The 112,899-nt window shown below is 67.2% G+C and carries 108 protein-coding genes and 4 tRNA genes (2 of these 112 running past the window's edge); 44 read left to right on the top strand and 68 right to left on the bottom strand.

Annotated features, from left to right (window positions below):
* The 6 genes from lptG to PKE72_RS14665 all read left to right on the top strand — a co-directional run.
* Positions 1–1,110, top strand: the 3' portion of a protein-coding gene (gene lptG, locus PKE72_RS14690) for an LPS export ABC transporter permease LptG (protein WP_271166118.1). It extends 27 nt beyond the left edge of the window; 1,110 of the gene's 1,137 nt are visible here — the last part of the coding sequence; its start codon lies off the left edge, out of view; it ends in the stop codon at positions 1,108–1,110.
* Positions 1,111–1,143: 33 nt separating this feature from the next.
* Positions 1,144–3,582, top strand: a complete 2,439-nt coding sequence (locus PKE72_RS14685; protein ID WP_271166117.1) for an LPS-assembly protein LptD — start codon at positions 1,144–1,146, stop codon at positions 3,580–3,582.
* Between the two features lie 72 nt (positions 3,583–3,654).
* Positions 3,655–5,010, top strand: a complete 1,356-nt coding sequence (locus PKE72_RS14680) for a peptidylprolyl isomerase (RefSeq protein ID WP_271166116.1) — start codon at positions 3,655–3,657, stop codon at positions 5,008–5,010.
* Positions 5,007–6,002 carry a 4-hydroxythreonine-4-phosphate dehydrogenase PdxA gene (gene pdxA, locus PKE72_RS14675; RefSeq protein WP_271166115.1) on the top strand — a complete coding sequence of 332 codons (996 nt, stop codon included), beginning with the start codon at positions 5,007–5,009 and terminating at the stop codon, positions 6,000–6,002. The genes PKE72_RS14680 and pdxA overlap by 4 nt, the downstream gene beginning before the upstream one ends.
* Positions 6,003–6,010: 8 nt before the next feature.
* Positions 6,011–6,820 (top strand): 16S rRNA (adenine(1518)-N(6)/adenine(1519)-N(6))-dimethyltransferase RsmA, encoded by an 810-nt coding sequence (gene rsmA, locus PKE72_RS14670; RefSeq protein WP_271166114.1) that lies wholly within the window; start codon positions 6,011–6,013, stop codon positions 6,818–6,820.
* Complete coding sequence (locus PKE72_RS14665; protein WP_271166113.1) at positions 6,817–7,947, top strand: pyridoxal phosphate-dependent aminotransferase; 1,131 nt, start codon at positions 6,817–6,819, stop codon at positions 7,945–7,947. The genes rsmA and PKE72_RS14665 overlap by 4 nt, the downstream gene beginning before the upstream one ends.
* A gap of 254 nt (positions 7,948–8,201) precedes the next feature.
* Here PKE72_RS14665 and gmk read toward each other — a convergent pair whose 3' ends face one another.
* The 8 genes from gmk to PKE72_RS14625 form a co-directional block, all read right to left on the bottom strand.
* Positions 8,202–8,843 (bottom strand): guanylate kinase, encoded by a 642-nt coding sequence (gmk, locus tag PKE72_RS14660; protein WP_271166112.1) that lies wholly within the window; start codon positions 8,841–8,843, stop codon positions 8,202–8,204.
* Positions 8,833–9,717: a YicC/YloC family endoribonuclease gene (locus PKE72_RS14655; RefSeq protein ID WP_271166111.1), complete on the bottom strand. Its 885-nt coding sequence runs from the start codon at positions 9,715–9,717 to the stop codon at positions 8,833–8,835. Before PKE72_RS14655 ends, gmk begins: the two co-directional genes overlap by 11 nt.
* Entirely contained in the window at positions 9,714–10,844 is a 1,131-nt protein-coding gene (mltG, locus tag PKE72_RS14650; protein ID WP_271166110.1) for an endolytic transglycosylase MltG, read from the bottom strand. Before mltG ends, PKE72_RS14655 begins: the two co-directional genes overlap by 4 nt.
* Position 10,845: 1 nt before the next feature.
* The gene (gene fabF, locus PKE72_RS14645) at positions 10,846–12,117 is read right to left on the bottom strand and encodes a beta-ketoacyl-ACP synthase II (protein ID WP_271166109.1); all 1,272 of its coding nucleotides are present in this window, start codon (positions 12,115–12,117) and stop codon (positions 10,846–10,848) included.
* 155 nt (positions 12,118–12,272) lie between these two features.
* Positions 12,273–12,512, bottom strand: coding sequence for an acyl carrier protein (locus tag PKE72_RS14640; RefSeq protein ID WP_008264317.1), 240 nt, complete (start codon positions 12,510–12,512; stop codon positions 12,273–12,275).
* A 172-nt stretch (positions 12,513–12,684) separates the two neighbouring features.
* Entirely contained in the window at positions 12,685–13,425 is a 741-nt protein-coding gene (fabG, locus tag PKE72_RS14635) for a 3-oxoacyl-[acyl-carrier-protein] reductase (protein WP_271166108.1), read from the bottom strand.
* 142 nt (positions 13,426–13,567) lie between these two features.
* Positions 13,568–14,512, bottom strand: a complete 945-nt coding sequence (fabD, locus tag PKE72_RS14630; protein ID WP_271166107.1) for an ACP S-malonyltransferase — start codon at positions 14,510–14,512, stop codon at positions 13,568–13,570.
* Between the two features lie 83 nt (positions 14,513–14,595).
* Positions 14,596–15,957 (bottom strand): cytochrome b/b6 domain-containing protein, encoded by a 1,362-nt coding sequence (locus tag PKE72_RS14625; protein WP_271166106.1) that lies wholly within the window; start codon positions 15,955–15,957, stop codon positions 14,596–14,598.
* Positions 15,958–16,146: 189 nt separating this feature from the next.
* Between PKE72_RS14625 and PKE72_RS14620 the strand changes: the two genes are divergently transcribed.
* The gene (locus PKE72_RS14620) at positions 16,147–17,211 is read left to right on the top strand and encodes a PA0069 family radical SAM protein (protein WP_271166105.1); all 1,065 of its coding nucleotides are present in this window, start codon (positions 16,147–16,149) and stop codon (positions 17,209–17,211) included.
* A gap of 242 nt (positions 17,212–17,453) precedes the next feature.
* Here PKE72_RS14620 and PKE72_RS14615 read toward each other — a convergent pair whose 3' ends face one another.
* Positions 17,454–17,864 carry a hypothetical protein gene (locus PKE72_RS14615; RefSeq protein ID WP_271166104.1) on the bottom strand — a complete coding sequence of 137 codons (411 nt, stop codon included), beginning with the start codon at positions 17,862–17,864 and terminating at the stop codon, positions 17,454–17,456.
* Between the two features lie 5 nt (positions 17,865–17,869).
* Positions 17,870–19,114, bottom strand: a complete 1,245-nt coding sequence (locus tag PKE72_RS14610; RefSeq protein WP_271166103.1) for a class I SAM-dependent RNA methyltransferase — start codon at positions 19,112–19,114, stop codon at positions 17,870–17,872.
* A gap of 228 nt (positions 19,115–19,342) precedes the next feature.
* Between PKE72_RS14610 and PKE72_RS14605 the strand changes: the two genes are divergently transcribed.
* A complete protein-coding gene (locus PKE72_RS14605) occupies positions 19,343–20,011 on the top strand; it encodes a YMGG-like glycine zipper-containing protein (protein ID WP_271166102.1) in 669 nt (222 codons plus the stop codon).
* A gap of 109 nt (positions 20,012–20,120) precedes the next feature.
* On the opposite strand, the gene PKE72_RS14600 is transcribed toward PKE72_RS14605, so the two are convergent.
* The 5 genes from PKE72_RS14600 to PKE72_RS14580 form a co-directional block, all read right to left on the bottom strand.
* Complete coding sequence (locus PKE72_RS14600; protein WP_271166101.1) at positions 20,121–20,846, bottom strand: TlyA family RNA methyltransferase; 726 nt, start codon at positions 20,844–20,846, stop codon at positions 20,121–20,123.
* Positions 20,843–23,572 (bottom strand): valine--tRNA ligase, encoded by a 2,730-nt coding sequence (locus tag PKE72_RS14595; protein WP_271166100.1) that lies wholly within the window; start codon positions 23,570–23,572, stop codon positions 20,843–20,845. The genes PKE72_RS14600 and PKE72_RS14595 overlap by 4 nt, the downstream gene beginning before the upstream one ends.
* A gap of 102 nt (positions 23,573–23,674) precedes the next feature.
* The gene (locus tag PKE72_RS14590; RefSeq protein ID WP_271166099.1) at positions 23,675–24,292 is read right to left on the bottom strand and encodes a DUF2497 domain-containing protein; all 618 of its coding nucleotides are present in this window, start codon (positions 24,290–24,292) and stop codon (positions 23,675–23,677) included.
* A gap of 167 nt (positions 24,293–24,459) precedes the next feature.
* Positions 24,460–25,995, bottom strand: a complete 1,536-nt coding sequence (locus PKE72_RS14585) for a TolC family outer membrane protein (RefSeq protein ID WP_271166098.1) — start codon at positions 25,993–25,995, stop codon at positions 24,460–24,462.
* A gap of 120 nt (positions 25,996–26,115) precedes the next feature.
* The gene (locus tag PKE72_RS14580) at positions 26,116–26,745 is read right to left on the bottom strand and encodes a protein-L-isoaspartate O-methyltransferase family protein (RefSeq protein ID WP_271166097.1); all 630 of its coding nucleotides are present in this window, start codon (positions 26,743–26,745) and stop codon (positions 26,116–26,118) included.
* A gap of 135 nt (positions 26,746–26,880) precedes the next feature.
* Between PKE72_RS14580 and PKE72_RS14575 the strand changes: the two genes are divergently transcribed.
* Positions 26,881–26,954 (top strand) — tRNA-Cys (locus tag PKE72_RS14575).
* Positions 26,955–27,238: 284 nt separating this feature from the next.
* On the opposite strand, the gene PKE72_RS14570 is transcribed toward PKE72_RS14575, so the two are convergent.
* Positions 27,239–28,051 (bottom strand): TrmH family RNA methyltransferase, encoded by an 813-nt coding sequence (locus PKE72_RS14570; RefSeq protein ID WP_271166096.1) that lies wholly within the window; start codon positions 28,049–28,051, stop codon positions 27,239–27,241.
* Positions 28,052–28,113: 62 nt separating this feature from the next.
* Between PKE72_RS14570 and PKE72_RS14565 the strand changes: the two genes are divergently transcribed.
* A tRNA-Asn gene (locus PKE72_RS14565) sits at positions 28,114–28,188 on the top strand.
* A gap of 73 nt (positions 28,189–28,261) precedes the next feature.
* On the opposite strand, the gene PKE72_RS14560 is transcribed toward PKE72_RS14565, so the two are convergent.
* Positions 28,262–29,095 (bottom strand): NAD(P)H-hydrate dehydratase, encoded by an 834-nt coding sequence (locus PKE72_RS14560; protein ID WP_271166095.1) that lies wholly within the window; start codon positions 29,093–29,095, stop codon positions 28,262–28,264.
* Between the two features lie 114 nt (positions 29,096–29,209).
* On the opposite strand from PKE72_RS14560, the gene PKE72_RS14555 reads away from it, so the two are divergent.
* The 3 genes from PKE72_RS14555 to PKE72_RS14545 all read left to right on the top strand — a co-directional run bounded on the left by PKE72_RS14555 (position 29,210) and on the right by PKE72_RS14545 (position 32,051).
* Positions 29,210–29,548 carry a P-II family nitrogen regulator gene (locus tag PKE72_RS14555; protein ID WP_008261682.1) on the top strand — a complete coding sequence of 113 codons (339 nt, stop codon included), beginning with the start codon at positions 29,210–29,212 and terminating at the stop codon, positions 29,546–29,548.
* An 88-nt stretch (positions 29,549–29,636) separates the two neighbouring features.
* Positions 29,637–31,043 carry a type I glutamate--ammonia ligase gene (gene glnA / locus PKE72_RS14550; protein ID WP_271166094.1) on the top strand — a complete coding sequence of 469 codons (1,407 nt, stop codon included), beginning with the start codon at positions 29,637–29,639 and terminating at the stop codon, positions 31,041–31,043.
* Between the two features lie 156 nt (positions 31,044–31,199).
* Positions 31,200–32,051, top strand: a complete 852-nt coding sequence (locus PKE72_RS14545; protein WP_271166093.1) for a DUF6065 family protein — start codon at positions 31,200–31,202, stop codon at positions 32,049–32,051.
* An 8-nt stretch (positions 32,052–32,059) separates the two neighbouring features.
* On the opposite strand, the gene tatC is transcribed toward PKE72_RS14545, so the two are convergent.
* Genes tatC through PKE72_RS14530 form a run of 3 tightly spaced genes read right to left on the bottom strand, consistent with a single transcriptional unit; the run spans position 32,060 to position 33,749 of the window.
* Positions 32,060–32,947 (bottom strand): twin-arginine translocase subunit TatC, encoded by an 888-nt coding sequence (gene tatC / locus PKE72_RS14540; protein ID WP_271166092.1) that lies wholly within the window; start codon positions 32,945–32,947, stop codon positions 32,060–32,062.
* Positions 32,944–33,507 carry a Sec-independent protein translocase protein TatB gene (tatB, locus tag PKE72_RS14535; RefSeq protein WP_271166091.1) on the bottom strand — a complete coding sequence of 188 codons (564 nt, stop codon included), beginning with the start codon at positions 33,505–33,507 and terminating at the stop codon, positions 32,944–32,946. The genes tatC and tatB overlap by 4 nt, the downstream gene beginning before the upstream one ends.
* Before the next feature lie 23 nt (positions 33,508–33,530).
* Entirely contained in the window at positions 33,531–33,749 is a 219-nt protein-coding gene (locus tag PKE72_RS14530) for a twin-arginine translocase TatA/TatE family subunit (protein WP_271166090.1), read from the bottom strand.
* Positions 33,750–33,858: 109 nt separating this feature from the next.
* Between PKE72_RS14530 and rnhA the strand changes: the two genes are divergently transcribed.
* The gene (gene rnhA / locus PKE72_RS14525; protein WP_271166089.1) at positions 33,859–34,311 is read left to right on the top strand and encodes a ribonuclease HI; all 453 of its coding nucleotides are present in this window, start codon (positions 33,859–33,861) and stop codon (positions 34,309–34,311) included.
* On the opposite strand, the gene PKE72_RS14520 is transcribed toward rnhA, so the two are convergent.
* From PKE72_RS14520 to kdsA, 7 genes are all read right to left on the bottom strand, one after another.
* Positions 34,308–35,717 (bottom strand): MFS transporter, encoded by a 1,410-nt coding sequence (locus PKE72_RS14520; protein ID WP_271166088.1) that lies wholly within the window; start codon positions 35,715–35,717, stop codon positions 34,308–34,310. The genes rnhA and PKE72_RS14520 overlap by 4 nt on opposite strands.
* Before the next feature lie 46 nt (positions 35,718–35,763).
* Positions 35,764–36,222: an NfeD family protein gene (locus tag PKE72_RS14515; protein WP_271166087.1), complete on the bottom strand. Its 459-nt coding sequence runs from the start codon at positions 36,220–36,222 to the stop codon at positions 35,764–35,766.
* Between the two features lie 15 nt (positions 36,223–36,237).
* Positions 36,238–37,218 (bottom strand): SPFH domain-containing protein, encoded by a 981-nt coding sequence (locus tag PKE72_RS14510; RefSeq protein ID WP_271166086.1) that lies wholly within the window; start codon positions 37,216–37,218, stop codon positions 36,238–36,240.
* Positions 37,219–37,295: 77 nt separating this feature from the next.
* A complete protein-coding gene (locus PKE72_RS14505) occupies positions 37,296–38,393 on the bottom strand; it encodes a DUF3089 domain-containing protein (RefSeq protein WP_271166085.1) in 1,098 nt (365 codons plus the stop codon).
* A complete protein-coding gene (gene rfaD / locus PKE72_RS14500) occupies positions 38,390–39,379 on the bottom strand; it encodes an ADP-glyceromanno-heptose 6-epimerase (RefSeq protein WP_271166084.1) in 990 nt (329 codons plus the stop codon). The genes PKE72_RS14505 and rfaD overlap by 4 nt, the downstream gene beginning before the upstream one ends.
* Before the next feature lie 8 nt (positions 39,380–39,387).
* A complete protein-coding gene (rfaE2, locus tag PKE72_RS14495; RefSeq protein WP_271166083.1) occupies positions 39,388–40,842 on the bottom strand; it encodes a D-glycero-beta-D-manno-heptose 1-phosphate adenylyltransferase in 1,455 nt (484 codons plus the stop codon).
* Between the two features lie 18 nt (positions 40,843–40,860).
* Positions 40,861–41,739, bottom strand: coding sequence for a 3-deoxy-8-phosphooctulonate synthase (kdsA, locus tag PKE72_RS14490; protein ID WP_373878104.1), 879 nt, complete (start codon positions 41,737–41,739; stop codon positions 40,861–40,863).
* Between the two features lie 97 nt (positions 41,740–41,836).
* Here kdsA and PKE72_RS14485 point away from each other — a divergent pair, with 97 nt between their 5' ends.
* Genes PKE72_RS14485 through sseA form a run of 3 tightly spaced genes read left to right on the top strand, consistent with a single transcriptional unit; the run spans position 41,837 to position 45,398 of the window.
* Positions 41,837–43,303, top strand: coding sequence for a cryptochrome/photolyase family protein (locus PKE72_RS14485; protein WP_271166082.1), 1,467 nt, complete (start codon positions 41,837–41,839; stop codon positions 43,301–43,303).
* Positions 43,304–43,325: 22 nt separating this feature from the next.
* Entirely contained in the window at positions 43,326–44,546 is a 1,221-nt protein-coding gene (locus tag PKE72_RS14480; protein WP_271166081.1) for an SAM-dependent methyltransferase, read from the top strand.
* A 15-nt stretch (positions 44,547–44,561) separates the two neighbouring features.
* Entirely contained in the window at positions 44,562–45,398 is an 837-nt protein-coding gene (sseA, locus tag PKE72_RS14475; RefSeq protein WP_271166080.1) for a 3-mercaptopyruvate sulfurtransferase, read from the top strand.
* Between the two features lies 1 nt (position 45,399).
* On the opposite strand, the gene PKE72_RS14470 is transcribed toward sseA, so the two are convergent.
* Both PKE72_RS14470 and PKE72_RS14465 read right to left on the bottom strand, forming a co-directional pair.
* Positions 45,400–46,761 (bottom strand): dicarboxylate/amino acid:cation symporter, encoded by a 1,362-nt coding sequence (locus PKE72_RS14470; protein WP_271166079.1) that lies wholly within the window; start codon positions 46,759–46,761, stop codon positions 45,400–45,402.
* Between the two features lie 33 nt (positions 46,762–46,794).
* Positions 46,795–47,889, bottom strand: coding sequence for an amino acid ABC transporter substrate-binding protein (locus PKE72_RS14465; protein ID WP_271166078.1), 1,095 nt, complete (start codon positions 47,887–47,889; stop codon positions 46,795–46,797).
* 80 nt (positions 47,890–47,969) lie between these two features.
* On the opposite strand from PKE72_RS14465, the gene metC reads away from it, so the two are divergent.
* The 8 genes from metC to PKE72_RS14425 all read left to right on the top strand — a co-directional run bounded on the left by metC (position 47,970) and on the right by PKE72_RS14425 (position 58,285).
* The gene (metC, locus tag PKE72_RS14460; RefSeq protein ID WP_271166077.1) at positions 47,970–49,148 is read left to right on the top strand and encodes a cystathionine beta-lyase; all 1,179 of its coding nucleotides are present in this window, start codon (positions 47,970–47,972) and stop codon (positions 49,146–49,148) included.
* 23 nt (positions 49,149–49,171) lie between these two features.
* A complete protein-coding gene (locus PKE72_RS14455) occupies positions 49,172–50,521 on the top strand; it encodes an O-antigen ligase family protein (protein WP_271166076.1) in 1,350 nt (449 codons plus the stop codon).
* The gene (gene parE, locus PKE72_RS14450; protein WP_271166075.1) at positions 50,496–52,595 is read left to right on the top strand and encodes a DNA topoisomerase IV subunit B; all 2,100 of its coding nucleotides are present in this window, start codon (positions 50,496–50,498) and stop codon (positions 52,593–52,595) included. Before PKE72_RS14455 ends, parE begins: the two co-directional genes overlap by 26 nt.
* A gap of 306 nt (positions 52,596–52,901) precedes the next feature.
* Positions 52,902–53,096, top strand: coding sequence for a hypothetical protein (locus PKE72_RS14445; protein ID WP_271166074.1), 195 nt, complete (start codon positions 52,902–52,904; stop codon positions 53,094–53,096).
* Positions 53,097–53,250: 154 nt separating this feature from the next.
* Positions 53,251–54,663, top strand: coding sequence for an FAD-binding oxidoreductase (locus PKE72_RS14440; RefSeq protein ID WP_271166073.1), 1,413 nt, complete (start codon positions 53,251–53,253; stop codon positions 54,661–54,663).
* A gap of 854 nt (positions 54,664–55,517) precedes the next feature.
* Entirely contained in the window at positions 55,518–56,288 is a 771-nt protein-coding gene (yaaA, locus tag PKE72_RS14435) for a peroxide stress protein YaaA (RefSeq protein ID WP_271166072.1), read from the top strand.
* Positions 56,289–56,341: 53 nt separating this feature from the next.
* Positions 56,342–57,196, top strand: coding sequence for a 3-hydroxybutyrate dehydrogenase (locus PKE72_RS14430; RefSeq protein ID WP_271166071.1), 855 nt, complete (start codon positions 56,342–56,344; stop codon positions 57,194–57,196).
* Between the two features lie 24 nt (positions 57,197–57,220).
* Positions 57,221–58,285 (top strand): patatin-like phospholipase family protein, encoded by a 1,065-nt coding sequence (locus tag PKE72_RS14425; protein WP_271166070.1) that lies wholly within the window; start codon positions 57,221–57,223, stop codon positions 58,283–58,285.
* Between the two features lie 13 nt (positions 58,286–58,298).
* On the opposite strand, the gene PKE72_RS14420 is transcribed toward PKE72_RS14425, so the two are convergent.
* On the bottom strand, positions 58,299–59,228 hold the full coding sequence (locus PKE72_RS14420; protein WP_271166069.1) for an L-threonylcarbamoyladenylate synthase: 930 nt from the start codon (positions 59,226–59,228) through the stop codon (positions 58,299–58,301).
* Complete coding sequence (locus PKE72_RS14415) at positions 59,225–59,776, bottom strand: cytochrome b (RefSeq protein ID WP_271166068.1); 552 nt, start codon at positions 59,774–59,776, stop codon at positions 59,225–59,227. Before PKE72_RS14415 ends, PKE72_RS14420 begins: the two co-directional genes overlap by 4 nt.
* 119 nt (positions 59,777–59,895) lie before the next feature.
* Between PKE72_RS14415 and PKE72_RS14410 the strand changes: the two genes are divergently transcribed.
* Positions 59,896–61,680, top strand: coding sequence for an acyl-CoA dehydrogenase (locus PKE72_RS14410; RefSeq protein ID WP_271166067.1), 1,785 nt, complete (start codon positions 59,896–59,898; stop codon positions 61,678–61,680).
* Here the strand turns inward: PKE72_RS14410 and PKE72_RS14405 are convergent.
* Positions 61,578–62,504, bottom strand: coding sequence for a trypsin-like serine peptidase (locus PKE72_RS14405; protein WP_271166066.1), 927 nt, complete (start codon positions 62,502–62,504; stop codon positions 61,578–61,580). The genes PKE72_RS14410 and PKE72_RS14405 overlap by 103 nt on opposite strands.
* A 92-nt stretch (positions 62,505–62,596) precedes the next feature.
* Here PKE72_RS14405 and PKE72_RS14400 point away from each other — a divergent pair, with 92 nt between their 5' ends.
* Positions 62,597–64,831 carry a S9 family peptidase gene (locus tag PKE72_RS14400; RefSeq protein ID WP_271166065.1) on the top strand — a complete coding sequence of 745 codons (2,235 nt, stop codon included), beginning with the start codon at positions 62,597–62,599 and terminating at the stop codon, positions 64,829–64,831.
* On the top strand, positions 64,816–65,325 hold the full coding sequence (locus PKE72_RS14395) for a GNAT family N-acetyltransferase (RefSeq protein ID WP_271166064.1): 510 nt from the start codon (positions 64,816–64,818) through the stop codon (positions 65,323–65,325). Before PKE72_RS14400 ends, PKE72_RS14395 begins: the two co-directional genes overlap by 16 nt.
* A gap of 4 nt (positions 65,326–65,329) precedes the next feature.
* On the opposite strand, the gene PKE72_RS14390 is transcribed toward PKE72_RS14395, so the two are convergent.
* A complete protein-coding gene (locus tag PKE72_RS14390) occupies positions 65,330–66,190 on the bottom strand; it encodes an NAD(P)-dependent oxidoreductase (RefSeq protein ID WP_271166063.1) in 861 nt (286 codons plus the stop codon).
* A 125-nt stretch (positions 66,191–66,315) separates the two neighbouring features.
* Between PKE72_RS14390 and PKE72_RS14385 the strand changes: the two genes are divergently transcribed.
* The 3 genes from PKE72_RS14385 to PKE72_RS14375 all read left to right on the top strand — a co-directional run bounded on the left by PKE72_RS14385 (position 66,316) and on the right by PKE72_RS14375 (position 68,419).
* Entirely contained in the window at positions 66,316–67,215 is a 900-nt protein-coding gene (locus PKE72_RS14385) for a flagellar motor protein MotB (RefSeq protein WP_271166062.1), read from the top strand.
* Positions 67,216–67,329: 114 nt separating this feature from the next.
* Entirely contained in the window at positions 67,330–68,067 is a 738-nt protein-coding gene (locus tag PKE72_RS14380; protein ID WP_271166061.1) for an arginyltransferase, read from the top strand.
* A 73-nt stretch (positions 68,068–68,140) separates the two neighbouring features.
* The gene (locus PKE72_RS14375) at positions 68,141–68,419 is read left to right on the top strand and encodes a hypothetical protein (protein ID WP_271166060.1); all 279 of its coding nucleotides are present in this window, start codon (positions 68,141–68,143) and stop codon (positions 68,417–68,419) included.
* A 39-nt stretch (positions 68,420–68,458) separates the two neighbouring features.
* On the opposite strand, the gene parC is transcribed toward PKE72_RS14375, so the two are convergent.
* Positions 68,459–70,672, bottom strand: a complete 2,214-nt coding sequence (gene parC / locus PKE72_RS14370; RefSeq protein WP_271166059.1) for a DNA topoisomerase IV subunit A — start codon at positions 70,670–70,672, stop codon at positions 68,459–68,461.
* Positions 70,673–70,820: 148 nt separating this feature from the next.
* Here parC and PKE72_RS14365 point away from each other — a divergent pair, with 148 nt between their 5' ends.
* Positions 70,821–72,548 (top strand): cytochrome c biogenesis protein DipZ, encoded by a 1,728-nt coding sequence (locus PKE72_RS14365; protein ID WP_271166058.1) that lies wholly within the window; start codon positions 70,821–70,823, stop codon positions 72,546–72,548.
* Here the strand turns inward: PKE72_RS14365 and PKE72_RS14360 are convergent.
* A complete protein-coding gene (locus tag PKE72_RS14360) occupies positions 72,545–73,099 on the bottom strand; it encodes an RNA polymerase sigma factor (protein WP_271166057.1) in 555 nt (184 codons plus the stop codon). The two genes, PKE72_RS14365 and PKE72_RS14360, sit on opposite strands and share 4 nt — an antisense overlap.
* Before the next feature lie 566 nt (positions 73,100–73,665).
* Between PKE72_RS14360 and PKE72_RS14355 the strand changes: the two genes are divergently transcribed.
* Both PKE72_RS14355 and PKE72_RS14350 read left to right on the top strand, forming a co-directional pair.
* Positions 73,666–73,742, top strand: a tRNA-Asp gene (locus PKE72_RS14355).
* An 82-nt stretch (positions 73,743–73,824) separates the two neighbouring features.
* Positions 73,825–73,901: transfer RNA gene (locus PKE72_RS14350), tRNA-Asp, on the top strand.
* A gap of 84 nt (positions 73,902–73,985) precedes the next feature.
* On the opposite strand, the gene PKE72_RS14345 is transcribed toward PKE72_RS14350, so the two are convergent.
* The gene (locus PKE72_RS14345; RefSeq protein WP_271166056.1) at positions 73,986–75,236 is read right to left on the bottom strand and encodes a glycosyltransferase; all 1,251 of its coding nucleotides are present in this window, start codon (positions 75,234–75,236) and stop codon (positions 73,986–73,988) included.
* Between the two features lie 324 nt (positions 75,237–75,560).
* Between PKE72_RS14345 and PKE72_RS14340 the strand changes: the two genes are divergently transcribed.
* Positions 75,561–78,854, top strand: a complete 3,294-nt coding sequence (locus tag PKE72_RS14340; protein WP_271166055.1) for an autotransporter outer membrane beta-barrel domain-containing protein — start codon at positions 75,561–75,563, stop codon at positions 78,852–78,854.
* A 93-nt stretch (positions 78,855–78,947) separates the two neighbouring features.
* Here the strand turns inward: PKE72_RS14340 and PKE72_RS14335 are convergent, their stop codons facing one another.
* The 11 genes from PKE72_RS14335 to PKE72_RS14285 all read right to left on the bottom strand — a co-directional run bounded on the left by PKE72_RS14335 (position 78,948) and on the right by PKE72_RS14285 (position 82,672).
* A complete protein-coding gene (locus PKE72_RS14335) occupies positions 78,948–79,259 on the bottom strand; it encodes a hypothetical protein (protein WP_271166054.1) in 312 nt (103 codons plus the stop codon).
* Positions 79,256–79,561, bottom strand: coding sequence for a hypothetical protein (locus PKE72_RS14330; RefSeq protein ID WP_271166053.1), 306 nt, complete (start codon positions 79,559–79,561; stop codon positions 79,256–79,258). Before PKE72_RS14330 ends, PKE72_RS14335 begins: the two co-directional genes overlap by 4 nt.
* Positions 79,558–79,908: a hypothetical protein gene (locus PKE72_RS14325; RefSeq protein WP_271166052.1), complete on the bottom strand. Its 351-nt coding sequence runs from the start codon at positions 79,906–79,908 to the stop codon at positions 79,558–79,560. The genes PKE72_RS14330 and PKE72_RS14325 overlap by 4 nt, the downstream gene beginning before the upstream one ends.
* 22 nt (positions 79,909–79,930) lie before the next feature.
* Positions 79,931–80,311 carry a hypothetical protein gene (locus PKE72_RS14320; RefSeq protein ID WP_271166051.1) on the bottom strand — a complete coding sequence of 127 codons (381 nt, stop codon included), beginning with the start codon at positions 80,309–80,311 and terminating at the stop codon, positions 79,931–79,933.
* Between the two features lie 31 nt (positions 80,312–80,342).
* Positions 80,343–80,576, bottom strand: coding sequence for a RebB family R body protein (locus PKE72_RS14315; RefSeq protein ID WP_008262209.1), 234 nt, complete (start codon positions 80,574–80,576; stop codon positions 80,343–80,345).
* 18 nt (positions 80,577–80,594) lie between these two features.
* Entirely contained in the window at positions 80,595–80,930 is a 336-nt protein-coding gene (locus tag PKE72_RS14310) for a RebB family R body protein (RefSeq protein ID WP_271166050.1), read from the bottom strand.
* Between the two features lie 3 nt (positions 80,931–80,933).
* Positions 80,934–81,158 carry a RebB family R body protein gene (locus PKE72_RS14305; protein WP_267513027.1) on the bottom strand — a complete coding sequence of 75 codons (225 nt, stop codon included), beginning with the start codon at positions 81,156–81,158 and terminating at the stop codon, positions 80,934–80,936.
* 24 nt (positions 81,159–81,182) lie between these two features.
* A complete protein-coding gene (locus PKE72_RS14300) occupies positions 81,183–81,527 on the bottom strand; it encodes a hypothetical protein (protein WP_271166049.1) in 345 nt (114 codons plus the stop codon).
* Entirely contained in the window at positions 81,524–81,901 is a 378-nt protein-coding gene (locus PKE72_RS14295) for a RebB family R body protein (RefSeq protein WP_271166048.1), read from the bottom strand. Before PKE72_RS14295 ends, PKE72_RS14300 begins: the two co-directional genes overlap by 4 nt.
* Before the next feature lie 73 nt (positions 81,902–81,974).
* Complete coding sequence (locus tag PKE72_RS14290) at positions 81,975–82,298, bottom strand: RebB family R body protein (RefSeq protein WP_271166047.1); 324 nt, start codon at positions 82,296–82,298, stop codon at positions 81,975–81,977.
* A 35-nt stretch (positions 82,299–82,333) separates the two neighbouring features.
* Positions 82,334–82,672, bottom strand: coding sequence for a RebB family R body protein (locus tag PKE72_RS14285; RefSeq protein WP_267513023.1), 339 nt, complete (start codon positions 82,670–82,672; stop codon positions 82,334–82,336).
* 235 nt (positions 82,673–82,907) lie between these two features.
* Between PKE72_RS14285 and PKE72_RS14280 the strand changes: the two genes are divergently transcribed.
* Positions 82,908–83,534 (top strand): hypothetical protein, encoded by a 627-nt coding sequence (locus PKE72_RS14280; RefSeq protein ID WP_271166046.1) that lies wholly within the window; start codon positions 82,908–82,910, stop codon positions 83,532–83,534.
* Between the two features lie 24 nt (positions 83,535–83,558).
* On the opposite strand, the gene recO is transcribed toward PKE72_RS14280, so the two are convergent.
* The 3 genes from recO to PKE72_RS14265 are packed head-to-tail and all read right to left on the bottom strand — an operon-like array spanning position 83,559 to position 85,430.
* A complete protein-coding gene (gene recO, locus PKE72_RS14275; protein WP_271166045.1) occupies positions 83,559–84,290 on the bottom strand; it encodes a DNA repair protein RecO in 732 nt (243 codons plus the stop codon).
* Entirely contained in the window at positions 84,290–84,802 is a 513-nt protein-coding gene (locus PKE72_RS14270; RefSeq protein WP_271166044.1) for a nuclear transport factor 2 family protein, read from the bottom strand. Before PKE72_RS14270 ends, recO begins: the two co-directional genes overlap by 1 nt.
* Before the next feature lie 10 nt (positions 84,803–84,812).
* A complete protein-coding gene (locus PKE72_RS14265; RefSeq protein WP_271166043.1) occupies positions 84,813–85,430 on the bottom strand; it encodes a flavodoxin family protein in 618 nt (205 codons plus the stop codon).
* A gap of 187 nt (positions 85,431–85,617) precedes the next feature.
* Between PKE72_RS14265 and scpC the strand changes: the two genes are divergently transcribed.
* Positions 85,618–87,129, top strand: a complete 1,512-nt coding sequence (gene scpC, locus PKE72_RS14260; RefSeq protein ID WP_271166042.1) for a succinyl-CoA:acetate CoA-transferase ScpC — start codon at positions 85,618–85,620, stop codon at positions 87,127–87,129.
* A gap of 197 nt (positions 87,130–87,326) precedes the next feature.
* Here scpC and PKE72_RS14255 read toward each other — a convergent pair whose 3' ends face one another.
* The 10 genes from PKE72_RS14255 to folK form a co-directional block, all read right to left on the bottom strand.
* On the bottom strand, positions 87,327–88,562 hold the full coding sequence (locus PKE72_RS14255; RefSeq protein WP_271166041.1) for a serine hydrolase domain-containing protein: 1,236 nt from the start codon (positions 88,560–88,562) through the stop codon (positions 87,327–87,329).
* Positions 88,563–88,577: 15 nt separating this feature from the next.
* Positions 88,578–89,525, bottom strand: a complete 948-nt coding sequence (era, locus tag PKE72_RS14250) for a GTPase Era (RefSeq protein ID WP_271166040.1) — start codon at positions 89,523–89,525, stop codon at positions 88,578–88,580.
* Complete coding sequence (gene rnc, locus PKE72_RS14245; RefSeq protein ID WP_271166039.1) at positions 89,522–90,232, bottom strand: ribonuclease III; 711 nt, start codon at positions 90,230–90,232, stop codon at positions 89,522–89,524. The genes era and rnc overlap by 4 nt, the downstream gene beginning before the upstream one ends.
* Positions 90,232–91,197, bottom strand: a complete 966-nt coding sequence (lepB, locus tag PKE72_RS14240) for a signal peptidase I (protein WP_271166038.1) — start codon at positions 91,195–91,197, stop codon at positions 90,232–90,234. Before lepB ends, rnc begins: the two co-directional genes overlap by 1 nt.
* Positions 91,198–91,255: 58 nt before the next feature.
* On the bottom strand, positions 91,256–91,657 hold the full coding sequence (gene acpS, locus PKE72_RS14235; RefSeq protein ID WP_271166037.1) for a holo-ACP synthase: 402 nt from the start codon (positions 91,655–91,657) through the stop codon (positions 91,256–91,258).
* Complete coding sequence (locus PKE72_RS14230; RefSeq protein ID WP_271166036.1) at positions 91,654–92,394, bottom strand: pyridoxine 5'-phosphate synthase; 741 nt, start codon at positions 92,392–92,394, stop codon at positions 91,654–91,656. The genes acpS and PKE72_RS14230 overlap by 4 nt, the downstream gene beginning before the upstream one ends.
* Before the next feature lie 24 nt (positions 92,395–92,418).
* Complete coding sequence (pyrE, locus tag PKE72_RS14225) at positions 92,419–93,003, bottom strand: orotate phosphoribosyltransferase (protein ID WP_271166035.1); 585 nt, start codon at positions 93,001–93,003, stop codon at positions 92,419–92,421.
* 39 nt (positions 93,004–93,042) lie between these two features.
* The gene (locus PKE72_RS14220; RefSeq protein WP_271166034.1) at positions 93,043–95,244 is read right to left on the bottom strand and encodes a RelA/SpoT family protein; all 2,202 of its coding nucleotides are present in this window, start codon (positions 95,242–95,244) and stop codon (positions 93,043–93,045) included.
* Between the two features lie 89 nt (positions 95,245–95,333).
* Complete coding sequence (gene rpoZ / locus PKE72_RS14215; protein WP_271166033.1) at positions 95,334–95,693, bottom strand: DNA-directed RNA polymerase subunit omega; 360 nt, start codon at positions 95,691–95,693, stop codon at positions 95,334–95,336.
* Between the two features lie 85 nt (positions 95,694–95,778).
* Positions 95,779–96,354, bottom strand: coding sequence for a 2-amino-4-hydroxy-6-hydroxymethyldihydropteridine diphosphokinase (folK, locus tag PKE72_RS14210; RefSeq protein WP_271166032.1), 576 nt, complete (start codon positions 96,352–96,354; stop codon positions 95,779–95,781).
* On the opposite strand from folK, the gene PKE72_RS14205 reads away from it, so the two are divergent.
* Both PKE72_RS14205 and PKE72_RS14200 read left to right on the top strand, forming a co-directional pair.
* Positions 96,353–96,895 carry a LabA-like NYN domain-containing protein gene (locus PKE72_RS14205; RefSeq protein WP_271166031.1) on the top strand — a complete coding sequence of 181 codons (543 nt, stop codon included), beginning with the start codon at positions 96,353–96,355 and terminating at the stop codon, positions 96,893–96,895. The genes folK and PKE72_RS14205 overlap by 2 nt on opposite strands.
* The gene (locus PKE72_RS14200) at positions 96,892–97,530 is read left to right on the top strand and encodes a uracil-DNA glycosylase (RefSeq protein WP_271166030.1); all 639 of its coding nucleotides are present in this window, start codon (positions 96,892–96,894) and stop codon (positions 97,528–97,530) included. The genes PKE72_RS14205 and PKE72_RS14200 overlap by 4 nt, the downstream gene beginning before the upstream one ends.
* A gap of 317 nt (positions 97,531–97,847) precedes the next feature.
* On the opposite strand, the gene smpB is transcribed toward PKE72_RS14200, so the two are convergent.
* Both smpB and dapA read right to left on the bottom strand, forming a co-directional pair.
* Positions 97,848–98,321, bottom strand: coding sequence for an SsrA-binding protein SmpB (gene smpB, locus PKE72_RS14195; protein WP_271166029.1), 474 nt, complete (start codon positions 98,319–98,321; stop codon positions 97,848–97,850).
* Positions 98,321–99,205, bottom strand: a complete 885-nt coding sequence (gene dapA, locus PKE72_RS14190; protein WP_271166028.1) for a 4-hydroxy-tetrahydrodipicolinate synthase — start codon at positions 99,203–99,205, stop codon at positions 98,321–98,323. The genes smpB and dapA overlap by 1 nt, the downstream gene beginning before the upstream one ends.
* 125 nt (positions 99,206–99,330) lie before the next feature.
* Here dapA and PKE72_RS14185 point away from each other — a divergent pair, with 125 nt between their 5' ends.
* Positions 99,331–101,391 (top strand): lytic transglycosylase domain-containing protein, encoded by a 2,061-nt coding sequence (locus tag PKE72_RS14185; RefSeq protein WP_271166027.1) that lies wholly within the window; start codon positions 99,331–99,333, stop codon positions 101,389–101,391.
* Here the strand turns inward: PKE72_RS14185 and PKE72_RS14180 are convergent.
* The 4 genes from PKE72_RS14180 to PKE72_RS14165 are packed head-to-tail and all read right to left on the bottom strand — an operon-like array spanning position 101,385 to position 104,555.
* Complete coding sequence (locus PKE72_RS14180) at positions 101,385–102,140, bottom strand: ABC transporter ATP-binding protein (protein WP_271166617.1); 756 nt, start codon at positions 102,138–102,140, stop codon at positions 101,385–101,387. The two genes, PKE72_RS14185 and PKE72_RS14180, sit on opposite strands and share 7 nt — an antisense overlap.
* Complete coding sequence (locus PKE72_RS14175) at positions 102,140–103,129, bottom strand: FecCD family ABC transporter permease (RefSeq protein WP_271166026.1); 990 nt, start codon at positions 103,127–103,129, stop codon at positions 102,140–102,142. The genes PKE72_RS14180 and PKE72_RS14175 overlap by 1 nt, the downstream gene beginning before the upstream one ends.
* Positions 103,126–103,929 (bottom strand): ABC transporter substrate-binding protein, encoded by an 804-nt coding sequence (locus PKE72_RS14170; protein WP_309298344.1) that lies wholly within the window; start codon positions 103,927–103,929, stop codon positions 103,126–103,128. The genes PKE72_RS14175 and PKE72_RS14170 overlap by 4 nt, the downstream gene beginning before the upstream one ends.
* Entirely contained in the window at positions 103,926–104,555 is a 630-nt protein-coding gene (locus PKE72_RS14165) for a TetR/AcrR family transcriptional regulator (RefSeq protein WP_271166025.1), read from the bottom strand. Before PKE72_RS14165 ends, PKE72_RS14170 begins: the two co-directional genes overlap by 4 nt.
* Before the next feature lie 128 nt (positions 104,556–104,683).
* Here PKE72_RS14165 and PKE72_RS14160 point away from each other — a divergent pair, with 128 nt between their 5' ends.
* From PKE72_RS14160 to PKE72_RS14150, 3 genes are read left to right on the top strand one after another with little or no spacing between them, the layout of a single operon-like run.
* Complete coding sequence (locus PKE72_RS14160) at positions 104,684–106,069, top strand: glycosyltransferase (protein ID WP_271166024.1); 1,386 nt, start codon at positions 104,684–104,686, stop codon at positions 106,067–106,069.
* A gap of 18 nt (positions 106,070–106,087) precedes the next feature.
* Positions 106,088–106,999 carry an RsmD family RNA methyltransferase gene (locus tag PKE72_RS14155; RefSeq protein WP_271166023.1) on the top strand — a complete coding sequence of 304 codons (912 nt, stop codon included), beginning with the start codon at positions 106,088–106,090 and terminating at the stop codon, positions 106,997–106,999.
* On the top strand, positions 106,996–107,805 hold the full coding sequence (locus PKE72_RS14150) for a TrmH family RNA methyltransferase (RefSeq protein ID WP_271166022.1): 810 nt from the start codon (positions 106,996–106,998) through the stop codon (positions 107,803–107,805). The genes PKE72_RS14155 and PKE72_RS14150 overlap by 4 nt, the downstream gene beginning before the upstream one ends.
* On the opposite strand, the gene PKE72_RS14145 is transcribed toward PKE72_RS14150, so the two are convergent.
* Complete coding sequence (locus PKE72_RS14145) at positions 107,802–109,088, bottom strand: MFS transporter (RefSeq protein ID WP_271166021.1); 1,287 nt, start codon at positions 109,086–109,088, stop codon at positions 107,802–107,804. The two genes, PKE72_RS14150 and PKE72_RS14145, sit on opposite strands and share 4 nt — an antisense overlap.
* A 62-nt stretch (positions 109,089–109,150) precedes the next feature.
* Positions 109,151–111,586 (bottom strand): ATP-dependent helicase HrpB, encoded by a 2,436-nt coding sequence (gene hrpB, locus PKE72_RS14140; protein ID WP_271166020.1) that lies wholly within the window; start codon positions 111,584–111,586, stop codon positions 109,151–109,153.
* A 144-nt stretch (positions 111,587–111,730) separates the two neighbouring features.
* On the opposite strand from hrpB, the gene PKE72_RS14135 reads away from it, so the two are divergent.
* On the top strand, positions 111,731–112,899 hold the 5' portion of the coding sequence (locus tag PKE72_RS14135) for an amino acid permease (protein WP_271166019.1). It continues 406 nt past the right edge of the window; 1,169 of the gene's 1,575 nt are visible here — the first part of the coding sequence; the start codon lies at positions 111,731–111,733; the stop codon falls past the right edge of the window.

Raw genomic sequence — 112,899 nt, 5'->3', positions numbered from 1 at the left:
TCTCTCAATCCGCCCCGCCTGGGCCGGATCGAACGCTATGTCCTGGTTCAGCAGCTTCGGTCTTTGGGGGTCGCCCTCGCGGTGATCGGGGCCCTGGTCATGCTAATCGATTTCGTCGAGGTGTCTCGCGGTGTCGGTTCGGACCAGGATTTGTCGGCTCTACGCATCCTGGGCTTGGTGGCGCTGAAGTCACCCTCGGTGATCGTACAGCTTCTTCCTTTCGTGTTCCTGTTCGGCACCCTGGCCGCCTATATCGGCCTGAACCGGCGCAGTGAACTGATCGCGATGCGGGCGGCGGGCGTGTCGGCCTGGCGTTTCGTGCTTCCGGCGGCCGGAATGGCCTTGGTGCTGGGCGTCCTGACCGTAACTGTGCTCGGTCCTCTGGCGTCGGCGGGCGACGGCCTGTGGCAGCGGGAGCGCGCGCGCATTTCCGGCGCAGCGCCGGACGCAAGCTCCAACGCCGCCATCTGGCTGCGGGAAGGCGACGACCAGCGCCAGATGATCATACGCGCCGGACGTCAGGATCGCGCCAACGCCCGTCTGCTGGACGTCACCTTCTTCATCTACACGACCGACTCGACGGGCAATCGCGACTTCTCGGAACGGATCGACGCCCAGTCCGCCGCCCTCAGCGCCGGCCGCTGGCGGCTGACCAATGCGGTCGGCGCCAGCATCGGCCAGCGCGCCGTGACCTATTCCAGCCTCGACCTGATCTCCAGTCTCGCCGACGAAGAGGCGTTCGAGCGGTTCGCCCGCCCACAGTCCACGCCCTTCTGGTCGCTGCCGAACCAGATCGAGCGAATCGAGAACGCCGGCTTCGCCTCGACCGCCTACCAACTGCGGTTCCAGCAGTTGCTGGCGACGCCCCTGGTCTTCGCAGCCATGTCGATCCTGGCGGCCGCCTTCTCTCTACGCCTTATGCGGCTGGGCGATCTGGCAAAGATGAGCATCGCCGCCGTGGTGCTGGGCTTCGCCTTCTTCTTCATGAACCAGTTTTCTTCCGCCATGGGTTCGGCCGAGGTCGTTCCACCGCTCGTGGCGGCCTGGCTTCCGCCCATATTGACGGGCCTCGCCGCCTTCACCTTGCTGTTCTATACCGAAGACGGCTAAGCGAGCGCCTCGCTCAAGACAGACGGATGCTTCATGCAGGGTGATCGCGATCAGCGTTCGAAGGCCTTCCGGGCGCGGCTTCTCGCCGGCGCGGCGCTGTTCATCTGCGTCCCCTCCGGCGCGGCTCTGGCCCAAACAGCCTCCGTCACGGCCCAAGATGGCCTGAACAAGGGCGCTGTCTATGTCGACGCCGCCTCGGCGGGCCGGTCGGGCGACGTCATCACGGCCCAAAGCGACGGTGGAGACCGTGTCTATCTGCGCACAGACGGCAATGTCCTGCGCGGTGATGACCTGGCCTACGACCTGGCCAGCGGGGCGGCCTCCGTCAGCGGCCGCGTCGAGGCCATCTCGGCCGACGGCACGGTCGTCTACGCCAGCCATCTGGAAACCGACCGGGATCTAAAGGCGGCGATCGCCGTCGATTTCGCGACACGGCTCGAGAACGGCGCCAGCCTAATGGCGGCGACGGCGGTCAGACGCAGCGAGAACGTGAACGAGCTGAACTACGCCATCTTCACCCCCTGCCCGATCTGCGACGCCGACGGCCCAAAGACGCCCAGCGTCTCGATCCAGGCGGAAAAAGTGGTTCAGGACGAGGCCCTGCGCGCCGTCATCTATCGCAACGCCATCTTCCGCGTCGGCGGTGTGCCGGTCTTCTATACGCCCTTCTTCGCCCATCCCGATCCGACGGTGGTGCGGGCCTCGGGCCTGCTGGTGCCCATCATCAACTATGACGAAGGCCGCGGCGGCGTCTCGGTCGAACAACCCTATCTGCACGTGGTCTCTCCGTCGGAAGACTGGCTTATCAGCCCCCAGATCAATGCCGGAGTCGCGCCCCTGCTGAACCTGCAATGGCGCCGCCGGTTCGCTGAAGGCTCCATCGTCGCGCGTGGCGGCTATACTTACGAGCGGAACTTCGGCGACTTCGACCTAGACGGCGATGGCGACTACGAAAGCAACGTCCGGTTTGGCGACAAGGAGCACCGCTCCTACCTGCTGTCGCACGGCGAATTCGACCCTCCGGGGCCCTTGCGGTTCGGATTCACGGCGGAACGTACGTCTGACAAGACTTTGTTCGACCGCTACGACATTCGCGATCCCTATCAGGACAACGGCCTCTATTACGGCGATCGTCGCCGGCTGATCAGCCAGATCTACGCCGAGCGCCAGACCGACCGGTCTTATCTCTCTGTCGCGGCCTTCTCGATCCAGAGCCTGCGACTGGACCCCGCCTTCGAAGACAATGACTTCCGCGACGCCGACGGCTTCAAGGTGTTCGAAAACGACGACACCCTGCCGCTGGTCGCGCCCCTGATCGACGCCCGCTGGGAACCCGCCGACCCCATCTTCGGTGGACGTCTCCGGGTCAAGGGCTCAGCTGTCTCGCTGTACCGCGACAGATTCGTCGGCGCGCCCGTGCTTAACCCGGACATCGTGCCGTCCGACATAACCGGTCTTTCCGGCGTCGACAGCCGCCGCGTGACGGCCCAGGCGGAATGGCGGCGCGTCTTCATCACCGGCCTTGGACTGCGGATCGAGCCCTTCGTCGATACCCGGGTCGATCTCTATTCCCTGTCCGACCTCCCGCCCATGATGGGCGTCGAGAGCGACGAAAGCCTCAGCCGGACTCGCACCAGCGCCGGCGTGGACCTCAGCTATCCGCTGATCCGCCGTACTCAACGCGCCGACATCATCCTGGAACCGGTCGCCCAGGTTTCGATCTCCAACAAGGCCGACATAGATCCCCGCATTCCAAACGAGGATTCGCAGGTCATCGAGCTCGACGAATCGTCACTGTTCCGCATGGATCGGTTCTCCGGCTACGACTTGGTCGAAGGCGGGGCGCGGATAACGGCGGGCGGCCGAGCGACGATTCGCTGGTCCGAGGGCCGCAGCGCCAGCCTGTTCGTCGGCCGCAGCTACCGCGCCGACGATGAAGACGCCTTCCGCACCACGATCCCCGACAGTACGAACGGCCAGTTGTACGACCCCACCGGATTGGCCTCGTCGGCGTCCGACTGGGTCGTCCAAGGCAGTTTCTCGCCGTCCGACCGAATCCGCAGCTGGGGCCACGCCACCTTCGACGGCTCGGGCGACATTCACCGGGCAGAGGCGGCGGTGGACGGCCGCTGGGGCCGCCGCAATCTGGCGTCGGTCAGCTATATCGTTGATCGCTCCAATCCCCTGTCGGGCGATCAGAATCGCAACTACGAGTTCGTGCAACTGGCAGGCCAGCAGTTCGTCTATGGCAACTGGGGCGTCGCCGTCACCGGCATCGCCGATCTGGAGCGCAACGTCATCACGCGTCAGGAAATCGGCGTCCTGTTCGACGACGACTGTTTCCGTGTCGAGTTCGGCTATCGCCGCAACAATACTCGCGTTCGGGCCAGCGGCCCCTCGGACGGTATCTATGTGCGCCTAAACCTCGCCACTTTCGGAGGTTCAGGTTATGGACAGGGCGAGATGCGTTGAGCATGACGCTTTACGGGGCGCGACCGCCTGCCGGCCTGGCAGATGGACCGCTGTGAGGAATCAGGACGACCAATGGGTTTGATGCGTTATTCGACGGGGGCTGCGCTCGCGGCGGTCCTCCTCGCCGGTTCGGCCCAGGGTCAGACGGCGTCCGCTCCGGCCGCTCAGCAGGCGCCTGCCGCTGGTGCGCCCAATCCTGCGGCCGGCGACGGCCCCGCTACCGCGCGCCCAGCGCCCCAGTTCGAAATGGCCGACGGCATCGTCGCCACTGTGAATGACAAGATCATCACCGGCTTCGACTTGCGCCAGCAGATGCTGATGCTGATCGCCTCGTCTCAGGTTCAACCGACCGAGCAGAACCTGCCGGCGATCCAGCAGGCGGCGCTGAACCGTCTGATCGAACAGCGCCTGAAGGCGCAGGAAATCACGAAATTCGAGACCCTCAGGATCACGGACCAGGAAGTCGACGGGGAAATCGCCGAAATGGCCCGTCAGGCCGGGGTCGCGCCCGCCGCCTATATGGAGTTCCTGCAGCAAGGCGGCATCCAGCCGAACGCCTTCCGCGAAAGCCTGCGCACTGAGATCGGCTGGGGCCAGCTGGTGCCCGGCCGGTTCAACAGCCGCGCCCGTCCCAGCACGCTGCAGGTCGATCAGGAGGTCCGTCGCCTCAACGATGCGGCCGCCCAGCCCCAATATCTGATCGGCGAGATCTACATCGAAGCCGCCCGCGTCGGCGGCCAGGAAGCCGCCGTGAACGGCGCCCGCCAACTGGTGCAGCAGATCATCCAGGGCGCGCCTTTCCAGGCCGTGGCCCAGCAGTTCTCGGCGGCGCCATCGGCTTCGGCCCGCGTCCCCGGAGACGCCGGCTGGGTGGTCAAGGGCACGGTCCAGCCCGCGCTCCAAACCATCTTCGACCAGCTTCAGCCCGGCCAGCTGTCGAACCCCGTTCCCGTCGATGGCGGTGTCTACATCATCTATATGCGCGACAAGCGCGACGGCGCGGCGACCAGCCTGGTGTCGCTGAAGCAGCTGATGGTCGAACTGCCCGAAGCCGCCTCGGAAGCCGACCTTGCCGCAGCAACCCGTACGCTGGACGCCATGCGTCAGGGTCTGAACTGCGACAACATCCTGTCCCAGTCGCGCGCGACGGCCGGCGTCATTGGATCCGACCTCGGCGAATCGGATGTCGCCGACCTGGCGCCCCAGTTCCAGCAGTTCGCCCGCACCGGCGAGATCGGCTCGGTCTCGACCCCGATCCGCACCCCCCTGGGCCTGCACCTGGTCGCGGTCTGCGGCCGTCGCGTCGGCGGCCCCGAGGCCCCGAATCGTCAACAGGTCGAGGGCCGCCTGCGGTCCCAGAACCTGGCCGTGCTCGAGCGCCGCTACCTGCGCGACCTGCGCAACGACGCGCTCATCGAGTTCAAATGATCCGGCCTCTGGTCCTGACGCTGGGCGAACCCGCCGGCGTCGGGCCGGAGATCGTGGCCGCCGCCTGGCGGGCGCTCAACGCCGAACCCCTGGCCTTCGCGGTTATCGGCGACGCGGCTCTGCTGCGGGACCAGGGCGTTCCGGTCATCGAGATCAACAGCCCCGCGGACGCGCTTGACCGATTCGCGCGGGCGCTGCCGGTCATCCACCGCCCCCTGCCCGCCCCGGTCTTGGTCGGAACCCCTGACCCCGCCAACGCCTCCGCCGTCGCCGACGGGATCGAAGAGGCTGTTAGCTTCGTCCTCTCCGGCGAAGCCTCAGGTTTGGTCACAGCGCCCATCGCCAAGGCGCCCATGTACGCCTCAGGCTTCCGCTTTCCGGGTCACACCGAATTCATCGCCGAACTGACGGCTGACGCGCCTTACGCGGGAACGCGCGGCCCCGTGATGATGCTGACCGCCCGCGATCTGCGCGCCTGCCTCGTCACCATCCACGTCGCCCTGGATCAGGTGCCGGAACTTGTTACGGCCGAGCGGGTCGCCCGCACCGCCCGCGTCGTTCATGAAAGCCTGAAACGCGACTTCGCCATTGCCCGCCCGCGCCTGGCCATGGCGGCCTTGAACCCGCATGCAGGCGAAGGCGGCGCCCTGGGGCTTCAGGAGATCGACATCCTGATCCCGGTCGCCCGGCAGCTTCGCGCCGAGGGGATCGACATCACCGACCCCAGACCGGCCGACACGATGTTCCATGACGCGGCTCGTGCGACCTATGACGCCGCCATCTGCATGTACCACGACCAGGCCCTGATCCCGGTCAAGACCCTGGACTTCTGGGGCGGCGTGAACGTCTCGCTAGGCCTGCCCGTCATCCGCACCTCGCCCGACCACGGCACCGGTTTCGACATTGCCGGCAAGGGCATAGCGCGTCCCGACAGCCTAATCGCCGCCATTCGTCTGGCATCGGAGATGGCGGCGGCCCGCGCCGCGCGCTAACAGGGCGTGTGACCGACCTTCCCTCCCTCCGCGAAACCCTCGACGCCCACGGCCTGTCGGCGAAGAAAAGCTTTGGCCAGCATTTCCTGCTGGACCTCAATGTGACGCGCAAGATCGTCCGCCTCGCCGGCCCGTTCGAGGGCCGCGCCGTGATCGAGGTCGGGCCCGGCCCCGGCGGCCTGACCCGCGCCCTGCTGGAATCCGACGCCGGCCCCGTGGTCCTGGTCGAAAAGGATCCGCGCTTCGTCCCCCTGCTGACCGAGCTGGACGACGGCTCCGGCCGCCTGACCATCGTCGAGGCCGACGCCCTGAAGGTGAAGGAGGCGGACCTGGTCTCCGGCCCGACCCATCTGGTCTCCAACCTGCCCTACAACGTCGGCACGCCCCTGCTGATCAAATGGCTGACCGGCCCCTGGCTGCCCCACAGCCTGACCCTGATGTTCCAGAAGGAAGTGGCCGAGCGCGTCGCCGCAGGGCCAGGCGAGGACGCCTACGGCCGGCTGGCGGTCATTTCCCAGGCCGTCTGCACCGCCCGCATCGTCATGCACCTGCCCGCCGCCGCCTTCACCCCCCCGCCCAAGGTGGCCTCGGCCGTGGTCCATCTGGTTCCGCTGGACGAGCGCCCGTCGCCCGAACGCCTGAAGAAGCTGGAACGCGTCACCGCCGCCGCCTTCGGCCAGCGCCGCAAGATGCTGCGCTCCAGCCTGAAACAACTCGGCGGCGCCGCCCTGTGCGAGGCCGCCGGCATCGAACCGGACGTCCGGGCCGAAACCGTGGATGTCGCGGGCTTCCTAAGATTGGCGGACGCCCTGCAATGACCGTCGAACCCTTCCGCGCCATCACCGTCAGCCGCCTGGCGCACCAGCTGAAGTCCGAAGGCCGATCGATCATCCATATGGAGTTCGGCCAGCCCTCGACCGGCGCCCCCGCCGCCGCCATCGCCCGCGCGCACCAGGTGCTGGACGCCGACGGCATGGGCTATTGGGAAAGCCCCGACCTGCGCGCCCGTATCGCCCGGCTGTACCAGGATCGGTATGGCGTCACGGTCGATCCCGCCAACATCCTGCTGACCTGCGGCGCCTCGCCCGCCCTCGTCCTGGCCCTCAGCGCCCGATTCAAGCCGGGCGACCGGATCGCCCTGGCCCGTCCCGGCTATGTCGCCTATCGCAACAGCCTGCGCGCCCTGCATCTGGAGCCGGTCGAGATCGCCTGCGGTCCCGAGACACGATACCAGCTGACCGCCGCCCAGCTCGAGGCGCTCGACCCCGCCCCCGCCGGCGTCATCATCGCCAGCCCCGCCAATCCGACCGGGACCATCATCCCCGAGGCCGAACTCGCCGCCATCGCCGAAGTCTGCTGTGCGCGAAACATCGCCATCCTGTCGGACGAGATCTATCACGGCCTGTCCTACGTCGGCCCGACCCCGTCGATGCTACAGTTCGCCCCCGACGCCATGGTGATCAACAGCTTCTCCAAATACTGGAGCATGGCCGGCTGGCGGCTGGGCTGGCTGCTGGTCCCCGACACACTGGTCGACGCCGCCCGCGCCTATATCGGCAACATGTTCCTGACCCCGCCCAGCCTCAGCCAGCACGCCGGCCTGGTCGCCATGGACTCGATCGACGAGCTGGAGGGTCATATCCAGACCTACGCCCGCAACCGCCGGCTCATGCTCGACGCCCTGCCTGCGCTGGGTCTGAAAAAGATCGCTCCGCCCGACGGCGCCTTCTACATCTGGGCCGATATCGGCCATCTGACGAACGACAGCGTAGCCTTCTGCGAACAACTGCTGCGCGATACGGGCGTAGCCACCGCGCCCGGCGTCGATTTCGACCCCGTCGACGGCCATCGCTTTATCCGCATCAGCTTCGCCGTGTCCACGGCCGAGGTGGAGGCCGCTCTGGCGCGACTGACGCCCTGGTTTGCGGCGCGACAGCGGCTCTGACCGCGTCAATAAATTGGCCGATTCGGCAATCGTGGTGCGTACCTAAGCAATCGCCCCTAGATAGAAATTTACCCTCTGGAACCCCTGTTGTGGGATAAGGGGTGCAGTTGAGTAGCGCTGAAGACGACATCGCGTAGGACGCCCCCGCCTGGCGCGATGTCGTTACCGCCCTCAGCCGAAGACGACACCGCGGCGGCCTTGTCCCCCCTCCGCCGGCCGCGGTGTCGTTGTTCTTCCCAAATATCGGATTGGTTTCAGACCGGCTCGCGCAGCAGAGCGGCCTTGTAGTCCCCCACCCACAGATTGCGGAACCGGCGCGACCGCTCGGCGTGATAGATGTGCGCCAGCTCGGCGTAGGACCGGTCGAAATCCTCGTTCACGATGACATAGTCAAAGGCGTCGCAGTGTTCGATCTCGCCCTTGGCGTTGGCGACACGGCGCTCGATCACATCGTCCGAGTCCTGCGACCGGGTGATCAGGCGGCGACGCAGTTCTTCCAGGCTGGGCGGCAGGATGAACACCCGCACCGCATCCTCCGGGCATTTCTCGGCCACGTCGCGCGCGCCCTGCCAATCAATGTCGAACAGCACGTCGCGGCCCTCGGCCAAGGCGCGATCCACGGGACCGCGCGGGCTGCCGTACAGATTGCCGTGCACATCGGCCCATTCCAGGAAGGCGTCGGCGTCGATCAGCTTCTGAAACCGCTCGCGATCGACGAAATTATAGTCGCGTCCATCGACCTCGCCGGGACGAATACCCCGCGTAGTCATCGAGACGGACAGCTCCAGCCCCCCGTGATCCGCCATCAGCCGGCGGCACAGCGATGTCTTGCCCGCGCCCGACGGGCTGGCGACGATCAGGAGGACGCCCCGGCGGGGCGAGCGTTCATTCGACATTCTGGACCTGTTCACGCAACTGTTCGATGACGGCCTTCAGCTCAAGGCCGATTCCGGTGAGCGCGGTCGTAGCCGATTTCGAACAGAGGGTGTTGGCCTCGCGCATGAATTCCTGACTCAAAAAGTCCAGCTTTCGTCCCGCCGGCGGCGACGCCATCAACTGACGCGCTGCGCCCACATGGGCCGTCAACCGGTCCAGCTCCTCGCGCACATCGGCCTTGGCCGCCAGAGCCGCCGCTTCAAGGAAGATCCGGTCCTCCAGGCCCGGCGCATCGGGCGCCAGTTCGGACATGCGGCGGCTGAACCGGTCGCGGATCGCCTCGACCTGGGCCTGGGCCTCCCCCTCTGCCGAGGCGACCAGGGCTTCGATTCGGCTGATGAAATCCAGCAGCAGGGGCGCCAGCTGTGCGCCCTCGGCATGGCGAGATCCCTTCAGGGCGTCCAGCGCCGCTTCCACGGTCCGCGCCATCACGGCCTCCAGGGCGGCGCGGGTCTCTGGATCCTCTATCTCTTCCGGCGTTTCGATGACGCCCCGCAGCGCCAGCAAGCCGTCGGCGGACGGCGGCGTGGCCCCGTCCTCGGCCAGTTCGTTGGCCAGGGTCAGGTAGCGAGCCAGCACCGCCGCATTGATCGTGACCGTCGCCTCGCCGCCCTCCACGCGCTTGGCATGGATCCCTACCGTGATCTGGCCACGCGCGAACCGCGTCTGTCCGGCCGTCTTGGCGGCCCGATCCAGGGCGTCGAATCCGTTCGGCCCTCGAAACCGGACCTCCAGATTGCGGCCGTTGACCGAGCGCGCCTCGACAGACCAGGTCCAGCCGTGACCGGCGCCCTCGGCCCGGCCGAAGCCGGTCATTCCCGAAATCAGACTCATCTCAGGCCCTGGGTCGCGCCTGCGGGCAGGGTGATGGTGGCCTGATCGCTGGGCGCCGTCATCGGGGCGGCGCTGGCGTCTGGCGCGGCCGGCGCCGGCGCTTCTGGCGGCAGGCCCGCCTTCTGACGTTCGATCTGACGCCAGCGCGCGACATTGCGCAGGTGCTCTTCATAGGTGGCGGCGAAAGCGTGGCCGCCTGATCCGTCAGCGACGAAGAACAGGGCCTGCTCCGCCGGCGGGTTCAGCACGGCCTGCAAGGCGTCCTTGCCCGGATTGGCGATCGGCGTCGGCGGCAGGCCGTCGATCTGATAGGTATTCCAGGCCGTCTCGCGCTGCAGTTCGGACCGGCGAATGCCGCGCCCCAGGGGCCGACCCTGGGTCAGGCCGTAGACGATGGTCGGATCGCTCTCCAGCCGCATCCCCTGGCGCAGGCGGTTGGAAAACACAGCGGCCACGCGCGGACGCTCGGCCGCCAGACCGGTCTCTTTTTCGACGATGGAGGCCAGGATCACCGCCTCCTCGGGATTACGCACCACAGTCCCCGGCCCGCGCTGGGCCCACAGCAGCCGCAGATTCTCGTTGGCGGCGCGCTGCATCCGGTCGATCACCGACTGCCGCGTGTCGCCGCGCGCGATCTCATAGGTATCGGGCCACAGGCTGCCTTCCTCGGGCGTCGTCTCAACCGTGCCCGTCAGCACCGGCTCCTTGGCCAGGATGTCCAGCGCCTGGGCCGAGGACCAGCCTTCCGGCAGGGTCACGAAATGGCGCACCACCCGCCCCTCGACCAGCAGCTTCAGCACCCCGCCCAGCGAGGTCCCCGACGGCACCTCATATTCTCCGGCGCGCAGCTTGCGGTCCGCACCGGTGAAGGTCGCCGCCGCCTTGAACAGGTCGGTCGAGCGGATCACCCCCGCCGCCTTCAGCTGGGCGGCGATGGCCGAGACGCCGGACCCGCTGGCCAGGGTCACGACCGTCCGGTCCCCCTGACGTGCGCCCGGCCCTGGGCCGTAATAGACGCCCCAGACGATGGCGAGGGCGGCGATCAGGAACAGGCTGAACGTCGCCGAGGCGGTCAGCAAGGTCACCGTCAGCCCCGACCGCTTTTCCACCCGCCCCCGTCCGAACATGTCAGTCGACCTTCTTGAAGATCACCGAGGCGTTGGTGCCTCCGAAGCCGAAACTGTTGGACATGGCGACATCGATCTTCATCGGCTTGGCCTTGTGGGGCACAAGGTCGATCGGCGTCTCCATCTCCGGATCGTCCAGATTGATCGTCGGCGGCGCCACCTGATCCCGGATCGCCAGGACGCAGAAGGCCGCTTCGATCGCCCCGGCGGCGCCCAGCAGGTGGCCGGTCATCGACTTGGTCGAGCTGACGGCCAGGTTCTGGGCGTGATCCCCGACCAGACCCTCAATCCCCTTCAGCTCGATCCAGTCGGCCATGGTCGAGGTGCCGTGGGCGTTGACGTAGTCGAGATCCGACGGCTCCATCCCGGCCCGCTTCAGCGCCATCTTCATGGCGCGCACCCCGCCCTCGCCGTCCTCGGACGGGGCCGTGATGTGGTGGGCGTCGCCGCTCATGCCGTAACCCACGACCTCGGCGTAGATCTTGGCCCCGCGCGCCTTGGCGTGTTCGTATTCTTCCAGCACCAGGATCCCGGCGCCCTCGCCCATGATGAAGCCCGCATGACCCTTATCATAGGGGCGCGACGCCTTCTCCGGTGTGTCGTTATAGGCGGTGCACAGGGCCTTGCAGGCCAGGAAGCCGGCGATGCCCAGCGGCACGACCGAGCTTTCCGCCCCGCCGGCCACCATCACGTCGGCGTCGTCCAGGGCGATCATCCGGGCCGCGTCGCCAATGGCGTGGGCGCCGGTGGCGCAGGCGGTGACGACCGCATGGTTCGGCCCCTTCAGGCCGTGGCGGATCGAAATCTGCCCCCCGGCCAGATTGATCAGGGCGCTGGGGATGAAGAAGGGGCTGACGCGACGCACCCCCTGTTCCTTCAGCACGATGGCCGTCTCGGCTATGGCGCCCAGGCCGCCGATGCCGGAGCCGACCATGACGCCGGTCCGTTCCTTGTCTTCGTCGGTCTCGGGCTTCCAGTTCGCGTCGTGCAGGGCCTCGTCCGCCGCCGCGATGGCGTACAGGATGAAGTCGTCGACGCGCTTGCGGTCCTTCACCGACATGATCTTCTCGGGGTCGAAGTCGCCTTCGCCGCCGCCGCCGCGCCCATCCACGCTCGGCACTTCGCCGGCGATGGTGCAGCCATAGCCCGTGGTGTCGAAGGCGGTGATCGGGCGGATGCCCGACCGTCCCTCGACGATGCCCTTCCAGCTCTTCTCGACGCCCCAACCCAGGGGGGTCAGCAGACCGATGCCCGTAACGACGACGCGGCGCATGGTGCGTGCTCCTAAACTTCTCCAGTCCGAACCCGGAGAATCACTGAAGATTCGCATGGGTCAGAAACAGTAAAGGCCGCCGGGCGACTCCGCTAGGAGCGCCGGGCGGCCCTGTGAACCGTCGGCCCTATCGGGCCGCCAGTCGGGGGCTGAACTCAGCCGGCCGACTTTTCGTCGATGAACTTGACCGCATCGCCGACCGTCTGGATGTGCTCGGCGGCGTCATCCGGGATCTCGATGTCGAATTCTTCTTCGAAGGCCATCACCAGCTCGACGTTGTCGAGCGAGTCGGCGCCCAGGTCGTCGATGAAGCTGGCCTTTTCCGTGACCTTGTCCGGATCGGCGTCCAGGTGGTCGATGACGATCTTGCGAACGCGCTCGAGGGTGTCGGACATGAGTGTCTCTCTGCCTGTTTAAAATCGCCGTAGAGGCGGGGGTAGCTTCAGAAATCGCCGTCTCACGGCAGCGAAGGCGACGCAAGCCCGAAAGCCCGAACCGCCGATGCGTTCCTGCCCTTTAGCACAGGCTTTCGGGCAGGAAATAGTCTGTTGCGTGTCGTGACGATGATCAGATCATCGCCATGCCGCCGTTCACGTGCAGCGTCTGGCCTGTCACATAGGCCGCTTCGTTCGACGACAGATAGACGGCGGCGGCCGCGATCTCGTCGCCCGTGCCCAGCCGACCCGCCGGAATCCGGCCCAGAATGGTCTCGCGCTGCTGGTCGTTCAGCACATCCGTCATCGGCGAGGCGATGAAGCCCGGCGCGATACAGTTGACGGTGATGCCGCGCGACCCGACTTCCTGCGCCAGCGATTTGGAAAAGCCGATCATCCCGGCCTTGGACGCCGAATAATTGGTCTGGCCGGGATTGCCGGTCACGCCGACGACCGAGGTCACGCCGATGATTCGGCCCGACCGGCGCTTCATCATCCCCTTCACCGCCGCGCGGGTCAGGCGAAAATAGCTCTCCAGATTGATCTGGATGACCGACTGGAAGTCCTCGTCCTTCATCCGCATCAGCAGGCCGTCCTTGGTGATGCCCGCATTGGCCACCAGGATGTCCAGCGGCGCGCCCCCCGCCGCCTCGGCCGCGTTCACCAGATTGTCGACCGACTCGGGATCCGACAGGTTCGCCGTGGCGAAATGCGCCCGCTCACCCAATTCCTTGGCCAGATCGGCCAGCACCGCCTCGCGCGTGCCCGACAGCACCACGGTCGCGCCCTGGGCGTGCAGCGCCCGCGCCACCGCCCCGCCGATCCCGCCCGTCGCGCCGGTCACCAGCGCGGTCTTGCCTGCAAGATTGAACATTCGAATTCTCCGCTCATCCCGGCGAAAGCCGGGACCCAGTGCTTTCACGCGCAGGATGGCCGGGATCACCGTTCCTGCGCAAACCCAAACGCCCGTCGCCCAAAGATCTGGGTCCCGGCTTTCGCCGGCATGAGCGGCTAAATTACAGAGCCTTCGCGAAGGCTTCCAGTTCTTCCGGCGTGTTCAGCGGCAGGCTCTCGGCCTCCGGCGCGATCCGCTTGGCCATGCCGGTCAGCACCTTGCCCGAGCCGATCTCGACAAAGCGGGTCACGCCCCCCTCCGTCGCCATCCACTCCATGCTCTCGCGCCAGCGCACCCGGCCGGTCACCTGCTCCACCAGAAGACGACGGATCACCTCAGGATCGCGCTCCGGCCGCGCCAGCACATTGGCCACCACGGGAGCCGCCGGCGCCAGAATGGTCGCCGAGGCCAGGGCCGCCGCCATCTCGTCCGCCGCCGGCTGCATCAGCGGGCAGTGGAAGGGCGCCGAGACGTTCAGCGGGATCGCCCGGGCGCCCAGTTCCTTGGCCTTCTCGATAGCCCGGTCCACCGCCGCCTTCTCGCCCGAGATGACGATATTGCCGTTGTTATTGTCATTGGCGACCACACAGACGCCAATTTCCGAACCGGCCGCCGCCGCGGCTTCCGCTAGAGCCAGATCGGTCTTGGGCCCGATCAGCGAGGCCATCGCCCCCTGCCCCACCGGGACCGCCCGCTGCATGGCCTGGCCGCGCAGCTTCAGCAGCCGCGCCGTATCCGACAGCGACAGGGCTCCCGCCGCCGCCAGGGCCGAATATTCACCCAGCGAGTGACCGGCCACATAGGCCGCCGTTGCGACGTCGAAACCGAACTCGACCTTCAACGCCCGGATCGCCGCCATCGACACCGCCATCAGGGCGGGCTGGGCGTTCTCGGTCAGGGTCAGCTGGTCCTCGGGGCCTTCGCGCATCAAGACCGACAGCTTCTGGCCCAGGGCCTCGTCCACCTCGGCGAAGACCTCGCGGGCGGAGGCGAAGGCGTCGGCCAGTTGCGCGCCCATGCCGACGGCCTGGCTGCCCTGTCCTGGAAACAGAAGTGCGAGGGTCATCGACCGCTCCCTGAATCATTGATCAAGAGCGCGGACCCCTAAGGCCTGACTTCCCTCAGGGCAAGCGCGGCGCATCCGTCGCCCTACCCCGCCCGTCGGGCCGAGACCTTGATCTGGACGTCGATCATCTTCGACACCCAATCGCCGGTCGCATCTGACTCCATGCCCAGATCCAACGCCGTCCGGTCCAGCTGCAGACGACCGGCGACCGTGGCGACGCCGTCGGCCTCGCGGAAGGTGAAGGGCAGGACGACGCCCAGCCGCGCGCCCTTGATCCTCAGCGTGCCCCTCGCCTCATAACGGTCCCCGCCCAGGGCGCGGAACCCCGTCGTCTCGAACCGGGCGGTGGGATACTGGCCAGGATCGAACCATTCCGCGCCCTGCAACGAGCCGTCCTGGGTGGCGTCGCCGGTGCGGGCCGAACTGGTCTGGACCGTGATCACCGCCTTGGATCCGGCCAGGTCTTGCGGATCGAACCGAATTCGCCCCTCCCACTCTTCGAACCGGCCCTTGAAGGCGGCGCCCGACTGGGTTCCGCCGAAAGCGATGCTGGAGGCCGCGCGGTTGATCGTCCAGACGCCGGCCTTAACGGCCGTCTCGGCCGGCGCCGCTTCAGCGACCGGCTCAGCCGCGATTTCGGGCGCCGTTTCGGCGCCCGTCGAGACCGACGCCGGGGCGGTAGCGGCCGGCGCCGTGCTGCTCATCTCCAGACTGGGCTTGGGCTCGGGCCGCGCCGCGACCGCGCCGGCCATGGCCACAACCGCGATCAGGGCCAAGCCCGCGCCCCGCTCGACCCAGGGCGAAGCTGGCGCAGTCTTTGCGGCCGTCTCCGACGCATGACCCTCCGACGGCTTGAGGAAGGGAACCATGTGGGCCAGCACCCCGTCGTGGTCGAAAAACTGGTGCTTCAACGCCGCCCCGATGTGCAGCACGATCAGGACGACCGCCCCCCAGGCCATCGCCGCATGCGCCCCCATGGCCTGGAAGGCCAGGGTCCGCCTGACGCTTTCCGACAGTTCAGCCACGCCCGGCAGATGCGGGATCGGGAACAGACCGAACCAACTGGTCGCCAGCTCCAGCGCCCGGTCCAGCGCCACCGCCCATCCTGCGGACACATACAGCCACCCCGTCAGCGGCAGGGCCAGCATCAGAGCGTAAAAGGCCACATGGGTCGCATTGGCCGCGAAGCCTTCCCATCGCTTCATTCCACCCGGCAGGGCCGGCGGTCGATGCGTCAGACGCCAGACGATCCGCATCACGGTCAGGGCCAGGATCAGAAAGCCGATCGACTTGTGAATCTGGAACACCCGATAGGCCAGGGCCTGACTGTCGGGCTGTTCGATGGCCGCCGTCATCCACAATCCCATCGGGATCATCGACAGGATACAGAGCGCGATCACCCAGTGCAGGGCGATAGCAACGGCGGAATAGCGGGTGGGGGCCATCGAGACTCTCCGGATCAGCGACGCAATCCGCCCGCGTTCTCGACACGGGAAGACGTTACGCCCCTCTACACCCGACAAATCCTTATCAGCAATAGAAACTGTGTCAGTTTGTTCGTGCCAGCCCAGCCTGTCGGCCGCGCCACGCGAATGTTCTTGCTATGTTCTCTTTCCTGATCCATCCTCCCCCTTATGCAATCCGCCAAGGGAAGAGGCGCGCGTTCGAATGCGACAGGCCGTTACGAGCCCGAGCAGCACGAGTCGTTCGACGACGGCTGGACGACCGACGACGCCCAGGCCGCGCCGCTGCGCACCACCCTCACGCCCGAACACGCCCGCACCATCATCGCCCGGAACGACAGTCCCGACATCGGCTTCGACCGCTCCATCAACCCATACAAAGGTTGCGAACATGGCTGTATCTACTGCTACGCCCGTCCGTCCCATGCCTGGATGGGCCTATCCCCGGGCCTGGATTTCGAGAGCCGGATCTTCTTCAAGCCCGAGGGCGCACGTCTGCTGGAACAGGCCTTCCTCGCCCCCCGATACCGGTGCAGGCGCATCCACATAGGCGGCAATACCGACCCCTATCAGCCGGTCGAACGCGAGCTGAAATCAACCCGTTCGATCCTCGAGGTCATGCGGCGGTTCAACCACCCCTTCAGCATCATCACCAAGTCAGTGCTGATCGCGCGCGACGCCGATATTCTGGGGCCCATGGGTCAGGCCGGCCTGGCCTCGGCCTTCGTCTCCATCACCACCTTGGACCGGGGCTTGGCCCGCGCCATGGAGCCCCGCGCCTCGACCCCGGCCAAACGGTTGGAGGCCATCAGCCGCCTCGCCGACGCGGGCTGTCCCGTCGGCGTCGGCTTCGCCCCGGTCATTCCCGGCCTGAACGACCACGAACTGGAATCGGTGCTCGAGGCGGCGGCCAAGGCGGGGGCGACGCGGGCCATGTATGTCACCCTGCGCCTGCCGCTCGAGATCAAGGATCTGTTTCGCGAATGGCTGGCCGACGCCCGGCCGGACCGCGCCTCCCGCGTCATGTCGCTGATCCGCCAGACGCGCGGCGGCAAGGACTATGACGCCGACTGGTCCCAGCGCATGAAGGGAACCGGCCCGGTCGCCGAACTGATCGGCGCCCGCTTCAAGGCCGCCGTCAAACGCTACGGCCTCGACACGCCGCTCCGACTGCTGGACGAAACCCAGTTCCGCGTCCCTGCTGACGCGCGGCCGCAGTTGGAGTTGTTCGGCTGAACGGCCGGCGCCCAGCCAGCGCGCCTAATATCAGCGACAAAGTCACGTTTTTTCAGGACATTGATCCCCACGAACAGCGCTCAACTCATCGCCGTTTCGTCCCGTGTTAGAATCGGCGACGGGTCTTTGACATCGCAATCACCACGCTCGGTCCACCTGAGACCGCCGTTCCCTCAGCCCCGCCTCACGGCCGAGAATAGACTCAAATAGACTCAAATTTTTTCGAGTGGATTGAGTCTATTTCAGTCGGCGTCCGCCGCCGACGGATCGACGGCCCGCGTCACCAGATCCCGCCAGGTCGGGTCGGTATCGTCGACCAGATCGACGTCCTCCATCAGGGCCACCGCCCCCTCCCCGTCCGGCAGGATCAGGCCCAGGATTTCCATCTCCTCGCCGTCCGGCCCCAGATGGCTCTCGGCCTGGACCGCCACCGCCGCCTGTTCGCCGTCCTCCTCCCACCAGATCACCGGCTGGGGCAGGTCCATGGCGATGGGGCGCGGATCATCGGTCTCGCCCAGGGCGAAGACAGCCCGGCGCGCCTGGACGTCGTCCAGCGTCGCCACCGCCCCGACGAAGGGCTTCAGCCGCCCCCAGTCGTCGGCGTCGAACCCGCCGCCGTCGTCTTCCAGGCCCTCTTGCAGTTCATCGTCCATGAGGCCTACCGCTTGAAAATACTGACAAGTTCGACGTGGGCCGACCACAAAAACTGGTCCACCGGCGTGACCCGCTCCAGCCGGAACCCGGCGTCGATCAGAACCCGCGCGTCCCGCGCAAAGGTCTGGGGGTTGCACGACACCCCGACCACCACCCCGGCCTTGGTCCCGGCGATCTGGGCCGTCTGCTCGATGGCCCCGGCGCGCGGCGGGTCGAACACTATGGCGTCGCAGCCCTTCAGGTCATAGGGGTTCAGCGGCCGCCGGAACAGGTCGCGCGCCTCGGCCGTGATCGCCTTCATCCCCTTGGCCGAGCCCACGCCCGCCTTCAGGGCCTCGATCCCCGCCTTGGACGCATCGGCCGCGATCACCGGCGCCACCGTCGCCAGCGGGAAGGTGAAGGTCCCGGCCCCGCAGAACAGGTCGGCGATCTTCTTGGCCCCCTTCACCGCCGCCACGGCCCGCTCCACCATGGCCGCCTCGGCCTGGGGCACCGCCTGCAGGAAGCCCCCCGCCGGCAGGGGCACGATCGCGGGGCCGAAGCCGATCTTCGGCTGGCGCGCCATCACCAGGGTGTCGCCGGCCAGGCTCAGCCGCGCCAGATCGGCCCGGTGCGCCGCCGCAATGGCCCGCATCTGGGCGTCAGCCGACAGTCCGCCGCCCGAGCGCCGCTCCACGCCTGTCACATCCACGTCCAGCCCCGACAGGGTCCAGGTCACGTGCAGGGTCGGCGCCGACTTGGGATGCTCCAGAAAGGCCGCCGCCACCTCGGTCAGGGCCGAGATGGCGCGGACGATCCGCGAATCGGCCACCGGGCATTCCCGCACCTCGACCAGCCGCCACGACCGCCGCGCCTTGAAGCCCAGCACCACCCGGCCGTCCTGGGTCCGGCGCGCGTGCAGGGCCACCCGCCGCCGCGTCCCGGCCGGGCTCGCCACCGTCGCCTCGATCTCGGTCTCGATCCCCTCGCGCGCCAAGGCCCGCCGCACCTGCTCGCGCTTCCACTCCAGATACGGCTTGTCCGCCCAATGTTGCAGCGAGCACCCGCCGCAGTCGCCATACTGGGGCGACACCGGCGCGATCCGGTCCGCGCTTGGGGTCACGATCTCGACCCGCTCCAGCCGTCCATCGACGACCTCGCCCCGCACCGTCTCCCCCGGCAAGGTCAGGCCGGCGAAGACCGGCCCCTCCGGCGTCTCGGCGACGCCGTCGCCCTGTCCGCCGACGCGGCTGATCGTAAAGGTCTGCATCGCCGGGCTTCTAGCCCCGCCGCCGCCGCCCGCCAAGCGCGCCGACAGAAGAGACCGAACACCAGCCCGGCTCAAGTAGCGCGAAGCGCGGTAGCCAACCAAGATGAACGAAGATGAACGAGGCGCTCAAAAGCCGTTCAGCTTCGGGGCCCTAAACCTCGATGCAACAGACAGCCGGTCCACCCGTTCAGCCCCCGTCACTGAACGTCCGACCACAAGGGGTTGAAGATGCGTCTCTCCACCAAGTCCCTCGCCGCCGTCGCGGCCCTCACCCTCGGCGCCGTCGCCGCGCCCATGGCCGCCTCGGCCCAGAGCTACGGCTACAGCCAGAACTACGGCACCGGAGCCTACGCCCCTTCCTATGACTACAACCGCTATCCGCAACAGTCCTACGACCCCTGCGCCCGCGAACGTCAGGGCCGCACCGGCGCCGGGGCCGTCATCGGCGGCGGCGCCGGCGCCGTTATTGGCTCGCAGTTGGCCGCCCGTGGTCGCCGCACCGAAGGCAGCATCCTGGGCGGCGTGGTCGGCGCGGTGATCGGCTCGCAAGTGGGCCGCTCCAGCTCTGACGCCTGCCGCAGCTACCAGAGCAGCTACGGCTCCAGCGGCTACTACAGCCAGGGTTACGGTCAACAGGGCTACAGCCAACCCAGCTACGGCTACTATGACGACCGTTACACCGGCGATCAGGACCGTCGTTACGAAGACCGCCGCGACGACTACGCCTACAACAGCGACGACGATTACGACGACCGCGCCCGCTCGGTCTCGCCCTATCAGAATTCAGACGGATGCCGTTTGGCCGAAAGCCAGATCCGTCTGCCCGATGGTCGCACGGACACTCGCTATGTCCGCACCTGCCCCGACCAGTACGGCCGCTATCGCGTCGTCGATTAATTTTCAGCCCCCCTGTCGATCGACGACGTGACGGGAGCCGCCGGAGGACTTGTCCTCCGGCGGCTTCTCATTGTTTGAGGGCTATCGGCCTTCGGCCTACTTGAGCCCCTTAGCTTGGCTTCTTGGCCCAGAGCAGGAACTCGAGATTCCCGTCGCCGCCGGTGATAGGGCTCTCGGTCGTCGCCTGCACGGCCCAGCCCATCGCCTCCAGCCAGTCCCGAACACGTTCGACAGCAGCGGCGTGGGCGACGGGATCCTTGACCACGCCCTTCTTGCCGCCGCCTGGACCGTCGGCCTCGAACTGGGGCTTGATCAGAGTGATCAGGTCCGCGCCCGCCGCCGCCAGATCCAGCGCAGCAGGAAGCACCTTGATCAGGCTGATGAAGCTGGCGTCGCAAACGATCAGAGACGGGGTCTCCGGGATCAAATCTGGCGTCAGGTCGCGCGCATCCGTCCGCTCCAGATTGACCACGCGCGGATCGGCCGCGACCCGGTCGTGCATCTGACCGAACCCGACATCGACCGCGAACACCTTGGCCGCACCCCGATCCAGACAGACCTCAGTGAAGCCGCCGGTCGACGCCCCGACGTCCAGCACCACCCGTCCTTCGACGGCCACGGGCCATACGGTCAGGGCGTGATCCAGCTTCAGCGCCCCACGCCCGACCCAGCGGTGGGCGTCGGCATAGCCGATGACGGACTTGGGCCCGACGGTCTGGGAGCCGGACTTGGCCGGCGCCCCGTCCACGGTGACGCCGCCGGCCTCGATGGCCGCCTTCGCCCTGGCCCGGCTTTCCGCCAGGCCGCGCGTGACCAGAAGCTGGTCCAGCCTCATCCGATCTCGCTCAGCCGCGCCAGCGCCGCCTGCAGCTTGACCTTGCCCGCCTCGGCCTCGGCCAGTTTGGCCCGCTGCTCATCGACCACTTCCGGCGCGGCCCGCGACACGAAGTTGGGATTGCCCAACTTCTTGTTCACATGGCCGATATCGCTCTCGAAGACCGCGATCTCCTTCTCCAACCGCGCCCGTTCGGCCGTCAGGTCGATGATCCCGGCCAGCGACAGGGCGACCGTCGATCCGCCCGAGACGAAGGTCACGGCCCCTGTCGGCGCGGCCTCCGCCGATCCGACCTCGGACACCCGGCCCAGGGTCAGGATCAGGTCGCGATGGCGCGCGATCCGTTCGGCCGTCACGGCGTCGGGCGCGACGAAGGCCAGCGGCGGCTTGGCCGCCGGCGGCACGTTCATCTCGGCCCGCAGCCCCCGGATCTCCCCGACCAGATCGACCAGCCAGCCGATCTCGGCCTCGGCCGAGGCGTCGATGAAGCCGTCCGGCAGCACCGGCCATTCCGCGCCGATCAGCAGGCTGTCGCGGGCCGGCCCTTCCTTGCCCAGTTCAGCCCACAGCTCTTCGGTGATGAAGGGCATGACCGGGTGCAGCAGCTTCAGCGTCTGGTCCAGGGTCCAGGCCGTCATGGCCCGCGTCTCGGCCTTGGCGGCTTCATCGGCGCCGTTGAACACCGGCTTGGCCAGTTCCAGATACCAGTCGCAGAAGACGTTCCAGACGAACCGGTACAGCGCGCCCGCCGCATCGTCGAACCGCCCGCCCTCGATGGCCTCGGACACGGCCCGCTCCGCCTTGGTCAGTTCGCCCCGGATCCAGCGGTTGATCGTCTGCTCGACCGTCGCGGGATCGAAGCCCTCGACGCGCTGCGCCTCGTTCATCTGGCTGAAGCGGGCGGCGTTCCACAGCTTGGTGCCGAAGTTGCGATAGCCCTCGATCCGCTGTTTCGACAGTTTGATGTCGCGGGTGCCCGACAGGATGGCCATGGTGAAGCGCAGCGGATCGGCGCCCAGTTCGTCGATGATGCCCAGGGGGTCGATGACGTTCCCCTTGGACTTGCTCATCTTCTGGCCCTTCTCGTCGCGGACCAGGCCATTGATGATGACCCGTTTGAACGGGACCTCGCCCATGAAGTGCTGGCCCATCATCATCATCCGGGCGACCCAGAAGAAGATGATGTCCGCCGCCGTGACCAGGTCGCTGGTCGGATAGAACCGCTCCAGATCCTCGGTCTTCTCGGGCCAGCCCATGGTCGAGAACGGCCACAGGGCCGAGCTGAACCAGGTGTCCAGAACGTCCTCGTCCTGGGTCAGGGCGACCTCGGACTCATAATCCGCCATCGCCAGTTCACGGGCGTCCTCTTCCGTCTCGGCGACATAGATTTCGCCTTCCGGACCGTACCAGGCCGGGATGCGGTGGCCCCACCACAGCTGGCGGCTGATGCACCACGGCTCGATGTTGCGCAGCCATTCGAAATAGATCTTCTCGTAGGACTTGGGCTCAAACACCGTGTCGCCCTGCTCCACCGCCTTCAGCGCGGGTTGGGCCAGGACCTTGGCGTCAACGTACCACTGGTCCGTCAGCCACGGTTCTATGACCACGCCCGAACGATCGCCGTGCGGCACGACGTGTTTGGTCTTCTCGATCTCGCGCAGCCAGCCCTCTTCCTCGGCGCGGGCAACGATAGCCTTGCGCGCGGCGAAGCGGTCAATGCCGACGTATTCCGCCGGTACGTCTGGCGTATCGACGTCGGTGATGCGGCCAAAAGCGTCGAGGATGTTCAGCGACGGCAGGCCCGCCCGCTTGCCCACGCCGAAGTCGTTGAAGTCGTGCGCCGGCGTGATCTTCACCGCGCCCGAGCCCTTGGTCGGATCGGCATAGTCGTCGGCGACGATGGGGATGCGACGCCCAACGATGGGCAGGGTCACGAACTTGCCGACCAGCCCCTTGTACCGCTCATCCTCCGGATGAACCGCCACGCCGGTGTCGCCGAGCATGGTCTCGGGCCGGGTCGTGGCGACGACGATGAAGTCGCGCGTCTCGAACTCCGTCGCATTGCCGTCCTCGTCGAAGGCGATGGGGTGATCGTAGGTGATGCCGTCCGCCAGCGGATAGGCGAAATGCCAATAGGCGCCGTCCACCTCGCGCTGCTCGACCTCCAGATCCGAGATGGCGGTCTGGAAATGCGGATCCCAGTTCACCAGCCGCTTGTCGCGATAGATCAGGCCGTCCTTGTGCAGTTGCACGAAGACCTTGCGCACGGCGGCGTTCAGCCCCTCGTCCAGAGTGAACCGCTCGCGCGACCAGTCGCAAGACGCGCCCAGGCGACGCAGCTGGCAAACGATGGTCCCGCCGCTCTCCGCCTTCCATTCCCAGACCTTCTCAATGAAGGCGTCGCGACCCATGTCGCGCCGCCCGACATTGCCGGCCGCCGCCAGCTGGCGCTCGACCACCATCTGGGTCGCGATGCCCGCGTGGTCCGTGCCCGGTAGCCACAGCACCGCCTTGCCCTTCATCCGGTGATAGCGGGCCAGGATGTCCTGAAGCGTATTGTTGAGGGCATGGCCGATGTGCAGGCTGCCCGTCACGTTCGGCGGCGGAATGACGATCGAATAGGCGCCCTGCGCCCCTTCCGTGCGAGGCGCGAACAGGCCGCTCTCTTCCCACTGGGCGTACAGGCGGGGTTCGGCGGCCTGGGGTTCGAAGGTCTTCTCGAGCATGGGTCTTCTTTGATCGTTGTCGTGTGGCCGGGAGACGGCCTTGAATGACAAAGGGCGGCCCCGCAGGAGCCGCCCCTCGATAGTCTGCGATGAAGCGAAGGGCTAGGCGCTGCGCGCGATGCGTTCGACTTCCTTTTGTACCGCCGCCTGGACGATTCCGGGCAGATTGTTATCCAGCCAGTCCTTCAGCAGCGGACGCAGCATCTCGGCGACCATGGCCTCGACCGTATTGCCGCTGACGAACGGCATATCGCCCGACGCCGCCGGAGCCGCCTCCGGCTTCTTGAACGACGCGGCTAGGCCGGCGAAGGCCGAGGCGGCGCTCGCGGCGGCGCTTTCGCCGACCAGGGAATCATAGGCCGGCTCGGGCGCTGAGGCGGCGGCTTCGACGGGCTCGGGTTCGGGCTCGGGCGCTGTCTCGACGATGTCGAGATCACCGATGGTCTCGGACGACGGCGCCTCTTCCGCCGGCGCCTCGTACAGCTCCGTCAGTTCGAGCACGTCTTCTTCGACAGCTTCCGGCTCAGGCTCGGCCGGTGCTTCAAATATGGTCTCTTCTGCGACCGGCTCAGGCTCGGGCTCCGGAGCGGGCTCGGGTTCGGGCGCCGGGGCGGCGGCTGCGGCCGGCGTCTCGGCCGGCGCGTCGTCTTCGGAGATGATCCGGCGAATCGACGCCAGGATCTCCTCCATGGTGGGTTCCTGGGCGGACTGATCGGACATGACTAACCTGGGAGAGGCCTGGGATGAAACGGGGGCGTCGAGGCGACCCCCGACACTATTCACGGATTGGGGCTGGAAAGATCAAGTCTTTCCGGTCCCGGTTAGTGTCGTCGCATCAACGCCCGCCAGAATCAACGGGCGTTTTGGAACACGCCTCCCGACCGAAGTCAGGCGCCGGGCGCGGTCCGGATGACGTCGGTCTTCAGCTGTGTGTCGATAGGCGCATCAGGCGCGTCGTCCGCATCAACGACGGGCGGCGAGGCGACGCGGTCCAGGGTCTCGATCACACCGTCCCACGGCAGGCCGCCGCGATTGCGGACGCGATCATAATTGGCCTTGGCGTCATAGACGGCGAGGTTGGCGTTCAGGCTCGGTCCTTCCAGTTGCCCCATAGCCGACAGCAGCGAGGCGCGCGCCACATATTCGGCGGCTCGGGCCGTCGCCAGCGAGGTCTGCGACGCCCGCAGGGTCACTTCCTGGTTCAGCACGTCCAGCGTGGTGCGCAGGCCGACCTGGGCTTCCTGCCGCACGCCCTCAGCGGCGACCGATGCGGCGCGCACGGCCTCTTCGCCGGCGGCGACGTTCGCGCGGGTCGACAGGACCTGAGCATAGGCCGAGCTGACGTTCTGCAGCACGGTGCGACGCTCGCCCTCGATGGCGATCTGGGCCGCGTTGGCCTGCTCCAGGGCCTGGGCCACGCGCGACCGGTTCAGGCCGCCGGTGAACAGCGGCACCGACAGGGTGGCGCCGGCCGTGAAGCTGCGGCGATCCGCCAGTTCGTCCAGATTGCCCAGATCGGTGGCCGTGCCGCCGTACGACGCGGTCGCGCGCACCGACGGCAGATATTCGGCGCGCGCGGCGGCCACGGCGGCTTCAGCGGCCTGCAATGAATAGCCGGCCGACAGCACGCCGGGGTTCCGCGCCAAGGCGGTCTCCATGGCCGCGTCGAAATCGGTCGGGACGGTCGGCAGGGCCGGCGTGGTCTCCAGATCACTGGGCGACTGGCCCACGACGGCGGCATAGGCGGCGCGGCTGGTCGAAAGCTGGGCCTGGGCGTTGGCCAGGTCGGCCTCTGACTGGGCCAGCGACGCCTCGGCCTGGGCCACGTCGGTTCGGGTGATCTCGCCGACCTCGAATCGGGCGCTGGTCTCATCCAGCTGGCGTTGCAGCACGGCGAGGTTTTCCTGGCGGATGCGCAGGATTTCCATGTCGCGCGTGACGTTCACATAGGCCTGGATCACCGACAGCATGACCGACTGTTCGATCTCGCGCAGGTTCTCACGTCCCGCCATCACTCTGGCCCGGGCCTGATCGATAGCCAGCGACGTGCGGCCCCCAGTCCAGATGTTCTGCGACAGGCTGACGCCTAGGTTGGCGCCGTCGCTCTCGGACGACGAGCTGGAGACCTGGGTGTCCGGCACGCCGTCGCTGTTCGTGTCCACAAACTGGGTGACCGTCGGAAAATCGCTGCGGGTGTAATCGACCCTGGCCGAAGCGCTCAGCGTCGGACGCAGGCCCGAACGAGCCTGAACCACGGTCTCGTCCAGCGCACGCTGATTCGCCCGTTGGGCCAGCAGGCTGGGGTTGGTCTGATAGGCCAGGGCGATCGCTTCCTGCAGCGTCTCGGCCCAGGCGGGCGCCCCCAGGCCCGTCACAAGAGCCACCACAGCGGCCGAAGCCAGCACACGCGAGCGTTTCAACATTGTCCGTCCTTGCCTGACGCCCCCGGGAGCGCCCGAATGTCATCAAGCGTAACTGCGGCCTCAGTCGACCTGACGCCAGTTAAGTTTTTTTCACGCAACCGGCGAGCGCCGCCGACGACGTCAGAATGCGAATGTAGGCGCCGGCGTCAGTTCCGCGAGAAGGGCCGGCGACGAATCGAACAGTTCCCGACGCGACAGGCCTTCGCGACCCTTCACATACAGGGCGGCCTTGCCGATCGCGCTTCGGCGCTCGACCAGGACCATGCGGCCGCCGGTCCGCAAGGCCTTGCCCCAGGCCTCGGGCAGAGCCGCCACGCCGCCTTCGCACACGATCAGATCCCACCCCTCGCCCACCGGAGCGTCCAGCGGCGCGACCGACGTGGCGACGCCCTCTTCGGCCAGGGCCTCGCCCACGACCTCGAACACGGCCGGATCGGCCTCCTGCGCCGTAACCGTCAATCCCATGCGAGCCAGGACGGCGGCGGCGTAAGGGGCGGCGATGGCCAGGGCCTTTTCACCTTCGCGCGCGTCGGCGGCCTGCAACAGCTTGGATACGTCGCGCGCCGGCATCAGCTTGCGATCGCCCGCGATCTCGACGACGGCGTCGGAATAGGCGGCGAAGACCCGGTCCGCCGCGCAATAGCGCTCACGCGGAACCGCCATCATCGCCATGTGGATTTCGTGGCTGGTGACGTCGTTCACGCGAACCTGCGAGTCGACCATAGCCTTGCGCTCGGCGGTGAAATCCATCTTTGGGCAGCCTTCAATCGATAGTCGGGAGAGGAAATCTCGCGCGCTTATAGTTCCGTGCGTTGCAGCGGACAATCCGATCTGATAGCGAACGCCCCTCGCGATGACCGCCCCCGAGAAATCGGGACAAAAAGCGGCCTGATGGCGGAGTGGTGACGCAGAGGACTGCAAATCCTTGCACCCGGGTTCGATTCCCGGTCAGGCCTCCATCGCGACAACAGAACAAGAGGCGCGGATCCCAGGATCCGCGCCTCTTTTCGTTTCAGCCGGGGATGTTCAGCTAACCGGGGCGGTGATCCAGCCGATCACCCCTGCAGCGCCCAGTCCCGCAGCACAGACCGCTACGAAGATCGCCGCCCGCACGTTTCGGCTCAGAAAATACAGAATGTTCATTGCGCGCCCCCACACCAATGGGAGCCATGGCGTCACAGTTTCAGCTGCGCGACAAGGTGTACAAATCCTTAACGCGTCACATCCTGGTGAGCGGTTGGCCTTAGGGTGCGAGTGTGGCGTTGGTTACATGATGAAGGGCCAGGGCGCTGGCGACGGCGACGTTCAGCGAATCGAAGCCGCCCGCCATGGGCACGCCGACCGCGCGGCACCGTTCGATCACCGCGCGCGGCAGGCCCGGCCCCTCAGACCCGACCATCAGGGCGACCGGCCCCTGCCGACGATAATCCGCCAATCTTTCGGTCGCCGAGGGCGTCAGGGCCACCACCTCCACCCCCCTCGCCTGCATCGCCGCCACCAGGGCTTCAGCGGACATCTCGACCGACGACGGCGTCCTCAACACAGCACCGACCGAAACCCGGATGGACTTGCGATAAAAGGGATCGCAGCACGATTGGTCCAGCAGAACGGCGCGGGCGCCGAAAGCCGCTGCGTTCCGAAACAGACCGCCCATATTGTCGTGATTGCCTATGCCGCTGGCGATCACGAAGACATCGTCGTCCGCCACCGTCTCCAGCACCTTCGACAAGGACGGGGCGACCGGCTTCTCGCCCAGGGCCAAGATGCCCCGGTGCAGAGGAAAGCCCGCGATCCGGTCCAGAACCGCCTGTCCAGCGACATAGACAGGGGTCTCATTCGCGAGCGCCTCGACCACGTCCCCCAACGCCTCCACCCGCTTCTCGGCCAGCAGCAGGGCCCGCGGCCGGCACAGCGACGCCGCCGACGCCAGCACCCGCACCACCACCTCGCCTTCGGCGATGAACAGGCCTTCGCGGCCCGTCAGGTCGCGTTCGCGAATGTCTCGAAAGCCCGCAATTTGGGGGTCGTCAGGGTCGGTGATCGAGATCGTGCGCATTTGTCGTTTTTCCCATTGCACGAATCGAATGGCCGCTGCTATAGGCCCGCCTCCCGAGCAGTTCCGCGGTAGCTCAGTGGTAGAGCAGCCGACTGTTAATCGGCTGGTCGTAGGTTCGAATCCTACCCGCGGAGCCACTCGGCGAAAAAAGTCCCTGGAAAGTCAGAACCTGACTGGGGACGAGGCGACAGCTCTCCACAGCTTCCTCCTCTAAGGCTCACCGCCCAACCACAGTGCCTTCAGAGACTGGGGCATGACCTCGCTCAGATCCTCCGCGATCAGCCCCGGCCCGAACCGGTCGGCCGCATCGGCGTGAATCCAGACGGCGGCGCAGGCGGCGTCGAAACTGTCCATCCTTTGCGCGATCAATCCGCCGATCATGCCGGACAGCACGTCGCCGGTTCCCGCCGTGGCCAGCCAGGGCGAGCCCGTCCGATTGACGCGCACACGGCCGTCTGGCGCCGCGATGACGGTTTCGGCCCCCTTCAGCACAACGATAGCCTGGGCGCGTCGGGCGGCCTCCACGGCGGCGCTCTCTCGGCCTTTGCGCAGAAGACCGGGAAACAGACGTTCAAACTCCCCCTCATGCGGCGTCAGAACATCGTCACGGTCCAGGACGGCGAACAACTCGGCGCTTCGCCCCTTGAACACCGAAAGGCCGTCCGCATCGATCACCAGGGCCGCACCGCTCAGGGCCAGGGCCTGGACATTGTTCACGGTCGTCTCGTCCAGCCCCGCGGCCGGTCCCACCACGACGGCGTCCATCTCCTCGACCTCTCTGGCTAAGGCGTCCGCTGTGGCGAAGGGGGTCAGCATGATGGCCTCGATCGCCGGGGCGATCACCGCGACCGCGTCGGGCGGGCAGTAGATCCGCACCACCCCTGCCCCAATCCGCAACCCGGCCCGCGCCGCCAGCCGCGCCGCCCCGGTCTGGTGTGCTCGCCCGGAGACCACGCCAAGACGGCCCCGCGCATGCTTGTGCGTTTCCGCGCCCGGCCACGGAAGAAAATTGCGCCATAAGGCGGGGTCGTTGGTTTCTATCATCCGGGCTCCGAATATCCGTGACTTTTCTGCGAAAACCGCTTGCTTTGAACGGCCTTGATGTGTCCCATTCCCCCCCGAGCGCCGTGGCATTCCGCCCTCCGCTCAGGGGTCGCCATGAAGAAGATTGAAGCCATCATCAAGCCTTTCAAGCTGGATGACGTCAAAGAGGCGCTCCAGGATGTCGGCGTGCAAGGCATGACCGTGCTGGAGGCCAAGGGATATGGTCGCCAGAAGGGCCATTCCGAACTGTACCGCGGCGCGGAATACGTCATCGACTTTCTGCCCAAGATCAAGATCGAGGTCGTTGTCGCCGATGATCTCGCGCCCGCCGTGGTCGAGGCCATTCAGACCTCGGCCCGCACCGGCAAGATCGGGGACGGGAAAATCTTCGTCTCCGACGTCGCCGAAGTGATCCGTATCCGCACCGGCGAGACCGGAGCCCAGGCCGTCTGAGTTCGCGTACCCTCCTCCGGCGCTCGGTTCCTATGGGGGCCGCGTGTTCGGTTCCTCCCCAACGACCAAAAAAATAGGACTTCCGAGAATGAGCGCCAGCAAGATCCTCAAGGAGATCAAGGAGAAGGACGTCAAATACGTCGACGTTCGCTTCACCGACACCCGCGGCAAGCTGCAGCACGTCACCTTCGACATCGACCTGGTCGATGAGGATTTCCTGAACGAAGGCACGATGTTCGACGGCTCGTCCATCGCCGGCTGGAAGGCCATCAACGAGTCCGACATGCTGCTGAAGCCGGACCTGACCACGGCCTATATCGACCCGTTCTACCAGCAGACGACCATGTTCCTGTTCTGCGACGTGCTGAACCCGGACACCGGCGAACCCTACAACCGCGACAGCCGCTCGATGGCCAAGAAGGCTCTGTCCTATGTCCAGTCCTCGGGCATCGGCGACATCGTCTATTTCGGCCCGGAAGCCGAGTTCTTCATCTTCGACGACGTGCGCTGGTCGACCCAGCCGCACAACACCTCCTATTCGTATGACTCGACCGAGTTGCCGGCCAACACCGGCGCCGAATACACCGAGGGCAATATGGGCCACCGCCCTGGGCCCAAGGGCGGCTATTTCCCGGTCAACCCGGTCGACTCCGGCCAGGACCTGCGCGGCGAAATGCTGGGCGTCATGCGCGACCTGGGCCTCCAGCCCGAGAAGCACCACCACGAGGTGGCCCCGGCTCAGCACGAACTGGGTCTGAAGTTCTCGGACCTGCTGACCATGGCCGACCGGCTGCAGCTCTATAAGTACGTGATCCACAACGTCGCCGCCGCCTACGGCAAGTCGGCGACCTTCATGGCCAAGCCGATGTTCGCCGACAACGGCTCGGGCATGCACGTCCACATGTCGATCTGGAAGGACGGCAAGCCCCAGTTCGCCGGCGACAAATACGCCGGCCTGTCGCAAGAGTGCCTCTGGTACATCGGCGGCATCATCAAACACGCCAAGGCCATCAACGCCTTCGCCAACTCGACCACCAACTCCTACAAGCGTCTGGTGCCCGGCTATGAAGCCCCGGTGAAGCTGGCCTACTCAGCCCGCAACCGTTCGGCCTCGATCCGCATCCCGCACGTCTCGTCGCCGAAGGCCAAGCGTCTGGAAGCCCGCTTCCCCGACCCGATGGGCAACCCCTATCTGACCTTCGTCGCCCTGCTGATGGCCGGCCTGGACGGGATCGAGAACCGCATCGATCCGGGCGCGCCCGCCGACAAGAACCTCTACGACCTGCCGCCGGAAGAGCGCGGCTCGATCCCCGAGGTTTGCGGCTCGCTGAAGGAAGCCCTCGAAAACCTGGATAAGGACCGCGCCTTCCTCAAGAAGGGCGGCGTCATGGATGACGACTTCATCGACAGCTATATCGAGCTGAAGATGGAAGAGGTGATGCGCCTGCAACTGCACCCGCACCCCGTCGAATTCGACATGTACTACAGCTGCTGATCGACCCGGCAGTCTGACTTCAGGAGAGCCCCGGATGGTCCGCCATCCGGGGTTTTTCTTTTCGTGCATGACCGTCACGGGTCAGACATGCGGCTGTCCTAAAGGCTTAAAACGCCCGCTCCATCGGGCGATGGTTGGCGGCATACGAGGCTCGAAATGGTCAAACGTTTGAAGGGATCTGTTCCAGCACGCCCCAAGGGCGCCCCGGTTCGTGCGGCCGAAACCGAACTGGTCTGCTATGTGCGCGAGGGCTGGGCCCCGCGCGTCGCCCCGGCCTCGGCCAAGCGCGACTGGATGACCGCCACCCCCGAAAGCTTCGCCTATCGCTGCCTGCCCCTCGCCATCGCCAACGCCCATGGCTGGGAGATGCTCAGCCCCTGCGGCTTCAAGGCCCGCTGGCACGGCGGCGTGGACGCCAACTCGGTCGAGATCGTGCTGGATCCGGGCTCAGATCCCAAGCGGGGGCCGGTCTCCCTGTTCGGCAGTGGAACCCTGACCTTCCACGTCGACGGCATCATGCGCACCTCGGAAGGCTGGAACCTGTGGGTCGGCGGCCCGCCCAACGCCATGAAGGACGGGATCGCCCCCATGGGCGGGGTGATCGAGACCGACTGGTCGCCCTACACTTTCACCATGAACTGGCGCTTCACCCGACCCGACGTCTGGATCCAGTTCGAGGAGAACGAGCCCTTCTGCTTCTTCTTCCCCACCCCCCGCGGCGTGCTGGACCGGCTGAAGCCTGAGCTGCGGCCGATGGAGGACCAGCCGGAGATGCTGCAGACCTTCGACGCTTGGCGGGCCTCACGTCTGGCCTTCCAGGACTGGGTCAAACGGACCAAGCCCACGGCCCCGGCCGATCAGTGGCAGAAACTCTATTATCGGGGCCTGCACCCCGAGGGTCATGCCGGTCCTGACGACCATCAATCCAAGCTCAGACTGTCGCCCTTCCGCCAGACCGGCTCACGGCGGGTCTGCCCCGTCGATCACACGGACAAGAAGCGCAGCTGATCTCGGAACTAGGCCAGGCCTTCGACGTCGTCAGCCTTCTTGCGGCGCAGTTCGATCAGCCGCACGCACCAGATCGAGACCTCGTAGAGGATGACCAAGGGCACAGCGAGCATGAGCTGGCTTATGGGGTCCGGCGGCGTCACCACGGCGGCGACGACCACCACGGCCACGATCGCATAGCGCCGTCCGGCCGCCATGGCCTTGGAACTGATCAGTCCAGCCAGGCCCAGCAGGGTGGTCACGACCGGCAGCTGGAAACACAGGCCGAACGCCAGCAGCAGCGAGGTCACCAGGCTCAGATAGTCCGAGATCTTCGTGGTCTGGGCCACGGATATGCCGTCGCTGACCACCTGCTGTCCCAGCGAGAACAGCATGACGAAGGGCAACATGACATAATAGACCAGCGCCCCGCCCAAGCAGAACATGACCGGCGCCGCGATCAGGAAGGGCAGGAAAGCCCCGCGCTCATTGCGATACAGACCGGGCGCCACGAACCGGTACAGCTGCCAGGCGATGACCGGGAAAGTCAGGACCGCCGCGCCGAAGGCCGCGATCTTCATCTTGGTGAACAGCTGTTCCAGCGGCGCCGTGGCGATCAACTGAACCACGGCCGCCGTGCCGGGCGGATAGGGCTTCAGCCCCATCATGGTCGCGATCAGCTCCAGCGGATTGGCGTGCCCTCCCGAAGCCAGGGCCGCCGCATGAATGGCCGCCGCCGCCTGATAGGGTTTGATCAGGGCGATCTGGATCTGATTGGCGAAAGCGAAGCACAGGATGAAGCCCAGGGCGAAGGCGATCACGCAGATCAGCAGCCGCCCGCGCAGCTCGATCAGGTGGTCCATCAGCGGCGCGCGCGACGCCTCGATCTCGGCCTCGTCACGATCGGAGAAAGTCAAAGCTCGACGGCCTTCTTGCGCGGGGTCCGCGGCTTGGCGGGGGTCTTGGCCGCTGCGGACGCAGGCTTGGCCTTGGCCGGTGCGCGTGTCTTCGCTCCAGTCTTGCCAGCGGATTTGCCAGCCGTCTTGGTCGCGGCGCGCTTCGGCTTGGGCTCGGCCGCCGCCTGCGGCTCGACCAGGGGCGGCGTATCCGGCCATTCATCGGCCGCCGGCGTCGCGGCCGGCGTCTCAGGCGCCGGCAAGGCCGCCGACGTCGCGGGGGCCGCCAGGCCGGCGTTGATGTCCTTGAAGGCCGCGTCGGCCTCGGCGCCCAGGGGATACATGGCCCCCTGCCCGGTCCGCAGCGCCTCGACCTCCTTGCGCAGGTCGTCCAGCTCGGACTGACGCGCCATCTCGTCGAAGCTCGAGCGGAACTCGTTGGCCATGGCGCGAGCCTTCGCGACCATCTGACCGACCCGGCGCATCAGAACAGGCAGATCCTTTGGCCCCACCACAAGCAGGGCCACCAGACCGATCACCACTAATTCGAAGCCCCCGATACCGGGGCCGAGCCCGCCCATGCGTCAGCCCTTACAGACGACGACTAGCGCTTCAGCTCTTCCTTTTCCGCATCGGTGCGCGGCAGCGAGCTGACGCCGTCGTGCGGGCCGTCCTTCTTGTCATCGTCCTTGAGGCCGTCCTTGAAGGCGCGGATGCCCTTGGCGGCGTCGCCCATGATGCCGGATAGCTTGCCGCGACCGCCGAACAGGACGGCGATGACGACAATGACGATGGCCCAGTGCCAGATGCTCATGGAGCCCATGGATAATCTCCTTGAAGGGACCGATGATCGATCCCGTCCACGATTCTTCGACCCGCATATAGGCGCAGTGATGGCCCCGCGCCAAGGGAGGCTGTAGGTCTGCGCGACCATGAGTCTCTCCGATCACGTCATCATCCACACCGACGGCGCCTGCAAGGGTAATCCCGGCCCCGGCGGCTGGGGCGCCCTGCTCCAGACCGGCGGCGGTCACGAAAAGGAATTGTGGGGCGGCGAACCCAATACGACCAACAACCGCATGGAGCTGATGGCCGCCATCATGGCCCTGGAGGCCCTCAAACGCCCGTGCAAGGTCGAGCTGCACACCGACAGCAAATACGTCATGCAGGGCATCACCGAATGGATGCGCGGCTGGAAGGCGCGCGGCTGGCTGACCGCCGACAAGAAGCCGGTCAAGAACGCCGACCTGTGGCAACGCCTGGACGCCGCCCGGCTGAAGCACGAGGTCAAATGGCGCTGGGTCAAGGGCCACGCCGGCCATGAGCTGAACGAGCGCGCCGACCAGCTCGCGAATCGCGGCGTCGCGGACCTGAAGGCGCGCTAGACCGCCTCGACCTCCTTCTCGGGTTCAGCCGTCCGACGTCGGATGCGCGAGCCGCTCATCACCGCCCCGAACAGGGCGGCGACGGCGGCCAGTTCGAAGCCGTGGCGCACGCCCGAGACCGGCGCCGCCGATAGCAAAAAGGCGACCACGACCGCCCCCATCGACTGGCCCAGCACCCGCGCCGTGCCCAGGGCGCCGCCCGCCGCCCCGGCCCGCTCGCGCGGAGCCTCCGACAGCAGGGCGCGGTTGTTCGGCGACTGGAAGAAGCCGAACCCGGCGCCGCACAGGGCCATCCGCCAGATGATGTCGAACTTCGACGAATCGCCGTCGAGGAAGCTCAAGCCCATCAGGCCGCAGGCAAACAGGCTCAGACCTATGGCCCCCAGGATCCCCGCCGAATACCGATCCGACAACCATCCAGCCAAGGGCGCGGCGAACATGGTCGCCAGCGGCCAGGGCGTCATCAACAGCCCGGTCTCCACCGCGCTCAGCCCCAGCGACCCTTGCAGGAAGAACGGCAGGGAGACGAAGGCCATCATCTGGGCGGTGAAGGAGATGATCGAGGTCGCCACCGACAAGGCGAACATCGGCCGCGCCAGCAGATCCAGTGGAATCAACGGCGTCTTGCTGGGCCGCTCATGCCGCACCAACAGCACCCCGGCCGCCAACCCGAGCCCCGTCAGGCCGAAGCCCAGGATCGAGGCCTCGCCGTGGGCCAAGGCCTGCATGCCGGTGATGACGAAACCGAAGGCCGCCGCGCTCAGCGCCGCCCCGACCAGGTTCAGCCTGCGCTTCTGCAACGGATTTTGCGGCAGGGTGAAGCCCGCCATCGACACCGCCAGCACCCCCAACGGAATGTTCAACGCGAACAGCCAGCGCCATTCGCCCAGGCTCAGAACCGCGCTGGCGATGGTCGGGCCGGCGGCGGCGGCCATGGAGACGATCACCGCATTGATCCCCACCGCCCGGCCCAGCAGCCGCTGCGGATAGGTGAACCGCACCAGGGCGCCGTTGACGCTCATGATTCCCGCGGCCCCGAATCCTTGCAGCACTCGGGCCAGGCTCAGGGTCAGGATCGAATCGGACAGGGCGCAGGCCAGAGAGGCCAGGGTGAAGACCGCCAGCCCCGCCTGGGACACCCGCCGATAGCCGACGATCTCGCCCAGCGACGCCAGCGGCAGAAGCGCGACGACGATGGCGATCTGATAAGCGTTGACGATCCAGATCGAGGCCGCCTCGGACGCCTGCAGATCCTGGGCGATCGACGGCAGGGCGACATTGGCGATGGCCCCGTCCAGCACCGCCAGGGTGATCCCCAGCCCAATGGAGACAATGGCCCAGTATCGCCTCGGAACCGGCAGTCCATCCGGAGAGGGGGCGACGGTGGGGGTCGGACGGGCGGGCATCGCCCTCGAACGTCGTGTCACGGCGAAGGTTGCCGACGCCGAGCGCTCAGGTCGCGGGCTTCACCGTCAACAAGGATCCGCTGACCCCACGAACCACCACATCCTGGCCCACGTCCGGCGCCTCGCCCTCGATCACGGCCGGCCATTCGGCGCCGGAGACGAAGACCCGGCCCCGCCCGCCGACGAAGGCCTCGACCACGCGGGCGCGCTGATCGATCAGGCGACTGTCGCGGTCGTTGATGTCGACGCCGTCCGGATTGGCCTTCTGGATCAGGCGTCGCGACAACAGGGTGGCGATGACCGTCAGCACGGCGAAGACCGCCACCTCGCCCGGCAGGCCCAGTCGCACCCCCACCGCCGTCATCACGGCCACCAGACCCGCCGCGACAGCCGGCCACAACAGCCATTCGGTCGAGAACATGGCTTCGACAGCCAGCAGCAAGACCCCGACGGCCAGCCAGATCCAGAACGGCTGGGCGGCGTACAGATCGGCGACGACAGTCATGACTAGCGCTCCAGATCAGGCGGTGGGCGGAACGGAGGGACGACGCGGCGCGGGCGCTGGCTTGACCGGGGTCGCCTCCTGCTGCTGCCCCTTGGCCAGGTTCACCATCTCGCCGATGCCGGCGATGGTGCCGACCAGGGCGCCCATTTCAGCGGGGACGATGACGGTCCTCTGCTGCGGACTGCGGGCCAGTTCGGCGAAGGCCTCGACATATTTCTGAGCCACGAAATAGTTGATGGCGTTGACGTCGCCGCGGGCGATGGCTTCCGACACCATGGCGGTGGCGCGGGCCTCGGCCTCGGCTTCGCGCTCGCGCGCCTCGGCGTCGCGGAAGGCGGCCTCCTTGCGGCCTTCGGATTCCAGAATGGCCGCCTGTTTGGCGCCCTCGGCGCGGGTGATGGCGGCCTGTTTCTCGCCGTCCGCCTCGGTGACCACGGCCCGGCGTTCGCGCTCGGCCTTCATCTGGCGGGCCATGGCGTTGGTCACGTCGGTCGGCGGGGTCAGGTCCTTGATCTCGATCCGGTTGACCTTGACGCCCCAGGGCTCGGTCGCCGCGTCGATGACGTGCAGCAGGCGGGTGTTGATGCTGTCGCGCTGGCTCAGCACCTCGTCCAGCTCCATCGACCCGACAACGGTGCGCAGATTGGTCATGCACAGCTGAGAAATGGCGTAAGGCAGATCGTCGACACGGTAGGCGGCGCGGGCGGCGTCCATCACCTGGATGAAGACGATGCCGTCCACCCGGACCATGGCGTTGTCCTTGGTGATGACTTCCTGGGTCGGCACATCAAGAACCTGCTCCATCATGTTCATCCGCTTGCCGACCCGTTCCACGAACGGGGTCAGGAAGCCGATGCCGGGGCTCAGGGTTTTGGTGTATTTGCCGAAGCGTTCAACCGTGAATTCACGGCCTTGCGGCACGATCTTGATCACGCTGAACAAGAGCGCGATCGCCAGGAACAGCAACACGCCGGCGAAGATGGTCAGAACGTCCATGGATATCCTCCGTATGCGAGGAGGTTACGCGCGGGACGCGAACCGCGCCACCGAAACCGGACGCCGTTCGCCCGATTTCAGCCCGCACGAGCCGCGTAGACCGCCAATCGATCTGCAACATCTGCTTCCAGATCGCCGTAGAACAGATTGTAAGGCCTTGCTTTTCTCCTGTCCGCCCAGTTGCCGGTTTCGCGGAAGGATTCCAGATCGGGCCAGGTGTGGCGCAACAGGCCGTCGCGGCATTGAGTCTCGACCTCCCGCGCCATCAGCGCCGGCCGGGCGCCCCATTCCAGTCCGGTCGCATTGGTCGCCCCTCTTTGCAATCGCGCGGGAATACGGGCTTCGCCCGTCCCGCCGCTGACGGGATTGACGCAGACTGCGGCGCGGTCCGCCAGATCGACGAGCTGACCCCGCTCGTCCCAGACCGTCGCCCGTCGCAGTCGCCTGCGTGCGGCGCCGTCGTCCCGGTCGCCGACCTGGGACCAGGCGACGACACAATGGATTTGGCGCCGATCCGCGCAGGGGGGGATTGAGGCCGGCAGATTCTCGACGGCGATGATCGTGTCCATCAGATAGGCCGCCACCAGACGATCGCGAACCTCCGCATCCGGCGCGATCCGCGCGCGGATCAGCCGATCCAGCAGATCAGCGCCCTGCTCCACACCCGCCAGGACGATGGGGCCGGACGGGTGGCGCGCCAGCCAGGCGTCGAAGGCCACAACCACGTCGCCATAGGCAAAGGCCCGGGCCTCCCGCGCGTCGTCACGCAGGGTCAGGCGCGTATAGAGACTCGCCTGTCGATAGCGCGGCGCACTGACCGCGCCCGCCCGTGCGAACGGCCCGGCGTAGTTAGGCAGGACGACCCGGTACAGATAGGCGTCGGCCTTGGGGTCGCCGATGGCCCCGTTCCAGTCACGCCCGCCGTCGAAGGTCGTCGAATGAACGAAGAAGACGTTCGCCGCCCCCGCCCCCGGCGCTCGCGCATCCAGCAAGGCCCAGGCCTGCGGATCGGCGTAGTCCGGCGCCGGCGGAGGCTCATAGGTCTGGAACGGCACCTGGGGATCCAGACCGGCGCGCAGGATGTCCCCCCGCCACACCGCGACCGCAGCGGTCAGCAGAAACACCAGGAAGAACCCGATGTAGCCGATCCATTGCCGGGTCGTCAGGCGTCTCATCTGTATGGATCGGGCTGGGCCAGGAAGTCCTGGACGTAGCGACGCACGCCCTCTTCCAGCGGCGTGGACTGGCCCTCGAACCCGGCGGCGCGGATACGGTCCATCCGGGCCTGCGTGAAATACTGGTACCGGTCGCGGATCGCCTCGGGCATGTCGACATACTGGATCGACGGTTCTTTCCCAGCGGCGGCGAAGGTGGCCTTGGCCAGATCGTCGAACGACCGCGCCTGACCCGACCCCGCATTGAACACGCCCGAGACTTCCGGCGACTGGAGCAGGAATTCGATGATGTCGACCACGTCGTCCACATAGACGAAGTCGCGCAGCTGGCCGCCGTCCTCGTAGTTGGGATTGTGCGACCGGAACAGGCTGACGGTCTCGCCGGCGGCCACCTTGGGCCAGATTTGCGCCACGACCGACTTCATCCCGCCCTTGTGCCCCTCGTTCGGCCCATAGACGTTGAAGAACTTCAGCCCCGCCCACTGGGGCGGCGCCTGGCCGCGATCGGCCTGACGCACCGCATACTGGTCGAACAGCATTTTCGAATAGCCATAGGCGTTTAGCGGTCTCAGCTTGGACAGCGACTCCGCATCGTCGTCGTCATTGAACCCCGTTTCGCCGTCGCCGTAGGTCGCCGCCGACGAGGCGTAGATCATCCGCACATTGCGGATCGCGCACCAGTCCCACAGGTCGCGCGACAGGGTGAAGTTGGTGCGCAGGATCAGGTCGGCGTCCGGCTCGGTCGTGGACGAAATGGCGCCCATATGCACCACGGCCTCGATCCGCTCGGCATGGCGCTCCAGCTGTTCGAACATCTCTTCCGGCGCCCAGAAGTCGGCGATGGAATGTTTGGCCAGATTCTTCCACTTGGCCAGGTCGGCCGTCTCCAGCCGATCGCAGACCACGACGTCATAGGCCGTCTCGGCCGTCAGCCTCGCCACGATGTTGGAGCCGATGAAGCCGGCCCCCCCGGTCACAACAATCATTCTGGGCGTCATTGCGCGGTTCCCGTCATCTTCTCGATCGTCCGGGTCGTCGAATACCCATCCTTGAATTCCGCCAGACGGACCACCCCGCCCCAGCTCTCCACCAGGTCGCCGCCGACCACGCCCTCGCGCGTATAGTCCGACCCCTTGATCAGCACGTCCGGCCGCAGCCGCTCGATCAAGGCGATGGGCGTCGGATCGTCGAAACTCGTCACCCGATCCACGCTGCTCAGGCCGCCGATCACCACGGCGCGACTGTCCAGATCATTGACCGGCCGTCCCTCGCCCTTCAGCCGCTTGACCGAGGCGTCGGTGTTCAGCGCCACCACCAGCCGGTCGCACCAGCTGCGCGCCTGGGCCAGATAGGCGACGTGGCCCCGGTGCAGAATGTCGAAACAGCCGTTGGTGAAGCCGACCTTCAGCCCCTGACGGCGCCAGGCCTCGACCTCGGCCGCCAGCTCGTCCAGCGGCGTCACCTTGGCCTGAGCCGCGACGGCGTGCTGGCTCAGCTCCGCCTCGATCAATTCCGAGGGCGTAACCACGGCCGTCCCGGCCTTTCCGACCACCACGCCCGAGGCCAGGATGGCGAACTGCACCGCCGTCTCCAGCGAGGCCCCGGCGCCCAGGGCCAGGCCCAAGGCGGCCAGCACCGTGTCCCCGGCGCCGGACACGTCGAACACCTCGCGAGCCCGGCCGGGGAAATGCCGCACCGCCCCGTCGCGCCGCGCCAGGCTCATGCCCTTGCCGGCGCGGGTGACGATGATGGCCTTGGCTGTCGTCGCCGCCAGCAGGGCCGCCAGCGCCGCCTCGACCTCGGCGTCGGTCTCGACCGGCAGGCCCGTGGCCCCCGCCAGTTCCGACGCGTTCGGCTTGATGACGTCCACCGCCCCATAACGAGCGAAATCCCGTCCCTTGGGATCGACGATGACAGGCGCGCCCGTCTCGCGCGCGGCCTTCAGGGCCGAGGCGATCAGAGCGTCCCCGACCACCCCCTTGGCGTAATCTGACAATAGAATGGCGGAGACGCCTGAAAATGCGTCCGTTTCGGCCAGGGGCGCAGCCACCGCCTCCTCGTCCAGGCGCAGCAGCTGCTGACCCGCCGCCACGAAGCGCGTCTTGACGATGGTTGTGGCGCCGGCCGGCCTCGCGATGAAATCGACGATCCGGTCCTCGGCGGCGATCAGGTCGCGCAGCTCCACGCCGGCCGCATCCTCGCCCGTCACGGCGCCCAGATGCGCCACCCCGCCCAGGGCCGCGACATTGCGCGCGACATTGCCCACGCCGCCGGGCATGGCGGTGGTCCGGCGGGTGCGCAGCACCGGGATCGGCGCCTCAGGCGAAATCCGGCTGACCTCGCCATAGACGTAGCGGTCCAGCATCAGGTCGCCGACGCAGGCCGTCTTCAGGTCGCGCACGCGCTCCAGCAGCTGTTGCAGGGCGCCCAGGTCGAGGGTGTCAGACATGGGCCCGACCTAGAGGATTCAGGCGGCCTGCGCCACCGGCGCCTTGGCCCCGATCTGGATGGCCAGGTCGTCGAAGGCGATCAACTGCGCGGCCAGGGCCTCGAACTGATCCAGCGGCACCATATTGGGGCCGTCCGACGGGGCGTTGTCCGGATCCGGGTGGGTCTCCATAAAGACCGCGTCCACGCCGACCGAGACGGCGGCGCGGGCCAGAACCGGCACGAACTCGCGCTGACCGCCCGAGGACGTGCCCTGCCCGCCGGGCTGCTGCACGCTGTGGGTCGCGTCGAACACGACCGGGCAGCCGATCTCTCGCAGCACCGGCAGGGCGCGCATGTCGCTGACCAGGGTGTTGTAGCCGAAGCTGGCGCCCCGCTCGCAGGCCATGACGTTCGGATTGCCGGCGCCGACCACCTTGGCGATGACGTTCTTCATGTCCCAGGGCGCCAGGAACTGGCCCTTCTTGATGTTCATGGCCTTGCCGGTCGCCGCGGCGGCCAGCAGCAGGTCGGTCTGGCGGCTGAGGAAGGCCGGGATCTGCAGCACGTCGACCACCTCGCCCACCGGGCCGCACTGGGCCTCGGAGTGGACGTCGGTCAGGGTCGGCAGACCGACAGTCTCGCGAATCTCGGCGAAGATCGGCATGGCGTCCTTCAGACCGATGCCGCGCGCGGCGCTGGCGCTGGTGCGGTTCGCCTTGTCGAAACTGGTCTTGTAGATGATGCCGACGTTCAGCCGCTCGCCGATTTCCTTCAGCGCATGGGCCGTCTCCAGCGCGTGCTGACGGCTCTCCATCTGGCAGGGACCGGCGATGAAGGCGATTCGCGCGCCGCCGCCGATGACGACAGGCGTCCGAAGACCTTCGGACAACGTAATGACGGCGTTGGGTCGGCTCACGAGGCGGCTCTTTCGAAGTTCGGGCGTTATGGAAGCGGCGTTTGCCGCAGCTATGAGGCCATCAGGTGGCGCTCATTTTGGATGAGCGCAAGTTATCATGGAGTTCGCCTGCGTGGCCACCAAGCCTGTCGTCCTTTGGTTTCGCCGCGATCTGCGCCTGAACGACAATCCCGCCCTGTATCATGCCGTCGCCACCGGCCGTCCGATCCTGCCGGTCTTCATCCAGGACCGGGACCCTGACCGTCCGGCGGGCGCCGCCTCCCTGTGGTGGCTCGACAAGTCCCTGCGCGCCCTGGACGCCTCGCTTCAGGACCGCGGTTCGCGGCTGATCCTGCGTCGCGGCGATTCGCTGATTCAGCTTCAGAGCCTGATCCAGGAGACGGGCGCCGACGCCGTCTTCATGAACCGGCTGTTCGAACCCGCCGCCTTCGCCCGCGACGCCGACATCGCCCATGAACTGAAATCGGCCGGCGTCGACTGCCGCGGTTTCAATGGATCGCTGCTGGCCCGACCCGGCGCCGTGCTGAACGGATCGGACGCCCCGTACAAGGTCTTCACCCCCTTCATGAAGGCCTTGCTGGCCGCCGCCGAGCCGCCGCCGCCCACGCCCGCCCCCCGCCGCATCGACACGCCGGACGCGGTTCAGACCGAGTCGATCGACGACTGGGGCCTGCACCCGACCCGCCCCGACTGGTCCCAGGGGTTCGACTGGACGCCGGGCGAGGCCGGCGCGGACGCCGCCCTGTCCGACTTCCTCGCACGCGGCCTCAAGACCTACGCCAAGGGCCGCGACCATCCTGCCCTTCCCACGACCAGCCGCCTGTCCCCCCACCTGCACCGGGGCGAGATCAGTCCGTGGCGCGCGGCCCAGCGGGCGCGAGACGCGGCGGACGCGGGCGCGGTCCCGGCGGCCGAGGCGGCCAAGTTCGTCTCTGAGTTGGGCTGGCGCGACTTCTCGGCCCATCTGCTTCACCATTTCCCGACCATGACCGACCGGGCCTTCCGCCCGGAATACGAGGCCATGCCCTGGCGCGACGATCCCGAGGGTCTGGAGGCCTGGAAACGCGGCCGCACCGGCTATCCGCTGGTGGACGCCGGCATGCGTCAACTGTGGACGACCGGCTGGATGCACAACCGGGTGCGGATGGTCGTGGCCTCCTTCCTGGTCAAACATCTGCTGATCGACTGGCGCGAGGGCGAGGCCTGGTTCTGGGACACGCTGGTCGACGCCGACCTGGCCAGCAATGTGCAGAACTGGCAGTGGGTCGCCGGATCCGGCGCCGACGCCGCCCCCTATTTCCGCATCTTCAACCCCATCGCCCAGGGCGAAAAGTTCGACGCCGAGGGCGGCTATGTCCGGCGCTGGGTTCCGGAACTGCGCCGCCTGCCCGACCGCTGGCTCCAGTCGCCCTGGACCGCCCCGCCCGAGGTGTTGCGCGACGCCGGCGTGCGCCTTGGCAAAGACTATCCCCACCCCATCTTGGATCATGCCCAGGCCCGCGCCCGCGCCCTCGACGCCCTGAAGGCCGTCACCGGACGCGACGACCAGGCCGGTCATGACTGACGACGCACAAAGAGGTTCCCGCATGAGTGTCGCCACCGTTGATATCGAGGCCGCCGCCTCCCGCACGCCGCGCATGTTCGCCATGCTGCTGCGTCTGCTGGCCTCGAACTGGACCTTCGGCCGCCTGACCGTCCACCTGCCCAATGGCGAGACCCATGTGCTGGACGGCGAACGCCCCGGCCCCAGCGGCGTGCTCGACGTCAAGGACTACGGCTTCGCCCGCCGCGTCCTGGCCGCCGGCGACATCGGCTTCGCCGAGGCCTATATGGCCGGCGAATGGGACAGCCCGCACTTGGCCGCCCTGCTGGAGACCCTGGTCGAGAACTACGATCACATCCGCCGCCTGTTCGACGGCAACTGGCTGATGATGGCGGTCAACTGGCTGGCCCACCGGCGCAACCGCAACAGCAAGACCGGATCGAAGAAGAACATCCACGCCCACTACGATCTGGGCAACGCCTTCTACCAGACCTGGCTCGACCCCTCGATGACCTATTCGTCGGCCCGTTTCGAGCGGACGGACGCCCCGCTGGAGTCTGCGCAAAAGGCCAAATACGCCGCCCTGGCCCGCATGATGGACCTGAAGCCGGGCATGTCGGTGCTCGAGATCGGCTGCGGCTGGGGCGGTTTCGCCGAGTTCGCCGCCCGCGAGATCGGCGCCCAGGTCACGGGCGTGACCATTTCCAAGGAGCAGCACGACTTCGCTCGCCGACGCCTGTTCAACGCCGGGCTTTCGGACCGCGCGACGATCGAGCTGATGGATTATCGCGACGTCCAGGGCCGGTTCGACCGCGTCGCCTCCATCGAAATGTTCGAGGCCGTCGGCATGGAATACTGGCCGACCTATTTCGAGAAGATCCACCAAGTCCTGAACCCCGGCGGCCGCGCCGGCCTCCAGATCATCACCATCCAGGAGCCTCTGTTCGAGGAATACAACGCCCGAACGGACTTCATTCAGAAATACGTCTTCCCCGGCGGCATGCTGCCGTCGGAGGAGCGGCTGAAGCCGGTCGTCGCCGCCGCCGGCCTGAACTGGGGCCCTATCGAACGGTTCGGCCTGGACTATGCCGAGACGCTGAAACTCTGGGACGACCGGTTCCAGGCGGCCTGGGGCGACATCCGCCGCATCGCCGGCTTCGACGAGCGGTTTCGCCGGCTGTGGCGCTTCTATCTGGCCTATTGCGAAGCAGGCTTCCGCTCGCGTCGGACCGATGTGGTGCAACTGGTGCTGGACCGCGCCTGATATTAGGCTGGCGGCATGACCCAGTCTTCGCCCCTGATTTCCACCGACGCCCTCGCCGCCCTGATGGACGACCCGACGCTGCGGATCGTCGATGGGTCGTGGCATCTGGACGGCCGGGACGCCCAGGCGGACTTCGATCAGGCCCGGCTGCCCGGCGCCGTCTTCTTCGACCTCGAGGCGGTCTCGGACCACGGCTCGGACCTGCCGCACATGCTGCCGACCGCCGCCGCCTTCGCCGAGGCGGTCGGCGCCCTCGGCATCGCCGCAACCGACACCATCGTCGTCTACGACACGGTCGGCCTGCGCTCCGCCCCGCGCGTCTGGTGGACCTTCCGGCTGATGGGGGCCACCAACGTCCGGGTGTTGGACGGCGGCCTGCCCCTCTGGCGGGCCGAGGGACGGCCTGTGATCTCGGGTCCGGCGCAGACCCCGACCCCGGCGTCGTTCAACGCATCACGGCGCAGCGACGCCGTCGCAGACTTGCCGATGGTGCTGGGCGCCCTGACCGGCGAGGCGCAGATTCTGGATGCGCGGCCGGCGGCCCGGTTCGCGGGTCAGGCGGCGGAACCCCGGGCCGGCTTGCGCTCCGGCCATATGCCGGGAGCGCTGAACCTGCCCTTCCCGTCCGTGATCGCCGATGATGGACGGTTGCTGGACCCCAAGACGCTGCGCGCCCGGTTTACGGCCGCGGGGGTGACCTTCGACCGGCCGATCATCACCAGCTGCGGCTCGGGCGTCACCGCCGCCATTCTCACCCTGGCCCTGGCCACGCTCGACGCGCCCTCGAGTCTCTACGACGGCTCATGGGCCGAATGGGGGTCTCGGACCGACACCCCCGTCGTTCTCGACTGACTCAGCCCGCCGTCCCGTGCTTCAGCCCGCGGCGGGCGGCGCCGGGCAGATCTTCGGGTTCCATCGGATCGACCGGTTCGACCGGATCGTCCTTCTCGCCGCGCGACACGACGGTGGCCAGCACCAGGTCGCCGGTGACGTTCAGCGTGGTGCGGCACATGTCCAGGAAGCGGTCGACGCCCAGGATCAGGCCGATCCCTTCCGGCGGCACCTTCACCATGACCAGGATCATGGCCACCACCGGCAACGACCCCGCCGGCACCCCGGCCGTGCCGATCCCGCCCAGGATACAGACCAGCATGACGATGACCTGCTGGGTCAGGCTCAGCTCGATGTTGAAGAACTGGGCCAGGAACAGGACCGTCACCCCCTCGAACAGGGCCGTGCCGTTCTGGTTGGCGGTCGCGCCGACGGTCAGGACGAACCGGGCGATCTTCTTGGGCAATTTCAGCTGTTGCTCGGCCGCCTTCAGCGACACCGGCAGCGAGGCGTTGGACGAGGCGGTCGAGAAGGCCACCACCATGGGCTCGCGCACAGCCCGGAAGAAGGTGATCGGCGAACGGCCGCCCAGGATCCAAATGACCAGCGGATAGACCACGAACATATGGATCGCCATGGCCCCGACGGCCACGCCGACGAAGGCCGCCAGCCGCACCAGCAGATCCCACCCGAACAGGGCCGCCAGATTGAACATCAGGCAGGCGATGGCGAAGGGCGCCAGTTTGATGAACAGGTTGATCAGCTTCATCGTCACTTCGAACAGCCCCTCGATCACCTCTTGCAGGCGATCGGTCGCGGGGCTCTTGGCCATGACCAGGCCGATGCCGAAGAACAGGGCGAAGACCATCAGCGGCAGGATCTGGTTCTCCGCCGCCGCCGTCACGGCGTTGGACGGCACCAGGTCCAGGAAGAAGTCGCCCAGCTGGATGCTCTCCGGCGCCTTTTCGACGATGCCGGCGGCGCCGTCGCGGCCCTGTTCCAGCAGCTGCTGCGCCATCGCCGGATCGACCCCCCGGCCGGGCTGCAACAGATTGACCATGACCAGGCCGATCACCACCGCGATGCCGGACACCAGTATGGTCAGCAGCAGGGTCTTGATCCCCGCCCGCCCCAGGGAATTCAGGTCGCCCATCTCGGCGACGCCGATCACCAAGGCCGAAAACAGCAGCGGCACCACCATCATGAACAGCAGGCGCAGGAAGATCTGTCCCGCCGGCCCCGTGACATTATCGGTGACCCAGATCACCCAGGCCGTCTCGGCCCCCAGGGTCAGATTGACCCACAGGCCTCCGCCCAGGCCGACGGCGAAGCCGAGCAGCATAAGCCAGTGAAGGGCGATGCCCCCGCGTTTGGTCTCGGTCATCTATCCCCCAGGAAAAGACTCAAGCTGCGCCGCTTATCGGATCGGCAGACCATAGATCAAGCCGCCCGGCCGCGCGTTCCACTGTGCGTTCAAACCCCGCGCCAGGTCGAGCGGCGATTGCGAGCCCAGGTTCCGGTCGAAAATCTGGCCATAGTTGCCCACCGCCAGGACGGCGTCCTTGGCCCAGTCGTCCGACAGACCCAGCATTGCCCCATACTCGCCTTCTGCGCCCAACAAACGCTTGATGCGCGGGTCGTTCGAATTGGCCGACAGCGCCTCGGCGTTCTCGCGGGTGACGCCCAGTTCCTCGGCCAGGATGACGGCGTTCAGGGTCCATCGGACCACAGAGACCCAGCGTTCATCTCCGGCCTTGACGACCGGCCCCAACGGCTCTTTCGAGATGACGTCTGACAATATCGTGTGCGCCTGCGAATCGGCCAGAACGGTCCGGGCGGCCGCCAGGGCCGAGATGTCGGCGCTGAAGGCGTCGCAGTCCTCGCGGCCATAGGCGTCGCGCGCCGCCTCCTCCGTCGGCAGGACGACGGGGCGATAGGCGATGCCGCGCGAGCGGAAGAAATCGTCCGCGTTGGCCTGGGCCGTCGATCCCGCCTGGACGCAGATCCTGGCGCCGTTCAGCTCCGTGGCGCTGGCCAGGCTCAGCGACCGGCGCACAAGAAAGCCCTGGCCGTCATAATAGTTGATCCCCGCAAAGACGAAGCCCTCGCCGGCGTCCCGGCTCATCGTCCAGGACGAGTTGCGCCACAGGACGTCCACCCGCCCCTCGTTCAGCGCCGTAAACCGGTCCGACGCCGACAGGGGCACGAACCGCACCGCGTTTGCGTCGCCGAAAATCGCGGCCGCCATGGCGCGACAGAAGTCGGCGTCAAACCCCCGCCACTGCCCGCGATTGTCCGTATAGGCGAAGCCGACCAGCCCCTGGTGCACGCCGCAGTTCAGACGGCCGCGCCGCTTGACCGCGGCCAGGGTCGGACTGTCGGGGCGTTCCGTCGCCGCCGTCGCGGCCGGGGTCGGGGGCGCAGCCTCCGGGGCCGGATTCGCATCCCGGCGTCCGCACGCCGCCGTCAGCAGCAGCGCCGCCGCCAAGGCTCCGATCGTCAAGATCCGCATCGCGTTCGTATCCTCCGCCGCTTGCGCCCCGCTGACTTTAGAGGCCTTTAGGCCCTGATCCGCAACCCATCGGAGAGGCCATGTCGCCGCATTCGGACCGCACCCGCCTGATCTCGTCCGCCACCCGCCGGGGTCAGGGCCGCCGCCCGGTCAATCCGCCCATCGAGCGCGCCTCGACCATGCTCAGCGACCGGGCCGAGACGATGCGGAACGAGGCCGACGGCCCCACCTACGGTCTGGACGGCGGCTCCGCCGCGCGTCAGCTGCGCGCCGCTCTCGCCGATCTGGAGGGCGCCGCCGACGCCTTCATCGTCCCCTCCGGCCTCGCCGCCGTGACCGTGCCCCTGTTGGCCCTCACCCGGCCCGGCGACGAGGTGATCGCCACCGACGCCGTCTACGGCCCGTCCCGGCGCTTCCTGGCCCGCTACCAGGCCGCGCGCGGCGTCACGACCCGTTTCCTGCCCGCCGACACGGACGCCCAGGGCCTGATCGCCGCCCTCGGCGACCGCACCCGTCTGGTGCTGATGGAATCGCCCGCCTCCCTGACCTTCGAAATGATCGACGTCGCCGCCGTGGCCTCCGCCTGTCGCGAGCGCGGCGTCCTGACGATGCTCGACAACACCTGGGGGGCGGGTCTGGCCTTCAAGCCCCTGGCCCACGGCGTCGACCTCAGCGTCCAGGCCCTGACCAAATATGTCTCCGGACACTCCGACGTCCTGATGGGGGGAATCGCCGCCAACGCCCCCGCCTGTCTGCGGGCCGTGGCCGACACGATCGAGGATCTGGGCTGGCACGTCTCGCCCGACGACGCCTGGCTGGCCCTGCGGGGCTTACGCACCCTGCCGCTACGCTATGGCGAGCAGGGGCGTTCGGGCCTGATCGTCGCCGAATGGCTGCAAACCCGGCCCGAGGTGTCGCGCGTCCTCTATCCGCCCCTGCCCGGCGCGGTCGGCCACGATCTGTGGCAGCGCGACTTCACCGGCGCCGCCTCCCTGATGGGCGTGGTGCTGAAGGGCGGGACCGAGGCCGCCGCCCGCGCCTTCCTCGACGCCCTTTCCCTGTTCGGCATCGGCTATTCCTGGGGCGGCTTCGAAAGCCTGATCACCCACGAGACCCACCAGATGGCCTATCGCGTCCAGCCCCCTGCGCTGGAAGGCGAGCTGATCCGCCTCCACATCGGCCTGGAAGACCCCGCCGATCTGATCGCGGACCTGGAACAAGGCTTCGCCGCCTTCCGCGCGGCGCTCACCCTTCCTTAAGCGGCCGGGGCGACAGTCCGCCCGTGCACGCCTCGCCCGTCCAGTTCGATGAGTCGGACGCCCCGCCCCCGTGGGAACAGTGGGCGGCGGGTTTCGTCGTCTTCATGCTGACCGGAGCCCTGATCGCCCCCGTCATCGCTCCGGACCAGGGTGAGAATCCTGTGCTCCGCCTGATCTGGCTGCCGGTCTACGCCGTCACCTTGGGCCTGATCCTGTTCCGCTTCGAGAAGGTGGTCCGCGCCTGGCCCGCCTGGCTGATGGTCGGCGGTCTGGTCGGCCTGGCCTATGTCTCGCAATACTGGTCCATCGATCCCGGCGTCACCGACCGGCGTGTCCTCGCCCTGGCGATCAACAGCGCCTTCGCCGTCTATCTGGGCGCCGTCTTCCGGGGCGCCGCCCTGCCGCGCGTCCTGATGCACACCGGTCTGGTCATGGCGGTCGGCAGTCTGATCATGGTCTTCGCCTTCCCGCGCATCGGGGTCCACCAGGCCGACAACGCCGGCCTGTGGCGCGGCCTCTGGTACGAGAAGAACCAGATGGGCCTGGTCATGGTGGTCGGCGCCGTCTCCGCCGCCGCCTGCCTGGCCGCCGATCATCTGGCCCGGAATGGGCGCAAGCCCTGGGTCCCCCTGCTCGCCTTCGCCCTGACCACCCTCCTGGTCGTGGCCACCCAGTCCAAGACCTCGCTGCTGTGCTGGATGCTGGGCGTCGGCATGGTCGGGGGCTGGTGGACGCTGAAACAGGGGGGCGCGGCCGTCACCGTCGCGGCCGTCTGGCTCGGCGTCGTCAGCGCCGCCGTCGGCGCCTGGGTCTGGAACACCGATTCCGCCGCCATCCTCGAGGCCCTGGGCAAGGACCCCTCCCTGACCGGCCGGACCCTGATCTGGGACGCCCTGATGCGCAAGGTCGCCGACCGTCCCTGGACCGGCTACGGCTTCAGCGCCTTCTGGGGCAAGGACTCCATCCCGGCGCGCGAGATTCGGCTCGAAACCCAGTGGCCCGTCCCCAGCGCCCACAACGGCTGGATCGATCTGCTGGTCCAACTGGGCTGGCCCGGCGCGGTCGCGGTCGGAACCCTCATGGCCGTCTCGGCCATCCTGATCCTGGTCCGCCTCAACGGCATGGGCGCCCGCGAGGGATTCTGGAGCCTCGGCTATCTGTCGGTTTTCTTCGCCCTCAGCCTGTCCGAGAGCGTCCTTCTGACCCACGCCAACCTGCCGTGGATCCTGATGCTGGCGATTCTGGCCCGCTCTGTGACCTTCGACCCGCTTCCGGTGCGACCGCCGCTTGCTCGACCGGCGACACGGGCCTACCAGAACCGGCTCCGAATCGCCTCAGACTATGTGAATGGCCGCAGACCTCTTCGCTTTTGACGACACGCCCGACGCTCCCAAGCCCGAGGCTCCCAAACCTGTCGCGGTGACCCCGCCCCAGGCCGCGCCCGCCCCTGCGCCCGCCCCAGCGCCTGGCCCGACGCCCGTCGCCGCAGCCCCGACAGCGCCGACTGCGGGCGCCCAGAACGCCTATTCCGCCTCCTCCATCGAGGTGCTGGAAGGGCTCGAGCCCGTCCGCAAACGCCCCGGCATGTATATCGGCGGCACCGATGAACGCGCCCTGCACCACCTGTTCGCCGAAGTCCTCGACAATGCGATGGACGAGGCCGTGGCCCGCCACGCCAAACTGATCACCGTCGATCTGGACGCCGACGGCTATCTGTCGGTCCGTGACGACGGCCGGGGCATCCCGGTCGATCCCCACCCCAAACACCCCGGCAAGTCGGCGCTGGAGGTGGTCATGACCGTCCTCCACTCGGGCGGCAAATTCTCGGGCAAGGCCTATGAGACCTCGGGCGGCCTGCACGGCGTCGGCGTCTCGGTGGTCAACGCCCTGTCGGAACATCTGGACGTCACAGTCTGGCGCGACGGCTTCGAGTGGAAACAGTCCTTCTCGCGCGGCGCCGTCCTGGGCCCGATCCAGCAGGTTCAACCGTCCAAAAAGCGCGGCACCCTGATCCGCTTCAAGCCGGACGACGAGATCTTCGGCATGGGCGCGGCCTTCAAGCCGGCCCGCTTGTTCCGCATGGCCCGCTCCAAGGCCTATCTGTTCCGCGGCGTCGAAATCAAATGGACCTGCGCGCCCGAGCGGATCACCGACGCCACCCCGACCCAGGCCCTGCTCCACTTCCCCGGCGGTCTGGCCGACGCCCTGACCGACCGGATCGGCGAGCTGGAGACCGTCACCCCCACCTTCGCCGGCCGCGCCGAGCGTCAGGGCGAGGCGGGCGCCTTCGAATGGGCCGTCACCTGGTCGCCGATCGGCTTCGGCGAGGCCGACGGCTTCATCCAGTCCTATTGCAACACCGTCTCCACCCCCGACGGCGGCACCCATGAGGCCGGCTTCCGCGCCGCCCTGGTCAAGGGTCTGAAATCCTACGGCGAACTGACCAATGAGAAACGCGCCGCCATCATCACGGCCGAGGACGTCACGGCCAACGCCGGCGCCCTGATCAGCGTCTTCATCCGCAATCCCGAGTTCCAGGGCCAGACCAAGGACCGCCTGTCCTCGCCCGAGGGCGCCAGGCTGGTGGAGCAGCTGCTCCGCGACCCGCTGGACCACTGGCTGACCGAGAGCCCCAAACAGGCCAACGCCCTGCTCGGCTTCGTCGTCGATCGCGCCGAGGACCGCCTGCGCCGCCGCAAGGACAAGGAAGTCCAGCGCGCCGCCGCCACCCGCAAGCTGCGCCTGCCGGGCAAGCTGTCGGACTGCAGCCGCCAGTCGGCCCAGGGCACCGAACTCTTCATCGTCGAAGGCGATTCGGCCGGCGGCTCGGCCAAACAGGCCCGCGACCGCACGACCCAGGCCATCCTGCCCCTGCGCGGCAAGATCCTGAACGTCGCATCGGCCACCGCCGACAAGCTGCGCCAGAACATCGAACTGTCCGACCTGGCCCTGGCCCTGGGCGTCCAGCCCGGCAACCGGTTCAATATAGACGACCTGCGCTACGAGCGGATCGTCATCATGACCGACGCCGACGTGGACGGCGCCCACATCGCGGCCCTGCTGATCACCTTCTTCTACCGCGTCATGCCCGAGACCATCCGCCAGGGCCGGGTCTTCATGGCCCTGCCGCCGCTCTATCGGATCTCGGCCGGCCCCCTGAGCGAATACGCCCGCGACGACGCCCACCGCGACGAACTGCTGGCCACCGTCTTCAAGGGCAAGAAGACCGAGATCGGCCGGTTCAAGGGCCTGGGCGAAATGATGGCCTCCCAGCTGAAGGAGACCACCATGGACCCGAAGAAGCGCACCCTGGCCCGGATCACTGTCCCCGACGCCGAAACCAGCGTCGAGGATTTGGTCGAACGCCTGATGGGCAAGCGCGCCGACGCCCGCTTCCAGTTCATCCAGGAAAACGCCCAGTTCGTGAAGGAAGACCTGGACGTCTGAGGTCCACTCCTCCCTCTAAGCCCGCGTCATTCCTCTACAATCCGTCATCACCCTCATGATCCGTCATCCTCGGGCTTGTCCCGAGGATCCATACCCCCGGTCTTCGACAGTGAGCGCTGCCCCATAAAACCGGGCGTATGGATTCTCGCCACAAGGGCGGGCGTTCACCGGGACCGACAATGGCTGGCAGTCTCGATCTGAAGGTCGGCTTTCCGGCGGCGGGTCAATTTCGGTTCTCGACCCATTGCGGACTTCGAGTGTCACAGCGATGCTAGGGCGGTAGATCGCTGTCGAAGGGGCTTAATCGTGTCGGCTGACTATCGGGTTGCCGTTGAACTGACAGCGGATGATTTGTTGGCGATCAACAACGCTCTCAATGAAGTCTGTCATGGTCCAGCCGCTTTGGCTGAATGGGAGTTCCAGACGCGGATCGGCGTCGATAGATCGACGGCCAAGGCCACCCTCGACCGTATCGGTTCCGAGTTAGAGAAGGTCGGCTAACCACCCCTCGCAGACGATCAGTAGGTCCGCTGTCGGGCGCCCCGACCGCGTTTGCCAGTGTCGGTGTATTCCCGTCGTTCCAGGGCGAGGATGACGGCCTCGGATGGGCGAAAACGCCTTCCCACGCCCCGTCCCGCCTGACAAAAGGGGGCCCATGAGCACGCCCGCCCCCTCTCCCGCCGTTCTGGACGAACTGAAGGCCGCCCTCGGTCCCGGCGGCTGGACCCAGGACCCCGAGGTCATCGCCCCGTCCCTAACCGAATGGCGCAACCGCTGGACCGGCAATACGCCGATCCTCCTGACCCCGCGCTCGACCGAGGAAACGGCCAGGGCCGTGACGATCTGCGCCCGCGAAGGCGTGGCCATCACGCCCCAGGGCGGCGGCACCGGCCTGGTCGGCGGCCAGATCCCCTTCGGCGAGGTCCTGCTGTCCACCCGCAAGATGCGCGCCGTCCGCGACGTCACCCCCCTGGACGACGCCATGACCGTCGAGGCCGGCCTGACCCTGCTGGAGGCGCAGCAGGCGGCCACGGCCGCCGGACGCTATTTCCCGCTCAGCCTGGCGGCCGAGGGGTCGGCCACCATCGGCGGCGTCATATCGACCAACGCCGGCGGCACCCAGGTGCTCCGCTACGGCATGATGCGCGACCTCGTGCTGGGCCTTGAGGCGGTCATGCCCAACGGCGAGATCTTCCGGGGCCTGAAGCGCCTGCGCAAGGACAACACCGGCTACGACCTGAAACAGCTGCTGATCGGCGCCGAGGGCACGCTGGGGGTCGTCACCGCCGCGACCCTGAAACTCTTCCCCATCATGCGTTCGCGCGCCGTCGCCGTCGTCGGCCTGGAGACGGCCGCCGCCTCGGTCGAACTTCTGGCCCGCGCCAAGGCCGAGACCGGCGGCGGGGTCGAGGCCTTCGAGCTGATGAAGCGGCTGGGCATGGAGCTGGTGCTCAAGAACATCCCCGACACCCGCGAGCCGCTGGACTCGACCCCCGACTGGTACGTCCTGATCGAGATCGCGTCCGGCACGCCCGGCGGCGCCGAGTCCCAGATGGAGGCCCTGCTGGAAGTCGCCTTCGAGCAAGGCCTGATCACCGACGCCGCCATCGCCCAGAACGACGCCCAGCGCGCCGCCTTCTGGCGTCTGCGCGAAGAACATTCCGCGGCCCTCAAGCCCGAGGGCGGCGGCTGGAAACACGACGTCTCCGTCCCCATCAGCCGCATCGCCGAATTTATCGACGAAGCCTCGGCCGCCGTGGAACGCTTCCACCCCGGCGCCCGCATCTCGGTCTTCGGTCATGTCGGCGACGGCAATCTGCACTACGACATCCTGCCCGGCGTAGGTCAGGACATCCCCGCCTTCATCGGTCGCTGGAAGGAAGGCTCGCAAGTGGTTCACGACGTGGTCGGAACCTATGACGGCTCCATCTCAGCCGAACACGGGTTGGGCCGGCTGAAGACCGAAGAGGTCAAACGCTACAAATCCCCCCTTGAGATCGAAACCATGGCCGCCCTCCGCCGCGCCATCGACCCCAAGCGGATCATGAACCCGGCGGTGCTGTTCTAAACCAGCCGCATTCACCTCCCCGTTCGCGAAGGCGAACGGGGAGGAGAATGCGGCAGCGCGCGCCAGGAGGGGGTGACTCGGTGTCAGACGATGAGCCGGTCATCACAACGTGCTTTTAGGCTCGGGACGAGAGAGGGAGTTCGCGGCTAAGAGCCCCTCCACCACCGCGCAAGAGGCGCGGCGGTCCCCCTCCCCGCAAAGCGGGGAGGAGACGCACAGACATCTGTCTCCTCCCCACGCAGTGGGGAGGTGGATCGACGCGCAGCGGCGAGACGGAGGGGCTCTTTGACGCCGCACCGCGCACAATGACGCTGCCTCGCCCCCAACAATTCCAACACTTTCCCAAAATCTCGCCCCCCTCTTCTAACCACCCCTCAAACCCCCCGCATACTCCTCCCCGGTCTCGTCGCTAGGAGGGCTCGTAAGGCCTGCGACCTTGCGGCGGCGGGAGTGTAGGGATCAGGGGCGGGGGTGGGATCCCCCCGCGCCGCATGACGGTGCATCGGTGGGCTCATCCCGCGCAGAAACGTCGGCGGAGGACTCGGGGTTAGGAACCCGGTCGCACTCGGGACGGTCCTTCGCAGGGATCGCCGACCTGACGCAGGCCTTGGGGAAGAGGCATCACAACTGCCGCTTCAATATCCCCGGCCGGCAGAAACACCCTGCGCGCGGAGCGTCTGTCTTCGTCGAAACGGTAAACACTAATCCATCCCGGGCGAGGCCCGGCGCTCCGTCCTGCCCTCCACACTTCGCAGCGAAAGCGCGAAGACGATCCCGCACGCCTGCATCGCCGCACCCGGTTCAAATCCTCGCCGAAGCGGCCTATGTGAGCGGCGCTGACAAGGAGCCGCCTCTTGCTGATCGTTCTTTCTCCCGCCAAGCGGCTCGACTTCACCGAAGCCGACCCGGCCATCCCCGGCACGGAACGCCGCTTCCGGGAGGACACCGCCAGCCTGTCCACGACCGCCCGTCGCCAGACCAAGGCCGATCTGCGTCGCCTGATGGGGATTTCCGACGATCTCGCCACCCTGAATGTCGAACGGTTCAAGGCCTTCGACCCCGAATCGACCGACGGCGTCCAGGCCGCCTTCGCCTTCGCCGGCGACGTCTATGAGGGCCTGAAGGCGCGTGAACTGGACGCCAAGGCCCTCGCCTTCGCCCAGGACCGGCTGCGCATCCTGTCCGGCTTCTACGGCCTCTTGCGCCCGCTGGACCGGATCCAGCCCTATCGGCTGGAGATGGGCACGCGGCTCAAGACCCGCCGTGGCTCCAGCCTGTACGACTTCTGGGGCGACCGGATCTCGAAACAGCTGAACGCCGACGCCGACGGTCACGCCGACCCGACCCTCGTCAATCTGGCCAGCCAGGAATATTTCGGCGCCGTCGACGCCAAGGCCCTGAAACTGCCGGTCGTCACCCCCCAGTTCCGCGAACAGAAGAACGGCGAGAGCCGCATCATCTCCTTCTTCGCCAAGAAGGCTCGCGGCGCCATGACCCGGTTCGCCATCGACGAACGGGTGGAACGGGTCGAGGATCTCAAGGCTTTCGACCGCGACGGCTACAAGTTCGACAAGGCCGCCTCGACCGAAAACGAGTGGATATTCATCAGGTCGGGAAATTCTTGATCCCCGACCGTTCCTGCCGCTAGTCTGACGCCAAAGCACCAAAGGGCGGATCCATGTTCAACTGGTCGAAATCATCGAAGAACGCCGCCGCCCACGGCGATGCGCCGGCGTTCAGGGACATCGGCGACCTCAAGGGTCAGGTCGCCGTCATCTCGGGCTCGACCTCAGGCATAGGCCTGGCTCTGGCGCGGGCGGTGGCGGCGCGCGGCGGCGATGTGGTGCTGAACGGCCTGGGCGATCCGGCCGAGATCGAACGCACCCGCGCCGGGCTTGAGGCCTCGTCCAGCGGCCGGGTCCGCTATCACGCCGCGAACATGACGCGCGGCGAAGAGATCGCCGACATGGTGGCCTTCGCCAAGCACGAGTTCGGCCGGCTCGACATTCTGGTCAACAACGCCGGCATCCAGCACGTCGAATCCGTCGAGAAATTCCCCACCGACAAGTGGGAGCAGATCATCGCCATCAACCTGTCCTCGGCCTTCTACGCCACGCGGGCGGCCATCCCGATCATGAAGGCCCAGGGGCGCGGGCGGATCATCAACATGGCCTCGGCCCACGGCCTGGTCGCCAGCCCGTTCAAGTCGGCCTATGTCGCGGCCAAACACGGCGTCGTCGGTTTCACCAAGACCGTCGCCCTGGAACTGGCCCAGGACAATATCACCTGCAACGCCATCTGCCCCGGCTTCGTCGAGACCCCCATCGTCGAGAAACAGATCGCCGACCAGGCCCGCACCCGCGGCCTGACCAAGGAACAGGTGCTGAAGGACGTGATCCTGGCGGCCCAGCCGACCAAACAGTTCGTGACCACCGACCAGCTGGCGGGCCTCTTCCTCTATCTGGTCAGCGACCTGGGCGCCTCGGCAAACGGCGCCAGCTTCTCCATCGACGGCGGCTGGACCGCGCAATAGACCAATGACCTAGGGAGCGGCGGCATGGCGATCTTCAAACGCAAGGCCGCCGAACCGGCGGACATCGTCGCCGTCCCCTCGGGGCGACGCCCCCTGTCCCTGGCCCTGCAAGGCGGCGGCTCCCACGGCGCCTTCCAGTGGGGCGTCCTCGACCGGCTGCTCGAAGACGACCGGGCCGACGTCCGCGCCGTCTCGGGCGTCTCGGCCGGCGCCATGAACGGGACCGCCCTGGTCTCGGGTCTCGCCGCCGGCGACGCCCGCGCCGCCCTCGACAAGCTCTGGCGCGAGGTCAACCAGTCGGGCGGCCGCAACGTCTTCGGCGACAGCGCCCTGTGGAATCCGGCCCAGGCTCCCGACTGGATCAAGGACACGCCCCTGTGGCGCGCCGGGGAAAGCCTGGCCCTGTCCATGAGCCCCTACGAATTCAACCCCCTGAACCACAATCCTCTGAAACGGGTGCTGAAGGCGGCGGTCGACTTCGGCGCGGTTCAAGCGTCCGACATCAAGCTGTTCGTCGCCGCCACCGCCGTCCGCCAGGCGCGGGCCCGCGTCTTCGAGACCGGCGAAATCACCGCCGACGTCCTGATGGCCTCGGCCTGCCTGCCCCACCTGTTCCAGGCGGTCGAGATCGACGGCGAACCCTATTGGGACGGCGGCTATCTGACCAACCCGCCCCTGTGGCCCCTGACCGGCGACGACACCCCCGACGACGTCCTGCTGGTCACCCTGAACCCCATGGTCCGCGAGGAAACGCCCCGCGCCGCCGGCGACATCGTCGATCGGTTGAACGAGATCGTCTTCAACGCCCCCCTGATCGCCGAACTGCGCGCCATCGCCATGGCCGCCGAGATGATCGCCGAGGGCCAGCTGAAACACGGCGCCGGCGCCTATCGTCAGGTCCGCCTCCACGCCATCGAAGCGGACGGCTGGCTGTCGGACCTGTCGTTGCGATCCAAGTTCAACACCGAATGGAGCTTCCTCAACGATCTCAAGAGCCGCGGCCGCGCCGCCGCAGACGACTGGCTGACCACCTGCCTGCCCAGCGTCGGGCGTCAGTCCAGCGTCGATCTCCAGGCCCGGTTCGGCTGAGGTGGATTTCGCCCTAGCCCACAAAACCGGCGGCGCGCCGCAGCCGGTCATTGATCGCCTCGCCCAGCCCTTGCGTCGGGATCGGCGACACGGCGATGCCCGCAGGATGCGTCCGATCGGCTTCCCTGAACAATCGGAACAGGTTGGCGGCCGCTTCTCGCAGATCGCCGGACGGACTCAGGCTCCAGCGCGGATCCCCTACGCCGGCCCCGAAACCCAGCAGGACCTCGCCCTTGCGTGGCTCGATCACGTCGATCCGCACCGGGGCGTCCGGCGCATAGTGGACGGCCAGCCGCCCCGGCGACCGATGCCCCTCCCCGCCGTCCGTCAGCGACCCGACCACGGCCTCGATCTCGGTGCGGGTCACGGCGCCCGGCCGCAGCAGCGACACCCGCCGCTCCAGTACCGACACGACCGTGCTCTCCAGCCCCACCGCGCACGGCCCGCCGTCCACGGCCGCCGCAGCGGCGAACCCCGTCTCCTCGACGGCGTCGGCGAAGGTCGTCGGGCTGGGCCGCCCCGACCGATTGGCCGAGGGCGCCACGACGGGGCCGCCGAAGGCCGACAGCACGGCTCTCGCCCCGGCATGACCCGGAACCCGGATGGCCACACTGTCCAATCCGGCCCGCGCCAGATCGCAGACCCGATCCCGATCCCGCACCGGCGTCACCAGGGTCAGCGGACCCGGCCAGAAGGCCTCGGCCAGAGCCCGCGCCTGGCTGTCGAACACGCCGATCGCTTCCGCCGCCATGGCGTCCGCGACATGGGAAATCAACGGATTGAAGCGCGGCCTTCCCTTGGCTTCAAAGATGGCCGCCACAGCCTCCGCCTGACCGGCGTCCGCGCCCAGCCCATAGACGGTCTCGGTCGGCAGCAGGATCAGTTCGCCCCGCCGCAACGCGTCTGCGGCCTGTTCAGGCGTGTCGCCGCCCCGCAGGCTCATGGCCGGCGCGGAATCAGCGGGATCATCCGATGAAGCACATTGTCGCGATTGATGAATTGATGCTTCAGCGCACCCAGCACATGAAGCGCGATCAGGACGTACAGCCCCTTCATCACCAGCTCATGCATGTCCATGAAACGCCCCGCCGTCTCGCGTCCGCCGCTGACCGGCAGCAGCGGCCAGTCGAACAGGCCGAACCAGGCGATCTCGCGCCCGGCGGCCGAGGACGCCAGCCAGCCGGTCATCGGCATGGCGATCAGGACGACATAGAACAGCACATGGACGGCCCGCGCCGTCCACCTTTCCCAGCGCGGCGCCTCGACCGGCAGGGGGATGGCCGGATGCGCCAGCCGCCAGCCGATTCGCGCCAGGGTCAGGACCAGGATGGTGATCCCCACCGACTTGTGCAGCATGACGAATTGGCCCGACAGCGGCCCTTCAGTGTTCTCATGGGCGGTGATCAGCAGCACCTGGGCCAGAACGCCCAGGGCGATAATCCAGTGCAGCGCCAGCGACACCGTCGAATAGCGATTACGAGGCTCGGCCATGACTTCCCTTCCGTGGCGGCAGGGCGCCAGTGTGCCCTGACGAAAGCCCCTGCGCCAAGTCGCTTGCGAGATTGGGCGACGAAGATGCACTTAGGCCTGAAGACAGATCGAGGAAACCCATGAGCTACCGCGCCCCCGTCCGTGACCTGGCTTTCACCCTTGAGGCGATCGCCGGCATGGCCGACGTCTCCGCAACCGGCGCCTTCCCCGACTATGATTCCGACGTCGCGGGCGCCGTGCTGGAGGCGGCCGGCCAGTTCTCCGAAGAAGTGCTCGCCCCTCTGAACCGTATCGGCGATCAGCAAGGCTCTCATTATGCGAACGGCGCCGTCACCGCCGCGCCTGGATTCGCCGACGCCTATCGCCAGTTCGCCGCCGGCGGCTGGACCGGCCTGTCCGCGCCCGCCGAGGTCGGGGGCCAGGCCCTGCCCAAGGCGCTGGAGCTCGCGGCCTTCGAGACGGTCCACTCGGCCAATATGGCCTTCGGCCTCTGCCCCATGCTCTCGCTCGCCGCTATCGAGGCGCTCGACCAGGTCGGAACCGAGGACCAAAAAGCCCGGTACCTGACCAAGCTGGTCAGCGGCGAATGGACCGGGGCCATGGTGCTGACCGAGCCGGGCGCCGGGTCGGACCTGGGCTCTCTGATCAGCACGGCGACGCCGAACGGCGACGGCACCTATGCCCTGAACGGCCAGAAGATCTACATCACCTGGGGCGATCACGACGCCACCGACAACATCATCCATCTGGTGCTCGCTCGCCTGCCCGACGCGCCTGCCGGCCCCAAGGGCATCAGCCTGTTCCTGACGCCCAAATTCGCCGTCAAGGACGACGGAAGCCTGGGCGAGCGCAACGCCTTCCGACCGGTCGGAATCGAACACAAGCTGGGCATCCACGCCTCCCCCACCTGCGTCATGAGCTACGAAGGCGCCCGCGCCGAACTGGTCGGTCGTCCGAACGAGGGCCTGGCCCATATGTTCGTGATGATGAACGCCGCCCGCCTCGCCGTCGGGGTCGAGGGCGTGGGCATCGCCGAGCGCGCCTATCAGCATGCCCTGGCCTATGCGCTGGACCGTCGCCAGGGCCGTTCGGTCTGGACCGGCGAGGCCAATGCTCCGATCTTCGACCATCCCGATGTGCGGCGCATGCTGGGCGTGATGAAGGCCAAGACCTCGGCCGCCCGCGCCATCTGCCTGTCGACCGGAGTCGCCGCCGACATGGCCCGCCATGCCGGAACCGACGAGGATCGTCGTCGCTGGAAGGCCCGCGAGGACCTGTTCACCCCCATCGCCAAGGCCTGGTCCACCGACGTCGGCTGCGAGGTGGCCTCGCTGGGCATTCAGATACACGGCGGCATGGGCTTCATCGAGGAGACTGGCGCCGCCCAATACTATCGCGACGCCCGCATCGCCCCGATCTATGAGGGCACCAACGGCATCCAGGCGATGGACCTGGTCGGGCGCAAGCTGTCGATGGACGGCGGCGAGGCGGCCAAGGCCGTGATCGCCGACATGAAGGCGACCCTGGCTGACCTGGGCGCCCTGTATTCAGGCAAGCCGCTCGAACGGTTCGCCACGGGGATCGAGGCGGTGCAGGACGCCACCCTGTGGCTGCTGGACCGCAAGGCCGACGCCGACGGCGCCGCCGATGTTCTGGCGGCCGCCGACGCCTATCTCAAACTGATGGGCGACGTGGTCGGCGGCTGGATGCTGGCCAAGGGTGCCCTGGCGGCCAAGGCGCGGCTGGACGCCGGCGACGGCGATCCGGTCTGGCTGCAAGGCAAGCTGGACCTCTATGAGGTCTATGCCGCCAATGTTCTGGGCCATGTCTCCAGCCGCCTGGCGGCCGTGGGCCAGGGCGGCGATCTGTTGCAACGCCTGACGGCCGAAGCCCTGACCGGCTGAGGCGGCGAGCGANCCGGCGCCGCCTTCTGATCCAGCAGGGCCACCGCCTCACGGATATAGTCGGCGTGGACCACAACGCCGATGCCCAGACGCTCTTCCTGCACGATGACCTCCTGGGTCAGCACACCGGCGACATAGGGATGGATCGGTGTCTCCACATCCGCCTGTCGCTGCACTGTAGGGGTCCAGAAAACCGGCCCGCCCGAGTTGCCCGGGAAGACGGCGAAATCGAGCAGGAAGGTCGGAAAGGCGCTGATCGGCGTCAGCGGCCAGGAGGCGATCCGCCCCACCCGCAGGATCGGGAACCCGGCCCGATTCGCCGACAGGCCGCGCGGAAAGCCCAACGACAGCATGTCGTCGCCCGGCCCGACCTCAGCTGCATCGAAAGTGTCCTTGTCGGCCAGCCAGGCCATCGGGATGGCGGCGCGGGCGAAGGCCTCAGGCGCGGCGATCTCCATCACCGCCACATCACGGTCTTCCGGCTTGGTCCACAGTGGATCGGACGCCGCATCGCGGATCGTCAGAGGCTGGGGATCGAACCGCCATCCGCCGTCAGGCAGTTCGGTGCGCCAGCCGATCCGCGCCTCGGCGTCAGGCATTCGGCTCAGAACATGGTCCGCCGTCACCAGCACGATGCGCGGCGTGCCGTCCGGCCGGGGCGCGTTCAGCAGAAAACCGGTCCCGACCGTCCGCGTTCCGTCTCCGGTCGGCTGGTCGATCTGCACCGTCGCGTTGATCAAGGACACCGTCAGGTCCCACGCAGGACGCCGTTCGGTCTGCGCCGCCTCGATAAATGGCGTCGGCTGAGTCTGAAGGTCGAACATCAATGGAAAGCACTTCCCCCGCTTTTCTTCATTTGACGTCGGCCATAGGCCACGCACAAGGTCCGGTCATCCGAATAAAAGGGGCCGAGCTTATGAACCGTCGCCAGTTGATCCTTTCCACGGCCGCGACCGCGGTCGCGACGGCCTCCCCCGCCCTTACCCCCGCTTTCGCAACGCCCGCCAAATCCGCCGGAACCTCGATGCCTCACCCCCCTGTCGCCAAGAAAATCCCCGTCGTCATCGAGCAACTGGGTCGCACGCGCACCGACGACTATCACTGGATGAAGGACGACAACTGGCAGGCCGTGCTGAAGGATCCGAGCCTGATCAAGGCCGAGGTCAAGGAGCATCTGACCGCCGAAAACGCCTATCGCGAAGCCATGATGGCTTCCACCGTCCCGCTGCAGGAAGCGATGTTCGCGGAGATGCGCGGCCGCATCAAGGAGGACGACAGCTCCGTTCCCGCCGCCGACGGCGATTGGAATTATTTCGTCGAGTACCGCACGGGCGACCAGCATCCCCGTTACATGCGGGTCGAACGTCAGGGCACATGGATGGTGAACGGTCAGCCGGTGACGAAAAACTTCGTCATGGCCCCCACGCCCCAACTGCTTCTGGACGCCAACGAACTGGCCGAGGGCAAGGCCTATTCCGAGGTCTCGGCCGCTTCTCACAGCCCCGACCACAGCCTGTTCGCCTATGCTGAAGACGCCCAAGGCTCTGAGGTGCACAAGATCTATCTGAAGGATCTCGCCACCGGCGCCGTCCTGCCCGACCCCATCGAGAATTCGAACGGCGACTTCACCTTCTCGCCCGACAGCCAGTGGATCTTCTGGACCAACCGCGACGACAACGGCCGGCCGGACAAGATTTTCCGCCGCCCCGCACGCGGCGGCGAGACCACCCTGGTCTATGAGGAAGAAGACGACGGCATGTTCATCGGCGTCGGCCGCACCGCCGACGACCAGTTCATCGTCATCAGCATCCAGAACCAGGAGACGTCCGAGGCCCGCTACATCCCCGCCTCTACCCCGACCGCGACGCCGGCGGTGCTGGAGCCTCGGGTAGTGGCCATCCGCTACGACGTCGATCACTGGGGCGACCGCTGGGTGATCCGCACCAACGCCGACGACGCCATCGACTTCAAGATCGTCCAGGCGCCCAGCGCGACCCCGTCCAAGGCCCACTGGACCGATCTCGTGCCGCACACGCCCGGCCGATATATCGAAGGTCTGGACCTGACCCAGGACCACCTGGCCCGCCAGGAGCGCGCCGACGCCAATACCCGGATCATCATCCGCGACCGCGCCGGCGCCGAGCACGAGATCGCCGTCGATGAACCCGCCTTCGCCCTGTCGCTGTCCGGCGCCTCCGAGTTCGAAACCACGACCACCCGCTACAGCTACAACTCGCCGTCCACCCCGACCCAGACCTTCGACTACGACATGGCGACCCGCGAGCGGACCCTGCGCAAGACCCAGCAGATTCCGTCCGGCCACAATATCGCGGACTATGTCGTCGAACGGCTGAACGCCCCGGCTTCGGACGGGCAGTTGGTGCCGGTTACGGTGCTGCGTCGCAAATCCACGCCTGTCGATGGTTCAGCGCCCCTGCTGCTGTATGGCTACGGCTCCTACGGCATTCCCATGCCCGCCAGCTTCTCGACCAACCGGTTGTCGCTGGTGGATCGCGGCTGGATCTACGCCATCGCCCACATCCGGGGCGGCTCGGACAAGGGCTGGGGCTGGTTCCTGGACGCCCGTCGGATGACGAAGAAGAACACCTTCACTGACTTCATCGCCGCCGCCGAACACCTGATCGCAGGCAAATACGTCGCCGCCGGAAACATCGTCGCCCAGGGCGGCTCGGCCGGCGGTCTGTTGATGGGCGCCGTCAACAATATGCGGCCCGACCTGTGGGCCGGCGTCATCGGCCAGGTGCCCTTCGTCGATGTAATCAACACCATGAGCGACACCTCCCTGCCGCTGACGCCGCCGGAATGGCCCGAGTGGGGCAATCCGATCGAGGATCCGGAGGCCTACGACTATATGATGAGCTACAGCCCCTATGATCAGGTCGGCCCCAAGGCCTATCCCGCCGTCCTGGCGACCGGCGGCCTGTCCGACCCCCGCGTCACCTATTGGGAGCCCGAGAAGTGGGTCGCCAAGCTGCGGCCCGCGACCACTTCGGGCAAGCCGGTGCTGCTGAAAATCAATATGGAAGCCGGTCACGGCGGCGCCGCAGGCCGGTTCGACTATCTGAAGGAGGTCGCCCACGACTACGCCTTCGCCGTCTGGGCCGCCGAGAAGGGATGGGAGGCCGCCTGATTTCCATCCCCGAAATCCGCCTGGCGACCGACGGTGATTGGCCGGACCTCTGGCCGATCATCGAAGGCGTGACCCGCGCCGGCGACAGCTACGCCTATCCGCTCGACATGAGCGAGACAGTCGCCCGGGCTCTCTGGACGCCGCCCCCGCCCGGCGGCGTCCTCGTCGCCGTCGAGGACGGCCGGGTTATCGGCGCCGCCAAGATCGTCCCGAACCGTCCCGGCAACGGCGCCCACGTCGCCAACGGCAGCTTCATGGTCGCCCCCCAGGCGCGCGGCCGTGGCGTCGCCCGGCGCCTGGGCGAAGCGGCGCTAGAATTCGCCCGCGACGCCGGCTTCCGGTCCATGCAGTTCAACGCCGTGGTTGAGACCAACGCCATCGCGGTGGCGCTATGGAAATCGCTGGGCTTCGAAATCCTCTGCACCATCCCCGAAGCCTTCGACCACCCCGCACACAGTCTGGTCGGCCTGCACGTCATGTATCGACGGCTTTAGCCCGTCAGTCCCGCGACTGCAGCCGCGCCGCCAGGCTGGAGGTGTCCCAGCGATTGCCGCCCATGGCCTGCACCTCGGCATAGAACTGATCGACCAGGGCCGTCAGGGCCAGACGCGCCCCATTCGACCGCGCCTCGTCCAGCACCAGCCCGAGATCCTTGCGCATCCAGTCGACCGCAAAGCCGAATTCGAACTCGCCCTTGGCCGCGGTCTTCCAGCGATTGTCCATCTGCCAGCTCTGGGCCGCCCCCTTGGACACGGCGTCAAAGGCGGCGTCCGTATCCAGGCCCGCGACCTGGGCGAAATGCACAGCCTCGGCCAGACCCTGGACCACGCCGGCGATGGCGATCTGATTGACCATCTTGGTCAACTGCCCCGATCCCGCCGGCCCCATATGCTTGATCGCCTTGGAATAGGCCTTCAGCGCCGGCTCCGCCCTGGCCAGGGCCTCGGGGTCGCCCCCGGCCATGACGCTGAGCTGGCCGTTCTCGGCCCCGGCCTGACCGCCGGACACCGGGGCGTCGACGAATGCCCGTCCCTGCTCCGCCGCCAGTTCGGCCATCTCGCGCGCCAGCTTGGCTGACGTCGTGGTGTGATCGACGATCACCGCCCCCTCGGCCAAATACGGTAGAGCCTCGGTCACAACCGACCGCACATCCTCGTCATTGCCCACGCAAAGGATGAACAGTTCAACGTCTTGGACCGCCTGGGCGACAGTCTCGCCGAACCGCCCGCCCGTCGCATCCGCCCAGACCTGCGCCTTTGCGGTCGTGCGGTTGAAGCCGACGACATCATGGCCGGCCTGCATCAGGTGGCGCGCCATCGGGGCGCCCATGACGCCCAGGCCGGCGAATGCGATCTTCATGACAGGCTCCTTGGTTCAGCCCGGACTAGGCCGCGTCGGGCGGGCGTTCAAGCCGCTCGCCTCGGATCAACGCGCGGTTAACCTTGGCGCCCCACATTGGGACAGGAAATTCCCGGGGTGCGTCCATGTCTGTGAGCGATCGTCCGATCCTCATCAAGAAGGTCAAGAAGGTGTCCGGCGGCGGCCACCACGGCGGCGCCTGGAAGGTGGCCTATGCCGACTTCGTGACCGCCATGATGGCCTTCTTCCTCCTGATGTGGCTGATCAACACGACGGACCCGGAGCAAAAGCGAGGAATCGCCGACTATTTCGCCCCGGCAAGCGTGTCTGAGACCACATCTGGATCCGGCGGCATTCTGGGCGGCACCGCCCTGGGCGACGACGGTCCCAAGAGCTCCGGCTCGCAGTCCGTGATCGAACAACTCGCGCCAGAGGCCCCTGCCGACGCCAGCAATCCGGGCGCCAGCACCGATCTTTCTAGCGCGAGCGAGGCTGCGCTCCAGGCTGAAATCCAGAAGCGTGAGGCGGCGGAATTCGCCAGCGCCGCCGAATCCCTGCGCCAGGCCATGCAGTCGATGCCGGAACTGGCGGAGCTGTCGAAGCAGCTGATCGTCGACCAGACGCCCGAAGGATTGCGCATCCAGTTGGTCGATCAGGAAGGCCGTTCCATGTTCGACAACAACTCGGCCCGACCGAACGCGCGGGCCCAGGTCCTGTTGCGCGCCGTGGCCAAGGTGATCAACCAACTGCCGAACCGCATCTCCATCACCGGCCACACCAGCGCCACGCCCGGCTCCAACCGCGCCAGCGCCCCCGCCGACTGGACCCTGTCCTCGGAACGCGCCAACGGCTCGCGACTGGTGCTCCAGAACGCCGGCGTGGACCCCGACCGCGTCTATTCCGTCGCCGGCAAGGCGGGTTCGGACCCCCTCTACCCCGACGACCCCACCCTGCAAGGCAATCGCCGCATCGCCATCGTCCTGTTGCGCGAGGCGCCGGTCCTGCCGATGGACACCTCGCTGTGATCGTGGACGGCTGTGGCGCCCAGGCGCTTGCGGCCGAGCCGTCAATGACGGCAAATCCAGGCATGAGCCTTCGACCGTCGCATTTTTGGCCCGTTCAGGTGCGGACATAGAGCCGTGACCCAGCACGTTCCGACACGACAACTCCGGTTCTTCATGACCTCGGTCGCGCCGTGTCCCTATCTGCCGGGCAAAACAGAACGCAAGGTCTTCGCCAACCTGCCCTTCTCCGACGGCGCCCACGTCAATGACGAACTGACCCTGGCCGGCTTCCGCCGCAGCCAGAACATCGCCTATCGCCCGGCCTGCGAGGCCTGCGACGCCTGCGTCTCGGTCCGCCTGCCCGTGCCCGAGTTCGCCTTCAGCCGGTCGCAGCGCAAGGTCCTGGCCCGTAACGCCGACCTGTCGCGCGATCTGGTCGAGGCCGAGGCCACGACCGAACAGTTCCAGCTGTTGCGCCGCTACCTGACCACCCGCCACCCGACCGGCGGCATGAGCGACATGGGCTGGCTCGACTATGTCGCCATGGTCGAGGACACCGCCGTTCGCACCCACCTGATCGAATATCGTCTGGCCTCCGACGACGGCGGCCCCGGCGACCTGGTCGCCGTCACCCTGACCGACCTGCTTAAGGACGGTCTTTCGATGGTCTACAGCTTCTACGACCCCCGCCTGGACCGCCGCAGCCTGGGCCGGTTCGCCATCTTGGATCACATCCGCCAGGCGGCCCAGGTCGGCCTGCCCTACGTCTATCTCGGCTACTGGGTCCGGGGCTCGGAGAAGATGGACTACAAGGCCGACTTCCGCCCGATGGAGGTGCTGGGCAAGCTGGGCTGGTCTCGGCTGGAGGACTGACGCTGAAACCGCAACCGTGACAGCTCGCCGCAACTACCGAAGATTGACTCGCTTCCACAGAAGGCTCTCTGTTGTGAAGCGCAATCAGGCGCACGATGTGGAGAAGGCGATGAAAATCTCAAGATTGGCGACTTTCACGGCATTGATCCTCGCTGCGGGCAGCAGCGTCGCATCATCCCAGAACTGGCCAGGCCACGGACCGGTGGAACAGGGGCATGTCGCCTACCACTACAATCAGGAATTCGAGCCGCGCCAGCTCGTCGCAATCTCTGGTCAGAACTGCGACGGCAGCACATATCACGAGCCCCTGCAGCTCGGAGCCTATATCGAATACGTCTACTTCGACTGTTGATGTCGACCGTCGGCGGACCAGATCGGTCCGCCGCCTTCGTCAACGAAACTTCCGCAAGCCTCGCGGCCCCTGACGCCCGGCCCCGGCGCGCTTGCCCAGCCAGTCCTTCCAGTCGGGCCAGTTGCGACGACGCCCGCCGCCGTCGGCCCATTCCGGCCCCTGTTCGGCGTTGAACACGGTCACGTCGGCCAGGCCGCCCTGTTTGAAGCCTTGCAGACGCACCCCCTTGCCGCGCCCCATCTCGGGCAGTTCGTCCAGCGGGAAGATCAGGGTCTTGATATTCTCGCCTATGGTCGCGACGTGATCGGCCGTCGGCGTCTGCGGGATGCGAAGCATGGCCAGCATGTCGCCATTCAGCACCTGTTTGCCGCCCCGCTTCTGGGCCAGGGTGTCGTCTTCCGGCGCGATAAAGCCATAGCCGGCCTTGGACGCGATCAGCAGTTTCCCGCCCGGCTGGTGGGCCAGGACATTGATGATCTCGGCCTTCTCATCCAGATCGATCATCAGGCGCAGCGGCTCGCCATGCCCGCGACCGGACGCCAGCTTGTCGGCCCCGATGGTGAAGATCCGCCCGTCCGACGCCCCCACCAGCAGCTTGTCGGTCGTATAGGCCGGCACCAGATAGGCCAGCTGGTCGCCTTCCTTGAACTTCAGCTCCGACGGATCCTCGACCTTGCCCTTGGCGGCGCGGATCCAGCCGCGCTCCGACAGGATGACGGTGATCGCCTCGCGCGGAATGAAGGCTTCGGGCGCGACGAAGGCCGAGGTGTCGACGGCGTCGGCGATGGTCGTCCGACGCGGCGAGATCAGCGCCTTGCGCACGGCCTCCAGCTCCTTGGAGATCGCCTTCCACTGCTTGCCTTCCGAAGACGTCAGGGCTTGCAGGTTGGCCAGCTCCTCCGACAGTTCCTTGAACTCCTTCTCGATCGTCATCTCTTCCAGACGCGCCAACTGACGCAGCCGGGTGTCGAGGATGAAGTCAGCCTGGACCTCGGTCAGGCCGAAACGCGCGATCAGGACGGCCTTGGGCTGTTCCTCCTCACGGACGATACGGATCACCTCGTCCAGGTTAAGGAAGACGATGCGCAGGCCTTCCAGCAGGTGCAGCCGCTTCTCGACCCGCGCGATCCGCCACTGCGACCGGCGGTTCAGCACCTCGCGCCGGTGATCCAGGAAGGCTCTCAGGCAGGCCTTCAGCCCCATGACGCGCGGCGTGCCGTCGGCGTCCAGCACGTTCATGTTGATCGGGAAGCGAACTTCCAGATCCGACAGCTTGAACAGGCTCTCCATCAGCATCTCAGGCTCGATGGTGCGGTTCTTGGGCTCCAGGATCAGGCGGATGTCTTCGGCCGACTCGTCGCGCACATCGCCCAGCAGGGGCGCCTTCTTGTGCTCGATCAGGTCCGCCAGCGCCTCGATCAGGCGCGACTTCTGCACCTGATACGGCATCTCGGTGACTATGATCCGCCACACGCCGCGTCCCAGATCCTCGGTCTCCCAGCGCGCCCGCAGCCGCACCCCGCCCCGGCCCGTCTCATAGGCGTCCAGGATCGAAGCATGGCCCTCCACCGCGACCCCGCCGGTCGGGAAGTCCGGTCCGGGGACCAGTTGCACCAGCTCGGCCGTCGTCGTCTCGGGCCGGTCCAGCAACATCTGGCAGGCGTCAATCAGTTCGCCGACATTGTGCGGCGGGATCGAGGTGGCCATGCCTACGGCGATGCCGGACGAGCCATTGGCCAGCAGGTTGGGGAAACCGGCCGGCAGAACCACCGGCTCCTCGTCCTGATCGTCGTAGGTGGCGCGGAAATCGACCGAGTCCTGATCGATCCCGTCCAGCAGCAGCACGGCGGCGGGCGTCAGCTTGCACTCGGTATAGCGCATGGCTGCGGCGCTATCGCCGTCGATATTGCCGAAGTTCCCTTGACCGTCGACCAGCGGATAGCGCTGGGCGAAGTCCTGGGCCAGGCGCACCAGGGCCTCATAGATCGAGGCGTCGCCATGCGGGTGGTATCCGCCCATCACCTCGCCGACGACCTTGGCGCATTTGCGCGCCGCCGCCTGCGGGTTCAGCCGCATCTGGTGCATGGCGTACAGGATGCGCCGGTGCACGGGCTTGAACCCGTCCCGAACATCGGGAAGGGCGCGGTTGGTGATGGTCGACAGGGCGTAGGCCAGATAGCGACGGCTGAGGGCCGTCTCCATAGGCTCGTCAATGATACGGCCGCCTTCCGGCGGCGGAGCGTGGATCGTCATGGGCCAGCGAATCGGGGATCGGAAGCGCGAAGTCTAGCCCGTTCGACACAAGACAGGGCGTCTATCTGTGGGAGATAATGCGCCGAAAGGTAACCGAACGCGGTCCGGCTTCGTATCTAAGTGACACCATCCCGTCAGGCCCGTCTCCATGATCCTGTTCCTGCTCTCCTATTTGGCCGGCGCCCTGACCATCGTCAGCCCCTGTATCCTGCCCGTCCTGCCCTTCGTCTTCGCCCGCGCCGGCCGGCCGTTCGTGCGCAACGGCCTGCCCCTGCTGGTCGGCATGGCGGTCACCTTCGCCGGGGTGGCGACCCTGGCGGCCCTGGGCGGCGGCTGGGCTGTGCGGGCCAATGAGGTTGGCCGCTGGATCGCGCTCGCGGTCATGGCCGTCCTGGGCCTCAGCCTGCTCGTACCCTCCATCGGGGATCGATTGATGCGTCCCTTCGCGGCGGCCGGCTCCTGGCTGACCGATCGCGTCGAGCGACGCTCCGCCGACCAAGGCGACGTCCGCGCCTCCTTACTGCTGGGTGTGGCCACCGGCCTGCTGTGGGCGCCCTGCGCAGGCCCCATCCTGGGCGTCATCCTGACCGGCGCGGCCTTGCAAGGCGCTGGGGTCGGCTCGACCGTTCTGCTGCTGGCCTATGCGGCGGGCGCCGCCACCTCCCTGGCCTTGGCCCTTCTTGTCGGCGGGCGGGTGTTCAAGGCCATGAAGGGCGCGCTGGGCGTCGGCGAATGGGTGCGGCGCGGCCTGGGCGCCTTGGTGCTGATCGGCGTGGCCGCCATCGGCCTGGGCCTGGACACGGGCCTGCTGACCCGGATTTCAGCCGGAAGCACCGGCCGTCTGGAACAGGCGCTGCTCGGCAGTATCGGTCGCGGCGTGCCGACGAACGCTGCGCCGGCGGACCTGGCCAACCTGCCGGTCGAGGGCCAGTTGCCCGCATTTACCGGCGCCACGACGTGGATCAACTCTCCGCCCCTGACGCCGCAGCAGCTGCGCGGCAAGGTCGTGGTCGTCGACTTCTGGACCTACTCCTGCATCAACTGCCTGCGCGCCCTGCCCTACGTCCGCGCCTGGGCCGAGAAGTACAAGGATCAGGGCCTGGTCGTCATCGGCGTCCACACGCCCGAATTCGCCTTCGAGAAGTCCGAAACCAACGTCCGCGACGCCGTCCGCCGCCTCGGCGTCGACTATCCGGTCGCCATGGACAACGACTTCGCCATCTGGCGCGCCTTCAAGAACCAGTACTGGCCCGCCCACTATTTCATCGACGCCCAGGGCCGCATCCGCCACCACCATTTCGGCGAAGGCGACTACGACGGCTCTGAACGCGTCATCCAGCAACTGCTCAAGGAGGCGGGCGCCGCCGACGTCGCTGCGGACGTGGTCCAGGTTCAGGCCCAGGGCGCCGAGGCCGCCGCCGACATGAACCAGCTCGGCTCGCCCGAAACCTACGTCGGCTACGCCCGCGCCGAGAATTTCCGTTCGCCCGGCGGCTTCGCCCGGGATGCGGTCAAGACCTATGCCGCCGGCCCCCTGGGCCTCAACGACTGGAGCCTGACCGGCGCCTGGCGCGTGACCCGCGAACACGCCGAACTGACGGCCGCCGGCGGCCGGGTCGCGTTCCGCTTCAAGGCCCGCGATCTTCATCTTGTGATGGCGCCCGCCGCCGAGGCGGCGCCGAGATTCCGCGTCCTGATCGACGGCCAGGCGCCGGGCGCCGCCGCCGGGTCCGACATCGACGCCCAGGGGATGGGGCGCATCGACGGACAGCGCCTGTATCAGCTGGTGCGCCAATCCGGGCCGGTGCGGGAACGCACCTTCGAGATCGAATTCCTCGATCCGGGCGCCCAGGTCTTCGCCTTCACCTTCGGCTAGATATCCAGCAGAAGCCGCAGCTGTTTGCGGGCCAGCTGCCGTCGCTTTCTGACCAGTTCGCGGCTGATGTTCAGATGGGCGGCGATCTGTTCGTCGCTCCAGTCGTCCAGGTGAAGCTTCAGCGGCTCGACCAGGCTCGCCGGCAGGGCCTTCATCGCCCGCCCCCAGGCGGCGTCGCTTTCCTGTTGAGACAGCACCTCCTCCGGCGAGGGCTCAGCCGCAGCCCAGGCCGCTGCAGACGGCGACGGCAGATCGTCGTCCTCGATCTTGATCGGAACACGGCTGGCGTTCTGGCGATGCTGGTCCATGCAGGTGTTGTGCAGGATTCGCACCAGCCAGGCGCCTGGGTTCTGGATCGGCTGTCGGTCGAAAGCCTGGGCGGCACGGACCATGGCCGCGCTCAGCGCGTCCTCGGCGTCGGCGCGATTGCCGCCGCTGAGGCGCAGGCTCCGTTGCCGCAGAACGGTCTGATGCGCCATCCAAACGGCCCAGAAACGGTCCAGCGAAGGTCGGCGGTCCAGGGACCGCGCGATGACCTCGGCAGGCGTCACGGATCGCCCACGCCCTCCTCCCGCGGCCCTGGCCAGAACATCCACCGGCGAGGGTGGACGTCGCGATGGTCCATAGGCTCTGGACGGACGCGCGGCCCCGGCCACAGGCTCAGCAGGATTCGCCTGTTCGCCGCTCTCCGCATTCCAATCCGGAAACAGCGGGACGATGGTCATGGCGTCATTCCCCTTCCCGTAAAGAAGACCGCCAAGCCTGAACGGCTCGCTCCCCGGCCTCCGTCTCCCCCTGGGCGGTTGTCCGACGACCCTTGCAAACACGGCCAGAGCCCGCCCCTTGCAACCTAGACGGGCGTTTTCGCTTTTTGTGAAGGCTAAACGGGTAATCGAGCCAAATATCTCGCTCTCTTGGCCCTGGAGAGCCCGCAACAATGGCCGCTCGCCCCCTGTCGGCACGGCGCATACGGCGGGCGGACGCGACCGGCGGATCTTCTCCACAGCCTATCGTGCCGCATGGTCGGTCTTTCTCGGAAAAGGCCGCTTGACGCGATGGGTCAGCCCGCCTAAACGACGCCCCTCGCCGGGGCGCACAGCCGCTTCGGCCGGGAAACGCGGGTGTAGCTCAGTTGGTTAGAGTGCCGGCCTGTCACGCCGGAGGTCGCGGGTTCGAGCCCCGTCACTCGCGCCACTCTTTCTAGAAATAGACAGAGTGGCGCTACCGCCTTCCCTCTCTAAGTTTTCGAAACAACTCAAAAGTTTCGACCTGATACGCGGGTGTAGCTCAGTTGGTTAGAGTGCCGGCCTGTCACGCCGGAGGTCGCGGGTTCGAGCCCCGTCACTCGCGCCACTTCTTACAGACAAAGAAGTGGCGCGCCCCCGCTCTCTGACGGGCGGAAGACATCGCCTCATTTCCTGGATTTTCGCGCCGGCCTCAGTGGACGGCGAAGGCCTCGTCGGGCTGCACGAAGGCGGCTTCGCCCGTCAGCTCGCCATAGACCATGCACAGGTCCTCGAAGACCCGATTCCAGGCGAATTGGTTGACGGCCTTGTCCCGCGCGGCGCGGCCGATGGCCTCGATGTCCCTCGCAAACAGGGCCTCCACCGCCTCGGCATAGGCGCCGGCCTCGGCGCTGGCCGCCAGTTGGCCGACCGACTCATCGACCGTCTCGGCCACGCCGCCGGCGTTGACCCCGACCACGGGACGACCACAGGCCATGGCCTCCAGCACGATCAGGCCGAACGGCTCCTTGTCATTGGCGTGAACGAAGGCGTCGCAGCTGGCGATGATCCGGGCCACGGCTTTCGGATCCTTCTCATAGGGCATCGAAATCACCCGATCTTCGTCAGGCATGCCCGACCCGGCGCCGACCAGCACCAGATGATAGGGCGCGCCCAGCTTCTGGACGGCCTCAATCAGGATATCGACATTCTTTTCCTTGGCCGGGCGTCCGGCGAAGCACAGCAGCCGGGCGTCTTCGCCCAGGCCCAACTCCTTCAACAGCCACGGACGATCCCGACGATCGGGCCGGAAGGTGTCGATCTCGACGCCCAGCGGGCGGATGACGATATTGCTCACCCCGGCCTCTTCCAGCCGCCGCGCGATGAATCGGCTGGGCGAAATGACCCGGTCGAACTGCGAGAACAGGCGGGCCCAGCGCTTTTCCACCGGCTTCTTGGCCCATTCGCCGAAGTGCAGAGCCGCTAGGCTCGCCGGATCCGAATGACAGAAGCCGACCACCGGGCAACCCACCCTTTGCCCCGCCTCCAGGGCGCCCTGCCCCGGCGTATAGGGATCGCCCGCCTCGATGATCGAGGGCTTCATCGCCGCCACCCAGGCGCTCCAGCGCTTGACCGAACTGGGCCAGCGGTAGCCGTCCCCGAACGGCAGCTTCGTCGCCCGCAGTTGCACGATCCCGTCGGTTCGCGCCTTGTGTCGCGCGCCCGGCACGATCAGCGAATGACTGACCCCCGGACGGTTGGCCTCGATCCAGGCCTTCTTAGACAAAAGATAGCGCTTCACCCCGCCGGAACGCGGCGCATACAACATGGTGCTGTCCACCAGCCGAGGCCGATCGTCCATCGCCGCCAGCTTCAGCGCCCTCAGGGTGTCCGCGACTTCGACGTCCAGTCCGGGAATCAGCCGGAGCTCGCTTTCGTGAACGTCGAGGTCGGTCAGTGTCATGAAGAGGTTCTCGTCTGGTCTGGGCTCGCCAACGCCGGAGGGCGTGGATTGGATGCGTCGTCGTGAAACGCGTTTGACCATGCTTCCGCCCCTAGACCCCGGCGCGGCAAAGCTCAATAGCCGCGTCGGAAATCCTTCCGCACCCCCCACAACACCCCGCAAATTCGGACGTTTCATCAGGCTGCAGGCCTGACGCGGAACAGCAACATGCTGAACGCGGCCTTGCATTCGCCTCAAATTCGATAAACTTGAGCAAGGTTGGCGTCGATCCTGTAATGGACCGCCTTGTTCGTGATCGCGTGGCCACCAGGGGTTTTCTTCCGAATGCGTATTCTGCTCGCGACCGCCGTAGCGATCGCTCCCTTGTTGGCTGTGACGGGCGCTCAAGCCGAGGTCGTCGTCTCGACCGCGCGCACGACGCCGATCCAGACGTCCAACGCCACCGGCACGGCGGCCGACAACGTCCGTATCGCCAGCGGCGGTTCGATCGCCGTCACCTCCGGCGCGGCCATGACGCTGGATTCGAACAACACGCTCGACGTCGATAGCGGCGGCTCCATCTCCATGGCCAAGTCGGCGGACGGCGCAACCGGCATTCTGGTGAACGGCGGCAACACCGGCTCGCTCGCCATGGGCGGCTCCATCTCCGTCACCGATTCGCTGGAAGATGCCGACTACAAGGACACCGACAGCGACGGCGATATCGACGGTCCCTTCGCGACCGGAACAGGCCGCTATGGCGTGCGCGTCGCCGGCCCCTCCGCCTTCACCGGCAACATCACCCTCGAACCGACCAGCGCGATCACCGTCGAGGGGAACAACAGCTACGGCCTGGCGGTCGAGACAGACCTGAACGGCCGCCTGCAAAGCCTCAGTACGGTCCGCGTGCTCGGCGACGGCACGGTCGGAGTTCGCACCACCGGCGCCGTGTCCGGCAATATCGATCTGGCCGGTTCGATCACGGCGACAGGCGCAGGCGCGACCGGGGTGTCGATCGAAGGCGATGTGGGCGGCGCCCTGAAGATCCATTCCGCCGTCACGACGACCGGCTATCGCTACACCACGCCCCCGCCGGTACGGCCGACGTCGGGAACGGTTTCAGACACTGCACTCTATCTCGACGAATTGGACGCCGACGACAAGTTGCAGGGTGGCCCGGCCGTGCGTGTGGCCGCAGACATCAACGGCGGCGTCGTGCTTGACACCGGTCCGACCTACGGCGCCGGCGGCATCGAGGGCGATGACGACGGCGACAACATTAAGAACGGCGATGAAGACAGCGACGGCGACGGCGTCATCAATCGCACCGACACGGATCGCGACGGGGACGGCATCCTGGACAGCAGCGAAACCGCGGCGTCCCTCACGTCGCTGGGCGGCGCACCGGCCCTATTGATCGGCTCCACGACCAACACCGTGGCCCTGGGCGCTGTCGGCGCAGGCGATTCCGCCTACGGCTTGATAAACCGCGGAGCCATAACCGGCTCGGGCGTTTATTCGGGCATTGAATCACGCGCCCTTCAACTGGGCGTGGCCGGCGGCCAGGCCGTGACAGTCGCAGGCGGCGTCAGAAACGAGGGCACGATTTCCGCCTCGGCGACGACGGCTGACGCCACGGCGATCTGGATCGGCGCCAATGTCACCGCCCCAGCTCTCTCCAACACGGGCACCATCCAGGCCGGCGCCTCGGGCAGCACGGCCACGACCTCTACGGCGGTTCTGATCGGCGCGGGCGCCAACGTATCCTCCATGACCAACACCGGGGTGATTACGTCGCGCTTCACCGGAAACCACGGCGACGCAGTCGCCGTTCGGGATTCTTCCGGCGCCCTGACCCAGTTCACCAACGCCGGCACCATCGCGGTCGGGATTAGCCCGGACACCACCGACACCACGGCTCAGGATGGTGAAGCCATAGCCGTCGATCTGTCGGCCAACACCACCGGGGTCGTCTTCCGTCAGTACGGCGTCGCCGCCGCCGCCGGCAGCACTGCAACCGACACCGACAAGGACGGCGTGCCCGACAGCGCTGAACCTACGATGGTCGGCGCCATCCGGCTTGGCTCGGGCGGCGACACTCTGAACATCGAGAACGGCACCATCATCGGCGACATCTCGTTCGGCGGCGGCGCCGACACGATGAACGTCACCGGCGGCGCTGCGATTTCCGGCTCGATCACGAACGCGGCCGGGCTGGCGCTCAATGTGACGAACGGCTCCCTGTTCGCCAATCAGACCACGACCACCAACATCTCAAGCCTGAACGTCGGCGCGGACGGCACGCTCGTGCTCACCGTCGATCCGGCGGCGAACAACGCCGGCGGCTTCAACGTCAGCGGTGCGGCCAATATCGCGACCGGCGCCGCGCTCGGCGTCCGCTTCGCCACCCTGCTGCAAGACCCGGCTCGCTTCGACGTCATCAGCGCGGGTTCGCTGACCGTCGGGACGATCGACCAGACCCTGCTGGGCGAGAATTCGCCCTACCTCTATGTCGTCTCCGCCGGGGCCGACACCACTGCAGGAAAGGTCTATGTCGACGCCCGCCGTCGCACGGCCGAAGAGGCCGGTCTGATCCCGGTCGAGGCTTCGGCCTTCGACGCGGTTTACGCCGCCCTCGGCGACAATACGACGCTTCAGAACCTGTTCCTCAGCCAGACGACCCGCGAGGGTTTCGCCAACGTCTATGAGCAGATGCTTCCCGATCACTCGGGCGGTCCGCTGATGTCCCTGTCGGCCGGCGTGGACGCCGTGACGCGCGCCCTGACGGGCCGCAACGCCTCCGCCGCGCCCGGCGAGACCAGCGCCTGGGTCCAGGAAATCAACTTCTACGCCGACAAGGACAAGACCGACTCCTATGGCTTCCGTTCGGAAGGCTTCGGCGTCGCCGGTGGCGTTGAAAAGGGCACCAGCGTCGGCGCCTTCGGCGTCACGGCCGCCTTCACCTCTTCCGATATCGAGGATCCCGAAGCCGAGGCCGAGGAAATCCTGTCCGCCAATCTTCTGGAACTGGGCCTCTATTGGCGCGCCCAGGGTCAGTACTGGACGACCTGGGCCCGCGCAGCCGGCGGCTACGCCAGCTTCAGCGCCGACCGTTCTTTGGTCGCCGACGGCGTCTATCTGAACAACACTTCCGACTGGCACGGCTGGACGGCTGCGGCGGCTGGCGGCGCCTCCTATGAGCGCAACTACGGTCGCCTGAACGTGCGCCCCGAAGTCTATGCCGAGTACTTCCGCCTGTCGGAAGGCTCTCGTACCGAAAGCGGCGGCGGCGACGGCTTCGACCTCGACATCGATTCGCGCGACAGCCACATCTTCTCCGCTGTCGCGGCGATGAACGTGGGCTACGGCTTCGGCCGCGACGGCTGGATCCGCCCCGAACTGCGCATCGGCTATCGTCAGAACCTGTCGGTCGACGCCGGCGAGACCATCGCCCGCTTCGCCAGCGGCGGCCCGGACTTCGTCCTGTCGCCCGACGCGGTCGAGGGCGGCGGCCTGATCCTCGGTTTCCGCCTGAACCTGGGCAACGACCTGGGCATGCTGTCCCTGACCGGCGATGCCGAACTGCTCGAGGACTACGTCCGCTATTCGCTTCTGCTGCGGGCCAGCTTCCGCTTCTGATCGGACGCCGCCTGGACGACAAAAAGGCCGCCGGATCGCTTCGGCGGCCTTTTCATTGGGTGGTCTTCTGAAAGCCTGGTCCGCTTCGCGGCCTCAGGTTTCGGCGGTTGCGGTTGCGGGCTCGGCCTTGCTCCGTTCGATCATGGCGCAGATGGCCAGATCCAGTTGCCGGGTCACCTCGCGGGCGATGATCTTCTGCAAGGCCTCGACGATCTCGATACTGATCTGGGCCGACGGTCCCATCTCGGCGCGTCGCATGTCTTCCGGCATGGCGGCCAGCCGCTGCTCGGCCACCGCCCGCTTCAGCACGGTGCGTTGATCGGCGAAACTGTCGACCACCGAATGCTTCTGCTCCGATATGGAATCATACAGGTGGCGCCCCGCCGCGCCATGAGCGTCGCTCACGTCTTGTCTCCCTTTGCCTCGGGCTCCACGCCCAGCGCCCGTGTCACCTGGGCCTGCAATTGAGAGAGCATGTCCTCGGTGAATTTCTGGACCTCGGCGCTGGCCGCCGCCTGGTTGGGCGCCTGACCCAGGACCTGCGCCTTCATCAGGTCAGGCATCTGTTTGGCGGCCATGCTGAACATCTCCACGACCATGCGCTGCGCGGCCAGGACGACAGGATCCTTACCGGATCCCGGCGCCGCCGGTTCAGCCGAGTCCCCCCGCTGGTCTTCGGCCATGGCGAGCCCCCTCTTCCGGGTCATTCCTTGTCCGACGACGCCGGAACCAGCGTGACCTTCTCGACCAGTTCGCCCGCCTCTATATCCGCCAGCAGCGCCTTGGCCTTGTTCATTGAGGCGGCCGCAAGGGGCGCATAGGGATCGGCCAGCAGCGGCTCTTGGATACGATAAAGCAGGGCGACCAAGATCTGGGCTGCGGCGCGCAGCTCCTGGTACCGCGCCTGGCTGTCTTCCAGCCGCTCGGCATTCGACAGGTCGTCGGCGGCGTTCAGCCACCGTTCGGTGTCGGACCGCGTCTCCCGTTCCAGCGCCTGGGCCTCTTCAACAACGGCCTCGGCTTCGCTGGTCTTCAACACCGTCAAACTGGACATGGCATGCTCCTTGGTTCTGGGTTCAGTTTCTAGGGAAGGTCTGGACCGCCTTGGTGACGGACTCCGCCGCCAGCCCCGCCGCGATCGGCGCCGCGAACGAGCTGACCAGGGCCATGGCGTAGGCGATCAGGGCCGGCTCGCTCATTCCGCCCGAGGCCAGCATCATCGCCATGGCCTTGCCCTGCACGGTGGTGCTGATCGACAGGACGTTGCGCTGATAGTCGGCGGCGTCCTGGACCGACAGGGCGGCGGCCTGGGTGGCCTTGTCATAGGCGATGACGCCTCCGGCCGAGACCCGCGTGGAACTGGCCGGCGTGCCATCGTCCAGGGTCGCGAATCCCAGCGCCCAGTTGGTCGAGGTCTGGACGGCGTCCTTGATCTGGCTGTTGACGGCATCGGTCACGGCGGGGCGGCTTTCTCTTCAGGTCTGGCGCTTATTTCTGCGCCGCGTTCATGATCATGGTGACGGCGCTCGAGGTCACGGCGTTGCCGATCTGCTGCAGCCCGCCTTGGGCCTGTTGCGCATTCTGCATGGCCAGCGAAATCGAATGGGCCATGCTCTGATAGACCAGCGCCATGGACTGGGCCGGCGCTTCGCCCAGCACCTTGACGTTGGTCTGTGTGACCGCGTCGGTGACCTGCGAGTTGACGGGCGTGTCGGCGGCCATGGTTCAGATCCTGACGTTCTAGAGTTTCAGCAATTTGAGGGCGACAAGCAGGACGAGCGCATTTTCCAGACTGTTGGATGCGGGCGCCTTGTGGGCGATCCGCGTGGTGGCCATGGCCGAGACCATGCTGCCCATCTCATAGACCTGCATGACCCCCTGGTTGGTCGCCGCTTGGGCGCAGATTGACGCCTGGCGCTGCGTCTGGACCGCGTTCGCGAAGGCGATCGACATCGAATGGGCGGCGCTCTGATAGATCGAGCCCATGGCGATGGTCGAGGCGGCGCCCAGGACCATCAGGTTCTGCTGCGTCACCGCATCGGTGATCTGGCTGTTGACGGGGGTCGGATAGGCCATGGCTCAGGCCGGTATTTCGAGGATTTTGGCGATCAGAGCGCCGACCGCGGCATTATTGATCTGTTGCATCCCGCCCTGGGCCTGACTGGCGTTCTCGACCGACAGGCTGGTGGCGTGGGCCACGGCCTGGACCGAAATGGCCACGGCCTCGGCCGGTCCCTCGCCCAGCACCTTGACGTTGGTCTGGGTGACGGCGTCGGTGATCTGCGAATTGACGGTGTCTGTCATGACGAAGCCCCCCTTCTTCTTGCCTCAGGTGACGACCGGCGCGCCGTAAAAGGCCGACGGCGGGTCCTGGCGGACCTGGGACACGGCGTGCGCCGCGAGCGCTGCGGGTGCGACGACAGGCGCCGCCGCGCGCAGCGTCTGCATCTCCGCCAGGCTGGCGGCGAGATACCGCGTCTGCAGCGTCGCCAACTCCGCCGCTTGAAGGGTCGACGCCGCCAACCGGGCGGCGAAAGCGTCCGCCGAAGCCATGATGGTGATCAGGCTGGCCTGGCATAGGCCCGCCCCGGCGCACAGCAGCAGAGACTCGTCGCGACAGACATCGTGCTCCCGCCGGTCTTCGCGCGTTTCGCGTCTGGTCTGCGGGCTCATTCGAACGCCTCCTCACGACGCGGCGTCAGATCCGGCCACGGGATGACCGATGGCTTGTCCATCAGGGCCTGGACGCAGTTCATGGTGGCGACCATGCCCAGGATATTGGTGGTCTGCTGATTGGCGACGGCGTTGTGGTACATCATGCCGCTGGCCTGATTGGCGGCGACTAGGCTCTGCATCGCGGCGAAGCTCGGTCCCGACCCGATGACGGTCAGCAGGGTGTTGGCCACCGCTTCCGCCGTCGGGGCGGTCGCCGGATTCTTGCTGAGTTCAAGCATCAGCTTCATGACGTCCTCGAAGTCGCCCAGGCGCGCCGTCGAGCCTTCCGCCGCCTTGTCCGCCGGTTTGTCGGTCGTCTTCGCCTCGGCCATGGCCGTCCTCCAGGGGTGGGCGCGGCGGGCGCAAGTCTCCCGCCGCGGCTGTCAGGGATATCCGTCGTCGGCGTCAGGCCGCCGTCGCCCGCAGGGCGGTCAGCAAGGCCATCATGTTGTCGGGCGTGTCCGATTGGCTGATCTTGCTGGCGGCGACAGCGCCGGCCATCGTGTCCACGCTGTAGATCTGGATCACGCCCTGGTTGGTCGCGGCCTGACCGGCGATGGCCAGCTGCTGCTGCGACGAGGTGGCGTTTTCGTAGAGAATACCGGTCGAGTGGGCGAGCGACTGATAGATCGCGCCCATGGCCATGGCCGGAGCGTCGCCCAGCACCTTGACGTTGGCCTGGGTGACGGCGTCGGTGATCATGCCGTTGACGGGTGTCGGAAGCGCCATGTCTTAAATCCTTTGAATGAGGGTTGCAGCGAAAATCAGGAAACGGCGGCGTGCGGCCCGACGGCGCGCAACGCGGTCAGCAGGGACAGCATGTTGTCGGGCGTATCGGACTGGGCGATCTTCGAGGTCGCCACGGCGCCGGCCATGGTGTCCACGCTGTAGATCTGGATGACGCCCTGGTTGGTGGCGGCCTGGGCCGCGATCGCCAGTTGCTGCTGCGACGAGGTGGCGTTCTCGTAGAGGATGCCCGTGGAATGGGCGAGCGACTGATAGATGGCCCCCATGGCCATGGCCGGGGCGTCGCCTAGAACCTTCACATTCGCCTGGGTGACGGCGTCGGTGATCTGCCCGTTCACCGGTGTCGGAATAGCCATGAGTTGTCTCCTTACCCGTTGGATCGAGGCCCGCTGGAAGAAGATCGCCCGGCCCCGCTTAGGACGACCTCCACAGGCATGACGTCCGAACTCGACGGATGTGAACCACTCTTGGTTGATTTTCTTTTTCCATGCTCGTTCACGGAGCGCGCCGCCCGCCGTCATCCTCCTCGGGCGATCCAGGCGCAGGGTCATGGCTTCCCGCCCTGCCGAACAGACCAGGGAGGTGTCATCCATGGGGACCGCTTTCGACCTGCTGCTCCTCAGCCTCGCCGCCAAGGCGACGCGGCGAGAGCCCTTCGCGCCTGGCGCCGCCCGCTCGCCCACTCAACCGCCGGCGGTGAAGCCGGCCCCTCATCGGAGAACTGGTCCAATGCCGCTTTCACCCCGCGATTTTCTCGCCCTGGTTCAGGGCTGGGCTGACGCCAACGTCGACCGCATCCGCAAAGTCTGGCCGTTACAGGGCGGTTGGGAAGCCTGGGCCCAGGCGGAGATCGCCGGCGCCGTCAATGCTGCGGCTCCGGACGCCTGGATCTTGCGCGAAGCGCGAGTCTACCCTGACAATTCCCGCGCCGACTTCCTGATCAACGATCCCTTCCAGAATCCGCCGACGGACGAGATCGTCGTCGAGATGAAGTGCGAGTCCTTGCGCAACTGGGGCGCCTTCGTCGATGGCCTTCGCTACGACGTCTGGAAGCTGAACGGCGCCTTGGGCATGGATCTGGCCCCTGCGCACAAGATCGCCCTGGGTATCTTCTTCTCGCCGGAATCCCAGGCCGAGTTGGCCCAATTGCAGGGCTTCACCATCACCTATACCCCGAACCGAGAGGTCGGGATCGCCAGCATGGTGTGGCAGGCCTGACGCTGAAAACGACGGGGCGGCGCTCTACAGCCGTCCCGTCTCGGCCAGCTTGTCCAGCATCCAGACCCGGGCGGGCGGCAGAGGCTTGTTCTGCGGGTGGAAGACGAACTGCTCCAGGAAATGGCCGGTCAGGTCGAATCCCGCCTTGACGTCGCCTTCGACCAAGCCGGCCTGCGCCCCCAGCATGAAGGGCGGCAGGGTCAGCATCTTGTCGGCATAGGGGGCGCCCGCCGCGCGGCTGACCGCCCGCCCGGTGCGCGGACTGACATAGATCAGATCGTCCGCCGTCCCCGTCGCCGCGCATTTCGACAGATCGAGCCCGAACCCCAAATCCTCCAGCAGCCCCGCCTCGAACCGTACGAAGATGGCCGGCCAGACCTCCGGCAAGGCGAAGGCCGCCATCAGGGCTTCAAAGGCCAGAAACACGCCCGGATGCGGCTCGCGCTCCGGCAAGGCGCCTTGGGCCACCCCCGCCGCCGCCGCCAGGCCGGTCAGGGCCAGGGCGTCGTCGAACAGGGCGCTGGGCCCTTCGCCCACCGGCTCCAGCCGCGCCCCGCCCAGATGATCCGACGTCCGCGCCCGATAGTCGGCGACGACCCGCGCCCCAGCCTGCAGAAAGGGTCGCATTTTTCGCGACGCGCCCCCCGCCACATAGGCCGCGCGCCGCCCGTGGGTCTCGGTCAGCAGGTCCACCACAGCGCCGGTGTCGCCATGGCTGCGCGCCGACAAAACAAAAGCCTCTTCATGGAAATCCATCAGTCGGCGGGCGCGGACTTGATCGCGTCGACAACCGCGTCGGCCCGGTCGTTCGGCACCGTGAAACTGAGCACATATTGCTCGATCTTCCAGACATTGCCCGGCCCGGTCCGCCTCAGCAGCCCGGACCCCCGCAGCGCGCCATAGGAGTCGTTGTCCAGCTTTTCGTCGAACCAGGCGAAGTCGCCCGAGATGATCAGGGTCCGGTCATAGGGGCGATAGGTCCAGCCCTGTCCCCGCGCAAATATCGGTTCCGCATAGGCCTTGAACGCGGAAATATCCCAATGCTCCGAGGCGTCGGTCCCGATGAAACGGGCGCCGCTGCTGAACTGGGCGAAATAGGTTTCGCCGTCCGCCTCCGCCGCCGCCTGGTGCATCCGATCCAGGGTCGCGGCCGCCTCGTCCGCCCCCTGCTGGGCGGCGATGCCGATACTGTCGTCCCGCGGGGGAACCATGGCCGCCAGCGGCGGCGCGGATTGAAGAACCAGGGCGGTGAGCAGAACGGCGATCATGTCGCCTGTTCTAGTCCTGTTCTCCGCTTTCGGGAACGGGGTAGGTGTCGGGTTTCAGCACCTTGGCCAGCGCCGCCATATTCCGCGCCGCGTTGCGCCCGACCCGATCCGAATAGTCGTGCCCCTCGTCGGTCTCGACATAGTCCGGCCCCGGCCCCGGACCCAGGTGCCAATAGGTCCAGCTCTGCGCCGCCATGGTGAACCCCATGTCGATCAAGGCCTGAGACACGGTCGCAACAATGTGGTGCGCCCCGTCCTCGTTGCCGGTGATGACGATGCCGCCCACCTTGCCGAAGGCCACAGGTCGGCCGCTGTCGTCCGTCTCCTCGAACAGGGCGTCCATCCGCTCCAGGGCGCGCATGCAGACGCTGGACATCTGCCCGACCCAGGTCGGGGTGGCGAAGACGACGATATTGGCGGCCATGATCTTTTCATGCACGGCGGGCCAATCGTCGTCCGCCCCCTGGTCCGTCTTCACCCCCGGCTTGATGTTCAGGTCGACCAGCCGAACCATCTCGACCTCGGCCCCGCCCTTCTCCAGCTCGTCGATCACCACCTGGGCAAGGGCTTCGGTGCTCGAGGTCTCCGGCGACGGCTTGAGCGTGCAGTTCAGAACAAGGGCTTTCATGGCGATCCTTCCTGTCGGTCTCTGGCTAACCGACGGTTCCGTCTGGCGTTCCATAGGATCGGACGGATCATTTGACGGAGATCATGGACGCACCGCCCATCCTCGACCAAGGTCGAATGGATCGCCTTAGCGGCGCCGCCTAACCGAGACGCCCAGGCCCTCCCCGGCCGCAACCTTGAAGAGCTCCATGTCGCGTATCCGCAGCCAATCCCTCCGCTCCCGGCTGATGTCCGCCCATGACGCCGCCGCCCTGATCCCCGCCGGCTCGACCGTGGGCATGAGCGGCTTCACCGGCTCGGGCTATCCCAAGGCCGTCCCCGCCGCCCTGGCCACGCGGATCGAAGCGGCCCACGCCGCCGGCGACGCCTTCCGGCTGAACCTCTGGACCGGCGCCTCCACCGGCCCGGAACTGGACGGCGCCCTGGCCAAGGCCGACGGGATCGAACGCCGCCTGCCCTACAACTCAGACCCCATCGCGCGCGAGAAGATCAACTCCGGCCAGATGGACTATCTGGACATGCACCTCAGCCAGCTGGCCCCCATGGTCTGGCAGGGCGTGCTGGGCCCGCTGGACACCGCCGTGGTCGAGGTCTCGGCCATCAACGCCGACGGCAGCCTGGTGCCCTCCTCCTCCATCGGCAACAACAAGACCTGGCTGGACCGGGCCGAGCGGGTGATCCTGGAGGTCAACGCCTGGCAGAATCCGGCGCTGGAGGGGATGCACGACATCTACTACGGCACGGCCCTGCCGCCCGACCGGGTCCCCATCCCCCTGACCCGGCCCGACCAGCTGATCGGCCAGCCGACCTTCCGCTGCGATCCGGACAAGATCGTCGCCATCGTCGAGACCGAGGCCCCCGACCGCAACCTGCCCTTCGCCGCGCCGGACGCCAACGCCCGCGCCATCGCCGGCCACCTGATCGAGTTCCTGAAGCACGAGGTCCGGGTCGGCCGCCTGCCCGCCGCCCTGCTGCCGCTTCAGTCGGGCGTCGGCAATGTCGCGAACGCCGTCCTGGCGGGCCTGATGGACAGCCCGTTCGAACGGATGGCCGCCTATACCGAGGTGATCCAGGACGGAATGCTGGACCTGCTGGACGCCGGCAAGCTGACCGTCGCCTCCGCCACCGCCTTCTCCCTCAGCCCGGAAGCCGCAGCGGATATGAACAGCCGGATGGAGCAGTTCCGCGGCAAGATCATCCTTCGCCCACAGGAGATCTCGAACCATCCCGAGCTGATCCGCCGCCTGGGCTGTATCGCCATGAACGGTCTCATCGAGGCCGACATCTACGGCAACGTCAACTCGACCCAGGTCATGGGGTCGCGCATCCAGAACGGCATCGGCGGCTCCGGCGACTTCTCGCGCAACGCCTTCATCTCCTGTTTCGTGACGCCTTCAACGGCCAAGGGCGGCGCCATCTCGGCCATCGTCCCCATGGCCAGCCACGTCGACCACATCACCCAGGACGTCCAGGTCATCGTCACCGAACAGGGTCTGGCCGATCTGCGCGGCCTGTCGCCGAAACAGCGCGCCAAGCTGATCATCGCCCACTGCGCCCACCCCAAATACCGCGACGGCCTGACCGACTATTACGAGCGCGCTCTGAAGGGCTCCTACGGGCTTCAGTCGCCCCACCTGCTGAACGAAGCCCTGTCCTGGCACCAGCGCTACATCGACACAGGGTCCATGCTCCCCGCCTGACGGCCCAAATTTATTTCCCATCCATCCTGAACACGGCGGCGCAAGGCTTTGCGCCCCGTTTTCACCCTTCATCTCACCGCGCCCTCAAACGCCCTTAGACTGGGCGCCGGGAGTGGATGGGGAGACTGATGGATGGCGCGTTTGGCGCGTTTGGCACGTTTGGCGCCCTGTTTTTGCGCCACGCCGCTGGCTTGGGCCTATCGGTCCAGGGTCGTCGGGAACTCGCGCCCCAGGGCCTCGGCCATGGCCTGCTGGCTGATCAGGAAGACCTGGTCGCGCAAGTGATAATTGTTGGACAACACGATCACCGTCACATCGGCCTCCGGCTGGTACAGCATCAGATTGCGGAACCCGCCCCAGCTGCCGGTATGGTAGATTTGGCGATCCTGGAAACTGGGCTGGACCTGATCGCCCAGCCGGTTCGAGAAGATCCCGTAGCCCCAGTCACGGCGTGGACGGCCGCGCTCCTTGGGCGCGTCCGCCGGCGCATGGTCGGCCAGCATCTGCTGATAGCTGAAGGGCTTCAGCAGTTCCCCGCGATGCAACGCCCTCTGCCAGACGAGCAAATCGTCCAGCGTCGAATAGACCGCGCCTGCGCCGGCGACGATGGAGGTGTTGGCGTTCGGCTGGGCCGCCAGTCCTGCGGGGAAGTTGGCGTAACCCATGATCGCCCCATGGTCGCCGCCGTCCAGGTCCAGCCCGCTGTCCTTCATGCCCAGAGGACCAAAGAAGGTCTCGCGCATATAGGCTTGATAGGGCCGGCCGCTGGCCTTCTCGACGATGGCCGCCGCCAGGTTGAAGCCCGCATTGTCGTACCGAACCTTGGTCCCCGGCGCGAACTGCAGGCCGAACCGCTTCGAATCCTCGGTCAGCTCGTTCAGGGTCGCCGGCGTCGTGCGCCGCATGCCCCAGCCCGGCCGCGCCATCAGGTCCGGAATACCCGAGGTGTGCGACAACAGATGGCTGATCCGCACCGGCTCCCACGCCTTCGGACAAGGCTGGATCCATTTGCAGACCGGATCGGAGACGCTCAGCCGCCCCTCATCCTGAAGATGCAGAATGGCCGCCGCCGTGAACTGTTTGGAGATCGAGGCCAGCCGGAAGCGCGAGTCGAGCTTCAGCGGCCGGTCCTGCTCATAGTTCGCCTTGCCATAGACCTGTCGGAACAGGACTTGGTCGCCTTTGGCCACCAGAACCCCGCCCATGAACCGCCCGGCCGCGCCCTCGCGCTCCAGCCGCGCCGCCAGCTGCGGCAGATCCTCGACCACGACCAAGGGCGGCCGCGGCGGCGTCTCGAGGCTAGTCGCCGCCCGCATCGCATCGCTGACGGGTTTGACCGACGTCGAAAACCCGGCCCAGACCACGCCGCCGAGGATCAGCGCCCCCAGGACGCCCAGAACAAGCCGGGGATGGCCCCCAGGGGTACGCGGCACTTCAAACACGGGAACTCAGACGTCGAAATCGAGACCGAACTGGGCGTAGAGCGCCCGCGAATCCTGCCACTTCGGATCGACCTTCACGGTCAGGAACAGGTGGACCTGACGACCGAGGATCTCGTTCAGCTCCTCGCGCGCCTTCTGGCCGATCCATTTCAGCGTCTGGCCGCCCTTGCCCAGGACGATGGGCCGCTGGCTCTCGCGCTCGACATAGATGGTCTGTTCGATCCGGGCCGAGCCGTCGGCGCGGTCCTCGAAGCTGGTGGTCTCAACCGCCGCCGAATAGGGCAGTTCCTCGTGGACGCGCAGATAGACCTTCTCGCGCGTGATCTCGGCCGCCAGAACCCGCACCGGCACGTCCGCCGCCTGATCCTCGGGATACAGCCACGGCCCCTTGGGCATCGACCGCGCCAGCCGTTGTTTCAGGTCCTCGACCCCGTCGCCGTTGGCCGCAGAGATCATATAGACCTCCTCATAGACGCCGCTCTCGAACAGTGTCTGCGACAGGGCCAGCAGGGTGTCGCGGCGCATGCCGTCGATCTTGTTCAGCGCCAAAATGACCTTCGTCCCGGTGGATTGAAGATTGGCGATGATGGTCTCGGTGTCCTCGGCCGAGCGGCGGTCCGCCGCCGTGCCTTCGCGGCCTTCCGAGTTGATGTGCGACTGGGCGTCGATCAGGTGGACGACCACGTCCGCGTCCTGCGCCCCGCCCCAGGCCGAGGCGACCATGGCCCGGTCCAGGCGACGGCGCGGGGTGAAGATGCCGGGGGTGTCCACCAGCACGATTTGGGCCTCGCCTTCCATGGCGATGCCGCGCACCGGGAACCGCGTCGTCTGCACCTTCTGGGTGACGATGGAGACCTTGGACCCGGTCAGCCGGTTGACCAGCGTGGACTTGCCGGCGTTCGGCGCGCCGATGATGGCGGCGAAGCCCGCGCGCTGGTTTTCAATATCGGTCAAATGACGCCTTCACGTTTGAGGAGAGCCGTTGCGGCCGCCTTCTCCGCCTCCTGACGCGAACGCCCCTGTGCGGTCAAGGGCTCCACGCCTTCGACCGACACCTCGACGGTGAATGTCGGCGCATGATCCGAACCCGTCCGATCCGCAACCCGATAGGTCGGCAGCGGCCGCCCCTGCCCCTGGGCCCACTCTTGGAGGGCCGACTTGGGGTTGGTCACGGACCGCGACGGCGGGGCCGCGAACTCGGCCGCCCAGGCCTTGTCGAAGAAGGCCCGCGCCGCCTCCAGCCCGCCGTCCAGATAGACAGCCGCCAGAATGGCCTCGACCGCATCGGCGATGACCCCGGCCTTGCGCCGCCCGCCCGTCTTGGTCTCGCCCGGCGACAGACGCAGGGCTGGACCGACGCCCAGGGCTTCCCCCACCCGCGCGCAGGCCGTCTTGTCGACCAACGCATGCAGGCTGGACGACAGTTCGCCTTCGTGGGCCGTGGGATAGTCCCGCGACAGTTTCTCGGCCACCAGCAGGCCCAGCACCCGGTCGCCCAGGAACTCCAGCCGCTCGTTGTCGCGTGGCCCGTGGACGCCGACCGGCGCGCCCTCGCCGACACTGGCGTGGGTCAGGGCCCGCTCCAGCAGCCCCTTGTCCTTGAAGCTATGGCCGACCCGCGTCTCCAGCGCCGCGACCGCTTCGGCCCTCGTATTCGCCATCAGTGCAGAACGTTGAAGAACCGTCCGAGCCGGACATTGGCCCAGGTCCAGGGCTTGAACAGGGACGAGCCGGGCTCCCACGAGAACAGGATGATCTGCGCCTTGCCGACCAGGTTTTCGGCCGGGACCATGCCCACGCCGCTGGACTGTTCGACCCGGCTGTCGATCGAGTTGTCCCGATTATCGCCCATCATGAAGTAATGACCGACCGGCACCTCATAGACCGGCGTATCGTCCAGGTCGTTCCCGGGCCCGAAGTCCTGGGTCATGAAGCGCTTGCCTTCCGGCAGGGTCTCGCGCACCTGCGCGACCGGATGTGCGCCGAAGATGTCGTTGATCTCGCGCTCGCTGACCACGACGTCCTCAACCGGCTTGTCGTTGATGTAGAGCTTGTTCGAGATCATCTGGATCCGGTCGCCCGGCAGGCCGATAACGCGCTTGATAAAGTCCGTCTTGTCGTCCCGCGGCAGCTTGAACACGACGATATCGCCACGTTTCGGCGCCGAGCCCATCACCCGACCGTCGAACAGCGGCGGGCTGAAGGGGATCGAGTGCTTCGAATAGCCGTACGACCACTTCGACACGACGATATAGTCGCCTTCGTACAGGTTGGGCTCCATCGAGGCCGAGGGAATGGTGAAGGGCTGGAACAGGAAGATCCGCAGCACCATGGCGATCAGCAGGGCGAAGAAGATCGTCTTGACGATCTCCATCGTCTCATCCCCGGCGCTCGGCTCCGCCTTGGCCGCCTTGGCCGGCTTGCGCGCATAGACCGGGGTCTTCTCCGCGTCGTCAAAAGGCGCGTCGCCGGCATCGCTCCAGACCGGGCGCTTTTCAGCAGTGTCGCTCTTTACGGCCTCGACCGGCGCATCGGCCTCGGACGCGGCGAAGACCTCCTCCGGCGTGGGGTCGGTCGCATTGGTCTTGGCCGCATCGGCGTCTTGCGGCTTCTGGTCTTCGCTCATGCGATCAGGAATCCCCTTGCCGCGTCTGCGCGGTCGTCCACTGAGGGGTATATCGCGATTACGACAGCGGCAAGGCTTCGATCACCACGAAGGCGAGCGCATAGGGGTGTTCGTCGCTCAGGGTCAGGTGAATCTTCGCCTCATGCCCCGCCGGCGTCAGCCGCGCCAGATGCTCGGCGGCATGACCGGTCAGGGCCAGGGTCGGCTGTCCGGAGCGCAGATTCACCACCCCCATGTCGCGCCAATAGACGTCCGCGCGCATCCCCGTGCCCAGCGCCTTGGCGCAGGCTTCCTTGGCCGCGAACCGCTTGGCGTAGCTCCAGGCCGGATCCGGCTTACGATCCGACCGCGTCCGCTCGATCTCGGTGAAACAGCGCTGCTTGAACCGCTCGCCGAACCGATCCAGCGAGGCCTGGATCCGCCGGATGTCCGACAGGTCCGCGCCGACGCCGATGATCACTTGGCCGCATCCATCGCCGCCCGCATCCGCCGGATCGCAGCGTCCAGGCCGACGAAGATGGATTCGCCGATCAGGAAATGACCGATGTTCAACTCACGGATTTCAGGAATGGCCAGCATGCGCGGGGAGGTGTCGTAATCCAGACCGTGCCCGGCATGGACCTCCAGGCCCAGAATGTCGGCCTGGGCCGCAGCGGCCGCGATCCGTTCAAACTCCACCTCTCGCTCGCCGGGATCGGTCAGATGGCAATAGCGGCCGGTGTGGAACTCCACCACCTGGGCGCCCACAGCCGCAGCGGCCTCGACCTGCGCCTCGGACGGCTCGATGAACAGCGACACCCGCACACCGGCCTGGGCCAAGGCCTTGGCCACCGGCGCGATCCGCGCCTCGAACCCGGCGACCGCCAGCCCGCCCTCGGTCGTCACTTCCTCGCGCCGTTCCGGAACCAGGCAGGCGGCATGGGGACGATGGCGCAGGGCGATGGCCAGCATCTCGTCCGTCACCGCCATCTCGAAGTTCAGCGGCTTGCCCGCCCGCGCGCACAGGGCGCTGAGCACATCGATGTCGGAGTCGGTGATATGACGGCGGTCCTCACGCAGGTGGGCGGTGATCCCGTCCGCGCCGGCGGCCAGCGCGGCCTCGGCGGCCCGAACCGGGTCCGGATGCGTCCCGCCGCGGGCGTTCCGCACCGTGGCGACGTGATCGATATTGACGCCCAACCTGACCCGTTCGCGCATCTCAGCTCCTCGCCAATCCGAACATCACTTCGAAAGTCTGCGGCTGCCCGGATCTTCGATCGGCAGGGCCGCCAGTTCCGCCGGCAGGGCGTCGGCCGGATAGGCCGGCACCTCCAGCGAAGCCAGGGCGATCAGCGGCACGCCGACGTCCGCCTTGCCGCCGGAACGATCGACGATACAGGCTGCGGCGACAACCTCGCCCCCGGCGGCCTGGATGGCCGCGATACATTCGCGCGACGACAGGCCCGTGGTGACGATGTCCTCGACCATCACGACCTTCTGCCCCGGCTCGACCGAAAAGCCGCGTCGCAGCTTGAACTGACCGCCCTCGCGCTCGACATACATCGACGGCACGCCGAGATGACGCGCGGTCTCATAGCCCGGAATAATCCCGCCTACGGCCGGCGAAATGGCGACGTCCACCGACCCCACGGTCGCGACGATCTTGTCCGCCAGCGCCTTGCACAACCGCTCGCAGCGATCCGTCTGCATAAAGACCAGGTTCTTCTGCAAAAAGACCGGGCTGTGCAGGCCGGAAGACAGGACGAAATGGCCTTCGCGCAGAGCGCCGGCGTCGCGGAATTCGTTGAGGACATCTTGGGTGTTCATGGCGGCGGTCTTAGCGCCTCGCTCCGCCGAGCGAAAGGCTCAGCCGCGACCGCGATCCACGTTGTCGACCGACGGATTGGCGCGCAGCGCCGCCATGATCATCGTCGCGTGTTTCGCGTCCTCGACCTCGACATCCAGGGTCACGTCAAAGAAGTCCTGCTGCCGATAGGCCATCGACAAGTTGATGATATTGCCGCCGGCCTCCCCGATCAGGGTGGTCACCTGGCCCAGCACGCCCGGGGCATTGCGGATGGTGGCGTTCAGGCGGACCGCCGCCACAGCGTCGGTTTCGGCCTGAGGCGTCCATTGCAGATCGTGCCAGACCGAATCGTCGTCGGCGAAGGCCGCCAGCGACTGGCAGTCGATCGTATGGACGGTCAGCCCAATCTCGGGCTCCAGAATGCCGACGATCCGATCGCCCGGCACCGGCGTGCAACATTGGCCGAAATGGACGCTGACGCCCGGCGTCAGCCCGCCGCCCCGAACGAACAATCGTGCTGTGCCGCCCTCGATCCGCTGCTTCTCCGGCCCCGCCTTCAGCCGTCCCTTCAGCGCGGGGAACAAGGTCTCGGCCACCGTAGTAGGCGACAGGCGGCCGCGGCCCAGGCTTTCAAACACATCGTCGTCGCCGGCGACGGCCAGGGTCTCCAGGATCGGTTTCAACGACACTTCAGCCAGGGTCTTGTCGATCCGCGCCAGGGTCTGCTGCAAGGCGATGCGCCCCAGTTTGACGAACTCCTCGCGCTCGGAGGTGCGGATGTGGCGCCGGATGGCGGACCGCGCGCGCCCGGTGACGGTCAGACTGCGCCAGTCGGCCGGCACCTCCCGCTTGGCCCCCCGAATGATCTCGACCACATCGCCGTTCTGCAAGGGCGTGCGCATCGGCTTGAGCTCGCCGTTGACCTTGACGCCGACCGCCGTGTCCCCGACCTCGGTATGGACGGCATAGGCGAAGTCCAGCGGCATGCCGCCGCGCGGCAGGGTCACCAGCCGCCCCTTGGGCGTAAAGACGAAGACCTGATCCAGATACATTTCGAGCTTGGCGTGCTCGACCCAGTCCTCGCCGCCCTCGCCGTGCTCGATGACCTGAACCAAGTGGCGCAGGTTCTGCAGCGGGTCGCGACCGCCCCCCTGCTCCATCGCCTCGCGGTCAAACCCATAGGACTTGTTCTTGTAACGCCAGTGGGCCGCGACCCCGTCCTCGGCGACCCTGTCCATCGCCTCGGTGCGGATCTGCATCTCGATGCGCAGGCCCCGCGGCCCGACGACGGTCGTGTGCAGCGAGCGATAGTTGTTCGACTTGGGCGTCGAGATAAAATCCTTGAACCGCTCCGGCACCATCGGCCACTCGCGGTGGATCACGCCCAAGGCGCGGTAACAGTCGTCCTCCGCCTCCACGATCACGCGGAAACCGTAGATGTCGGACAGGGACGAGAAGCCGACCGACTTGCGCTGCAGTTTGCGCCAGATCGAATAGGGCGTCTTCTGGCGGCCGAAGACGTGGGCGCCGACCCCAGCCTCCGACAGCACCCGCTCGACCTCGCCCGCCACGCCTTCGATGGCGCGGCCGTGTTCCAGCTTCAGCGCCTCCAGCCGCCGCTCGATAGCGGTCTTGGCCGTCGGGTTCAGGTGGGTGAAGGCCAGTTCTTCCAGTTCGGACGCGATCGAGTGAATGCCGATCGACCGTCCCAGCGGTGCATAGACTTCCAGGGTCTCGCGACTGATCCGCTCGCGCTTCTCCGGCTTCACGTACTGGAGGGTCCGCATATTGTGCAGACGGTCGGCCAGCTTGACCAACAGCACCCGTACGTCCCGGCTGATGGCGAGAATGAATTTCCGCAGGTTCTCGGCTTGGCGCGTATGCTCGGCCTGAAGCTCCAGCCGGCTCAGCTTGGTGACGCCCTCGACAAGGACCGCCACCTCCTCGCCGAACATCTGGGCGATGTCGTCGCGCGTCGCCGAGGTGTCCTCGACCACGTCGTGCAGCAGGGCTGTGACGATGGTGGCGGTGTCGAGCTTGTAGTCGGTCAGTATGCCCGCGACCTGGATCGGGTGGGCGAAATAGGGATCGCCCGAGGCCCGCATCTGTGAGCCGTGCATCTTCATCGCATAGACATAGGCGCGGTTCAGCAGCGCTTCGTCGGCGGTGGGGTCATAGGCCTTGACGGCCTCGATCAGCTCGAACTGGCGCAGGATGGGCGCGCGCTTCGGCGTCGGCGCCGCATCGTCAGCGGTCGGCATGGGATCGTTTTTGTTCGCAGCTTGGGGCGCCGGCGGAACCGTTTCGGTCCGCGCCGGCAGGATAGTGACGCCAGGGGCTCCCTCGGGCGTCAGTACCGCTCCTCCTGGCCGCCGTCACGGTCGCTTTGCAGGGCGCGGATCAACTCGGCTTCGGCCATGTTCATGTGCTGCGGTTCGGCCAGCAGGGCGACGGTTTCCGCTTCGTCCTCGGCTTCGGTCCGCTCATCGACGCGTTGCAGCGTGGTGATGATGGTCTCGCGCAGTTCGTCCGGCACGACCGTGTCGTCGGCGATCTCGCGCAGGGCCACGACGGGGTTCTTGTCGTTGTCGCGGTCGATGGTCAGGGCGGCGCCATTGGCGATGCTGCGGGCGCGGTGACCGGCCAGCAGAACCAGGCCGAAGCGGTTCGGGACCTTCTCGATGCAGTCTTCGACGGTGACGCGGGCCATGAAAATTCCTCGAACGCGGGGGAGAACCGCGTCAAATACAGATAGGGACTGTGTTTTGCAACGCCAGCGGGGCGAAAGTGCGGCGTCAGATCGGATGGGCGTCCTGCGCCACGGTCGCTGCGGCGGCCAAGTCCCGCGCCAAGCCGCCGTAGGGGTGCACCCAGGCCGCTGCGATCTCCGCGATCGGCCCCATGACGAATCGCCTTTCCGCAGATCGGGGATGCGGCAGGATCAATCCATCCAGGTCACCGCTCAACCGTCCATAGGCGACCAAATCCAGATCCAGTGTGCGCGGCGCATTGCGCACCGACCGCTGACGACCGAACACGTCTTCGATCCGGCCCAGCGCCGCCATCAGGGCGTGTGGATCATGGCGGGTCTCTACAATTACCACCCCATTCAGAAACGGCGGGTCCTGCGGATCGGGCCAGGCCATCGACGACCACCAGGACGATCGGGCCACAACATCGATTCCTTCCATGCGGAAACGCGCCAGCGCCGCCTCCAGCGCCTCGCGACAAGAGGACCAGACCCCCTTGTCATTACAGCCCAGCGCCACGATGACTGCAGCGTCCAGATCGAGCGCCCCGTCGATTCCCACATCGACCGGAGCCCCCGCCGGGACGTCATATTTTTCATCCCTTTCGACGGCTTCGACCATGTTTCATTCCACCGACCGCCTGGCGATCTTCATCGACGGGTCAAACCTCTACTCCGCCGCCCGCGCGCTACAGCACGACCTCGACTTCAAGCGGATGCTGGACTGGTTCCGCGAAAAATCCGTCCTGACACGCGCCTATTATTACACGGCTGTGGTCGAGGGCGAAGAGTTCTCGCCGGTAAAGCCTCTGGTGGACTGGCTCGACTACAACGGCTTCTCGGTCGTGACCAAGCCGGTGAAGCGGTTCACCGACGGCTCGGGGCATAGTCGGATCAAGGGCAATATGGATATCGAGATTGCGGTCGATATGCTGGAGTTGGCTCCACACCTCGATCACGCCGTGCTGTTCTCGGGCGACGGCGACTTCCGCCGCGTGGTGCAGGCGGTGCAGGCGAAGGGCGTCCGCGTCACCGTCATTTCGACCCAGAAGACTCAGCCGCCGCATATCGCCGACGAACTGCGCCGCCAGGCCGACGCCTTCCTGGATCTGAGCGATCTGATGGCAGAGTTCGGCCGACCCAAGACCGGCGCCGCCCAATGAGCCTGACGCCCGAGCCGCCGCGCGACTGCCCCCTCTGCCCCCGTCTGGTGGAGTATCGCCACGACAATGCGCGTCAGAACCCCGATTGGTGGAACGGCCCTGCCCCGTCCTTCGGCGATCCGAACGCGCGCCTGTTGGTCGCCGGCCTGGCGCCGGGCCGCACCGGCGCCAACCGCACGGGCCGCCCCTTCACCGGCGACCACGCCGGCTGGCTCTTGTACGACACCCTGAAGAAGACCGGCTTCGCTCAGGGGGCTTATGATCCGGACGGCGACGACGATCTGAAACTGGTCGACTGTATGATCACCAACGCCGTCCGCTGCGCCCCGCCGGGCAACAAGCCCCTGCCGATCGAAGAAACGACCTGCCGCCCCTTCCTGATCGACCGACTGGCCCTGCTGCCCAATCTCAAAGTGATCGTCACCCTTGGCGATGTCTCTCGCCGCAATATCCTGAAGGCTTTCGGCCGGCCGGCCTCGGCCATGCCGGCCGGTCACGGGGCCGAGGGAGAAGCGGGCGGCTATATGATCCTGAATTCCTATCACTGCTCACGGCTGAACACGAACACGGGCCGACTGACTCCCGCCATGTTCGAGGCCGTCTTCGAGCGGGCGCGAGACCTGATCGCCCGCTAACCATCAACTGTTATTCGCCTGTCGCACGAATCCGCCAATCTCCAAATATGGCGGAACAGAGGCGAGCCTTCGGCGTTCGTCTCCCAGCGGGAGGCTGGACTATGCGACGCACGAACGGGGTATTTTCACGCAGCGAGCGCAGACTCGCCATCTTGGCCGCGGTCATAGTGGTTGCGGTCACTGCACTCGCCTTGGCGACGGGTGGTCTCATCACGCCGCCGGCGGGGACAGGCGGTCGGGCCAGCTATGGGTTCGCGGACCTGCCAGGGGTTATGGACGCTCGCCCCCTGGCTTGATCTGAAAGTCGTTTGTTCGGTTCAGCCCTTGTCCCGCATCAGCCGGGCCTTGTCGCGTTGCCAGTCGCGCTCGGCCGAAGCTTCGCGCTTGTCGTGCAGCTTCTTGCCCTTGGCGAGCGCGATCTCCAGCTTCGCCTTGCCCGCGTCGTTCAGATACAGTTTCAGCGGAATGATCGTCTGACCGTCCCGCTGCACCGCCCCGATCAACCGGTCGATCTGCTTTCTGTGCAACAGCAGTTTGCGCGGCCGGCGCGGCTCGTGATTGAAACGGTTGGCCTGCTTGTAAGGTGGGATATCGGCGTTGATCAGGACGATCTCGCGCCCCTCCACCGCCGCATAGCTTTCGGCGATATTGGCCCGGCCGTCCCGCAACGCCTTGATCTCGGTCCCCAGCAGCTGGATCCCGGCCTCGATATTGTCCTCAAGGAAATAGTCGAACCGCGCGCGGCGGTTCTCGGCGATGATCTTGGACTTCGACTGGGATTGCGGCGCCATCAGACGACGCCCGCATCCGCCATGGCGCGATCAATCAATGGCTTGACCTCGTCCGAGGTCGGCGACAGCGGCAGGCGCGCCTCCTCGCGGCACAGGCCCAACCGGGCCAAGGCGTATTTGGTCGGCGCAGGCGAATTATCGAGGAACAGGGCCTTGCACAGGCCGATCAGACGATCCTGCCAGTCGCGGGCGGCGGCGTAATCCCCGGCCGCCAGAGCATTGTGAAGGGCCACCATGGCCTCGGGCGCGACATTAGACGCCACCGAGATGAGTCCGACCCCGCCATGGGCATGATAACCCAGATAGCTCGAATCATCCCCCGAGATCAGGTCGAACTGGCCGTCGATATTGGCGCGCATCCAGCTCGCCCGGCTCATGTCGCCGGTGGCGTCCTTGATGCCGACGATGTTCGGATGCGCGGCCAGCCGCGCCACCGTCTCATTGGCCAGATCGGCCCCGGTTCGCCCCGGCACATTGTAAAGCAGGATCGGCAGTTCGACGGCGTCGGCCACGGCCTCGAAATGCGCCGCCATGCCAGCCTGCGAAGGCCGGATATAATAGGGGGTGACGATAAGGGCCCCATCCGCCCCCACCGCCTTGGCGTGACGGGTCAGCTCGATGGCTTCCTTGGTGTAAGGCGACCCGGTGCCCGCGATGACCTTCGCCCGCCCTGCCACCAGCCCCACGCACAGGCCGATCACATGCTTGTGCTCGTCCAGATCCATGCTGGCGCCCTCGCCCGTCGTACCGACGGGAACGATGCCGTCCACGCCTGCGGCGATCTGACGCTCGACGAGGGCGGCGAATGCGGCTTCGTCCACGTTTCCGTCATGAAGTGGTGTGATCAGGGCGGTGATCACGCCCTTGAACAAGGGGGCGGTCATGGGACTAGCTAGCCTGCGTGGGGAGGGGCGATGGACGGATGTCCAGAACCTCTGTCTTAAGAGCGCGGGAAGTTAGGTCGCCAGCGGCTCCGCCGCAACCGGGATGAATGAGAACAGGAAAGATCATGATCGCGACCAGCCTGGCGGCGGCCCTCGCCGTCCTCGCTCCGACCCCGCAGGATGCCCTGCCCGGTCAACCTGTTCCCTATTCCGCCGTCTCACAAACGGTCCCCGGTTACAGCCCCACCTATCAGGGCCGCGTCCTCGATGATCAGGACACGGCGCTGTTCCGCCAGGGCCTGGCGGCGGCGCGGGCGCGCGACATCCCGAGCGCCCAGTCGGCGATCTCGCAACTGCGCGACCCGACGGCGCGCAAATTGATCGAATGGGCCCTGATCGACACCTCGGGCGAACAACTGTCCTACGCCGAGCTCGCCCAGGCCCAGACGGCTTTGAAGGGTTGGCCCCGCGCCGAATCACGTCGCGTCGCCGCCGAAATGGTGCTGGACCGAGTCGGCGCCACGCCGGACGCCGTCATGGCCCTCTTCTCCGACCACCCGCCCGAGACGGTTCAAGGCGCCATCGCCAACGCCTCGGCCCTCGAACAGCGCGGACGCCAACGCGAGGCCCGCGCCCTGATTCGCGACTGGTGGCGGACACGATCCTTCGACGCCGAGCCGCAATCGCGTATCCTCGCGCGCTGGGGCGGCGAACTGACGACGGCCGATCATGAGGCGCGACTAAACATGCTGCTGCTGGGCCCCCACGGTCCGGCCACGCGCGCCATGCTCAACCTGGTCTCGCCGGAACGAGCGGCCGTCGCCAATACGGTCATGAGCCTGCGCACCGCCTACAGCCCGGACGCCGTCGTCGCCGGCCTGACGCCCGCCCAGGCGGCCGACCCGGCGGTGACGCTGGAACGAGTCCGCATCCTGCGCTCGCAGAACCGCCAATCGGAGGCCTTCCCCCTTCTGGCCAACCTGCCGCCCGCGCCCGCCCATTCGGCCGGCGACAACACCCTGTGGACCGAGCGTCGCAACTATTACCTCGACGCCCTGCAGCAGGGGAACTGGCGCGCCGCCTATGACGCCATGAACGGCCACGGCTTCACCTCCGGCGACCGGATGGTGGACGCCGAATTCTTCGCCGGCTGGGTCGCCCTGACCAAGCTGAACCAGCCCGAGGTCGCCGCCCGCCATTTCGAGGCTCTGCGCACCGCCTCCTCCACCCCCATCACCCAGGGTCGCGCCTATTACTGGCTGGGCCGGGCCGCGGAGGCGCGCGGCGAGCGCGACGCAGCCCAGACTTACTACCGCAACGGCGCCCAGCACTGGCAGACCTTCTACGGCCAGCTGGCCGCCGAAAAAGCCGGGATCGCCACCCTGACCCTGCCCGGCGAACCGGCCCCCACCCAGACCGACATCGCCCGGTTCGAATCCAACGAACTGGTCCGCGCCACGCGAATCCTGGGCGAGACCGGCGAGACCAGCCTGCTGCGCGTCTTCGCCTATCAGCTCGACAATGACCTGCCGACCATCGAGGATCTGGCCCTGCTGATAGACCTGACGCGCGGTTATGGCGAAGGCTTCACCGCCATGATGGTCGGCCGCGCCGCCAGTCAGCGGGGCTTCGTCCTGCCTGAGCGCATGTATCCGGTTCGCATCCCGCCCCAGGTCGCCGGCGCCGCCCCGCTGGAATTCACCCAGGCCATCACCCGCCAGGAGTCCAGCTTCGATCCCCGCGCCCGTTCCGGCGCCGACGCGCGCGGCATGATGCAGTTCCTGCCCGCCACGGGCGCGGGGGTCGCCCGTCGCCTGGGCATGAGCTTCTCGGCCGAACAGCTGTGGGATCCGGACTACAACATGACCCTGGGCAGCTATCACCTGGGCGAGTTGATGGCGGCCAACAACGGCTCCATGCTGCTGGCGACGGTCGGCTACAACGCCGGGCCGGCCCGGCCGAACCAGTGGATCGCCCGCTGCGGCGATCCGCGCGGCGATTCCAATGCCGCCATCGACTTCATCGAATGCGCGCCCTTCACCGAGACGCGCAACTATATGATGCGGGTGATGGAGAATATGGCGGTCTACAAGGCCCGTCTGAACGGCGGCTCAGCGCCTCTCACGACCTCGACCGACATCGCGCGCGGCGCAGCCGCCGGTCCCCGCCCCTACGCCGCCTACTGAACCCGGCGGGCCGCCAGCAGCGGCCCGTCCGGTCCCTCGATCCAGCGCCCGTCGAGACCGAAGACGCGTCGGAGCACGTCAGGCTCAAGAGCCTCCATGGGCGGGGCGTGCGCCACGACTTGTCCTTGGTCCAGCACCACGATCCGGTCGGCGACGGCGGCCGCCAAGGTCAGATCGTGCAGGCTGACCAGCACCCCGGCCCCGCTGTCGGCGCGGGCGCGCAGCCGCTCCAGCACCAGCCGTTGCGCATCCGGGTCAAGACCCGCGATGGGTTCATCCGCCAGCAACAGGGGTGCGTCTGTCGCCAGGGCGCGCGCCAGCAGCACCCGCGCCCGCTCCCCGCCCGACATCTCCGCCACGCCGCGATCCGCCAGATGGTCTATGCCGACCTCGGCGAGGGCCGCATGGGCCCGCGCCAGAGCCTCGGCTCCCGACAGGAAGGGCGCTCCCAGGGCCGCAACCTCGACCGCCGGCAAGTTCCAGGCGATGTGGCGTTCCTGCGGAAGATAGGCGACGCGCCGGGCCCGCTCTCGCGGCGACAGCGTCCTGACATCGTCGCCGTTCAGGCGAGCGACTCCGCCGTCCAGCTCAAGCAAACCAACGAATGCTTTGATAAGGCAGGATTTTCCAGCGCCATTAGGACCGACCAGCGCGACCAGCTGGCCATATTCGACCTGCACGTCCGCACCATCCAGCACCTTGCGGCCGCCCAGGCTCGCATCGGCGTCCCACATCGTCAGAGGCGCGATCACAGCCGCCACTCCCGCGCCGCCCGCCAGGCGATCAGGGCGAACAGGGGCGCGCCGATCAGGGCCGTAAACACCCCCAGCTTCAGCTCCTGATCCGTCGGCGTCAGCCGCGCCGCCAGATCGGCGACGACCAGCATCAACCCTCCGGCCAGGGCCGAGGGCGCCAATATCCGTCCCGCATCGCCCCGCGCCGCCGCCCGCACCAGATGGGGCGCCGCCAGACCGACGAAGCCGATCACGCCCGCCACCGCCACGGCCGCACCGGTCGCCACCGCCGCCGCGATCAGGGCGAAGACTCTCAACCGCCCCATGGACAGGCCCGACGCCGCCGCCGTCTCATCGCCCAAGGTCAACATCCGCAAGCCTCCCGCCGACAGGCCGGCGAAGACCGCCGCGACCACCAAGGCAGGAGCGACCCAGGCCACATCGACCCAGCTCCGGTTCTGCACCGATCCCAGCAACCAGGACATCACCTCGGCCTGGGCGATGGGCGACGGCGACAGGTTGAAGATCAGCGCCGTCGCCGCCCCCGCGAAACTGGACAGGGCGACGCCGAACAGGATCAGCGCCTCCGGCGCCCGCATCAGACCGGCGGCGACGATCAACAGGCCGCCGGCCACGACGGCCCCGGCCAGGGCCGACATCTCGACCAGCCCCGCCACGCCCGCGCCGCCCAGGACGATGGCCAGGGCCGCGCCCAGAGCCGCCGTCGCCGACACGCCCAGCACCCCGGGATCCGCCAGCGGATTGCGGAGCAAGCCCTGCATCACCGCCCCCGCCAGCCCCAGGCAGGCCCCGACGATCAGGGCGCAGACTGCACGCGGCGCCCGCACCTGCCAAAACACCTCCCACGGCCCCGACGTCGGGTCGCCGAACGCCTGGGCGTACTGAGCGCCGTCAAAGCTCGTCTCGCCCAGCAGGACCGCCGCCGCCACGGCCGCCACGCAGACCAGCCCCAGGATCAGGCACAACCGCACCGTCCGGCTCATGGCCGTCCCTTCGCCATCATCTCAACCCCGTCGGCGGCAAACCAGGCGGGGCAGGTCAGCACCGCTGCAGGCAGCTTCGCCGCCGTCCGTCCCCGCGCAGCCCGTCTCACCACCGGATGTCGGCCCGGCCCACGCCAGTCGGCCCGCAATTGGTCAAAGAAGCCCAGCACGAACCGGATCGGCGGCTGCAACGCGATCCGCTCGACGCTGACCGCGCCAAAGCCTGGCGCCGTGGTCAGATTGCGGAACCCCGCCGCCCGCATCATCGCATCCATCAGCGTGCCCGGCCCCGACGTATAGCCGCCCGAGGTCAGATAGACCGCCCCCGGCCTCGGACCTCCGGCAGGCGGCGCGGCGCGATCCAGCTTGGTTTGCATGGTCCGCTCCAGCCGCGCCCCCCGGCCGACCTGTCCCAAACCCAGCGCCGCCGCGCGGATATTGGCGCGCACCCCGTCCAGATCGGTCGCGTCCGCAATCGTGACGACCTTGGTCCCCCGCCGCTCCAGCGCCGCCAGCAGCCGGGGCTCGCCACCCCAATAGCGCACGACCACATCCGGCTTGAAGCCGACCGCCGCCTCCAGGGTCGGACGGAGGCGCCTGCGCCCGGCCGCCTCGCGCACCATCCAGGCGTCGGGGTCGTCGGCGCGCGGCGACAAGGCCAGTTCGGCGTCGGGCGCCAGGGCCAGGATATATTGGTCGGCGCACTGATCCAGCGCCATGACCCGCAGCGGTCGCGCCTCGACGCCCCCAGCCACGGCCAGAACCACAGCCCCAGCCGCCAGCCCCCAGACAGGCCTCACGATTTCAGGAGGCCGGCAAACACGGCGTCCAAAGTGGTTTTCACCAGGGTGTCGCGATCGACCCATGGGAAATAGGGTTTGGTTATCACCAGGGAAACGACGCCGTGGGTCGCCGCCCAGATCGACTGGGCGATAGTGCGAGGATCGCCTTTCATCCGTCCCGCCGCTACGGCCTCCACCACCAGTTGCTCGAAGGCCGAGAATACGCCCGCCCCCAACTCCTGCGACAGGCTCTGGGCCCCCTCGCGCGCCTCGTTGGGCCGCGTCAGATAGATCAGCCGGTAAGCGTTCGGATGATCGAAGCCGAACTGGGCATAGGCCTCGATCATCCGTCTAAGACGAACCTCGGGCGGCGCATCCAGCGCGGACAGGGCGGCGCCCGTCGCGATCAGTCGGCCGAACGCTTCGCGGCAAATCTCCTGAAGGATCGCCCCCTTGTCGGGAAAATGCATATAGAGCGCCGTCGATGACAGACCGACCTCGTCGGCGATCTTGCGGATCGTCGCGCCCTCGTAGCCGTGCTCAACGAAGATGCGCTCGGCGGCGGCGAGGATTTCTCCACGCCGCGAATGGCCTTCGCCCTTGGGTTTGCGATTGGAACGCGAGGATGGCGAAACGACGGGCAACGGCGACTCCGGATCAGGCTGCCGTTGAATAGCGACAATCTGTCACCGACGCCAACACGCCTTGCATAACACAGTTGCGTCAAGAGTGTATTCTGGGTTGTATGGTGGTGCAGCGCAGGATGAATGGCATGGCAAGAAGCAAACGACGGCTGTCCGGCGCGGCTCGGCGAACGCCGACTCTATTGCAGAGCATTGTCGCGGGCAGCCTTGGGGCAGGCCTTATGGGGGCGTTTTTCGTCTGGCCACGTCCCACCCTGATGGCGCTGGTGGTGGCGCTTCAGGTTGGCTTCGTGATCGGTGCATTCTGGCGCGCGGCGCTTGCGGTCGCCAGCCTTCGCCCTCAGTCGTCGCCGCGCCAGCCCTCTCGCTGGCCGCGCTACACAATTCTGGCCGCTCTTCACGACGAGGCGGCCGTTGTGCCCCAACTCATCCGCAATCTGTCGCAGATAGACTACCCCCGGCGTCAGCTCGAAGGCTTTCTGGTGCTTGAAGCCCACGACCGTGCGACCCTGGAGGCGGCCCAGGCTGCGCCGCGCCCGGATTGGTTGCGGATTCTCGTCGTCCCTGCGGGATCGCCCCAGACCAAGCCCCGCGCGCTGAACCACGCCCTGTCATCGGCCACCGGCGAGTTCGTCACCATCTATGACGCCGAAGACGCCCCCGACCCGGGCCAGCTTCGCGAGGCCGCAGCGCGCTTCGCGGACAGCCCCAAACTGGGCTGCCTCCAGGCGCCCCTTCGCATCCGGCGAAGCGGGTCAGGCCTGATCGGGTTTCTCGACCGGCAGTTCGCTTTCGAATACGCCGCCCTGTTCGAGGTCAATCTGCCCGGAATGGCGTGTCTGAACCTGCCCTTTCCCCTAGGCGGAACCAGCAATCACCTCCGCACGTCGGCCCTTCGCGCCGCCGGCGGTTGGGACGCTTATAATGTCACCGAAGACGCGGATCTCGGCTTCCGCCTCTGGTCGGCCGGCTGGCGACTGGGCGTGCTGAACAGCCCGACCTGGGAGACCCCGCCCGGCGGTCTGGAGCGTTGGCTGCCGCAGCGGACGCGTTGGCTCAAAGGCTATATGCAGACCTGGGGAGTCCATACCCGCGCGCCTCTGGCCCTGGGCCGCAGGGGTATGCTGTCCCTGGTCATGACCCTGGGCGCCGCCATCGTCTCCGCCGCCTGTCATGCCCCGACCCTGGCGTGGATCGCCTCCGCCCTGATGGTCGGACTTCACGCCGGCATGGCGCCGGAAGCGCCGCTGGCGTCTTTCGCCGTCCTGGCCGTGGGAACCATCGCCGCCTGGATGGGTTGCGCCGTCGGGGCGCGGCGGGCCGGGCTGGACTATAGACTGACCGACATGCTGGCCGCGCCCGCCTATTGGTCCCTGCTCAGCCTAGCCTTCGTCCACGCGGTCTGGAGACTGATCGTGGCGCCCCACGTCTGGGACAAAACCGTCCATGACGCCGAGATGGATGTCGAATGCACGCCCGTCCTTACGCTGGACGCTGGACGCGAGGCCGCCTGACCGCCTATCAGCCGCACAATGGCGCCCCTGCTCTCCCCCACCCCCGAAACCCTCGTGACCCGCGGCTGGTCCGACTATGCCCTGCTGGACTCCGGCGACGGCAAGAAGCTGGAACGCTACGGCCGCTACACCGTGGTCCGTCCAGAGCCCCAGTGCTTCTGGTCCCCGCGCGATCCGGCCGCCTTCGAACAGGCCACGGCCACCTTCGATCCGCAGCAGGAGGAGGAAGACTCCGGCCGCTGGAAGTTCGACCAGCACGGCCCCGTCGACGCCTTCCCCCTGAAATGGCGCGACGTGAAATTCACCGGCCGTTTCACTCCCTTCCGCCACCTGGCCTTCTTCCCCGAACAGGCCGCCAACTGGGAATGGCTGGACAACCGCGTGCGGAGCTTTACGCGCGAAGCCGGCAGAGCGCCTAAGATCCTGAATCTGTTCGGCTACACCGGCGTCGCCAGCCTGGCCGCCGCCGCCGCAGGGGCCGAGGTCACCCACGTCGACGCCTCCAAGAAGTCGGTCGCCTACGCCCGCGAAAACGCCGAACAGTCCGGCTTGAGCCAACACCCGATCCGCTGGATCGTCGAGGACGCCCGCAAATATGTCGCCCGCGAGGTCCGTCGCGGCTCCAAATACGACGGGATCATTCTCGACCCGCCCAAATACGGCCGCGGCCCCACCGGCGAGGTCTGGCGCCTGTTCGAGGACATGCCGACCCTGCTGAAGGATTGCGCCGCCCTTCTGGCCGACGACGCAGACTTCCTGCTGCTGAACGCCTATGCCGCCCGGGTCTCGGGCCTGTCCCTGGCCCATCTGATGGCCGAGGCGACCCATGATCGCGGCGGTCGCATCGACTGGGGCGAACTGGCCCTGTCCGAAGACGGCCCGGACGCCCGCGCCATCGGCCTGTCCTTCTTCGCGCGGTGGAGCCGATGAGCGCCAGAGACGAATATCGCGTCATCACCTCCCTGACGAACGACACGATCAAGAGCGTCCGCGCCCTGCACATGCGCAAGGAACGCGACCTGACCAGCGCCTTCCTAGCCGAAGGTCTGAAGTTCATCGGCGAGGCCCTGGACCTGGGCCGCGCGCCGCGCATGCTGCTGGTCGGCGAGGAGGCCCGCCCCCACCCCCTGCTGGATCGCGCCAAGGCCGAAACGCGCAAGGCCGGCGGCGACATCATCATCGTCACCCACGCCATCCTCGAAAAGATCAGCCGCCGCGACAATCCGCAGACCGTGCTGGGCGTGTTCGACCAGGCCTATGCGCCTCTCGACAGCCTGGACCCGGCTTCCGCCCCCTGCTGGGTGGCGCTGGAACAGGTGCGCGATCCCGGCAATCTCGGCACCATCATCCGCACCGCCGATGCGGCGGGCTGTGGCGGCGTCATCCTGATCGGCGACTGCGTCGATCCCTATTCGGTCGAGGCCGTTCGCGCGACCATGGGCTCGGTCTTCGCCGTCTCGATCACCAGGACCGATCCCGAGGCCTTCCTGGCCTGGCGCAAGACCTGGCCCGGCAGTGTCGTCGGCACCCGCCTGGATGCGACGGTCAGCCACCGCTCAGCCGTGATGCGCCAGCCGTCGCTGATCCTGATGGGCAATGAACAGGCCGGCCTGACCGATAACCTGGCCGCCGCCTGCGACGTCAACGTGAAGATCCCGATGCGCGGCCGGGCCGACAGCCTGAACCTGGCCATCGCCACAGGCATCATGGTCTATGCCGCCACGGACGAGACTTAAAGCTCGGTCTCCGGGCTGACCCGTCCCATGCCCCACAGGGCCAGTATGGTCACCACCGCCGACAGGGCCAGATAACCGCCGACCGCCGCCAGCCCATAGTTTCGCGCCAGCCAGGTCGCCAGATAGGGCGCCAGCGACGCCCCCACGATCCCGGCCAGATTGAAGGCCATTGACGCCCCGGTATAGCGGACCGTCGTCGGGAAAGGCCGCGCCATCGCCGCGCCTATGGGGCCATAGGTGCAGCCCATCAGCCCGAACCCTAGGGCAAAGAAGATCAACAGCCCCGTCAGGCCGGCGTCGAACAGGGGCGCGAACAGGGCGCCGAACAGGCCGATCCCGACCGACGAGGCGATCAGCACCTTCACCTGCCCGTATTTGTCCGCCAGCAGGGCCGTCACCGGAATAAAGGCGGCGAAGAACAACACCCCGATCAGTTGGACCGGCAGGACGTCGCCGCGCGCCAGCCCCATCCCCGTTGTCGCCCAGCCCAGGGCGAAGACGGTCATCAGATAGAAGAGGGTGAAGGTCGTCACCCCGCTGAACGTCCCCAGAAACAACGCCATCTTGTGGTGGGCGAACAGGGTCACGGCCGGCGCCTTGACCCGCTCGTTGCGATCCACTGCCTTCTGGAACTCCGGCGTTTCGGTGATCTTCAACCGCACCCACAGTCCAACGAACACCAGGACGGCGCTGGCCAGGAAGGGAAGACGCCATCCCCAGGCCTCGAATTGCGCCTCGCTCAGGGTCGAGGTCAGCACGATAAAGGCGCCGGTCGACAGGATGAAGCCGATCGGCGCCCCCAACTGCGGGAACATGCCGAACCAGGCCTTCTTGCCAGGCGGAGCGTTCTCGGTGGCCAGCAGCACGGCCCCGCCCCACTCGCCGCCAAGCCCCAGCCCCTGTCCGAACCGGCACAGGGCCAGCAACAGCGGTGCGATGATCCCGACCGAGGCATGGGTCGGCAACAGACCGATGGCCACGGTCGAGACGCCCATGGTCATCAGGGCGGCCACCAGCGTCGCCTTGCGCCCCACCCGGTCCCCGAAATGGCCGAAGGCCAGGGCGCCGACCGGTCGCGCGAAGAAGGCGATGGAGAAGGTGGCGAAGGACGACAGCATGGCCGTCGTCGGATCGGCGCCGGGGAAGAACAGCCGCGGAAACACCAGCACCGCCGCCGTGGCGTAGATGTAGAAGTCGTAGAATTCGATCGTGGTGCCGATCAGGCTGGCGAAAAGAACCCGCCCCTTCCGGGCGGTCGGCGAAATCGTCTTTGCGTCAGACACGGCGGAATCCTGTTTGGGCGCAAAGGCATTGCTTGATCATCGTCTGCGGTCAAGCCTGCGCCTCACGTCCCGCGCGGTTTGACCCGGTTCGTCGCCTGGGCCTCCGCCGGGTTCTCGGGCCAGGGGTGGCGCGGATAACGGCCCCGCATCTCCGACCGCACCGCCGCCCAGGATCCGGCCCAGAAACCCGGCAGGTCCTTGGTCACCTGCACCGGCCGCCGCGCCGGCGACAGCAGCGACAGGGTCAGGGGTATGCGCCCACCGCCAACCGTCGGATGGGTGGTGACGCCGAACAGCTCCTGCACCCGGATCTCGACCCGCGGCCCACCTTCGGCGCCATAGTCAATCCCCGCAGAGCCAAGCGGCGTCGTTAGCCGCAGCGGCGCCAGTTCGTCCAGCTTGCGCTGCAGATCCCACGGGACCAGCCCGCGCAAGGCTTCGGCCAACCGACCGTCGCTGACTGCCTCCAGCGATTTCGCCCCCTCCAGAATTGGCCACAGCCAGTCCGTCCTCGCCTCCAGCAGGGCGGCGTCCGAGACATCCGGCCAGCTCGGATCCAGCCCATGAAGAAAGGCCAGCCGCGTCCGCAGCCCCGTCGCCTGCTCGCCCCAACGCAGGGCGCCCAGCCCTTCGGCCTCGATCTCAGCGCGCAGGGCCGCCGTCAGGGTTTTGGCGTCCGGCGCCCCGATCACCTTTTCATCCAACATCAGGGCGCCGATCCGCCGCGCACGCCGGACCACCATCCGGCCGGACGGCTCCTTGACCAGTCGATCCTCGATCTCGATCAATCGCCCCAGGTCCGCCTCGATCCGGGTCCCGTCCAGCGTCGCCGCCAGCCGCACCCGGTCCCGCGCCTCGCCACCGCCCAGTTCCGCCACCGCCAGCCAGGCTTCGCGCGCCAGATGATCCGTCGCATCCAGTACCGCGCCGCGCCCGCTGGCCAGCAACAGCTCGCCCGTCTTGCCCCGCGCCTTGGCGATCCGTTCGGGAAAGGCCTCGGCCAGCAACAGGCCCGGTTCAACCAAGCTCCCGGCGCCCCCGCCCGCTGCCCGCGCCCATCGCTCGGCCAGCTTCAGGGCGTCCCGCGCGCGCGGCGACCGATCTCGCTCCAGCCCGACCAGCCGATCCGCAAGATCGATCCCGTTTCCGCCCAGCCCCGGCTCGCTCAGCACCGCCGCGATCCGCGCGCCCGTCATCGCATCACCCCCGTCCGACGCCACGGCGACCATATGGGCCAGGCGCGGCGACAGCGGGATGCGCGTCAACCTTCGCCCATGCGCCGACAAGCCGCCGTCGCCATCCAGCGCCCCCAGCCGCGTCAGCACCTTGCGCGCCTCCGCCATGGCGCCCGCCGGCGGCGGGTCCAGCAGGGCCAGCCCCTCGACCGACCGCGCGCCCCACCGCGCCAGATCCAGCGCCAGGCCGGTCAGATCCGCCTCCTGGATCTCCGGCCGCTGATGCGGAACCAGGCCCCGTGTCTGTTCCTCGTCCCAAAGTCGGTAGCAGACGCCGGGCTCGGTCCGCCCCGCCCGTCCCCGCCGCTGTTCGGCCGACGACCGGCTGACCCGCACCGTCGCCAACCGCGTCAGGCCGCTGGACGGTTCGAACTGGGGCACGCGCGACAGGCCGCCGTCCAGCACCACCCTCACCCCGTTGATGGTCAGACTGGTCTCCGCCACCGAGGTCGCCAGCACCAGCTTGCACCGTCCCGTCGCCGCCGGCTCGATGGCCCGGTCCTGTTCCGCCCGGTCCAGACCGCCGTACAGCGGGACCACATCGACGTTGGGCAAGCGCAGCCGTTCGTTGACCAGCCGCGCCACCCGGTGGATCTCGCCCTGCCCCGGCAAAAAGGCCAGCACTGACCCCGTCTCCTCGCCCAATGCCGTCAGACAGGCCCGCGCCATAGCCTCTTCGAACCGTTCAGCGGGGTTGCGCCCGAGATAACGGGTCTCGACCGGATAGGCCCGCCCCTCCGCCTCGATCACCGGCGCGCCGTTTAGCAGAAGCGACACCCCCGCCACATCCAGGGTGGCCGACATGACCAGCAGCCGCAGGTCGTCGCGCAACAGGCCTTGGGTCTCCCGCGCCAGGGCCAGACCCAGGTCGGCGTCTAGGCTGCGCTCGTGGAACTCGTCGAACAGAACCGCCCCCACGCCCTCCAGGCCGGGATCGTCCAGGATCATCCGGGTGAAGACCCCTTCGGTGATCACCTCGATCCGCGTCTTGGGTCCGATCCGGCTTTGCAGCCGGGTGCGATAGCCGACCGTCTCACCCGCCGTCTCGCCCAGGGTGCTCGCCATCCGGTCGGCGGCGGCCCGTGCGGCGATACGGCGCGGTTCGAGCACCAGCACCCGGCCGCCGTCCAGCCAGGCCTGATCCAGCAGCGCCAGGGGCACGACCGTGGTCTTCCCGGCCCCCGGCGGGGCGGCCAGGACCGCTGTATTTCCGCTCGCAAGGGCGGCTTTCAGCGGTTCGAGAACGGCGTGAATCGGCAACATGACCCGCGTCTAGCCCGATGCGCGACGATCACGAAAGCGTCGTGAGCGCTTAACCCCGTCGTCATGCGCGTTGCGCGGCCCGCGATCCGCCGCTAGCGTCCCGCCGACGCGGCCGAGGGGCTGCTGTAAACGTGGGGATAATCTATGTGGCGCGTTAAGTCGCTCGATGCGATTCTGGCCACGGCCGAGAAGAAGTCGCTTCATCGGTCGCTCGGACCTGTTCAACTGACCTTGCTGGGGATCGGCGCCATCATCGGCACCGGCATCTTCGTTCTGACGGCTGCGGCCTCGCAGAAGGCCGGGCCGGGCATGATGGTCAGCTTTGTCATCGCCGGCGCCGTCTGCGCCGTCGCGGCGCTCTGCTATTCGGAACTGGCGGCCATGGCCCCGGTCTCGGGCTCGGCCTACACCTATACCTACGCCGTCATGGGCGAGTTGCTCGCCTGGTGCGTCGGCTGGGCCCTGATCCTGGAATACGCCGTGGCGGCCTCGGCCGTTTCGGTGGGCTGGTCGGGATACGTGCTGGGGCTGATAGAGAACGGATTCGGCTTCGACTTCCCCGATCTTCTCTCCGCCGGACCGACCTGGGCGATGAACGGCTTCATCCCCACGCCTGACTTCTCGGCCGGGATCGTCAACATCCCCGCCATCGTCGTGGCCCTTGCCGTGACCGCCCTGCTGATCGTCGGTACAACGGAGTCGGCGCGCGTCAACGCGGTCCTGGTGGCGATCAAGGTCGTCGCCCTGACGGTGTTTATCGTCCTGACGCTGCCGGTGATCGACACCGCCAACCTGTCGCCCTTCACGCCCAACGGCCTGTTCGGCGCCTATTCGGGCATGGGCGTCGTCGGCGCCGCCGCCTCGATCTTCTTCGCCTATGTCGGTTTCGACGCCGTCTCGACCGCCGCCGAAGAAACCAAGAACCCGCAGAAGAACGTGCCGATCGGCCTGATCGGCTCGCTGGCCTTCTGCACCGTCTTCTATCTGTTGGTGGCCCTGGGCGCGGCGGGCGCCATCGGCGCCCAGCCGGTTCTCGGCGCCGCCGGCCAAGCGGTTGAGCCCGGGTCGGCCGCCTTCGTCGCCGCCTGCGCCCTGCCGGCCAACGCAGAAGCCCTGGTCTGCTCGAACGAGGCCCTGGCCCACGTCCTGCGCGTCATCGGCCATCCGCAGATCGGTAACGCCCTGGGCATCGCCGCGATGCTGGCCCTGCCCTCCGTCATACTGATGATGATCTACGGCCAGACCCGCATCTTCTTCGTCATGGCGCGCGACGGTCTTCTGCCGGAAGGCCTGACCAAGATGCACAAGCGGTT

The sequence above is a fragment of the Brevundimonas intermedia genome (assembly GCF_027922165.1).
In the GTDB taxonomy this organism is placed as follows: domain Bacteria; phylum Pseudomonadota; class Alphaproteobacteria; order Caulobacterales; family Caulobacteraceae; genus Brevundimonas; species Brevundimonas intermedia.
Note: the sequence above shows the minus strand (reverse complement) of the source record. Positions and strands in the feature narration are given on the sequence as shown.

Excerpts from the sequence above, each read along its gene's own strand:
- PKE72_RS14265 (WP_271166043.1), bottom strand. The coding sequence starts at position 85,430 with ATGAAAGCCCTTGTTCTGAACTGCACGCTCAAGCCGTCGCCGGAGACC.
- metC (WP_271166077.1), top strand. The coding sequence starts at position 47,970 with ATGTCGCCGCATTCGGACCGCACCCGCCTGATCTCGTCCGCCACCCGC.
- PKE72_RS14600 (WP_271166101.1), bottom strand. The coding sequence starts at position 20,846 with ATGAGGCTGGACCAGCTTCTGGTCACGCGCGGCCTGGCGGAAAGCCGG.
- PKE72_RS14515 (WP_271166087.1), bottom strand. The coding sequence starts at position 36,222 with ATGACTGTCGTCGCCGATCTGTACGCCGCCCAGCCGTTCTGGATCTGG.
- sseA (WP_271166080.1), top strand. The coding sequence starts at position 44,562 with ATGACCCAGTCTTCGCCCCTGATTTCCACCGACGCCCTCGCCGCCCTG.
- fabF (WP_271166109.1), bottom strand. The coding sequence starts at position 12,117 with ATGCGCCGCGTCGTCGTTACGGGCATCGGTCTGCTGACCCCCCTGGGT.
- PKE72_RS14285 (WP_267513023.1), bottom strand. The coding sequence starts at position 82,672 with ATGGCTATTCCGACACCGGTGAACGGGCAGATCACCGACGCCGTCACC.
- PKE72_RS14595 (WP_271166100.1), bottom strand. The coding sequence starts at position 23,572 with ATGCTCGAGAAGACCTTCGAACCCCAGGCCGCCGAACCCCGCCTGTAC.
- PKE72_RS14530 (WP_271166090.1), bottom strand. The coding sequence starts at position 33,749 with ATGGGCTCCATGAGCATCTGGCACTGGGCCATCGTCATTGTCGTCATC.
- dapA (WP_271166028.1), bottom strand. The coding sequence starts at position 99,205 with ATGACCGCCCCCTTGTTCAAGGGCGTGATCACCGCCCTGATCACACCA.
- glnA (WP_271166094.1), top strand. The coding sequence starts at position 29,637 with ATGAGCGCCAGCAAGATCCTCAAGGAGATCAAGGAGAAGGACGTCAAA.
- PKE72_RS14315 (WP_008262209.1), bottom strand. The coding sequence starts at position 80,576 with ATGGCCGCCGACACGCCCGTCAACTCGCAGGTCACCGACGCGGTCACA.
- scpC (WP_271166042.1), top strand. The coding sequence starts at position 85,618 with ATGTCGCGTATCCGCAGCCAATCCCTCCGCTCCCGGCTGATGTCCGCC.
- pdxA (WP_271166115.1), top strand. The coding sequence starts at position 5,007 with ATGATCCGGCCTCTGGTCCTGACGCTGGGCGAACCCGCCGGCGTCGGG.
- PKE72_RS14590 (WP_271166099.1), bottom strand. The coding sequence starts at position 24,292 with ATGTCCGATCAGTCCGCCCAGGAACCCACCATGGAGGAGATCCTGGCG.
- PKE72_RS14175 (WP_271166026.1), bottom strand. The coding sequence starts at position 103,129 with ATGAGCCGGACGGTGCGGTTGTGCCTGATCCTGGGGCTGGTCTGCGTG.
- PKE72_RS14560 (WP_271166095.1), bottom strand. The coding sequence starts at position 29,095 with ATGATAGAAACCAACGACCCCGCCTTATGGCGCAATTTTCTTCCGTGG.
- PKE72_RS14230 (WP_271166036.1), bottom strand. The coding sequence starts at position 92,394 with ATGCGCGAACGGGTCAGGTTGGGCGTCAATATCGATCACGTCGCCACG.
- PKE72_RS14365 (WP_271166058.1), top strand. The coding sequence starts at position 70,821 with ATGATCCTGTTCCTGCTCTCCTATTTGGCCGGCGCCCTGACCATCGTC.
- PKE72_RS14505 (WP_271166085.1), bottom strand. The coding sequence starts at position 38,393 with ATGAGACGCCTGACGACCCGGCAATGGATCGGCTACATCGGGTTCTTC.
- fabG (WP_271166108.1), bottom strand. The coding sequence starts at position 13,425 with ATGTTCAATCTTGCAGGCAAGACCGCGCTGGTGACCGGCGCGACGGGC.
- rfaD (WP_271166084.1), bottom strand. The coding sequence starts at position 39,379 with ATGATTGTTGTGACCGGGGGGGCCGGCTTCATCGGCTCCAACATCGTG.
- PKE72_RS14185 (WP_271166027.1), top strand. The coding sequence starts at position 99,331 with ATGATCGCGACCAGCCTGGCGGCGGCCCTCGCCGTCCTCGCTCCGACC.
- PKE72_RS14220 (WP_271166034.1), bottom strand. The coding sequence starts at position 95,244 with ATGCCGACCGCTGACGATGCGGCGCCGACGCCGAAGCGCGCGCCCATC.
- PKE72_RS14160 (WP_271166024.1), top strand. The coding sequence starts at position 104,684 with ATGGCAAGAAGCAAACGACGGCTGTCCGGCGCGGCTCGGCGAACGCCG.
- PKE72_RS14330 (WP_271166053.1), bottom strand. The coding sequence starts at position 79,561 with ATGACCCGGAAGAGGGGGCTCGCCATGGCCGAAGACCAGCGGGGGGAC.
- tatB (WP_271166091.1), bottom strand. The coding sequence starts at position 33,507 with ATGGGCGGGCTCGGCCCCGGTATCGGGGGCTTCGAATTAGTGGTGATC.
- PKE72_RS14270 (WP_271166044.1), bottom strand. The coding sequence starts at position 84,802 with ATGATCGCCGTTCTGCTCACCGCCCTGGTTCTTCAATCCGCGCCGCCG.
- rfaE2 (WP_271166083.1), bottom strand. The coding sequence starts at position 40,842 with ATGTCTGACACCCTCGACCTGGGCGCCCTGCAACAGCTGCTGGAGCGC.
- lepB (WP_271166038.1), bottom strand. The coding sequence starts at position 91,197 with ATGAGCGAAGACCAGAAGCCGCAAGACGCCGATGCGGCCAAGACCAAT.
- PKE72_RS14310 (WP_271166050.1), bottom strand. The coding sequence starts at position 80,930 with ATGGCCTATCCGACCCCCGTCAACAGCCAGATCACCGATGCGGTGACG.
- PKE72_RS14425 (WP_271166070.1), top strand. The coding sequence starts at position 57,221 with ATGGCGATCTTCAAACGCAAGGCCGCCGAACCGGCGGACATCGTCGCC.
- PKE72_RS14280 (WP_271166046.1), top strand. The coding sequence starts at position 82,908 with ATGGGGACCGCTTTCGACCTGCTGCTCCTCAGCCTCGCCGCCAAGGCG.
- PKE72_RS14295 (WP_271166048.1), bottom strand. The coding sequence starts at position 81,901 with ATGGCCGAGGCGAAGACGACCGACAAACCGGCGGACAAGGCGGCGGAA.
- PKE72_RS14420 (WP_271166069.1), bottom strand. The coding sequence starts at position 59,228 with ATGAGCCTGCGGGGCGGCGACACGCCTGAACAGGCCGCAGACGCGTTG.
- PKE72_RS14155 (WP_271166023.1), top strand. The coding sequence starts at position 106,088 with ATGGCGCCCCTGCTCTCCCCCACCCCCGAAACCCTCGTGACCCGCGGC.
- hrpB (WP_271166020.1), bottom strand. The coding sequence starts at position 111,586 with ATGTTGCCGATTCACGCCGTTCTCGAACCGCTGAAAGCCGCCCTTGCG.
- PKE72_RS14400 (WP_271166065.1), top strand. The coding sequence starts at position 62,597 with ATGAACCGTCGCCAGTTGATCCTTTCCACGGCCGCGACCGCGGTCGCG.
- PKE72_RS14655 (WP_271166111.1), bottom strand. The coding sequence starts at position 9,717 with ATGAGTCTGATTTCGGGAATGACCGGCTTCGGCCGGGCCGAGGGCGCC.
- PKE72_RS14440 (WP_271166073.1), top strand. The coding sequence starts at position 53,251 with ATGAGCACGCCCGCCCCCTCTCCCGCCGTTCTGGACGAACTGAAGGCC.
- PKE72_RS14665 (WP_271166113.1), top strand. The coding sequence starts at position 6,817 with ATGACCGTCGAACCCTTCCGCGCCATCACCGTCAGCCGCCTGGCGCAC.
- PKE72_RS14410 (WP_271166067.1), top strand. The coding sequence starts at position 59,896 with ATGAGCTACCGCGCCCCCGTCCGTGACCTGGCTTTCACCCTTGAGGCG.
- rnc (WP_271166039.1), bottom strand. The coding sequence starts at position 90,232 with ATGGCGAATACGAGGGCCGAAGCGGTCGCGGCGCTGGAGACGCGGGTC.
- PKE72_RS14465 (WP_271166078.1), bottom strand. The coding sequence starts at position 47,889 with ATGCGGATCTTGACGATCGGAGCCTTGGCGGCGGCGCTGCTGCTGACG.
- rnhA (WP_271166089.1), top strand. The coding sequence starts at position 33,859 with ATGAGTCTCTCCGATCACGTCATCATCCACACCGACGGCGCCTGCAAG.
- PKE72_RS14615 (WP_271166104.1), bottom strand. The coding sequence starts at position 17,864 with ATGGACGATGAACTGCAAGAGGGCCTGGAAGACGACGGCGGCGGGTTC.
- PKE72_RS14340 (WP_271166055.1), top strand. The coding sequence starts at position 75,561 with ATGCGTATTCTGCTCGCGACCGCCGTAGCGATCGCTCCCTTGTTGGCT.
- mltG (WP_271166110.1), bottom strand. The coding sequence starts at position 10,844 with ATGTTCGGACGGGGGCGGGTGGAAAAGCGGTCGGGGCTGACGGTGACC.
- PKE72_RS14680 (WP_271166116.1), top strand. The coding sequence starts at position 3,655 with ATGGGTTTGATGCGTTATTCGACGGGGGCTGCGCTCGCGGCGGTCCTC.
- PKE72_RS14395 (WP_271166064.1), top strand. The coding sequence starts at position 64,816 with ATGGGAGGCCGCCTGATTTCCATCCCCGAAATCCGCCTGGCGACCGAC.
- gmk (WP_271166112.1), bottom strand. The coding sequence starts at position 8,843 with ATGTCGAATGAACGCTCGCCCCGCCGGGGCGTCCTCCTGATCGTCGCC.
- parC (WP_271166059.1), bottom strand. The coding sequence starts at position 70,672 with ATGACGATCCACGCTCCGCCGCCGGAAGGCGGCCGTATCATTGACGAG.
- PKE72_RS14300 (WP_271166049.1), bottom strand. The coding sequence starts at position 81,527 with ATGAGCCCGCAGACCAGACGCGAAACGCGCGAAGACCGGCGGGAGCAC.
- PKE72_RS14345 (WP_271166056.1), bottom strand. The coding sequence starts at position 75,236 with ATGACACTGACCGACCTCGACGTTCACGAAAGCGAGCTCCGGCTGATT.
- rpoZ (WP_271166033.1), bottom strand. The coding sequence starts at position 95,693 with ATGGCCCGCGTCACCGTCGAAGACTGCATCGAGAAGGTCCCGAACCGC.
- PKE72_RS14200 (WP_271166030.1), top strand. The coding sequence starts at position 96,892 with ATGAGCCTGACGCCCGAGCCGCCGCGCGACTGCCCCCTCTGCCCCCGT.
- PKE72_RS14485 (WP_271166082.1), top strand. The coding sequence starts at position 41,837 with ATGGAGTTCGCCTGCGTGGCCACCAAGCCTGTCGTCCTTTGGTTTCGC.
- PKE72_RS14470 (WP_271166079.1), bottom strand. The coding sequence starts at position 46,761 with ATGACCGAGACCAAACGCGGGGGCATCGCCCTTCACTGGCTTATGCTG.
- PKE72_RS14610 (WP_271166103.1), bottom strand. The coding sequence starts at position 19,114 with ATGCAGACCTTTACGATCAGCCGCGTCGGCGGACAGGGCGACGGCGTC.
- PKE72_RS14385 (WP_271166062.1), top strand. The coding sequence starts at position 66,316 with ATGTCTGTGAGCGATCGTCCGATCCTCATCAAGAAGGTCAAGAAGGTG.
- PKE72_RS14430 (WP_271166071.1), top strand. The coding sequence starts at position 56,342 with ATGTTCAACTGGTCGAAATCATCGAAGAACGCCGCCGCCCACGGCGAT.
- fabD (WP_271166107.1), bottom strand. The coding sequence starts at position 14,512 with ATGACCCTCGCACTTCTGTTTCCAGGACAGGGCAGCCAGGCCGTCGGC.
- PKE72_RS14570 (WP_271166096.1), bottom strand. The coding sequence starts at position 28,051 with ATGCGCACGATCTCGATCACCGACCCTGACGACCCCCAAATTGCGGGC.
- PKE72_RS14510 (WP_271166086.1), bottom strand. The coding sequence starts at position 37,218 with ATGGACGTTCTGACCATCTTCGCCGGCGTGTTGCTGTTCCTGGCGATC.
- smpB (WP_271166029.1), bottom strand. The coding sequence starts at position 98,321 with ATGGCGCCGCAATCCCAGTCGAAGTCCAAGATCATCGCCGAGAACCGC.
- folK (WP_271166032.1), bottom strand. The coding sequence starts at position 96,354 with ATGGTCGAAGCCGTCGAAAGGGATGAAAAATATGACGTCCCGGCGGGG.
- PKE72_RS14605 (WP_271166102.1), top strand. The coding sequence starts at position 19,343 with ATGCGTCTCTCCACCAAGTCCCTCGCCGCCGTCGCGGCCCTCACCCTC.
- PKE72_RS14620 (WP_271166105.1), top strand. The coding sequence starts at position 16,147 with ATGCAATCCGCCAAGGGAAGAGGCGCGCGTTCGAATGCGACAGGCCGT.
- PKE72_RS14150 (WP_271166022.1), top strand. The coding sequence starts at position 106,996 with ATGAGCGCCAGAGACGAATATCGCGTCATCACCTCCCTGACGAACGAC.
- PKE72_RS14290 (WP_271166047.1), bottom strand. The coding sequence starts at position 82,298 with ATGGCGCTTCCGACACCCGTCAACGGCATGATCACCGACGCCGTCACC.
- PKE72_RS14545 (WP_271166093.1), top strand. The coding sequence starts at position 31,200 with ATGGTCAAACGTTTGAAGGGATCTGTTCCAGCACGCCCCAAGGGCGCC.
- PKE72_RS14585 (WP_271166098.1), bottom strand. The coding sequence starts at position 25,995 with ATGTTGAAACGCTCGCGTGTGCTGGCTTCGGCCGCTGTGGTGGCTCTT.
- PKE72_RS14625 (WP_271166106.1), bottom strand. The coding sequence starts at position 15,957 with ATGGCCCCCACCCGCTATTCCGCCGTTGCTATCGCCCTGCACTGGGTG.
- parE (WP_271166075.1), top strand. The coding sequence starts at position 50,496 with ATGGCCGCAGACCTCTTCGCTTTTGACGACACGCCCGACGCTCCCAAG.
- pyrE (WP_271166035.1), bottom strand. The coding sequence starts at position 93,003 with ATGAACACCCAAGATGTCCTCAACGAATTCCGCGACGCCGGCGCTCTG.
- PKE72_RS14640 (WP_008264317.1), bottom strand. The coding sequence starts at position 12,512 with ATGTCCGACACCCTCGAGCGCGTTCGCAAGATCGTCATCGACCACCTG.
- PKE72_RS14325 (WP_271166052.1), bottom strand. The coding sequence starts at position 79,908 with ATGTCCAGTTTGACGGTGTTGAAGACCAGCGAAGCCGAGGCCGTTGTT.
- recO (WP_271166045.1), bottom strand. The coding sequence starts at position 84,290 with ATGGATTTCCATGAAGAGGCTTTTGTTTTGTCGGCGCGCAGCCATGGC.
- PKE72_RS14415 (WP_271166068.1), bottom strand. The coding sequence starts at position 59,776 with ATGGCCGAGCCTCGTAATCGCTATTCGACGGTGTCGCTGGCGCTGCAC.
- PKE72_RS14205 (WP_271166031.1), top strand. The coding sequence starts at position 96,353 with ATGTTTCATTCCACCGACCGCCTGGCGATCTTCATCGACGGGTCAAAC.
- PKE72_RS14390 (WP_271166063.1), bottom strand. The coding sequence starts at position 66,190 with ATGAAGATCGCATTCGCCGGCCTGGGCGTCATGGGCGCCCCGATGGCG.
- PKE72_RS14305 (WP_267513027.1), bottom strand. The coding sequence starts at position 81,158 with ATGACAGACACCGTCAATTCGCAGATCACCGACGCCGTCACCCAGACC.
- PKE72_RS14520 (WP_271166088.1), bottom strand. The coding sequence starts at position 35,717 with ATGCCCGCCCGTCCGACCCCCACCGTCGCCCCCTCTCCGGATGGACTG.
- PKE72_RS14580 (WP_271166097.1), bottom strand. The coding sequence starts at position 26,745 with ATGGATTTCACCGCCGAGCGCAAGGCTATGGTCGACTCGCAGGTTCGC.
- PKE72_RS14555 (WP_008261682.1), top strand. The coding sequence starts at position 29,210 with ATGAAGAAGATTGAAGCCATCATCAAGCCTTTCAAGCTGGATGACGTC.
- PKE72_RS14685 (WP_271166117.1), top strand. The coding sequence starts at position 1,144 with ATGCAGGGTGATCGCGATCAGCGTTCGAAGGCCTTCCGGGCGCGGCTT.
- PKE72_RS14480 (WP_271166081.1), top strand. The coding sequence starts at position 43,326 with ATGAGTGTCGCCACCGTTGATATCGAGGCCGCCGCCTCCCGCACGCCG.